The 111,018-nt window shown below is 65.3% G+C and carries 110 protein-coding genes, 9 tRNA genes and 1 pseudogene (2 of these 120 running past the window's edge); 34 read left to right on the top strand and 86 right to left on the bottom strand.

What is annotated here, in order from left to right:
- On the top strand, positions 1–537 hold the 3' portion of the coding sequence (locus AC0IZS_RS11140; protein ID WP_471635672.1) for an LrgB family protein. Its footprint begins 177 nt before the window's first position; the window shows 537 of its 714 coding nt (coding positions 178–714); the start codon falls outside the window, past its left edge; it ends in the stop codon at positions 535–537.
- Here the strand turns inward: AC0IZS_RS11140 and AC0IZS_RS11135 are convergent.
- From AC0IZS_RS11135 to AC0IZS_RS11125, 3 genes are all read right to left on the bottom strand, one after another.
- Positions 534–1,829, bottom strand: coding sequence for a DUF445 domain-containing protein (locus tag AC0IZS_RS11135; RefSeq protein ID WP_471635671.1), 1,296 nt, complete (start codon positions 1,827–1,829; stop codon positions 534–536). The genes AC0IZS_RS11140 and AC0IZS_RS11135 overlap by 4 nt on opposite strands.
- Positions 1,830–1,857: 28 nt before the next feature.
- A complete protein-coding gene (locus tag AC0IZS_RS11130; RefSeq protein ID WP_471635670.1) occupies positions 1,858–2,997 on the bottom strand; it encodes an aminotransferase class V-fold PLP-dependent enzyme in 1,140 nt (379 codons plus the stop codon).
- A 105-nt stretch (positions 2,998–3,102) separates the two neighbouring features.
- Entirely contained in the window at positions 3,103–6,369 is a 3,267-nt protein-coding gene (locus AC0IZS_RS11125) for an acetyl-CoA carboxylase family protein (RefSeq protein ID WP_471639503.1), read from the bottom strand.
- Positions 6,370–6,551: 182 nt separating this feature from the next.
- On the opposite strand from AC0IZS_RS11125, the gene ltaE reads away from it, so the two are divergent.
- The gene (gene ltaE, locus AC0IZS_RS11120; protein WP_471635669.1) at positions 6,552–7,619 is read left to right on the top strand and encodes a low-specificity L-threonine aldolase; all 1,068 of its coding nucleotides are present in this window, start codon (positions 6,552–6,554) and stop codon (positions 7,617–7,619) included.
- 9 nt (positions 7,620–7,628) lie between these two features.
- Here the strand turns inward: ltaE and AC0IZS_RS11115 are convergent, their stop codons facing one another.
- Complete coding sequence (locus AC0IZS_RS11115) at positions 7,629–8,345, bottom strand: YggS family pyridoxal phosphate-dependent enzyme (RefSeq protein ID WP_471635668.1); 717 nt, start codon at positions 8,343–8,345, stop codon at positions 7,629–7,631.
- Positions 8,346–8,383: 38 nt separating this feature from the next.
- Here AC0IZS_RS11115 and AC0IZS_RS11110 point away from each other — a divergent pair, with 38 nt between their 5' ends.
- From AC0IZS_RS11110 to AC0IZS_RS11095, 4 genes are all read left to right on the top strand, one after another.
- A complete protein-coding gene (locus tag AC0IZS_RS11110; protein WP_007855993.1) occupies positions 8,384–9,427 on the top strand; it encodes a type IV pilus twitching motility protein PilT in 1,044 nt (347 codons plus the stop codon).
- Positions 9,428–9,664: 237 nt separating this feature from the next.
- Positions 9,665–10,303 carry a cyclic nucleotide-binding domain-containing protein gene (locus AC0IZS_RS11105; protein ID WP_007855992.1) on the top strand — a complete coding sequence of 213 codons (639 nt, stop codon included), beginning with the start codon at positions 9,665–9,667 and terminating at the stop codon, positions 10,301–10,303.
- Between the two features lie 43 nt (positions 10,304–10,346).
- A complete protein-coding gene (locus AC0IZS_RS11100) occupies positions 10,347–11,483 on the top strand; it encodes a PilT/PilU family type 4a pilus ATPase (RefSeq protein ID WP_471635667.1) in 1,137 nt (378 codons plus the stop codon).
- An 83-nt stretch (positions 11,484–11,566) separates the two neighbouring features.
- Positions 11,567–12,481 carry an NAD(P)-dependent oxidoreductase gene (locus tag AC0IZS_RS11095; RefSeq protein ID WP_471635666.1) on the top strand — a complete coding sequence of 305 codons (915 nt, stop codon included), beginning with the start codon at positions 11,567–11,569 and terminating at the stop codon, positions 12,479–12,481.
- 168 nt (positions 12,482–12,649) lie between these two features.
- On the opposite strand, the gene AC0IZS_RS11090 is transcribed toward AC0IZS_RS11095, so the two are convergent.
- The 3 genes from AC0IZS_RS11090 to AC0IZS_RS11080 form a co-directional block, all read right to left on the bottom strand.
- On the bottom strand, positions 12,650–13,300 hold the full coding sequence (locus AC0IZS_RS11090; RefSeq protein WP_471635665.1) for a BON domain-containing protein: 651 nt from the start codon (positions 13,298–13,300) through the stop codon (positions 12,650–12,652).
- Positions 13,297–13,902 (bottom strand): SIS domain-containing protein, encoded by a 606-nt coding sequence (locus AC0IZS_RS11085; protein WP_471635664.1) that lies wholly within the window; start codon positions 13,900–13,902, stop codon positions 13,297–13,299. The genes AC0IZS_RS11090 and AC0IZS_RS11085 overlap by 4 nt, the downstream gene beginning before the upstream one ends.
- Before the next feature lie 114 nt (positions 13,903–14,016).
- On the bottom strand, positions 14,017–14,439 hold the full coding sequence (locus AC0IZS_RS11080) for a YraN family protein (protein ID WP_471635663.1): 423 nt from the start codon (positions 14,437–14,439) through the stop codon (positions 14,017–14,019).
- On the opposite strand from AC0IZS_RS11080, the gene rsmI reads away from it, so the two are divergent.
- Positions 14,439–15,371: a 16S rRNA (cytidine(1402)-2'-O)-methyltransferase gene (gene rsmI, locus AC0IZS_RS11075; protein ID WP_471635662.1), complete on the top strand. Its 933-nt coding sequence runs from the start codon at positions 14,439–14,441 to the stop codon at positions 15,369–15,371. The genes AC0IZS_RS11080 and rsmI overlap by 1 nt on opposite strands.
- A 4-nt stretch (positions 15,372–15,375) precedes the next feature.
- Here the strand turns inward: rsmI and AC0IZS_RS11070 are convergent, their stop codons facing one another.
- Together AC0IZS_RS11070 and AC0IZS_RS11065 are read right to left on the bottom strand one after the other, a co-directional pair.
- The gene (locus tag AC0IZS_RS11070; RefSeq protein ID WP_471635661.1) at positions 15,376–16,635 is read right to left on the bottom strand and encodes an Hsp70 family protein; all 1,260 of its coding nucleotides are present in this window, start codon (positions 16,633–16,635) and stop codon (positions 15,376–15,378) included.
- 196 nt (positions 16,636–16,831) lie between these two features.
- On the bottom strand, positions 16,832–17,728 hold the full coding sequence (locus AC0IZS_RS11065) for a LysR family transcriptional regulator (RefSeq protein WP_471639502.1): 897 nt from the start codon (positions 17,726–17,728) through the stop codon (positions 16,832–16,834).
- 195 nt (positions 17,729–17,923) lie between these two features.
- Between AC0IZS_RS11065 and AC0IZS_RS11060 the strand changes: the two genes are divergently transcribed.
- Positions 17,924–19,171: an MFS transporter gene (locus AC0IZS_RS11060; protein ID WP_471635660.1), complete on the top strand. Its 1,248-nt coding sequence runs from the start codon at positions 17,924–17,926 to the stop codon at positions 19,169–19,171.
- Positions 19,172–19,310: 139 nt separating this feature from the next.
- On the opposite strand, the gene AC0IZS_RS11055 is transcribed toward AC0IZS_RS11060, so the two are convergent.
- From AC0IZS_RS11055 to AC0IZS_RS10920, 28 genes are all read right to left on the bottom strand, one after another.
- Complete coding sequence (locus AC0IZS_RS11055; RefSeq protein ID WP_471639501.1) at positions 19,311–19,898, bottom strand: nitroreductase family protein; 588 nt, start codon at positions 19,896–19,898, stop codon at positions 19,311–19,313.
- A gap of 441 nt (positions 19,899–20,339) precedes the next feature.
- A tRNA-His gene (locus AC0IZS_RS11050) sits at positions 20,340–20,413 on the bottom strand.
- A 27-nt stretch (positions 20,414–20,440) separates the two neighbouring features.
- A tRNA-Cys gene (locus tag AC0IZS_RS11045) sits at positions 20,441–20,514 on the bottom strand.
- A 152-nt stretch (positions 20,515–20,666) separates the two neighbouring features.
- Positions 20,667–20,740: transfer RNA gene (locus AC0IZS_RS11040), tRNA-Pro, on the bottom strand.
- Between the two features lie 717 nt (positions 20,741–21,457).
- Entirely contained in the window at positions 21,458–22,036 is a 579-nt protein-coding gene (locus AC0IZS_RS11035) for a hypothetical protein (RefSeq protein ID WP_471635659.1), read from the bottom strand.
- A gap of 377 nt (positions 22,037–22,413) precedes the next feature.
- A tRNA-Phe gene (locus AC0IZS_RS11030) sits at positions 22,414–22,489 on the bottom strand.
- Between the two features lie 60 nt (positions 22,490–22,549).
- Complete coding sequence (locus AC0IZS_RS11025; RefSeq protein ID WP_471635658.1) at positions 22,550–23,230, bottom strand: response regulator; 681 nt, start codon at positions 23,228–23,230, stop codon at positions 22,550–22,552.
- A 41-nt stretch (positions 23,231–23,271) separates the two neighbouring features.
- Positions 23,272–25,563, bottom strand: coding sequence for a sensor histidine kinase (locus AC0IZS_RS11020; protein ID WP_471635657.1), 2,292 nt, complete (start codon positions 25,561–25,563; stop codon positions 23,272–23,274).
- Complete coding sequence (locus tag AC0IZS_RS11015) at positions 25,560–26,108, bottom strand: DUF4390 domain-containing protein (RefSeq protein ID WP_471635656.1); 549 nt, start codon at positions 26,106–26,108, stop codon at positions 25,560–25,562. Before AC0IZS_RS11015 ends, AC0IZS_RS11020 begins: the two co-directional genes overlap by 4 nt.
- Before the next feature lie 67 nt (positions 26,109–26,175).
- Complete coding sequence (rsmB, locus tag AC0IZS_RS11010; protein ID WP_471635655.1) at positions 26,176–27,603, bottom strand: 16S rRNA (cytosine(967)-C(5))-methyltransferase RsmB; 1,428 nt, start codon at positions 27,601–27,603, stop codon at positions 26,176–26,178.
- A 70-nt stretch (positions 27,604–27,673) separates the two neighbouring features.
- Positions 27,674–28,228, bottom strand: coding sequence for a LemA family protein (locus AC0IZS_RS11005; RefSeq protein ID WP_471635654.1), 555 nt, complete (start codon positions 28,226–28,228; stop codon positions 27,674–27,676).
- 259 nt (positions 28,229–28,487) lie between these two features.
- The gene (gene rpoC / locus AC0IZS_RS11000; protein ID WP_471635653.1) at positions 28,488–32,732 is read right to left on the bottom strand and encodes a DNA-directed RNA polymerase subunit beta'; all 4,245 of its coding nucleotides are present in this window, start codon (positions 32,730–32,732) and stop codon (positions 28,488–28,490) included.
- Positions 32,733–32,753: 21 nt separating this feature from the next.
- A complete protein-coding gene (gene rpoB / locus AC0IZS_RS10995) occupies positions 32,754–36,866 on the bottom strand; it encodes a DNA-directed RNA polymerase subunit beta (protein WP_471635652.1) in 4,113 nt (1,370 codons plus the stop codon).
- 265 nt (positions 36,867–37,131) lie between these two features.
- Positions 37,132–37,506 (bottom strand): 50S ribosomal protein L7/L12, encoded by a 375-nt coding sequence (gene rplL, locus AC0IZS_RS10990; protein ID WP_436132806.1) that lies wholly within the window; start codon positions 37,504–37,506, stop codon positions 37,132–37,134.
- A gap of 40 nt (positions 37,507–37,546) precedes the next feature.
- Positions 37,547–38,071: a 50S ribosomal protein L10 gene (gene rplJ, locus AC0IZS_RS10985; protein ID WP_056165010.1), complete on the bottom strand. Its 525-nt coding sequence runs from the start codon at positions 38,069–38,071 to the stop codon at positions 37,547–37,549.
- A gap of 239 nt (positions 38,072–38,310) precedes the next feature.
- The gene (gene rplA, locus AC0IZS_RS10980) at positions 38,311–39,006 is read right to left on the bottom strand and encodes a 50S ribosomal protein L1 (RefSeq protein ID WP_057199792.1); all 696 of its coding nucleotides are present in this window, start codon (positions 39,004–39,006) and stop codon (positions 38,311–38,313) included.
- A gap of 1 nt (position 39,007) precedes the next feature.
- A complete protein-coding gene (rplK, locus tag AC0IZS_RS10975; RefSeq protein WP_322594129.1) occupies positions 39,008–39,439 on the bottom strand; it encodes a 50S ribosomal protein L11 in 432 nt (143 codons plus the stop codon).
- Between the two features lie 121 nt (positions 39,440–39,560).
- Positions 39,561–40,157: a transcription termination/antitermination protein NusG gene (gene nusG, locus AC0IZS_RS10970; protein ID WP_007850053.1), complete on the bottom strand. Its 597-nt coding sequence runs from the start codon at positions 40,155–40,157 to the stop codon at positions 39,561–39,563.
- 4 nt (positions 40,158–40,161) lie between these two features.
- On the bottom strand, positions 40,162–40,545 hold the full coding sequence (gene secE, locus AC0IZS_RS10965) for a preprotein translocase subunit SecE (protein ID WP_471635651.1): 384 nt from the start codon (positions 40,543–40,545) through the stop codon (positions 40,162–40,164).
- A gap of 89 nt (positions 40,546–40,634) precedes the next feature.
- Positions 40,635–40,710 (bottom strand) — tRNA-Trp (locus AC0IZS_RS10960).
- 9 nt (positions 40,711–40,719) lie between these two features.
- Positions 40,720–41,910: an elongation factor Tu gene (gene tuf, locus AC0IZS_RS10955; RefSeq protein ID WP_471635610.1), complete on the bottom strand. Its 1,191-nt coding sequence runs from the start codon at positions 41,908–41,910 to the stop codon at positions 40,720–40,722.
- 76 nt (positions 41,911–41,986) lie between these two features.
- Positions 41,987–42,061, bottom strand: a tRNA-Thr gene (locus tag AC0IZS_RS10950).
- Between the two features lie 64 nt (positions 42,062–42,125).
- Positions 42,126–42,199 (bottom strand) — tRNA-Gly (locus tag AC0IZS_RS10945).
- A gap of 70 nt (positions 42,200–42,269) precedes the next feature.
- Positions 42,270–42,355 (bottom strand) — tRNA-Tyr (locus AC0IZS_RS10940).
- A 236-nt stretch (positions 42,356–42,591) separates the two neighbouring features.
- Positions 42,592–42,849 carry a DUF6587 family protein gene (locus AC0IZS_RS10935; protein ID WP_471635650.1) on the bottom strand — a complete coding sequence of 86 codons (258 nt, stop codon included), beginning with the start codon at positions 42,847–42,849 and terminating at the stop codon, positions 42,592–42,594.
- Position 42,850: 1 nt separating this feature from the next.
- A complete protein-coding gene (gene feoB / locus AC0IZS_RS10930) occupies positions 42,851–44,746 on the bottom strand; it encodes a ferrous iron transport protein B (protein ID WP_471635649.1) in 1,896 nt (631 codons plus the stop codon).
- A complete protein-coding gene (locus AC0IZS_RS10925; RefSeq protein ID WP_471635648.1) occupies positions 44,743–44,985 on the bottom strand; it encodes a FeoA family protein in 243 nt (80 codons plus the stop codon). Before AC0IZS_RS10925 ends, feoB begins: the two co-directional genes overlap by 4 nt.
- Positions 44,986–45,295: 310 nt before the next feature.
- Entirely contained in the window at positions 45,296–45,637 is a 342-nt protein-coding gene (locus AC0IZS_RS10920) for a hypothetical protein (RefSeq protein WP_471635647.1), read from the bottom strand.
- Between the two features lie 591 nt (positions 45,638–46,228).
- On the opposite strand from AC0IZS_RS10920, the gene AC0IZS_RS10915 reads away from it, so the two are divergent.
- A complete protein-coding gene (locus tag AC0IZS_RS10915) occupies positions 46,229–47,287 on the top strand; it encodes a hypothetical protein (protein ID WP_471635646.1) in 1,059 nt (352 codons plus the stop codon).
- Positions 47,288–47,339: 52 nt separating this feature from the next.
- On the opposite strand, the gene AC0IZS_RS10910 is transcribed toward AC0IZS_RS10915, so the two are convergent.
- The gene (locus tag AC0IZS_RS10910; protein ID WP_471635645.1) at positions 47,340–48,011 is read right to left on the bottom strand and encodes a recombinase family protein; all 672 of its coding nucleotides are present in this window, start codon (positions 48,009–48,011) and stop codon (positions 47,340–47,342) included.
- A 107-nt stretch (positions 48,012–48,118) separates the two neighbouring features.
- Between AC0IZS_RS10910 and AC0IZS_RS10905 the strand changes: the two genes are divergently transcribed.
- Both AC0IZS_RS10905 and AC0IZS_RS10900 read left to right on the top strand, forming a co-directional pair.
- On the top strand, positions 48,119–48,646 hold the full coding sequence (locus AC0IZS_RS10905) for a hypothetical protein (RefSeq protein WP_471635644.1): 528 nt from the start codon (positions 48,119–48,121) through the stop codon (positions 48,644–48,646).
- A 471-nt stretch (positions 48,647–49,117) separates the two neighbouring features.
- Positions 49,118–49,975 carry a hypothetical protein gene (locus AC0IZS_RS10900; protein WP_471635643.1) on the top strand — a complete coding sequence of 286 codons (858 nt, stop codon included), beginning with the start codon at positions 49,118–49,120 and terminating at the stop codon, positions 49,973–49,975.
- 898 nt (positions 49,976–50,873) lie between these two features.
- Here the strand turns inward: AC0IZS_RS10900 and AC0IZS_RS10895 are convergent.
- From AC0IZS_RS10895 to AC0IZS_RS10885, 3 genes are all read right to left on the bottom strand, one after another.
- Entirely contained in the window at positions 50,874–52,979 is a 2,106-nt protein-coding gene (locus tag AC0IZS_RS10895) for a DUF6538 domain-containing protein (protein ID WP_471635642.1), read from the bottom strand.
- An 87-nt stretch (positions 52,980–53,066) separates the two neighbouring features.
- A tRNA-Arg gene (locus AC0IZS_RS10890) sits at positions 53,067–53,142 on the bottom strand.
- A 67-nt stretch (positions 53,143–53,209) separates the two neighbouring features.
- Positions 53,210–53,860 carry a TetR family transcriptional regulator gene (locus AC0IZS_RS10885; RefSeq protein WP_471635641.1) on the bottom strand — a complete coding sequence of 217 codons (651 nt, stop codon included), beginning with the start codon at positions 53,858–53,860 and terminating at the stop codon, positions 53,210–53,212.
- Between the two features lie 184 nt (positions 53,861–54,044).
- Between AC0IZS_RS10885 and AC0IZS_RS10880 the strand changes: the two genes are divergently transcribed.
- The 4 genes from AC0IZS_RS10880 to AC0IZS_RS10865 all read left to right on the top strand — a co-directional run bounded on the left by AC0IZS_RS10880 (position 54,045) and on the right by AC0IZS_RS10865 (position 60,630).
- Positions 54,045–55,322 carry an efflux RND transporter periplasmic adaptor subunit gene (locus tag AC0IZS_RS10880; RefSeq protein WP_471635640.1) on the top strand — a complete coding sequence of 426 codons (1,278 nt, stop codon included), beginning with the start codon at positions 54,045–54,047 and terminating at the stop codon, positions 55,320–55,322.
- Between the two features lie 9 nt (positions 55,323–55,331).
- A complete protein-coding gene (locus AC0IZS_RS10875) occupies positions 55,332–58,487 on the top strand; it encodes an efflux RND transporter permease subunit (protein ID WP_471635639.1) in 3,156 nt (1,051 codons plus the stop codon).
- Positions 58,480–59,910: an efflux transporter outer membrane subunit gene (locus AC0IZS_RS10870; protein WP_471635638.1), complete on the top strand. Its 1,431-nt coding sequence runs from the start codon at positions 58,480–58,482 to the stop codon at positions 59,908–59,910. Before AC0IZS_RS10875 ends, AC0IZS_RS10870 begins: the two co-directional genes overlap by 8 nt.
- Before the next feature lie 153 nt (positions 59,911–60,063).
- Positions 60,064–60,630, top strand: coding sequence for a c-type cytochrome (locus tag AC0IZS_RS10865; RefSeq protein WP_471635637.1), 567 nt, complete (start codon positions 60,064–60,066; stop codon positions 60,628–60,630).
- Positions 60,631–60,691: 61 nt separating this feature from the next.
- Here AC0IZS_RS10865 and AC0IZS_RS10860 read toward each other — a convergent pair whose 3' ends face one another.
- The 3 genes from AC0IZS_RS10860 to AC0IZS_RS10850 are packed head-to-tail and all read right to left on the bottom strand — an operon-like array spanning position 60,692 to position 62,704.
- Positions 60,692–61,225 (bottom strand): DUF2946 family protein, encoded by a 534-nt coding sequence (locus AC0IZS_RS10860; RefSeq protein ID WP_471635636.1) that lies wholly within the window; start codon positions 61,223–61,225, stop codon positions 60,692–60,694.
- A complete protein-coding gene (locus AC0IZS_RS10855; protein ID WP_471635635.1) occupies positions 61,218–62,243 on the bottom strand; it encodes a YheT family hydrolase in 1,026 nt (341 codons plus the stop codon). Before AC0IZS_RS10855 ends, AC0IZS_RS10860 begins: the two co-directional genes overlap by 8 nt.
- 11 nt (positions 62,244–62,254) lie before the next feature.
- Complete coding sequence (locus AC0IZS_RS10850; RefSeq protein ID WP_471635634.1) at positions 62,255–62,704, bottom strand: YybH family protein; 450 nt, start codon at positions 62,702–62,704, stop codon at positions 62,255–62,257.
- A gap of 380 nt (positions 62,705–63,084) precedes the next feature.
- Between AC0IZS_RS10850 and AC0IZS_RS10845 the strand changes: the two genes are divergently transcribed.
- The 3 genes from AC0IZS_RS10845 to AC0IZS_RS10835 all read left to right on the top strand — a co-directional run bounded on the left by AC0IZS_RS10845 (position 63,085) and on the right by AC0IZS_RS10835 (position 64,748).
- On the top strand, positions 63,085–63,378 hold the full coding sequence (locus AC0IZS_RS10845) for a DUF4148 domain-containing protein (RefSeq protein ID WP_471635633.1): 294 nt from the start codon (positions 63,085–63,087) through the stop codon (positions 63,376–63,378).
- Positions 63,379–63,435: 57 nt separating this feature from the next.
- On the top strand, positions 63,436–63,729 hold the full coding sequence (locus AC0IZS_RS10840; RefSeq protein WP_471635632.1) for a DUF4148 domain-containing protein: 294 nt from the start codon (positions 63,436–63,438) through the stop codon (positions 63,727–63,729).
- A 224-nt stretch (positions 63,730–63,953) separates the two neighbouring features.
- On the top strand, positions 63,954–64,748 hold the full coding sequence (locus AC0IZS_RS10835; protein WP_471635631.1) for a hypothetical protein: 795 nt from the start codon (positions 63,954–63,956) through the stop codon (positions 64,746–64,748).
- Between the two features lie 78 nt (positions 64,749–64,826).
- Here AC0IZS_RS10835 and AC0IZS_RS10830 read toward each other — a convergent pair whose 3' ends face one another.
- The 9 genes from AC0IZS_RS10830 to AC0IZS_RS10790 all read right to left on the bottom strand — a co-directional run bounded on the left by AC0IZS_RS10830 (position 64,827) and on the right by AC0IZS_RS10790 (position 72,007).
- Positions 64,827–65,243: a F0F1 ATP synthase subunit epsilon gene (locus AC0IZS_RS10830; RefSeq protein ID WP_057203545.1), complete on the bottom strand. Its 417-nt coding sequence runs from the start codon at positions 65,241–65,243 to the stop codon at positions 64,827–64,829.
- An 84-nt stretch (positions 65,244–65,327) separates the two neighbouring features.
- Positions 65,328–66,734, bottom strand: a complete 1,407-nt coding sequence (atpD, locus tag AC0IZS_RS10825) for a F0F1 ATP synthase subunit beta (protein WP_305743730.1) — start codon at positions 66,732–66,734, stop codon at positions 65,328–65,330.
- A 33-nt stretch (positions 66,735–66,767) separates the two neighbouring features.
- A complete protein-coding gene (gene atpG / locus AC0IZS_RS10820) occupies positions 66,768–67,634 on the bottom strand; it encodes a F0F1 ATP synthase subunit gamma (RefSeq protein WP_471635630.1) in 867 nt (288 codons plus the stop codon).
- Positions 67,635–67,652: 18 nt separating this feature from the next.
- Positions 67,653–69,206 (bottom strand): F0F1 ATP synthase subunit alpha, encoded by a 1,554-nt coding sequence (gene atpA / locus AC0IZS_RS10815; RefSeq protein ID WP_471635629.1) that lies wholly within the window; start codon positions 69,204–69,206, stop codon positions 67,653–67,655.
- A gap of 42 nt (positions 69,207–69,248) precedes the next feature.
- Positions 69,249–69,791, bottom strand: a complete 543-nt coding sequence (locus AC0IZS_RS10810) for a F0F1 ATP synthase subunit delta (RefSeq protein WP_471635628.1) — start codon at positions 69,789–69,791, stop codon at positions 69,249–69,251.
- A 10-nt stretch (positions 69,792–69,801) separates the two neighbouring features.
- Positions 69,802–70,272, bottom strand: coding sequence for a F0F1 ATP synthase subunit B (locus AC0IZS_RS10805; RefSeq protein ID WP_471635627.1), 471 nt, complete (start codon positions 70,270–70,272; stop codon positions 69,802–69,804).
- 34 nt (positions 70,273–70,306) lie between these two features.
- Positions 70,307–70,576, bottom strand: coding sequence for a F0F1 ATP synthase subunit C (gene atpE / locus AC0IZS_RS10800; protein ID WP_007847749.1), 270 nt, complete (start codon positions 70,574–70,576; stop codon positions 70,307–70,309).
- Positions 70,577–70,635: 59 nt separating this feature from the next.
- A complete protein-coding gene (gene atpB / locus AC0IZS_RS10795) occupies positions 70,636–71,514 on the bottom strand; it encodes a F0F1 ATP synthase subunit A (protein WP_007847753.1) in 879 nt (292 codons plus the stop codon).
- Between the two features lie 19 nt (positions 71,515–71,533).
- A complete protein-coding gene (locus AC0IZS_RS10790) occupies positions 71,534–72,007 on the bottom strand; it encodes an ATP synthase subunit I (RefSeq protein ID WP_471635626.1) in 474 nt (157 codons plus the stop codon).
- Positions 72,008–72,279: 272 nt separating this feature from the next.
- On the opposite strand from AC0IZS_RS10790, the gene AC0IZS_RS10785 reads away from it, so the two are divergent.
- The 5 genes from AC0IZS_RS10785 (at position 72,280) to AC0IZS_RS10765 (ending at position 75,937) form a co-directional block, all read left to right on the top strand.
- Positions 72,280–72,600 carry a YbeD family protein gene (locus AC0IZS_RS10785; RefSeq protein WP_471635625.1) on the top strand — a complete coding sequence of 107 codons (321 nt, stop codon included), beginning with the start codon at positions 72,280–72,282 and terminating at the stop codon, positions 72,598–72,600.
- 61 nt (positions 72,601–72,661) lie between these two features.
- The gene (gene lipB / locus AC0IZS_RS10780) at positions 72,662–73,300 is read left to right on the top strand and encodes a lipoyl(octanoyl) transferase LipB (RefSeq protein ID WP_471639500.1); all 639 of its coding nucleotides are present in this window, start codon (positions 72,662–72,664) and stop codon (positions 73,298–73,300) included.
- 14 nt (positions 73,301–73,314) lie between these two features.
- Positions 73,315–74,295, top strand: coding sequence for a lipoyl synthase (gene lipA, locus AC0IZS_RS10775; protein ID WP_471635624.1), 981 nt, complete (start codon positions 73,315–73,317; stop codon positions 74,293–74,295).
- Positions 74,296–74,325: 30 nt separating this feature from the next.
- On the top strand, positions 74,326–75,036 hold the full coding sequence (locus tag AC0IZS_RS10770; protein ID WP_471635623.1) for an AraC family transcriptional regulator: 711 nt from the start codon (positions 74,326–74,328) through the stop codon (positions 75,034–75,036).
- A gap of 67 nt (positions 75,037–75,103) precedes the next feature.
- Positions 75,104–75,937 carry a DMT family transporter gene (locus AC0IZS_RS10765; protein ID WP_471635622.1) on the top strand — a complete coding sequence of 278 codons (834 nt, stop codon included), beginning with the start codon at positions 75,104–75,106 and terminating at the stop codon, positions 75,935–75,937.
- A gap of 34 nt (positions 75,938–75,971) precedes the next feature.
- On the opposite strand, the gene AC0IZS_RS10760 is transcribed toward AC0IZS_RS10765, so the two are convergent.
- From AC0IZS_RS10760 to AC0IZS_RS10735, 6 genes are read right to left on the bottom strand one after another with little or no spacing between them, the layout of a single operon-like run.
- Positions 75,972–77,240, bottom strand: a complete 1,269-nt coding sequence (locus AC0IZS_RS10760; RefSeq protein WP_471635621.1) for an MFS transporter — start codon at positions 77,238–77,240, stop codon at positions 75,972–75,974.
- A gap of 55 nt (positions 77,241–77,295) precedes the next feature.
- A complete protein-coding gene (gene ptsP, locus AC0IZS_RS10755; protein ID WP_471635620.1) occupies positions 77,296–79,053 on the bottom strand; it encodes a phosphoenolpyruvate--protein phosphotransferase in 1,758 nt (585 codons plus the stop codon).
- A gap of 42 nt (positions 79,054–79,095) precedes the next feature.
- Positions 79,096–79,365, bottom strand: coding sequence for an HPr family phosphocarrier protein (locus AC0IZS_RS10750; RefSeq protein ID WP_471635619.1), 270 nt, complete (start codon positions 79,363–79,365; stop codon positions 79,096–79,098).
- Entirely contained in the window at positions 79,334–79,783 is a 450-nt protein-coding gene (locus AC0IZS_RS10745; protein WP_471635618.1) for a PTS sugar transporter subunit IIA, read from the bottom strand. Before AC0IZS_RS10745 ends, AC0IZS_RS10750 begins: the two co-directional genes overlap by 32 nt.
- Positions 79,780–81,027, bottom strand: coding sequence for an MFS transporter (locus tag AC0IZS_RS10740; protein ID WP_471635617.1), 1,248 nt, complete (start codon positions 81,025–81,027; stop codon positions 79,780–79,782). Before AC0IZS_RS10740 ends, AC0IZS_RS10745 begins: the two co-directional genes overlap by 4 nt.
- Positions 81,024–81,560, bottom strand: a complete 537-nt coding sequence (locus tag AC0IZS_RS10735; protein WP_471635616.1) for a hypothetical protein — start codon at positions 81,558–81,560, stop codon at positions 81,024–81,026. Before AC0IZS_RS10735 ends, AC0IZS_RS10740 begins: the two co-directional genes overlap by 4 nt.
- A gap of 171 nt (positions 81,561–81,731) precedes the next feature.
- Between AC0IZS_RS10735 and AC0IZS_RS10730 the strand changes: the two genes are divergently transcribed.
- Complete coding sequence (locus tag AC0IZS_RS10730; protein ID WP_471635615.1) at positions 81,732–82,235, top strand: TlpA disulfide reductase family protein; 504 nt, start codon at positions 81,732–81,734, stop codon at positions 82,233–82,235.
- Positions 82,236–82,316: 81 nt separating this feature from the next.
- Here the strand turns inward: AC0IZS_RS10730 and AC0IZS_RS10725 are convergent, their stop codons facing one another.
- A complete protein-coding gene (locus tag AC0IZS_RS10725) occupies positions 82,317–82,772 on the bottom strand; it encodes a c-type cytochrome (RefSeq protein WP_322594161.1) in 456 nt (151 codons plus the stop codon).
- 166 nt (positions 82,773–82,938) lie between these two features.
- On the opposite strand from AC0IZS_RS10725, the gene AC0IZS_RS10720 reads away from it, so the two are divergent.
- Both AC0IZS_RS10720 and AC0IZS_RS10715 read left to right on the top strand, forming a co-directional pair.
- A complete protein-coding gene (locus AC0IZS_RS10720; protein ID WP_471635614.1) occupies positions 82,939–83,613 on the top strand; it encodes a cytochrome b/b6 domain-containing protein in 675 nt (224 codons plus the stop codon).
- 68 nt (positions 83,614–83,681) lie between these two features.
- Positions 83,682–84,173 (top strand): GNAT family N-acetyltransferase, encoded by a 492-nt coding sequence (locus AC0IZS_RS10715; protein ID WP_471635613.1) that lies wholly within the window; start codon positions 83,682–83,684, stop codon positions 84,171–84,173.
- Between the two features lie 123 nt (positions 84,174–84,296).
- Here the strand turns inward: AC0IZS_RS10715 and AC0IZS_RS10710 are convergent, their stop codons facing one another.
- The 22 genes and pseudogenes from AC0IZS_RS10710 to AC0IZS_RS10605 form a co-directional block, all read right to left on the bottom strand.
- Positions 84,297–84,806: a redoxin family protein gene (locus tag AC0IZS_RS10710; RefSeq protein WP_471635612.1), complete on the bottom strand. Its 510-nt coding sequence runs from the start codon at positions 84,804–84,806 to the stop codon at positions 84,297–84,299.
- A 132-nt stretch (positions 84,807–84,938) separates the two neighbouring features.
- Positions 84,939–85,208 (bottom strand): 30S ribosomal protein S17, encoded by a 270-nt coding sequence (rpsQ, locus tag AC0IZS_RS10705; protein ID WP_007847796.1) that lies wholly within the window; start codon positions 85,206–85,208, stop codon positions 84,939–84,941.
- Between the two features lie 9 nt (positions 85,209–85,217).
- Entirely contained in the window at positions 85,218–85,412 is a 195-nt protein-coding gene (rpmC, locus tag AC0IZS_RS10700) for a 50S ribosomal protein L29 (protein ID WP_471635611.1), read from the bottom strand.
- 16 nt (positions 85,413–85,428) lie between these two features.
- Positions 85,429–85,845 (bottom strand): 50S ribosomal protein L16, encoded by a 417-nt coding sequence (rplP, locus tag AC0IZS_RS10695; RefSeq protein WP_007847799.1) that lies wholly within the window; start codon positions 85,843–85,845, stop codon positions 85,429–85,431.
- Positions 85,846–85,847: 2 nt separating this feature from the next.
- Positions 85,848–86,732 carry a 30S ribosomal protein S3 gene (rpsC, locus tag AC0IZS_RS10690; RefSeq protein WP_305743748.1) on the bottom strand — a complete coding sequence of 295 codons (885 nt, stop codon included), beginning with the start codon at positions 86,730–86,732 and terminating at the stop codon, positions 85,848–85,850.
- 14 nt (positions 86,733–86,746) lie between these two features.
- A complete protein-coding gene (gene rplV, locus AC0IZS_RS10685) occupies positions 86,747–87,079 on the bottom strand; it encodes a 50S ribosomal protein L22 (protein ID WP_007847806.1) in 333 nt (110 codons plus the stop codon).
- A gap of 9 nt (positions 87,080–87,088) precedes the next feature.
- Positions 87,089–87,364 carry a 30S ribosomal protein S19 gene (rpsS, locus tag AC0IZS_RS10680; protein ID WP_027997031.1) on the bottom strand — a complete coding sequence of 92 codons (276 nt, stop codon included), beginning with the start codon at positions 87,362–87,364 and terminating at the stop codon, positions 87,089–87,091.
- Positions 87,365–87,374: 10 nt separating this feature from the next.
- The gene (rplB, locus tag AC0IZS_RS10675; protein ID WP_007847814.1) at positions 87,375–88,199 is read right to left on the bottom strand and encodes a 50S ribosomal protein L2; all 825 of its coding nucleotides are present in this window, start codon (positions 88,197–88,199) and stop codon (positions 87,375–87,377) included.
- Positions 88,200–88,201: 2 nt separating this feature from the next.
- Complete coding sequence (rplW, locus tag AC0IZS_RS10670; RefSeq protein WP_007847815.1) at positions 88,202–88,516, bottom strand: 50S ribosomal protein L23; 315 nt, start codon at positions 88,514–88,516, stop codon at positions 88,202–88,204.
- On the bottom strand, positions 88,513–89,133 hold the full coding sequence (rplD, locus tag AC0IZS_RS10665; protein ID WP_322594165.1) for a 50S ribosomal protein L4: 621 nt from the start codon (positions 89,131–89,133) through the stop codon (positions 88,513–88,515). The genes rplW and rplD overlap by 4 nt, the downstream gene beginning before the upstream one ends.
- The gene (gene rplC / locus AC0IZS_RS10660; protein ID WP_322594166.1) at positions 89,133–89,807 is read right to left on the bottom strand and encodes a 50S ribosomal protein L3; all 675 of its coding nucleotides are present in this window, start codon (positions 89,805–89,807) and stop codon (positions 89,133–89,135) included. Before rplC ends, rplD begins: the two co-directional genes overlap by 1 nt.
- 253 nt (positions 89,808–90,060) lie before the next feature.
- On the bottom strand, positions 90,061–90,372 hold the full coding sequence (gene rpsJ, locus AC0IZS_RS10655) for a 30S ribosomal protein S10 (RefSeq protein ID WP_005796953.1): 312 nt from the start codon (positions 90,370–90,372) through the stop codon (positions 90,061–90,063).
- Positions 90,373–90,403: 31 nt separating this feature from the next.
- Positions 90,404–91,594, bottom strand: a complete 1,191-nt coding sequence (tuf, locus tag AC0IZS_RS10650) for an elongation factor Tu (protein WP_471635610.1) — start codon at positions 91,592–91,594, stop codon at positions 90,404–90,406.
- A gap of 180 nt (positions 91,595–91,774) precedes the next feature.
- Positions 91,775–93,877, bottom strand: a complete 2,103-nt coding sequence (gene fusA, locus AC0IZS_RS10645) for an elongation factor G (RefSeq protein ID WP_471635609.1) — start codon at positions 93,875–93,877, stop codon at positions 91,775–91,777.
- Between the two features lie 151 nt (positions 93,878–94,028).
- Positions 94,029–94,502, bottom strand: a complete 474-nt coding sequence (gene rpsG, locus AC0IZS_RS10640; RefSeq protein WP_005798541.1) for a 30S ribosomal protein S7 — start codon at positions 94,500–94,502, stop codon at positions 94,029–94,031.
- A gap of 163 nt (positions 94,503–94,665) precedes the next feature.
- Positions 94,666–95,043, bottom strand: coding sequence for a 30S ribosomal protein S12 (gene rpsL / locus AC0IZS_RS10635; RefSeq protein ID WP_007851137.1), 378 nt, complete (start codon positions 95,041–95,043; stop codon positions 94,666–94,668).
- Between the two features lie 531 nt (positions 95,044–95,574).
- The gene (locus AC0IZS_RS10630; protein WP_471635608.1) at positions 95,575–96,744 is read right to left on the bottom strand and encodes a D-alanyl-D-alanine carboxypeptidase family protein; all 1,170 of its coding nucleotides are present in this window, start codon (positions 96,742–96,744) and stop codon (positions 95,575–95,577) included.
- Between the two features lie 99 nt (positions 96,745–96,843).
- Complete coding sequence (locus AC0IZS_RS10625) at positions 96,844–97,485, bottom strand: alpha/beta hydrolase (RefSeq protein WP_471635607.1); 642 nt, start codon at positions 97,483–97,485, stop codon at positions 96,844–96,846.
- 89 nt (positions 97,486–97,574) lie between these two features.
- Entirely contained in the window at positions 97,575–97,937 is a 363-nt protein-coding gene (locus AC0IZS_RS10620; protein ID WP_471635606.1) for a (2Fe-2S) ferredoxin domain-containing protein, read from the bottom strand.
- A 58-nt stretch (positions 97,938–97,995) separates the two neighbouring features.
- A complete protein-coding gene (locus AC0IZS_RS10615) occupies positions 97,996–99,093 on the bottom strand; it encodes a VanZ family protein (RefSeq protein WP_471635605.1) in 1,098 nt (365 codons plus the stop codon).
- Between the two features lie 13 nt (positions 99,094–99,106).
- Entirely contained in the window at positions 99,107–99,535 is a 429-nt protein-coding gene (locus tag AC0IZS_RS10610) for a CopD family protein (RefSeq protein ID WP_471635604.1), read from the bottom strand.
- Between the two features lie 51 nt (positions 99,536–99,586).
- Positions 99,587–100,611 (bottom strand): annotated as a pseudogene (locus AC0IZS_RS10605) (IS30 family transposase).
- Between AC0IZS_RS10605 and AC0IZS_RS10600 the strand changes: the two are divergent.
- The 4 genes from AC0IZS_RS10600 to AC0IZS_RS10585 all read left to right on the top strand — a co-directional run bounded on the left by AC0IZS_RS10600 (position 100,576) and on the right by AC0IZS_RS10585 (position 104,537).
- Positions 100,576–101,565 carry a hypothetical protein gene (locus AC0IZS_RS10600; protein ID WP_471635603.1) on the top strand — a complete coding sequence of 330 codons (990 nt, stop codon included), beginning with the start codon at positions 100,576–100,578 and terminating at the stop codon, positions 101,563–101,565. The pseudogene AC0IZS_RS10605 and the gene AC0IZS_RS10600 overlap by 36 nt on opposite strands.
- The gene (locus tag AC0IZS_RS10595; RefSeq protein WP_471635602.1) at positions 101,558–102,145 is read left to right on the top strand and encodes a hypothetical protein; all 588 of its coding nucleotides are present in this window, start codon (positions 101,558–101,560) and stop codon (positions 102,143–102,145) included. The genes AC0IZS_RS10600 and AC0IZS_RS10595 overlap by 8 nt, the downstream gene beginning before the upstream one ends.
- 250 nt (positions 102,146–102,395) lie before the next feature.
- A complete protein-coding gene (hemB, locus tag AC0IZS_RS10590; protein WP_471635601.1) occupies positions 102,396–103,406 on the top strand; it encodes a porphobilinogen synthase in 1,011 nt (336 codons plus the stop codon).
- 9 nt (positions 103,407–103,415) lie between these two features.
- The gene (locus AC0IZS_RS10585) at positions 103,416–104,537 is read left to right on the top strand and encodes a magnesium transporter CorA family protein (RefSeq protein ID WP_471635600.1); all 1,122 of its coding nucleotides are present in this window, start codon (positions 103,416–103,418) and stop codon (positions 104,535–104,537) included.
- Positions 104,538–104,580: 43 nt separating this feature from the next.
- Here AC0IZS_RS10585 and AC0IZS_RS10580 read toward each other — a convergent pair whose 3' ends face one another.
- The 3 genes from AC0IZS_RS10580 to AC0IZS_RS10570 form a co-directional block, all read right to left on the bottom strand.
- On the bottom strand, positions 104,581–105,204 hold the full coding sequence (locus AC0IZS_RS10580) for a chalcone isomerase family protein (protein WP_471635599.1): 624 nt from the start codon (positions 105,202–105,204) through the stop codon (positions 104,581–104,583).
- 103 nt (positions 105,205–105,307) lie between these two features.
- Positions 105,308–106,210, bottom strand: a complete 903-nt coding sequence (locus tag AC0IZS_RS10575; RefSeq protein WP_471635598.1) for an amidohydrolase family protein — start codon at positions 106,208–106,210, stop codon at positions 105,308–105,310.
- A gap of 4 nt (positions 106,211–106,214) precedes the next feature.
- A complete protein-coding gene (locus tag AC0IZS_RS10570; protein WP_471635597.1) occupies positions 106,215–106,904 on the bottom strand; it encodes a dienelactone hydrolase family protein in 690 nt (229 codons plus the stop codon).
- Between the two features lie 118 nt (positions 106,905–107,022).
- Between AC0IZS_RS10570 and AC0IZS_RS10565 the strand changes: the two genes are divergently transcribed.
- Genes AC0IZS_RS10565 through creC form a run of 4 tightly spaced genes read left to right on the top strand, consistent with a single transcriptional unit; the run spans position 107,023 to position 110,599 of the window.
- Complete coding sequence (locus AC0IZS_RS10565) at positions 107,023–107,769, top strand: SDR family oxidoreductase (protein WP_471635596.1); 747 nt, start codon at positions 107,023–107,025, stop codon at positions 107,767–107,769.
- A gap of 1 nt (position 107,770) precedes the next feature.
- Positions 107,771–108,406, top strand: a complete 636-nt coding sequence (locus AC0IZS_RS10560; protein WP_057202598.1) for a MarC family protein — start codon at positions 107,771–107,773, stop codon at positions 108,404–108,406.
- A 17-nt stretch (positions 108,407–108,423) separates the two neighbouring features.
- The gene (gene creB, locus AC0IZS_RS10555; RefSeq protein ID WP_471635595.1) at positions 108,424–109,116 is read left to right on the top strand and encodes a two-component system response regulator CreB; all 693 of its coding nucleotides are present in this window, start codon (positions 108,424–108,426) and stop codon (positions 109,114–109,116) included.
- Positions 109,117–109,132: 16 nt separating this feature from the next.
- Positions 109,133–110,599: a two-component system sensor histidine kinase CreC gene (gene creC / locus AC0IZS_RS10550; RefSeq protein WP_471635594.1), complete on the top strand. Its 1,467-nt coding sequence runs from the start codon at positions 109,133–109,135 to the stop codon at positions 110,597–110,599.
- Here the strand turns inward: creC and AC0IZS_RS10545 are convergent.
- Positions 110,596–111,018: the 3' portion of a hypothetical protein gene (locus AC0IZS_RS10545; protein WP_471635593.1), read on the bottom strand. 120 nt of this gene lie beyond the right edge of the window; 423 of the gene's 543 nt are visible here — the last part of the coding sequence; its start codon lies beyond the right edge, outside the window; it ends in the stop codon at positions 110,596–110,598. The genes creC and AC0IZS_RS10545 overlap by 4 nt on opposite strands.

Below are 111,018 nucleotides of genomic sequence, written 5' to 3'. Positions count from 1 at the left end.
CCCACCTTCTTTGCGGGGGCGCAGTTCATCCACTTCCTGCTGGGGCCGGCCGTGGTGGCCCTGGGCTGGCCGCTGTGGCAACGCCGTGCCGAGCTGCGTCGGCGCTGGGGCCGCCTGCTGCTGGCCGCCCTGGCCGGTGGCAGCGTGGCAGCTGCGAGTGCCGTGGGCCTGGGCTGGGCCATGGGCCTGCCGGTGGACATGCTGATGTCCCTGGCACCCAAGTCGGTCACCGCGCCGGTGGCCATGGGTGTGGCCGCGCAGATCGGCGGCGTGCCGGCGCTCGCGGCGCTGTTCGCGGTGCTCACCGGCATGGTGGGCGCGCTCTCGGGCCGCACCCTGTTTGGCTGGCTGCGCGTGGGCACCGACGCATCGGGCATGGTGGCACGCGGTTTTGCCCTGGGCACCGCCTCGCACGGCATCGGCGCTGCGCAGGCGCTGCAGGACGATGCCGATGCGGGTGCCTATGCCGGCCTGGCGCTCGGACTGCAAGTGGTGCTGGCGGCCCTGCTGGTGCCGCTGGTGGTGCAGCTTTTCTAGCGCACCACGCGCCAGATCTCACCCGCATGAGACAGGCCGAACAGCACCAGCCCGATGAGCCCGCCCACCACCGTGCCGTTGATGCGGATGTACTGCAGGTCCCGGCCGACCTGCAGCTCGACAAGGTCCGACATCTCCCGCGCATCCCAGCGCTGCACCGTGTCCTCGATGTGCTGGGCGATGAAGGCCGACACATCGGGCGCCAGGCCCTGCACCCAGCGCTCGAGCCGCGCGTTGAGCGATGCACGCAAGTCAGGGTCTCCTGCAAGCGACTGCCCGAGCCATCCGCCCATGGCCTGCACGTTGCGCGCCACCGCGGACTCGGGATTGTCCAGGTCGCGCTGCAGGGCCGTGCGCATGCCCTGCCACAGCTCCTGCACGTAGCGGCCCAGCGTGGCATCGGTCTGCAGGTAGGTGCGGATCTCCTCACCCCTGCGCTGCCAGTCGGGGTCGGTCTGCAGGCGCACCACCAGGCGCTGCACGGCCTCGTCGAACTGGGCGCGCAGTTGGTGCTGCGGGTTCTCCGCCACCTCGCCCAGCAGGCCGGCCAGGGCGTTGGCGACCATGGCCGATCCCTTGTCGCCCAGCCAGTCGGTGGGCAATACCTTTTCCTTGACCGGGTGGTCCTTCTTGAGCCACTGCACGATGGTGTGCGCGATAACAAGGCGCGTCTCCTCGTTCTGCAGCAGGGTGATGAGCCGGGCCAGCGCATCGTCGAGCAGCGCCTGGTGGCGGCCGTTGTGCGTGAGCGCGCCCAGCACCGTGGCCATGGTGTGCGAGAGGTCGATCTGCCCGATCAGCGTGCGCGCGGCGCGCTGGATGAAGCGCTCCACCTGGGCATCCTGCACGGCGTCGAGCCCGGCCGACAGCAGGCGCACGGCCTGCTGGCCGAGCAGCGCGGCATGGTCCGGCGCCACCAGCCATTCGGCCAGGCGGGCGACCGGGTCGTGGCGGCGGATCAGCGCCACCAGCGAGGGCGGATCGAGGAACTTGTCACGCACGAAACCGGCCAGGTTGCGGCCAATGCGGTCCTTGTTGCGCGCGATGATGGCCGTGTGCGGGATGGGCAGGCCCAGGGGGTGGCGAAACAGCGCCACCACCGCGAACCAGTCGGCCAGCGCGCCCACCATGGCCGCCTCGGCCACGGCCTTGAGGCAATTGAGCGCCAGGCCCCGCTCCACCAGGCTGGTGCCGATGAACACTGCGGTTGCCAGCAGCAGCAGGGCCAGCGCCTGGCGCTTGGCCGTGCGCAGCGCCGCGCGGGCGGCGTCCGGCTCGGTGCGGGATGTCATCGTGCCGGCCCCAAGGGCAGGAGGAAGCTCAGGCGGCGGCCGCGATCCGGCCCAGCGCCGTGGACAGGTGGCCCAGCGTGCGCTCCACGTTGTGCCATTTTTCCAGGCCGAACAGGCCGATGCGGAAGGTCTTGAAGTCCGGGCCTTCGTCGCACTGCAGCGGCACGCCGGCAGCGGTCTGCAGGCCGACCTCCATGAACTTCTTGCCGTTCTGGATGCCAGGGTCGGTGGTGTAGCTCACGACCACGCCCGGGGCCTTGAAGCCTTCGGCCGCCACGCTCGGGAAGCCCCTGGATTCGAGCAGCGCGCGCACCTGGGCGCCGAGCGCGATCTGCTCGTCGCGCACCTTGTCGAAGCCGTATTCGCGCGTCTCCAGCATCACCTCGCGCAGGCGCACCAGTGCATCGGTGGGCATGGTCGTGTGGTAGGCATGCTGGCCCTTTTCGTAGCCCTCGGCGATCTGCATCCACTTCTTGAGGTCGCACGAGAAGCTGCTGCTGGTCGTGCCCTCGATGGCCTGGCGCGCACGCTCGCTGAGCATCACCATGGCGCAGCAGGGCGAGCCGCTCCAGCCCTTTTGCGGGGCCGAGATCAGCACGTCCACGCCGGTGGCCTGCATGTCCACCCACATCGCGCCCGAGGCCACGCAGTCGAGCACGAACAGCGCACCCACCTCGTGCGCGGCCGCCGTCAGCGTGCGCAGGTAATCGTCGGGCAGGATGATGCCGCTGGCGGTCTCCACATGCGGTGCGAACACCACCTTGGGCCGCTCGGCGCGGATGGCGGCAGCCACTTCGTCGGCCGGGCATGGCGCCCACGCGTCCTGCGGGCCGTCGCCCTGCTTGCGCGCCTTGCACACCACAGCGCCGCCGCCCAGGCCGCCGGCGGCGTCGAAGATCTGGCTCCAGCGGTAGCTGAACCAGCCATTGCGCATGATAAGCACTTTTTCGTTGTTGGCGAACTGGCGCGCCACGGCCTCCATGCCGAAGGTGCCGCTGCCGGGCACCAGCACGGCGGTGTGGGCGTTGTAGACCTGCTTGAGCGTGGCCAGGATGTCCTGCATCACGCCGGTGAAGCGCTTGGACATGTGGTTGAGCGCGCGGTCGGTGTACACCACCGAGAATTCGAGCAGGCCGTCGGGATCGATATCGGGCAGCAGTCCGGGCATGGGAAAAGTCTCCATTGGAAGGGGCACAGGGCAACGCGCGACCATTCGGCCGCGAGCGCCTCAATCAGCCGGCCAGCTTAGCATGGCCCTTCCACACCGATATGGTCACCAGGTATCGACAAAGCTGTGCCCCATGGGCGCCACTTGGGCCGATGCCAACCCCCGCGCCAGCCAGGCGCGGGTCTCTGCCGGGTCGATCACGGCGTCGATCTCCAGCGTCGCCGCCATGTGCAGGGCCTCGCCATTGGCGTACTGGCGTGCCACGAGCTTCTGGAACAGGGCGTCGCGCTCCGCACCCTCGGGAGCGGCTTCGAGTTCCTTGCGAAAGCCCAGGCGCACGGCGCCTTCGAGCCCCATGGCGCCGAACTCGCCCGTAGGCCAGGCCACGGTGAACACGGGCGCATGGAAGCCCCCGGCCGCCATGCCCATGGCGCCCAGGCCATAGCCCTTGCGCAGCACGACGCTGAAATACGGCACGCGCAGGCTGGCAGCCGTCACGAACAGGCGACTCACATGGCGCACCTGCGCCGTGGCCTCCACCTCGGGGCCGACCATGAAGCCCGGCGTGTCCACCAGGCTCACCAGCGGCAGGCCATGCGCGTTGCACAGCTGCATGAAGCGCGCGCCTTTGTCGGCCGCATCGGCGTCGATGGCGCCGCCCAGGTGCATCGGGTTGCTGGCCAGCAGGCCCACAGGGCGCCCCTCGATGCGCGCCAGCGCCGTGTGTATGCCCGCGCCGAAGCCCGTGCGCAGCAGGAGCAGGCTGCCTTCGTCCACCAGGCCGTCCAGGGCGGCACGCGTGTCGTAAACGCGCAGCCGGTTCTCGGGCACCACGGCGCGCAGCAGGCGCTGGTCGGGCACAGTCCACTGCGCCACGCGCCCCTGGAAGAACGAAAGATAGTGCCGCGCCGCACGCACCGCGCCGGCTTCGTCCTCCACCAGCACGTCGATCACGCCATTGGCATGCTGCACGCGGCTCGGGCCGATCTGCTCGGGCTTGAACACACCGAGCCCCCCGCCCTCGATCATGGCGGGCCCACCCATGCCGATGTTGCTGCTGCGCGTGGCGATGACCACGTCGCTGCAGCCCAGCAGCGCCGCATTGCCGGCAAAGCAGCGCCCCGCGGCGATGCCCACCACGGGCACCTGGCCCGACAGCGCGGCGTAGCTGGCGAAGGTGTGCACATGCAGCCCGGCCACCACCGGCATGTCGGTATCGCCAGGCCTGCCCCCGCCGCCTTCGGCGAACAGCACCACGGGCAGCTTCTGCGCCAGGGCAATGCCGAGCATGCGGTCCGTCTTGGCGTGGTTGCGCGCGCCCTGCGTGCCGGCCAGCACCGTGGCGTCGTAGGACATGACCACCGCGCGCGACTTCTCGGGCCCGAAGTCGGCACCATTGATGCCGCCGATGCCCGTGACCATGCCATCGGCCGGGGTGTTGGCGACCAGGTCCTCCAGGCTGCGCCGGCGCGTCTGCGCGGCAATGGCCAGCGCGCCGTACTCGATGAAGCTGCCCTCGTCGCACAGGTCAGCGATGTTCTCGCGCGCGCTGCGCCCGCCCTGCTCGCGGCGCTTGGCCATGGCCTCGGGGCGCGCGGCGTCGAGCGTGAAGGCATGGCGGTCCAGCAGGCGCTGCAGGTCGGGACGGATGTGGTCGGCGCCTTGCGCCGCAGCGCCCTCTTCCACCACGGCCTGTGCGCCCTCCACGGTTTCCAGCACCAGCAATGGCTGGCCTTGCACCAGGTAGCCGCCCGGCGCCGCGAGCAACGCGCCCACCCGGCCCGCGTGCGGAGCCAGCAGCACATGCTCCATCTTCATGGCTTCGAGCACGGCCAATTCGGCGCCTGCGGCCACCACATCGCCCTCTGCCACCGACAGTTGCACCAGCCGTGCGGGCATGGGTGCCAGCACCGCTCCGTCGGGTGCAGATCCGGGCTGCGCAGCCTCGTGATCGGCGGCCACTGCCAGCGGTTCATCCGCCAGGTGACCCGCCACCACCAGCAGCTCGGGCAAGACCGTTTCCAGCCAGCGCGTATGCAACTGCTGGCTCTCCATCTCGGGCCGTGCGGCCAGCGCGCGCAGCAGCGCCAGATTGGTAGCAACGCCGCCGATGCGGCACTCGGCCAGGGCGCGCCGGGAGCGCCGCAGCACGTCGCCGAAGCGGGGGCTGCGCGTGTACACGATGAGCTTGGCCAGCAGCGTGTCGTAGTGCGGCGAGGGGGCCACACCCGCCACCCCGTGCGTGTCCACGCGGATGCCCGGTCCGGCCGGCAGGTCGAAGCGCGTGAGCGGGCCGCTGCCGGGCACCGAACCACCCTGTGCATCCAGCGTCTCGGCGTTGATGCGCCACTGCAGGGCAAAGCCCTGCACCACAGGGGGTGCATCGGGGTCGAGCCCCAGATCGCGCAGGCTCCGGCCCGCGGCCAGCGCGATCTGGGTCTGCACCAGATCCACGCCCGTGACCTCCTCGGTGATGGTGTGCTCCACCTGCAGGCGCGGGTTGGCCTCGATGAAGACGAAGGGCAGCGTCTCGGACGCCAGGTCCACCAGGAACTCGAAGGTGCCCAGGCCCTCGTACGCCACCGCGCGCGCCATGGCAAGCGCTGCCGCCACGATGCGTTCGCGCAGCGGTGCAGGCAGCGAGGGGCTGGGCGCCACCTCCACCACCTTCTGGAAGCGCCGCTGCAGCGTGCATTCGCGCTCGCCCAGGGACATCACCTCGCGCCCGTCGCCCAGCACCTGCACCTCGATATGGCGCGCCCCGGCCATCAGCCGCTCGACGTAGACGCCATCGACGCCGAAGGCAGCCAGCGCCTCGCTGCGGCAGCGCGCATACGCAGCCGGCAATTCATCGGCGGACTGCACGGCGCGCATGCCGCGCCCGCCGCCACCGCCGACGGCCTTGACCACGATGCCCGCGCCGCCTTGTGCCTGCCAGAACTGCATGGCCTCCTCCAGCGTGACAGCGGCCTGCGTGCCCGGCATCAGCGGCACGCCGCAGCGCAGTGCCAGAGCGCGCGCCCGGGCCTTGTCGCCGAACAGGGCCAGTTGCTCGAACGTGGGGCCAATGAAGCGCAGACCGGCCTGCCCGCAGGCGCGCGCGAAGTCGGAGCGCTCGCTCAGGAAGCCATAGCCTGGGTGAACGGCATCGCAGCCCTGGGCGAGCGCGATGGCAATGAGGTTCTCGCCACCGAGGTAAGCCGCCGGCCCCGCAACCCCAAGGGCCACCGCCGTGCCGGCGGCGCGCACATGGGGCGCCTGCGAATCATCGTCGGCATACAGGGCCACGCTGGCGATGGACAGGTCCTGCAAGGCGCGCACGACGCGCAGGGCGATCTCGCCGCGGTTGGCGACCAGGACTTTGTGGAACAGCGGGGAGTGAATTGAAGACATGGATGCTTTCCGGTCGGGCAAGTGGCCCGGCATTCTGGCGCGCGCCGCTGGCTGCAGGTGGTACGCAGGGGACAACGGCGCAGGCGCATTAACCCCCAGACTCCGCCCGCCATCGCAGCCCGCTACCATGCCTTGCATTTCCACAGCCTCCGAGACGCCCCATGCCCGACTTTCGCAGCGACACTGTCACCCAGCCCACGCCCGCCATGCGCTCGGCCATGTTCGATGCCCCGCTGGGCGACGACGTGTTTGGCGACGATCCTTCCGTGAACGCGCTGCAGGACTACGCGGCGCAGTTGCTGGGCTTCGAGGCCGCACTGTTCGCCCCCTCGGGCACGCAGACCAACCTGATCGCCCTGTGGGGCCACTGCCAGCGCGGTGACGAGGCCATCGTCGGCCAGAGCTGGCACACCTACCGCTGGGAGGCCGGTGGCATGGCGGTGCTGGGCTCCATCCAGCCCCAGCCCGTGGAGACCCAGCCCGACGGCACGCTGCGCCTGGCCGACATCGCGGCCGCCATCAAGCCCGATGACCCGCACTTCGCGCGCACCCGCCTGGTGGTGCTGGAGAACACCACGGGCGGCCAGGTGCTGCCGCCGGCCTACGTCGCCGAGGTCTCGGCCCTGGCGCGCCAGCGTGGCCTGGCCATGCACCTGGACGGCGCACGCATGTTCAACGCCGCCACGGCCAATGCCGCCCGAGCGGGCACCGACGTGTACGACGAGGCCCGCGCCCTGTGCAGCCACTTCGACTCGGCCTCGCTGTGCCTGAGCAAGGGCCTGGGGGCGCCCATCGGCTCGCTGGTGCTGGGCAGCCACGACTTCATCCGCCAGGCACGGCGCACGCGCAAGATCCTGGGCGGCGGCATGCGCCAGGCGGGTGTGCTGGCCGCGGCCGGCCGCTATGCACTGGAGCACCACGTGCGCCGCATGGCCGACGACCACGCCCGGTTGGCCCAATTGGCCGAGGGCCTGGCCGAGGCCAACCGCAGCCACCCGGTGCTGCGCGGCAAGATCACCGTGCACCCCTGGCAGACCAACATTCTGTTCACGGATCTGCACACGGACGTGGCGCCCGCCTTCACCGCCTGGCTGGCCCAGCACGGCGTGCGCGTGACCAGCGGCCTCTACGCCGGCCAGACCCGGCTGCGCTGGGTGACCCACCTGGACGTCGGCGATGCCGACATCAAGGCCGCGCTCGATTGCGTGGCCATCTTCACCGGGGGCTGAGTCGCTGCATCAGGCGGCGGGGTAGACCCGCCCGCCGAAGATGCCGGTACCGACCCGGACCAGGGTGCTGCCGGCATGGATGGCGGCTTCGAGGTCGGCCGTCATGCCCATCGACAGGGTGTCGAAAGCGTCCAGGCCCGGCACCCCACTGGCCTGGATCTGATGGAACAGGCGCTGGGCGCGCAGGTGCAACTCCTTTTGCGCTTCGAAATCTGGCGCGTGATCGGGGATGCTCATGAGGCCACGCACCGTCAGCCGTGGCAGTTTCGCCACAGCTTGCGCCAGGGACAGGGCCTCCTGCGGGGGCACGCCGGCCTTGGTCGCGCCGCCGTCCACGTTGACCTGGATGCACACCTGCAGCGGTGCCAGGTGTTCCGGGCGCTGGGCCGACAGGCGCTCGGCGATCTTCAGCCGGTCGACCGTGTGCGCCCAGTCGAAGTGTTCGGCCACCAGGCGCGTCTTGTTGCTCTGCATGGGCCCGATGCAGTGCCATTGCAGGCTGGCGGGCGATAGCTGGCGCAGGGCCGCCACCTTCTCCACCCCCTCCTGGATGTAGTTCTCGCCAAAGGCCCGCTGGCCCGCGGCCACGGCCTCGGCCACCGCATCGGCCCCGAAGGTCTTGGAAACCGCCAGCAGCGACACCGTGGCCGGATCGCGCCCGGCGGCGGCACAGGCCTGTGCAATCCTGCCCATAACCTGTTGGAGGTTGTTATCAATCGTGGTCATAATGATTGGCAAGCGTACCAAACGATTGAGGGGATCCCGTGGACATTACCCAACTGCTGGCGTTCAGCGTCAAGAACAAGGCTTCCGACCTGCACCTCTCGGCAGGCCTGCCACCCATGATCCGGGTCCACGGGGATGTGCGCCGCATCAACGTGGATGCGCTGGACCACAAGACGGTCCACGGCATGGTGTACGACATCATGAGCGACTCCCAGCGAAAGACGTATGAGGAATTCCTGGAAGTCGACTTCTCGTTCGAAATCGAAGGCCTGGCGCGTTTCCGCGTCAACGCCTTCAACCAGAACCGGGGTGCGGCCGCCGTGTTCCGGACCATTCCGAGCAAGATCCTGACGCTGGAGCAGCTCAACGCCCCCAAGATCTTCGGCGACCTGGCCCTGAAGCCGCGCGGCCTGGTGCTGGTGACCGGCCCCACGGGCTCGGGCAAGTCCACCACGCTGGCGGCCATGGTCAACTACCTCAACGAAACCGAGTACGGCCACATCCTCACGGTGGAGGACCCGATCGAGTTCGTGCATGAATCCAAGAAGTGCCTGATCAACCAGCGCGAAGTCGGCCCGATGACGCTGTCCTTCGCCGCCGCCCTGAAATCCGCACTGCGCGAAGACCCGGACGCCATCCTGGTGGGCGAAATGCGCGACCTGGAAACCATCCGCTTGGCCATGACGGCCGCGGAAACGGGCCACCTGGTCTTCGGCACGCTGCACACCTCCAGCGCCGCCAAGACCATCGACCGGATCATCGACGTGTTCCCCGCTGAAGAAAAGGAAATGGTCCGCGCGATGCTCTCCGAATCGCTGCAGGCCGTGATCTCGCAGACCCTGTGCAAGACCAAGGACGGCTCGGGCCGGGTGGCCGCGCACGAGATCATGCTGGGCACCAGCGCCATCCGCAACCTGATCCGCGAGGCCAAGGTGGCGCAGATGTACTCCACCATCCAGACCAGCAACAGCGTGGGCATGCAGACGCTGGACCAGAACCTCACGGACATGGTGCGCCGCAACATCATCAGCCCGGCCGAAGCCCGCGGCAAGGCCAAGATTCCGGAAAACTTCCCCGGGTGACATGAAACACCCCCTGAGTCGCTTCGCGCCTTCCCCCTCTCTCGCCTCGCTGCGCGAGTCGGGAGGGGGCCGCCCCCAGCGCGGCGGGGCGGCCCTTGCGCGGGGGCACTGGCCTGGGTCACGCCAGTTTCGAGTGCTGCGGATCGGGCGAAGCGCCATGGGAGAGACGGCCGCTCAGGCCCACCCTACATTGACAGAAGATACGGCGGCGCAAGGCGCCGCACTACGGAGCAAATTATGAAAGGCATTCTCGGCCTTCTGCGCATGAAGTCGATCGGCAACAAGCCGGCGGAGGACAACACCGATTCGGTGCTCTTCTCGACGGCCTTTGCCGGTCAGGGCGTGGACGACTCCATGCTGGTGCCTTGGGAGGCCCGCGCCGTGGAGGTGGGCGCCAAGCGCCTGCCCACCAGCCGCGGCGGCAAGCTGCTGCAGGGGCTGTGGGCCAAGGACAAGTACATGGCCCACCTGGACAAGGACGCCGTGGAGCGCATGGAGCGCTTTTTCGAGTTTGCTGCCATCCCCTCCAACCGTGACGTGATCCGCCAGGACGAGTACGGCAACTTCATGGTGGTGCTGCTCACCGGCACCATCGCCGTGGACCGCGTGCAGCCCTGGGGCGAGCACCTGCGTCTGGCCGAAACGCGGCCCGGCGACATCCTGGGAGAAATGTCGCTGCTGGACAGCGGTATCCGCTTTTCTGCCTGCACCACGCTCACCGACTGCGAGATCGCCGTGTTGAGCGCCGAGGCCATGGACGACATGATGTCCAAGGACCCCCAGCTCGCAGCCAGCCTGATTGCCCTGCTGGCCCGCAAACTGTCGTTGCGCCTGCGCGTGGTGAGTGCCCGCCTGAGCGACGGCAACCAGAAATGACAATGACCGTCCGGCAGACCAGGACCCCAAGGGAGAAACTCTGATGGAACGCGATCAGGCCAGTAAATTCATCAACGACCTGCTCAAGCTGATGGTCAGCCGCAATGGCAGCGACTTGTTCATCACGGCAGAGTTTCCACCGGCCATCAAGGTTGACGGCAAGGTGACCAAGGTGTCGCCCCAGCCGCTCACGCCCACCCACACGCTCACGCTGGCGCGCGCCGTCATGAGCGACAAGCAGGTGGCCGACTTCGAGCGCACCAAGGAGTGCAATTTCGCGATTTCGCCCGCCGGCGTGGGGCGCTTCCGGGTGAACGCCTTCATCCAGCAGGGCCGGGTCGGCATGGTGATGCGGACCATTCCGCTCACGCTGCCCACCATCGACGGCCTGGGCGTGCCCCAGGTGCTCAAGGAAGTCACGATGGCCAAGCGCGGCCTGTGCATCCTGGTGGGTGCCACCGGCTCGGGCAAGTCGACCACACTGGCCGCCATGGTGGACTGGCGCAACGAGAACTCGTTCGGCCACATCATCACGGTGGAGGACCCGGTGGAGTTCGTGCACCCGCACAAGAACTGCGTGGTGACGCAGCGCGAAGTGGGCCTGGACACCGACAGCTGGGAAGCCGCGCTCAAGAACACCCTGCGCCAGGCTCCCGACGTGATACTGATGGGCGAAATCCGCGACCGCGAGACCATGGAACATGCCGTGGCGTTTGCCGAAACCGGCCACCTTTGCCTGGCCACGCTGCACGCCAACAGCGCCAACCAGGCGCTGGACCGCATCATCAACTTCTTCCCCGAAGAGCGCCGCGCGCAACTGCTGATGGACCTGTCGCTGAACCTGCGCGCCATGGTCTCGCAGCGGCTGATCCCCAAGCAGGACGGCAAGGGCCGTGCCGCGGCCGTGGAGATCATGCTCAACACCCCGCTGATCTCGGACCTGATCTTCAAGGGCGATGTCCACGAGATCAAGGAGATCATGAAAAAGAGCCGCAACCTGGGCATGCAGACCTTCGACCAGGCGCTGTTCGATGCCTACGAAGCCAACCTGATCAGCTACGAGGACGCATTGCGCAACGCCGACTCGCTCAACGACCTGCGCCTGCAGATCAAGCTCAACAGCCAGCGCGCCAAGTCGCCCGATCTGGCCCAGGGCACCGAGCATTTCGCGATCGTCTGACACCCGGACCGCCACGGAACCCACCGCACACACTCTCGCCCGCCCTTCTGGGCGGGCTTTTTTTCTTTTGGAAGACCTTCGACATGCCAAGCACCCATCCCCGCAGCTACGACGCCACCCCTTCGCTCAAGGTCGCCTTCCTGGGCCTGGGTGTCATGGGCTACCCCATGGCCGGCCACCTGGCCCTGGCCGGGCACGAGGTCACCGTGTACAACCGCACCGCGGCCAAGTCGGCCGCCTGGTGCGAGGAGTTCGCCACCAGCAAGGCACCGCGCCATGCCGCCACCCCGCGCGAAGCCGCAGCAGGCGCCGACCTCGTGTTCTGCTGCGTGGGCAATGACGACGACCTGCGCTCCGTCACCCTCGGTGCCGACGGCGCCTTCGCCGGGATGCAGGCCGGCGCCGTCTTCGTGGACCACACCACAGCATCGGCCGAGGTGGCGCGCGAGCTGTACGCCGCGGCCCGGGCCGCAGGCCTGCAGTTCGTCGATGCGCCGGTGTCGGGCGGCCAAGCCGGCGCACAGAACGGCCAGCTCACGGTGATGTGCGGTGGCGATGCCACGGCCTTCGATGCCGCCCGCCCCGTGGCCCTGGCCTTTGCTCGCGCCTTCACGCTGCTGGGTGCCAGCGGCTCGGGCCAACTGGCGAAGATGGTCAATCAGATCTGCATCGCCGGGCTGGTGCAGGGCCTGTCCGAGGCGGTGGCCTTTGGCCAGAATGCCGGCCTGGACATGAAGCAGGTGCTGGAGGTGATCGGCAAGGGCGCAGCCCAGAGCTGGCAGATGGACAACCGCGGCAAGACCATGGTGGACGGCCAGTTCGACTTCGGCTTTGCCGTGGACTGGATGCGCAAGGATCTGGGCCTGGTGCTCGACGAGGCCCGCCGCAACGGCTCGCGCGTGCCTGTGACCGCACTGGTGGACCAGTTCTATGCCGACGTGCAGGGCATGGGCGGCAACCGCTGGGATACGTCCAGCCTTATCAAACGGCTGAAATAAAGCACCCCCTGAGTCGCTTCGCGCCTTCCCCCTCTCTCATATTGCTCCGCAATCTGGGAGGGGGACACCCCCAGCGCGGCGGGGCGGCCCTTGCACGGGGCACTGGCCTTGGCCGCGCCAGTTTCATAGGCGGGAGGAGGCCAACCGGGCAACCCCGGTCGTCCAGGATCAGAGCGAGCGCGCAGGCGCGGTGTCGGTAGTGACCGGTGCCGGCGTGTTGCGGCGCAGTTCTTCCTCGGTGACGATCTCGAACACGCGCACGACCTTGCTCACGCCGCTCACGCCACGGGAGATTTCGGTGGCGCGGCCGGCTTCGCGCTGGGTGACGCGGCCCATCAGGTAGACGATGTTGCGCTCGGTCACCACTTTGAAGGCGTTGGCCGAGATGTCGGCAGCGTCCACAAAGCTGGCGCGCACCTTGCCGGTGATCACGGTGTCGTTGGAGCGCTGGCCCAGCGAGGTGTTGGGCAGCACGGCCAGGTCATTGACCACCGAGCGCACGTTCTCCACACCGGTCACGATGCGCTCGACCGTCTCGCGGTCCTGGGCACTGGCCACTTCGCCGGTCAACAGGGCCTGGCGGTTGTAGCTGGTCACGTTCACATGGGCACGGTCGCCCAGTGCCTCGCGGATGCGGTTGGCAGCACGCAGCTCAATGCCCTCGTCCTCGACCTGGGTGCCCGTCGTACGGCGGTCCACGGCCATCATGCTGCCCACCACGGCGCCCCCCACGATCAGCGGGGCACAGGCCGACAGGCCGGCTGCCAGGGCGGCAGCGGCCAGGGCCGTGCAGAGGGTACGGTTCACGGTTTGCTTCATAGCGGTATCTCCTGTTCACCAAGTAACTGGGCGTCCACGCCGTCGCACAGACAGTGCAGCACCAGGGCGTGGACTTCGCGCACGCGGGCGGCGCGGTCATGCGGCACGCTGATCAGCACGTCGGTTTCGCGCAGCGCGGCCGCCAGTTGCCCCCCGTTGCGGCCGGAGAGCACCACCACGGTCATATCGCGCTCGTGCGCGGCCTCGGTCGCTGCCAACAGGTTGGCGTCGTTGCCGCTGACCGACAGGGCCAGCAGCAGGTCACCCGCCTGGCCCAGTGCCCGCACCTGGCGGGCAAACTGCTGGGAACCCTGGTCCTGGGCGCCGGCCGGCCCGGCCGTCAGCAGGGTGCTGTCGGCCGTGAGGGCCAGGGCGGCCAGCTCGGGACGCTCGCGCTCGAAGCCGGCCACAAAGAAGGCGGCAAACTGCTGCGCCTCGGCGGCCGAGGGGCCATTGCCGCAGGCCAGCACCTTGCCGCCGCTGGTCACGCAGGCCAGCATGGCATGCACTGCCGCAGCGATGGGGGTGCTCAGGGTCTGGGCCGCCTGGTATTTCAGGTCGGCGCTGTCGATGAAGTGCTGTTGGATGCGTTGCTCAAGCATGGAGGCCCGATGATACCCGCCGCGTGTTACAGCTTTTGCCGCAAATTTTGTAGCAAAGGGTTTAGGCTGTGCAGGGCATTGCACGCCTGGAGGTGGTGGTGGAAGCTTGGGGACTTAGCTGGCATCGAAAGCCGCTTTGAGCCATTGCACCTGCTGCTCCTCCACCAGCACCACGTCGAATCGGCAGGGTGGGGGCGATGCCAGCCGCATCAGGTAGTGGCGCGCCGCCAGAACGATGCGCCGCTGCTTGGCCGTGCCAATGCTGCCGCCCGCGCCGCCGAAGGCCTGGCTGGCACGGCTGCGCACCTCCACGAAGACGGTGGTGCCGTCGCGCTCGCACATCACGAGGTCGATCTCGCCCCCGCCGCGCCCCGGCGTCCGATAATTGCGCGTGAGCAATTGCAGGCCTGCAGACTGCAGATGCGCCAGGGCGCGGTCTTCCGCCGCATTGCCTTGCGCCCGCGTGGTGCCACCGCCGGCGGCAGCGGGCTCCGGCTCCGCAACCGCCTGCTTTCGTCCAAATCCAAGGAATTTCATTGAGCGCCTCTTTCGCTTCCGCCCTCGATGCCGCACGCGATGCGGCGGCTGCGCAGCATTATCCGCAGGGGGCCCTGTACGTGGTGGCCACACCCATCGGCAACCTGGCCGACATCACCTTGCGCGCCTTGCACGTGCTGCAGCTGGCCGACACCGTGGCCTGCGAGGACACGCGCCACACCCAGTCCCTGCTGCGCGCCTATGGCATCGACAAGAACGCATCCCAGTTGCTCGCCGTGCACCAGCACAACGAGGCCGAGGCCGCGCAGAACGTGGTGCAGCGCCTGCAACAAGGGCAGCGCGTGGCCTATGTGAGCGATGCCGGAACGCCCGGCGTGAGCGACCCCGGTGCCCGCCTCGTGGCTGCCGTGCAGGCAGCCGGCCTGCGCTCCCTGCCGCTGCCGGGCGCCAGCAGCATCACCACCGCCCTGAGCGTGGCCGGCGCCGTGGCACACAGCGCCGAACATGGCGGCTTCGTGTTTGCAGGCTTCCTGCCGGTGAAGAATGCCGAGCGCGCCAGCACCATTGGCCAACTGGCCGGCGAGCCGCGCTGCGTGGTGCTGCTGGAAGCCCCCCACCGCATCGGTGAACTCGCGCAGGCCCTGGCGGTGCTGGGCGAGCGCCCGGTGACCCTGGCGCGCGAGCTGACCAAGCAGTTCGAGGAGGTGACCACCCTGCCTGCGCAGGCGCTCAGCGCCTGGCTGGAGGGCGCGCCCCAGCGCTCGCGCGGAGAATTCGTGGTGCTGTTGCACCCGGTGCCGGTGGCCGCCGATGACGGCGAGAGCCTGCGCGTGCTTCGCCTGCTGCTGGCCGAGCTGCCGCTCAAGACGGCCGTGCGCCTGGCGGCCGAGATCACCGGCGCATCGCGCAACGTGCTCTACGACACGGCCCTGGACTGGAAAAAGGGCGAGAAGGAAGGCGCCCAGGGCTGAAAGCTCAGTGCCCCGACACCGCCAGCCCCGCGGCCACCCCGCCGAAAAGATCTCCTTCGACCTGCGGGGTATCGGGAAACGCCCGGCGCAGGGCCTCGCGCAACGGGCGCAGCGCGGACGAGCCCCCGGTGAGGTAGATCGCATCCGGCCCGCGCGGCGCCAGGCCGGCCAGTAGCACGCACTCCTGCGCGCAGGCCACGACCTGTTCGAGCGGCGCGGCCAGGTGCCGGGCCAGCCCCTCGGGCGTGACCGCCGAGGCCAGCGCCGGCTCGATCCAGTCCAGCACCATGGCTGCCGAGGCATCCGACAGCGAGGCCGCGATCTTGGCCTGCTCCACAGTATTGGCCATGCGGTGGCCCAGGCGCTCGTTGAGCACCGTCATCAGCCGCGCATGCAGGCGCTGGTCGGCATAGTCGGTGCGCAGGTTCTGGGCATCACGCAGCGCCTTGGGTGCGTACAGCCACTGGATCAGGTGCCAGGTCGACAGGTCGAAGAACACGCGATTGGGAACCTCGCGCCCGCTCGGCCCGAGGTGCCGAAAGCCCAGCATGGGCATCAGCAGCTCCAGGCTGAGGCGCCGGTCGAAGTCGGTGCCCCCCACATGCACGCCCGTGGTGGCCAGCACGTCTGCCGCGCGGTCGGTGCCCAGCGCCAGGCGCTCGGGCCCCAGGCGCACCACGGTAAAGTCCGACGTACCCCCGCCGATGTCCACCACCAGCACCAGCGACTCATGGGTGATGCGCTGTTCGTAGTCGAGCGCGGCGGCCATGGGCTCGAACTGGAAGGACACGTTCTGGAACCCCGCTTCCAGCGCTGCCTTGCGCAGCGAGTCCTCGGCCTGCTGGTCGCGCGCCGGGTCATCGTCCACGAAGTGTACGGGCCGGCCCATGATCGCCTGCCCGGGCATGGCGCCCAGGTCCTCGGTGGCCTTTTTGGCCAGCATGCGCAGGAACAGGCCGATGATGTCCTGGTAGCTCATGAGCTGGTTGTGCACAGCCGTCTTGTCCTGCAGCAGCGCACTGCCCAGCAGGCTCTTGAGCGAGCGCATCAGCCGCCCCTCGGTGCCCGCCAGGTACTGGCCCACGGCATCGCGGCCGAAGTGGGTGCGGTGGTCCTCGGCGTTGAAGAACAGCGCCGTGGGCAGGGTGACGCCCTCCCCTTCCAGCGCGATCATGCGGGCGGGCGAGCGGCCCTGGCGCACCGCCATGGCCGAGTTGGAGGTGCCAAAGTCAATGCCGAGGGTGGTGTCCTTCAGGAGGGGCATGGGGAGTCAGGGAGGGGAAAAGGAGGCAACAAACAGAAAGAAGGACGGCGACTGCGCGCAGCCACGCCACGCCACAGGGCGAAGGCTGTCTGGTGGCGCAGCCGTGGCTCGGGATCCGGCCATGGCCGGGTCCTGCGCAGGGGAGCGGGATTGTGCCATGGCGCTGGAAGCCCCCCGGCCAGCGCCAGGAGCTGCCTCAGGGGGCCTGTTTCGGCACGATCATGGCCGGCACCGCCTCGCGCATGGCCGACACGAAGCGCAGCAGGCGCGAAGGGTAGAAGCGGGCATGCGGATAAATCAGGAACATCGGCAGCGGCGCCGGCTGCCATTGGGGTGCCAGCTGCACCAGCGCCCCCTGGACCAGTTCCTGCTGCATCAGCCAGGCCGAGCCCGCGCAGACCCCGAGCCCCAGCTTTGCCGCGCTGCGCAGGGCATACAGGCTATCGGTGCTCACGCGCGGGCGAAAGGCGATGCGGCGCGTTTCCCCCGTGGTGGCGTGGGTGAGCGCCAGCTCACTGCGGTAGTAGGTGTGCAGTGCCAGCCAGGGCAAGGCCGCCAGTCCGTCCGGATCCGTGGGCACCGTGCCCCCGGGCCCCAGCAGGGACGGCGCACCCACCACGATGCGCGGCACCTCGGCCAGGCGAATGGCCACCACCGCCGGGTCGGCCGGTTCGCCGACCTGGATGGCGCAGTCGATGCCCGCGCCAATGAAATCGCGCACATCGTCCCGCAGCAGCCATTCGACCGACACGCGCGGGTGCGCGTGCAGGAACTGCGCCAGCGGTCCCACGAACATCTCCTGCCCGAAGGCGTGCGGCATGGCCACGCGCAGCGTGCCCTCGGGCTCCTCCTGCGCACCGCGCAGGTCGGCCTCGAAGGAGGCCCAGCTCGCCAGCAGCGCCTTGGCCCGCTGGTAGCAACGCTCTCCGTCCACCGTGAGGCGCATGGTGTGGGTGGAGCGCTGCAGCAGGCGCAGCCCCAGGGACTGCTCCAGCGCCTGCAGGCGCCGGCTCACCGTGGGCTGGGTGGCATGCATCTGCGCTGCGGCGGCCGAAAGGCTGCCGGCCTCGACGATGCGCACAAAGGTCTCCATCAGCTGCAGGCGGTTGCCCAGCACACCGCCAGTGCCCGCCTGGGGCGCCGGGCCGGCGGACCGTGGGCTCGGTGGGTCAAAGGCAGTGTTTTTGGTCATGCAATGAACGTATATCCAATGTGCAAAGCATCGTACTACCAAGCGCGGCAGACCCCGAGCACACTTGAGTTCAAGGCTTCATCAAGGGTTAACACCATGTCTTTCATGCAAAAATCGGATGCGGCGATGGCCATCACACCCGGCGGCCAGGGGGCTGCGCCGGACGCTCCCACACTTCCTGCGCCCCTGGTGCTGCTGCTGGCGGCCGGGGCCGGCCTGGGCGTGGCCTCGCTGTACTACAGCCAGCCCATGCTGGGCGTGCTGGGGGCGGACTTCGGCGCATCCGGCCAGCCCGTGGGCTGGGTGCCCACGCTCACGCAATTGGGCTATGCGCTGGGCATCCTGTTGCTCGCACCGCTCGGGGACCGGTTCGACCGGCGCAGCATCATCCTCGCCAAGGCCGCCGCGCTGGTGGGTGCGCTGCTGCTCGCCGCAGCGGCGCCCGCCATCGGCGTGCTGCTGGCGGCCAGCCTGGCGATCGGCATCACCGCCACCCTGGCGCAGGACATCGTGCCCGCCGCTGCCACGCTGGCGCCCGCCGCACACCGTGGCAAGGTGGTGGGCACGGTGATGACCGGACTGCTGCTGGGTATTTTGCTGTCGCGCGTGGTCAGTGGCTTCGTGGCCGAGCATTTCGGCTGGCGCACCGTGTTCGTGGCCGCTGCCGCGAGCGTGGCCGCCATTGACATGGCCGTGTGGCGGGGCCTGCCACGTTTTCGCCCCACCACCCAACTGCCCTATGGCCAGTTGCTGGCCTCGTTGGGCGCATTGTGGTGGCGCCATCGCGGCCTGCGGCGCGCCGCCCTGGCGCAGGGCCTGCTCTCGGTGGGGTTCAGCGCCTTCTGGTCTACGCTGGCGGTGATGCTGCATGGCGCGCCTTTCCACCTGGGCAGCACGGCCGCCGGCGCCTTTGGCCTGGCCGGCGCGGCCGGTGCCCTGGCGGCGCCCCTGGCAGGCCGGCTGGCTGACCGCCTGGGACCGGAACCCATCACCCGCCTGGGCGCGGGCCTGGCCGCCCTGTGTTTTGCCGCGATGGCGCTGGCACCGTGGATGGGACCCACCGCCCAACTGTGCCTGCTGGTGGTCTGCGCCATCGGCTTTGACCTCGGGGTGCAGGCCGCCCTGATCGCGCACCAGACCCTGGTCTATGGCATCGACCCGGGCGCCCGCAGCCGGCTCAATGCCGTGCTGATGACGGGCATGTTCATTGGCATGGCCGCCGGTGCGGCCCTGGGCAGCCTGCTGCTGGCGCAATGGGGCTGGATGGGAGTGACGTTGCTGGCCGTGGCAACCAGCCTGGCGGCCCTGGCCGTGCGCATGGGGGCCTCGCCCCAGGCCGTCTGAGTCAGGCTAGTGTCCTGAGTTGGAAGTTCGTTGAAGAAAGAAATCTGCCGAAATCGCTGCCAAGCTAGGCGCAAAGCGCAGACATGCCGGGCGCATGGCGAGCATTTGCAACGACGCATGGCGGCGATTGTCGGTAGATTTATTCAACGAATTTCCAAATCGGGACACTGAAGGTGCCCGGCCCCGGCGGCACCCACTCGCGTACAAAGTCGGCCGCATCCAGGCGATTGGGCGGTGGCAGCCGGTCCTTGGGCGTGCCCATGTACAGAAAGCCCAGCAGGCGGTCAGCGGCACCCAGGCCCAATGCCGCCTTCACACTATCGTCATGTGAGTTCGCGCCTGTGGCCCAGAATCCGCCGAAGCCCAGGATGTGCAGGGCGTTGAGCATGTTCATCACGGCGGCACCGGTGGCCAGCACCTGCTCGCCGTCGGGCACCTTGTGCGGCACCTTCACATGGGCGACCAGGGCCACGAGCATCGGTGCCGCCACGGCCTTGCCGCGAAAACGCTCGCCATCGTCATAGGGGTCGCGCGCCCGGGCCGCCCGCGCGAACACCTGACCCAGCGCAGCGCGCGCATCGCCGCGCACGACGACGAAGCGCCAGGGCCGCAGTTGCCCATGGTCGGGCGCGCGCATGGCGGCAGCGAAGACCAGGTCCAGTGCAGCGGCATCGGGCGCCGGCTCGACCAGCGGCCAGGGCGAATGCCGGCTGAGCAGCAGGTCCATGGCATGGCGCTGCGCGGGGGACAACAGGGGGCGGGACAAGGCCAGGTGGAAGGGGTCGGAGACAGACATGGTGTCCTTTGCGATCGGGCGAAAAGAGCACCCCGGAGCCGGTCGGCATCGCGAGCGATGGCATGGGGACATGGTGGCGGGCGGCCTGGCGGCGACGGCCTTGCGCGCAACGGGCGTTGTGCGCGGGCGGTGCCCAGGGGCTGGCTGGCGCCGCGGTGGGAAGCCCACCCCATCGCGCGGCATGGAGGCCATCGTTCACCGGGGAACTGGCGAACGGGAACCATGGTAGACCAGGGTCGGGAGACACTGCCCGGGCGCGCGGTTTTCACCGGACTTGCGACAGGGTGTCTCACCAGTCCACGCAGGCTCTGGCCTTTCCAGTCCGATTCGAACAGATACCCCAGGGCTGGAGGCCGGGGCGTCGGCGCGTGATGGGGTGCACGAACGGAATCGAACCGTCGTCGGCGGGATCACAACCCGTCGCTCTGCCATTGAGCTACGCGCACCATGAAAGAAAAATACCGGCTGAAGATTGGAGGTGCGGACCGGATTCAAACCGGTGTCTGCGGATTTGCAATCCGCCGCATGGTCGCTTTGCTACCGCACCGGGAAAATGAGAAGACAAATGGCGTTCCGCAGGGGAATCGAACCCCTGGCTTCCTGGGGCTTGTTCACCCTGATTTCGGGGGTTGCGAAATCAGGGTGAACAGGCCCCGACAGGGAGGCACTCTGGCCACTGAGTCAGCGGAATAAAAACGGGGCCCCAGGAGAGAGTCGAACTCCCAAAATCTTGCGTCCATGACAAGCTCGCATGCCAGCTTCGCCACCGGGGCCGAAGAAAGAGAATGGCCCATTTCGCTTGTGTCCTCACGCGATGGGCAACGCAACGGCCGGCGCGCGCCCTTGGCAATAGCTGCACAGAAGCGGCCGTCCCTTCTGCACTTCCCGCCAGGCCGTCCAGGCGGCTGATAGTTGGCGGTGTCGGGAAGACACACCCGCAATGGAGCGGGCCGCCCGGCCAGATTCCGGAGGTCCACACAGGCGGGGTCGCAGCGCCGATTCCAGCGTTCGGCCAGGCCCCGCAGCAAGTTGTGAATGAGCGGTGCGCTGCAGCGCGATCACTGCAGGGGTGGATAAGACCGGCACGCCGCCCAGGTTGAAAAACAAAAAGGCCCGGAACCTTGCGGTGCCCGGGCCTCTGCGAAGAGCGCTTGGAGGGGAATATGCGCCTATGCGCCCCCTCCACCCGGTAGCAGCGGATCCCCATGGCCATGCGCGTCGCACCATTGCGCGGTCAGGCACGGCAGCTTGCGCAGGGCAACAGCACACAACGCGACGCGCACGAGCAGCCGGTCCGGTACGGGACGAGTGCTGGCGAGGGTGTCGGCTGCGTTCACGGTAGATCCTGCTGGGAAGCGGTTGGGGACGAATGGTGTGCGGCAAGGACCGCGATGGAGACGGACTGTAAAGAGTCTTTACAACCCCGTCAACAGCTGTGTGGAATTTTTTGCAAACACGTACCGACCGGCCCATGGGCTGCCACAGCGTGCTCAGGGCAACTGCGGGGGGCCGTCGCACAATTGCAGCACCCGGGCAACGAAGTCCGGATAGCCTGCCGTGGGCTGCTGGAGCAATGGCAGACCGGTCGCATGGGCTGCCGCCTCCAGGGCATGCGCCCACCGCAGGCCATCGTCGGGCTGTGCCAGTGCGCGCGCCTGGACACCCAGTACCAGTTCCTGCCCCCAGAAATACACTGCGCGCGCCTGCAGGTGGGACTGCATGCGCTGTACGTCGGACAGCGTCCTCGGTTCTGCAATGCCCAGCCAGATGTCGGCAAACAGAAAGTCGACTGGAGGCATGCCGGGCGCAGGCCGCCACTCCAGGGCGTCAGCCGCCACCAGCTCCACTTTGTCCGCAGCCGATGCCGGCAGGCCGGCAAGCACGCGGCACCGATCGAACAGTTCCAGCACATCCCTGTCGCGCTCCACCACCGTGACCCGCTGTACGGCGGGTTGCAGCGCGATGTTGGCCGTGGTCCAGCCCATGCCCAGGCCCATCACGACCGTGTGCCCATGCGCATGGCGGCACGCCAGTTCCTGGCTTTCGATCTCGAAGGGTGAGAGCGACATCCAGGTTTCCCAGTGATCGCCTGCCCCCTTGCGCAGGAGCAAGGCGGAATCCGCCGCGACACAGGGGCCACTGTGGTAGCCACGGTCCAGTCCCACGCGGCCACGCCGTATTTGCCATCGCCCCACGGCGCCCTCGGGGTATTGCGGCATGTGCCAGCTTGATTCGAACAACGGCAGGCCGAGCGCCTGTGCGAGTGCGCCAGCCGATGGCTGCAAAAACGAAGATGGGTCTGGGGATGGTGTATGCACGGCAGCCATCTTAGGAAACAGGCAAGCCCGCCGTCCAGCAGGAAATGACCCACCACGCGCCCGCGATAGGCGCCATCCCAATGCAAAAACGCCCCAGCACCGTTGAAAGTACTGGGGCGTTTGCGATTTGGTGGCCTGGGGCGGAATCGAACCACCGACACAAGGATTTTCAATCCTCTGCTCTACCGACTGAGCTACCGGGCCTGAGCCTCAAATTATAGCCAGAAAATTCGGGCCAAAAAGATTTGCTGCAGAAATTTTTCTTCAAACGCGCTTTCCGCGACCCAGGTCCACGCCCAGTTGGCGCAGCTTGCGGTACAGGTGGGTGCGCTCCAGGCCGGTCTTTTCGGCCACGCGGGTCATCGACCCGCCTTCGCGGGCAAGGTGGAATTCGAAATAGGCCTTTTCGAAGCCATCGCGCGCTTCGCGCAACGGGCGGTCCAGATCGAACCCCTGGTGCGAATGCGGGCCAGCCTCCACCCCGGAGAGGGCGGCAATCACGGGCACCTGGGTGAAAGGCGCGTCGGCTGGTGCTGCGGCCGGTGCCTGCACGGCCGCCACAGGGGCCGCATGGTGGGCGGCGTTGCGCGCCAGGCCCTGCTCCACCGCCTTGAGCAGCTTTTGCAGAGTGATGGGCTTTTCCAGGAAGGAGAAGGCACCGATGCGGGTGGCTTCCACCGCCGTGTCGATGGTGGCGTGGCCGCTCATCATGATGACGGGCATGGTCAGTATTCCGCCGGTGGCCCACTCCTTGAGCAGCGACACGCCATCGGTGTCGGGCATCCAGATGTCCAGCAGCACCAGGTCATAGCTGCTGCCGGCACGCGCCGCGCGGGCCTGTGTCGCGTTCTCTGCGAGGTCCACGCTGTGGCCTTCGTCGTTCAGGATTTCGGACAACAGGTCACGAATGCCGAGCTCATCGTCGACCACCAGAATGTTTGCCATGTGTGTTGAAGCGCCTTGGGAGGTACTGCGGGGCGTTGTTGTTATGCCGCCACCGCTGGTTCAGTGGCGAATGATAACGACACTTGGGCGCCCCGCACCACGCCATCTTCGACCCGGTTGGACAGGTCGATGCGGGCTCCGTGCTCGTCCGCGATCTTTTTGACCACCGCCAGACCCAGGCCGGTGCCACGCGGCTTGGTGGTGACGTAGGGCTCGAAAGCGCGCTGCAGGATGTGCGCAGGAAAGCCGCTTCCGCTGTCCGAAACCGTGAGCCGCACCCGCCCGGAAGACTCGCTCCAGCGCGTCGTGATGCGCACGGCCGGCAGGTTTTCGCCGCCCGCCGCACGGGCTTGTTCGGTCGCGTCCTGGGCGTTCTGCAGCAGGTTGTGTACCACCTGGCGCAACTGCTGCGCGTCGCCTGCGATCGCCGGGCAACGCGCGTCCAGCTCAGCTTTCACGGGGACTGTGGCGTTTTCCTCGCCGTACAGATGGAGCACGTCGGCCACCAGCGCGTTGATGTCCAGCGCGTGCAACTCGGCGGCCGGCAGGCGCGCGTAGTCCCTGAATTCGTTGACCAGGCGCTTCATGGCGTCGACCTGTTCCACGATGGTCTTGACCGACTTGGTGAGCACGGCCTGCTCGGTGGCCGCGACCTTGCCGGTGAGCTTCATCTCCAGCCTTTCGGCCGACAACTGAATGGGCGTCAGGGGGTTCTTGATCTCGTGCGCGAGGCGCCGCGCAACCTCGCCCCAGGCCTGTGCGCGCTGCGCCGAAACGATTTCAGAAATGTCGTCAAAAACCAACAGACGGGTCGAATCCGGGAGTTCCGCACCCCGCGCAATGATGCTGGTCGCATGCTGCCCGACCCCTGCGAGCGAGGCGTGCAGCTCGAACGGGTGCTGCCAGTGGTCCAGCCCGTGGTGGTCGCGCTCGCCCAGAAAGGCGGCAAACTGCTTTTGCACGGCGGCGGCAAAGTCGGCCAGGCCGGGCACCCCGGCCAGTGCCTGCCCCTCGAAGGCGGCCATGGGCGCACGCAGGATGCGCGTGGCGCCTGGATTGGACGAGCGGATGGTGCCCGCGCCATCGAGCACCATCACCCCGGCAGTGAGGTTGTCGAGGATGGTCTGCAGGTTGGCGCGCGCCGCATCCACTTCGCTCATGCTCTGCTCCACCGCGCCCCTGGCATCGGCCAGCTGCTGGGTCATGAGCGCGAACGAGCGGGTCAGGCCGCCGAGTTCGTCCTTGCCCTGCAGGGCCGCCTTGGGGCTGAGGTTGCCGGCGGCGACTTCGCGCACCCCCTCGGCCAGCACCAGCAGCGGCCGCACCAGCTGGTTGCCGAGCAGCACGGCCAGCAGCACGGCACCGAAGACGGCCAGGAACAGGCTCAGCGTGAGCGTGCCCACGTACATGCGCCGCAGGCCGCCACGTGCCAGCGCGCGCTCCTGGTACTCGCGGTTGGCCTCCTGCACGGCGATAGCGTTCTCCACCAGGGCCGGAGGCAGCATCAGCGTGGCCTGCAGGTAGCGCGGCTCGGCCAGCAGGCCCACCGCAGGGCTGCTGACCAGGGCGATGATCTTTACGCGCGCGTTCTGCACCGCGGCAGGGTCGGCAATGTCGTCCAGTCCCTCGATCTGCGTCAGCGCCCGCTGCTGGCGCACCGTGCGCAGCAGCGGCACACCGGGCCGCTCGGGGTTCAGGCTGAAACGGGACTGGCCAGCGCTGGCCACGGCCTGCCCGGCACTGTTCCACAGGATGACGTCGGTGGCCCCCAACTGGTCGCGGATGCGTTCGAGCACCACTCCGGCGGAGGTGTCGGGGACCTGCGCCACCTGGGCACTGGCGGTGCGCGTCTTGGAGGCCATGTCGGTGGCCAGGGCATCGAGCGACACACGCGCCAGGTTCACCCCGGCGGACAGAGCCCCCTCCACCTTCACGTCGAACCAGCTTTCGATGGAGCGGGTCACGAACTGGTAGGACACCACATAGATCAGCAGGCCCGGCACCAGGCCGACCAGCGCAAAGATGGCCGCCAGCTTGACCAGCAGACGGCTGCCAAACCGGCCCCGGCGCAGGCGCAGCCACAGGCGCACCGCCACCCAGCCCAGCACCGCCAGCAGCAAAAGGGCCACCAGCACGTTCACGCCGAAGAGCCAGGCGTAATTGCGCTCGTACAAGGCGCGGTTGTTGGTGGCCAGCGTCAGCAGGAACAGGAGCACCAGCCCGATGGCGGACATGATGGCCGCCCCCACCCCTACCGCCCAGCGCACGGCGCGGGACTGGCGCGCCGCCAGATGGGCCGAAGCCGACGCTGGCGACGCAGGGCCGGGTGTCACTTGGCGCCTTCCGGCAAGGCGAGGCGCCCGGAGCGCGAGACGAGCAGGTTCCAGCCGGAGCGGCCCACGGCGCCGATCTGGAACGGACGGGGCAGTTGCGACATGTCGAGCCTGAACCGAAACTGTATCGTATGGCCCGTATCGGCATCGATCGCGGCAGCTTCTGCGATCTTCCAGCGCGAAACCCGCTGCATTGCCGACAGCGCATCTTCCAGATCGTCGAAATTCTGACCCAGCGCTACCCCCAGGCCGGTGTTGGTGATGGGGGATGCAGAGGTGCTCAGCCGCCAGCGCCGGGTCAGGGGCTGGTAGCTCAGCCGAAGGTAGCGCGTGGCCTCGGCCACCAGGCGGTCGGACCAGTACCAGCGGTCACGCATGACCTGCGCTTCCATCACGAAGTACATAGGAATGCCCTTGCGCAGGGCATCCTCGGCGAGCTCGGGCAGGTCGAATTCCAGGCTGGTGCTCAGGTAGATGCCATCGTCCAGGCGCTGCAGGCGCAGTTCGGCGACTTCGCCGCGGTTGGCCTCTGCCAGGGCGGACATCGGCCATGCCAGAAAGGTAATCAGCACCAAAAGCGCACCAATCCACATCCAACGAGCTGCCAAGCGCTCAGTCGGCCGATTTTTGCAACAGTGCGTAAAAAAATCCGTCGTGATCACCGAATCGATTGTCCGGGACAGCCCCCTGCTTGTCCGGTGCGCGGGGGATTAAATGCCCGGGCGAGGGGAGCAAATGTGCATCGGTGTTGTGTGCAAGAAACGTTTGCACCTGCGCATCGCCCTCCGCACGGAAGACGGAGCAGGTGCAGTACAGCAGCCGCCCGCCCGGCGCGACCAGCGGCCACAGGCTGGCCAGCAGCTGCTTTTGCAGGGCTGCGAGCTGGGCGATGTCCGTCTCGCGGCGCAGCCAGCGCACGTCGGGGTGGCGCCGCACGATGCCGGACGCCGTGCACGGCGCGTCGAGCAGGATGGCATCGAACCGCGCCCCGCCATTGGCCGCCTGCCACCAGGCCTCAGGCCGGGCGGCGTCGGCCACCAGCACCTGGGCGGCCAGGCCCAGGCGCGAAAGGGTCTGGTGGATGCGCTCGGCGCGCGTGGCGTCGATCTCCAGCGCTGTCACCTGCAGCGCAGCGCCCTCCCCGGCCATCTCCAGCAGGTGGGCCGTCTTGCCACCGGGTGCGGCGCAGGCGTCCAGCACGCGCAGCTCGCGCGCGCGATCCATGCCCTGCAGCAGCAGCGGGGCCGCCTGCTGGGCCGCCATGTCCTGCACCGATACCCGGCCCTGGGCAAAGCCAGGCAGCACCTGCACCGGCAGTGGCCGGTGCAGCACCAGGCCATCGGTGCCTGCCGCGTCGGCACCGGACCCCAGGTCGGCCAGTTCCTGCTGGTACTGCGCTTGGCTGCCCTGCAGGCGGTTCACGCGCAGCGCCATCGGGGCGTGGGTGTTGTTGGCGTGCAGGATCTGCTCCCACTGCTGGGGGTGGTCCTTCTGCAGACGCTTGATCCACCACAGCGGATGGTTCCAGCGCGCCACGGGGTCGGCATCGGTGGCCGCCACCAACGCATCGCTTTCGCGCAGGAAGCGCCGCAGGCAGGCATTGATGAATGAAGACTGGGCGCGCGTGGCGGGGTGCCGCTTGGCCGCCTCCACCGCCTGGTTGACCAGGGTGAAGGGCTCGTAGGGTGCTTCGTCGGCACGCCAGCACAGCGCCAATGCGCTGCACAGCAGCGCGTCCGCGTCGGGCGGCGGCGGACGCTTGGCCAGTTGGCGCCGCAGGGCCTCCGCACGCCCGAGGTTGCGCAGCACATGGAACAGCAGGGCCTGCACGCCGGGGCGCAGCGTGGTGCTGACCGCGTCCAGCGCGGCCGTGCCCGAGACACCTTCGCGGATGGACTGGAGCACGCCAGCCACGGCGATGAGCTGCTGCCACAGCGCCACCTGCTGCGCATCGCCTCCGCGGCCGGCACCGGCTTGCGCGGGGTTGCGATCAGGGCGCAGCCCTTCGGGCGCTGCAGGGTGGGAGGGGGCTGGATGCATGGTGGGTGCCTCGTGGTGCCGGCGCACAGGTGCGCTGGCGGTCAAAAGAAAGGGGGCCGGGGCGCCTTCATCACAGCCCCTTGGTGGCCTTGAAGCCGAAAATCCAGGCGAGCACACGGGCGGGAAACTGGTGGATGGCGGCGTCGTGCTGCGCGGCCGCATGGTTGATCACCTGCACAGCCAGATCGATCTGCGCATGGTGCTCTTCCCAGCGGATGGACCAGGGCGCCAGCATGTCCCTGGCGCCGGGGCCATCGGCCTCGGTCACCACGCTGCGCCAGGTGGCGTCGAGCACGCTGCGCGCCGCGGTGAGTGCGGCCAGCGCATCGCGCTGCAGAGGCTGCGAGCGCGCCACGGCCAGCGATGCGCCCATCTGCGTGGTGGCGCCGCGCAAGGCCGCCACCTTGGCGGGGTCCAGCACCGGGCCCTGCGGCTGCGGCAAATGGTCCGCAATGCCGCCGGGCATGGCGGGGTCCGAGATGTGGTGGTGGCCCTGGACGGCATCGAATTCACCGAGCAGTGCCATCAGGCGCACGAGGTGGGCGTCCACCGCGCCAAAAGCCTGGACCACAGAGGAGCGCAGCCGTGTCAGGCGGTTGTAGGCCCCCAGGGCCCAGAACAGCATGATGGCGACAAAAATCCAGAAAAGGGGCGATGACCACATACACATTGCCAGGGGCGTGCGCTGCAGGGGCAGCCCGTGGCCGAGAAAGAGGAAACAGGAAACGGGAAAAAATCGGAGCGCTCTACCGCACCAGTAAAAACGCTCCCGGCCTGTCCAGGGACAGGGCGGGAGCGCTTCAGAGCCTCGACCTGCGCCGGACCAGGTCCCCATGCGCCGCACATTGCATCGCTGGGGTCTCCTTGTCCGGTGCCAACTGGCTTTAGTCTGCGGAAGCGTCCGTGGCGGTGGTGGTGCTGCTGCCTTCGACTTCCGTGGCATCGTCGGTGGACGAGGCTGCCATTTCAGCGGCTTCGGCTTCGGCGATGGCACGGCGCTCGGCGTCGTCCATGGCGTCCTTGGCCTTGCGCGCCTGGTGGTAGGCCATGCCGGTACCAGCTGGGATCAGGCGACCCACGATCACGTTTTCCTTCAGGCCACGCAGCTCGTCGCGCTTGCCCATGATGGCAGCCTCGGTGAGCACGCGGGTGGTTTCCTGGAAGGAAGCCGCCGAGATGAACGAGTCGGTGGACAGAGACGCCTTCGTGATACCCAGCAGCAGGTTGCTGTAGGTCGCAGGAATCTTGCCTTCGGACTGCAGTGCATCGTTGGTGTTGAGGATCTCGGAACGCTCGACCTGCTCGCCACCGATGTAGTTCGACTCGCCGACGTTCTCGACCACGACGCGGCGCAGCATCTGGCGAACGATCACCTCAATGTGCTTGTCGTTGATCTTCACGCCCTGCAAGCGGTACACGTCCTGCACTTCATCGACGATGTAGCGCGACAGCTCTTCGATGCCCAAGAGGCGCAGGATGTCCTGCGGATCGGCCGGGCCGTCGACGATGGACTCGCCCTTGTTCACCACCTGGCCTTCGTGCACCAGGATGTTCTTTTCCTTGGGCACGAGTTCTTCGAACACATGGCCTTCGGGGTCGGTGATCTGCAGGCGGACCTTGCCCTTGGTTTCCTTGCCGAACGACACGGTACCGGTCATCTCGGCCAGCGTGCCCTTGTCCTTCGGGGTACGGGCTTCGAACAGCTCGGCAACGCGGGGCAGACCCCCGGTGATGTCGCGGGTCTTCTGGCCTTCGACCGGAATACGCGCCAGCACTTCGCCGGGGCCCACGTCCTGGCCGTCACGCACCTGGATGAGCGAACCGATCTGGAAGCCGATGGTCACCGAGTGGTCGGTGCCAGGGATCTTCACTTCGTTGTTCTGCGCATCGATCAGCTTGACCTGCGGACGCACGACCTTGGCTGCGCCGCGGCGCTTGGGGTCGATCACCACCAGGGTGGACAGACCGGTCACTTCGTCGAGCTGCTTGGCGACCGTGAGGCCTTCCTCGACGTTCTCGAACTTCACCTGGCCGGCGAACTCGGTAATGATCGGGCGCGTCAGCGGATCCCAGTTGGCCAGGATGGTGCCGGCCTTGATGGACTGGTCGGCCTTGACCGTCAGCAGGGCGCCGTACGGCACCTTGTGGCGCTCGCGCTCGCGGCCATGCTCGTCGTGGATGATGATTTCACCCGAACGCGCAATCACCACCAGCTCGCCCTTGGTGTTGCTCACGTAGCGCATCGTGGCATTGAAGCCGATCACACCGTTGGACTTGGCTTCCACGCTCGAGGCGATGGCAGCGCGCGATGCGGCACCACCGATGTGGAAGGTCCGCATGGTCAGCTGCGTGCCGGGTTCGCCGATGGACTGGGCAGCAATCACACCCACGGCTTCGCCGAGGTTGATCAGGCCGCCGCGGCCCAAGTCGCGTCCGTAGCACTTGGCGCACAGGCCGTAGCGGGTTTCGCAGGTCAGCGCCGTGCGCACCTTGACTTCGTCCACGCCAGCGGCTTCGATTTCCTCGATGAGGTCTTCTTCCAGCATCACGCCGGCAGGCACCAGCACCTTGCGGGTCTCGGGGTGCAGCACGTCTTCGGCAGCGGTGCGGCCCAGGATACGGTCGCGCAGCGATTCGATCACTTCACCGCCTTCGACGATGGCGCGCATCAGCGAGCCATTGGCGGTGCCGCAATCCTCTTCGGTCACGACCAGATCCTGCGTCACGTCCACCAGGCGGCGCGTCAGGTAGCCGGAGTTGGCCGTCTTCAGCGCCGTGTCGGCCAGACCCTTACGGGCACCGTGGGTGGAGATGAAGTACTCCAGCACGTTCAGGCCTTCGCGGAAGTTCGCGGTAATGGGCGTCTCGATGATCGAGCCGTCAGGCTTGGCCATCAGACCCCGCATGCCGGCCACCTGGCGGATCTGGGCGGCAGAGCCGCGGGCACCCGAGTCGGCCATCATGTAGATGGAGTTGAAGGACTCCTGGTCCACTTCCTTGCCGTGGCGGTCGATGACCTTTTGCTTGGACAGCTGGGCCATCATCACCTTGGACACTTCGTCGCCGGCCTTGCCCCAGATGTCCACCACCTTGTTGTAGCGCTCGCCGGAGGTCACCAGACCCGAGACGTACTGCTGCTCGATCTCCTTCACTTCCTTCTCGGAGCGCTCGATGATGCCGGCCTTCTGTGGCGGCACCAGCATGTCGTCGATGCAGATGGAGATGCCGGCGCGGGTGGCCAGGCGGAAACCGTTTTGCAGCAGCTTGTCGGCGAACACCACCGTTTCCTTCAGACCGCACTTGCGGAAGGAAACGTTGATGAGCTTGGAGATTTCCTTCTTCTTGAGCGCCTTGTTGATGTTCGAGAATGGCAGGCCCTTGGGCAGGATCTCGGACAGCAATGCACGCCCAGTGGTCGTTTCCACCATCTTGACTTCGGGCACGAACTCGCCGGTGTCCTTGTTCTTGGACCATTCGGTCAGGCGCACATTGATGCGCGTGGCCAACTCGACCTCGCCCGCGTCGAAGGCGCGCTGCACTTCGCCGGTGTCGGCGAAGATCAGGCCTTCGCCCTTGCCGTTGATACGGTCACGGGTGGCGTAGTACAGGCCCAGCACCACGTCCTGCGAAGGAACGATGGAGGGTTCGCCCGAAGCCGGGAACAGCACGTTGTTGGAGGCCAGCATCAGCGTGCGGGCTTCCATCTGCGCTTCGACCGACAGCGGGACGTGGACGGCCATCTGGTCACCGTCGAAGTCGGCGTTGAAGGCCGCGCAGACGAGGGGGTGCAGCTGGATCGCCTTGCCTTCGATCAGGATGGGCTCGAACGCCTGGATGCCCAGGCGGTGCAGCGTAGGCGCACGGTTGAGCATCACCGGGTGTTCCTTGATGACCTCTTCCAGGATGTCCCACACCACCGGCGTGCCGGATTCGACTTCCTTCTTGGCGGCCTTGATCGTCGTCGCGATGCCCATGGCTTCCAGGCGCGAGAAGATGAAGGGCTTGAACAGCTCCAGGGCCATCAGCTTGGGCAGGCCGCACTGGTGCAGCTTGAGCGTCGGGCCCACGGTGATCACGGAACGACCGGAGTAGTCCACGCGCTTGCCCAGCAAGTTCTGGCGGAAACGGCCGGACTTGCCCTTGATCATGTCGGCCAGCGACTTCAGGGCGCGCTTGTTGGCGCCCGTCATGGCCTTGCCACGGCGGCCGTTGTCCAGCAGCGAGTCCACGGCTTCCTGCAGCATCCGCTTTTCGTTGCGGGCGATGATTTCAGGGGCCTTCAATTCCAGCAGGCGGCGCAGGCGGCTGTTGCGGTTGATGACGCGGCGGTACAGGTCGTTCAGGTCGGACGTTGCGAAGCGGCCGCCGTCCAGCGGCACCAGCGGACGCAGGTCCGGTGGCAGCACGGGCAGCACTTCGAGCACCATCCACTCGGGCTTGATACCCGACTTCTTGAACGCTTCGAGCACCTTCAGGCGCTTGGCGTTCTTCTTGACCTTGACTTCGGAGCCGGTCAGGTCGCCGCGCAGGCGTTCGATCGACAGGTCGATGTCGATGGATTCCAGCAGGTCCTTGATGCCTTCGGCGCCCATCTTGGCGATGAACTCGTCGCCGTATTCCTTGCGCTTGGCGTCGTAGTCGTCCTCGGACATGATGCTGAACTTCTTCAGCGGGGTCATGCCGGGGTCGGTCACCACGTAGGCTTCAAAGTACAGCACGCGTTCGATGTCGCGCAGCGTCATGTCCAGCACCAGGCCCAGGCGCGATGGCAGCGACTTCAGGAACCAGATGTGTGCGCAGGGGGCGGCCAGATCGATGTGGCCCATGCGCTCGCGGCGCACCTTGGTCTGCGTGACTTCAACGCCGCACTTCTCGCAGATCACGCCGCGGTGCTTGAGGCGCTTGTACTTGCCGCACAGGCATTCGTAGTCCTTGATGGGGCCGAAGATCTTGGCGCAGAACAGGCCGTCGCGCTCGGGCTTGAACGTGCGGTAGTTGATGGTTTCGGGCTTCTTCACTTCGCCGAAGGACCACGAACGGATCTTCTCGGGCGAAGCCATGCCGATGCGGATGGCATCGAAGTGCTCATCCGGCGTGAATTGCTTGAACAGGTCGAGTAGCGATTTCATAGTGACTCTTTCCTTTTCCGCTTAGGAGCGTTCCAGCTCGATATCAAGGCCCAGCGAGCGGATTTCCTTGACCAGCACATTGAACGATTCCGGCATGCCGGCTTCGATCGCGTGTTCGCCCTTGACGATGGACTCGTACACCTTGGTACGGCCCACCACGTCGTCGGACTTGACGGTGAGCATTTCCTGCAGGACGTAGGCTGCACCGTAGGCTTCCAGCGCCCACACTTCCATTTCCCCGAAACGCTGGCCACCGAACTGGGCCTTGCCGCCCAGCGGCTGCTGCGTGACCAGGGAGTACGGACCCGTGGAACGCGCATGCATCTTGTCGTCCACCAAGTGGTGCAGCTTCAGGTAGTGCATGTAGCCAATGGTGGTGGGACGCTCGAAGCGGTCACCGGTGCGGCCATCGTGCAGGTAGGCCTGCGTGCGCGTGGGCGTCAGGCCCTTGCGCGCAGCGATGTCGTCGGGGTAGGCCAGCTTGAGCATGTCCATGATTTCTTCTTCCGAAGCACCATCGAACACGGGGGTCGCGTAAGGCACGCCAGCGGTCAGATGCCCGGCCATGGCCAGCACGTCTTCGTCCGTCAGCTGCGACAGGTCTTCCTTGCGGCCGCGCGAGTTGTACACCTCTTCGAGGAAGGTGCGCATTTCCGCCGCCTTGGTTTCCTGCTGCAGCATGTCGCCGATGCGCTGGCCGATGCCCTTGCCGGCCCAGCCCAGATGGACTTCGAGCACCTGCCCGATGTTCATCCGCGAAGGCACGCCCAGCGGGTTCAGCACGATGTCGGCAGGGGTGCCGTCGGCCATGTAGGGCATGTCTTCGACAGGAACGATCTTGGAGACCACACCCTTGTTGCCGTGGCGGCCGGCCATCTTGTCACCAGGCTGCAGGCGGCGCTTGACGGCCAGGTAGACCTTGACCATCTTGAGCACGCCCGCTGGCAGCTCGTCGCCTTGCGTGAGCTTCTTGCGCTTTTCCTCGAAAGCCAGGTCGAAGCTGTGGCGCGTCTGCTCCAGAGCGTTCTTGATGGATTCGAGCTGGGTGGCGACTTCGTCTTCGGCAGGGCGGATGTCGAACCAGTGGAACTTTTCCACCGAGGCCAGGTAGGCCTTGTCGATCTTCGTGCCCTTGGCCAGCTTTTGCGGGCCGCCGTTGGCCACACGGCCGTTGAGCAGCTTCTCGATACGGTCGAAGGCGTCGGCCTCGACGATGCGCAGTTGGTCGTTCAGGTCCAGGCGGAAGCGCTTGAGTTCATCGTCGATGATCTGCTGGGCGCGCTTGTCGCGCTGGATGCCTTCGCGGGTGAACACCTGCACGTCGATCACGGTGCCTTGCGAGCCCTGGTCCACGCGCAGCGAGGTGTCCTTCACGTCGGAAGCCTTCTCGCCGAAGATGGCGCGCAGCAGCTTCTCTTCGGGCGTGAGGGTGGTCTCGCCCTTGGGCGTGACCTTGCCGACCAGCGTATCGCCGGGCTGCACTTCGGCGCCCACGTAGATGATGCCGGACTCGTCCAGGCGGTTCAGTTGCTGCTCCGACAGGTTCGGAATGTCGCGCGTGATTTCTTCCGCACCCAGCTTCGTGTCGCGGGCCATGACCACCAGTTCCTCGATGTGGATCGAGGTGTAGCGGTCTTCGGCCACCACGCGTTCGGAGATCAGGATCGAATCTTCGAAGTTGTAGCCGTTCCAGGGCATGAAGGCGATCAGCATGTTCTGGCCAATGGCGATTTCGCCGAAGTCCGTCGATGCGCCGTCGGCGATCACGTCACCCTTGACCAGCATGTCGCCCTTCTTGACGATGGGACGCTGGTGGATGTTGGTGTTCTGGTTGGAACGCTGGTACTTGATGAGGTTGTAGATGTCCACGCCCACTTCGCCGGCAACGGCTTCGACGTCGTTCACACGCACCACGATGCGGGTGGCATCCACGTAGTCCACCACACCGCCACGGCTGGCCGTGACCACGGTGCCGGAGTCGACTGCGGCCACGCGCTCGATGCCCGTGCCCACCAGGGGCTTCTCGGGACGCAGCACAGGCACGGCCTGGCGCGACATGTTGGCGCCCATCAGCGCGCGGTTCGCATCGTCGTGCTCCAGGAACGGAACCAGCGAGGCGGCCACCGACACGATCTGCGCGGGCGACACGTCCATGTACTGCACGCGGTCTGCGCCGCACAGGATGGATTCACCCTTTTCACGGGCCGACACCAGGTCACCCGTCAGGCGGCCGTCCTTGTCGAGCAGGGCGTTGGCCTGCGCGATCACGTACTTGCCTTCTTCGATGGCCGACAGGTAGTCGATCTCGTTCGTGACCTTGGCGTCCACCACGCGGCGGTACGGGGTCTCGATGAAACCGTACTCGTTCAGGCGGGCGTACAGGGCCAGCGAGTTGATCAGGCCGATGTTCGGGCCTTCAGGCGTTTCGATAGGGCAGACGCGGCCGTAATGGGTCACGTGCACGTCACGCACTTCGAAGCCTGCGCGTTCGCGGGTCAGACCGCCCGGGCCCAGTGCGGAAACACGGCGCTTGTGCGTGATTTCGGCCAGGGGGTTGGTCTGGTCCATGAACTGCGACAGCTGCGAGGCACCGAAGAATTCCTTCAGGGCGGCCGAGATCGGCTTGCTGTTGATCAGGTCGTGCGGCATCAGCGGCTCTTGCTCGGCCTGGCCCAGACGCTCCTTCACGGCCTTCTCGATACGTGCCAGGCCGGTGCGGTACTGGTTTTCGGCCAGTTCGCCCACGCAGCGCACGCGGCGGTTGCCCAGGTGATCGATGTCATCGACTTCGCCGTTGCCGTTGCGCAGGTCCACCAGGATCTTGACCACGGCCAGGATGTCCTCGTTGGACAGCACCATGGGGCCGGTGGATTCGTCGCGGCCGATCTTGGCGTTGAACTTCATGCGGCCCACGCGCGACAGGTCGTACGTGTCGGGGTTGTAGAACAGGCGCTGGAACAGGGCCTGCACTGCGTCTTCGGTTGGCGGCTCGCCGGGGCGCATCATGCGGTAGATGGCCACGCGGGCTGCGAACTCGTCCACCGTTTCGTCGATGCGCAGGGTCTGCGACATGTACGCGCCCTGGTCGAGTTCATTGGTGTAGATGCACTGCACGTCCTGGATGCCGGCCACGCGCAGCTTCTTGAGCAGCGCTTCGGTCAGCTCGTCGTTGGCCTTGGCGATGATTTCGCCGGTGTCCGTATCGACGATGTTGCGGGCCACCACGCGGCCGATCAGGAAGTCTTCGGGCACGCTGATGTGCGTGGTGCCCGACTGCTCCAGTTCACGGGTGTGGCGTGCGGTGACGCGCTTGTCCTTGGCGACCACGACCTTGCCCGACTTGTCGGTGATGTCGAAACGCGCGACTTCGCCGCGCAGGCGCTCGGACACGAATTCCATCTGCGCACCGCTGTCCATGATGCGGAAGTTGTCGTTCACGAAGAAGTTCGCGAGGATGGACTCGGGGTTCAGGCCGATGGCCTTGAGCAGGATAGTGACCGGCATCTTGCGGCGACGGTCCACGCGGAAGTACAGGATGTCCTTCGGGTCGAATTCGAAGTCCAGCCAGGAGCCGCGGTAGGGGATGATGCGCGCCGAGAACAGCAGCTTGCCCGAGCTGTGCGTCTTGCCCTTGTCGTGTTCGAAGAACACGCCAGGCGAACGGTGCAGCTGCGAAACGATCACGCGTTCCGTGCCGTTGATGATGAAGGAGCCCTTTTCGGTCATCAGGGGCACTTCGCCCATGTAGACCTCTTGTTCCTTGACTTCCTTGACCACCTTGGACTGCGACGTCGAGGACTCGCGGTCATAGATGATCAACTGCACCTTGGCGCGCACGGCCGAGGCGAAGGTCAGACCACGGGTCTGGCACTCGCGCACGTCGAAAGCCGGCTTGGCCAGGTTGTACTCGATGAACTTCATCTCCACAAACCCGTTGTGCGAGACGATGGGGAAGGCAGCGTCAAAGGCAGCCTGCAGACCTTCAATGGTGCGTTTTTGCGGTGCTTTATCAGCCTGCAGGAAGGCGGTGTATGCGTCCTTCTGCATCTGCAGCAGATAAGGAACTTCCAGCACGCTGTCGCGGCTGCCGAAACTTTTGCGGATTCGCTTGCGTTCGGTATAGGAATAGGCCATGAGATCTCCGGGCAAAGACATGAGTCCTGGGTCTTCGACGACTGACCCGCAAAGGCTCTCCTCCTTGCGGGCTTGGCGGTTGGCCACTACCAACCATGGCGGACGGCGATGCGTTGCACATCACCCGAACCAAGGTATCTTCTGCTGTCGGGGTTGTCAGAAGACACTCGAAAACCGCTTTGGAGATGCGGCTTTCGGGTGCGCTCTGAAAGCACCAAAGGCTGGAGGCCCGCGAGGAGCACTCCAGCCCTTGAGGGGGACTGAATTACTTCAGTTCAGCCTTGGCACCGGCTTCCACCAGCTTCTTGACTGCTGCTTCGGCGTCGGCCTTGGCAATAGCTTCCTTGACGTTCTTTGGAGCGCCGTCCACCAGGTCCTTGGCTTCCTTGAGGCCCAGGCCGGTGATTTCGCGCACAGCCTTGATGACGGAAACCTTGTTGGCGCCAGCTTCGAGCAGCACCACGTTGAATTCCGTCTTCTCTTCGGCCACTGCAGCAGCGCCGCCGCCGCCGGCAGCAGGTGCAGCCATGGCTGCAGCGCTCACGCCAAACTTCTCTTCAATGGCCTTCACCAGGTCATTGAGTTCCAGAACCGTCATGCTGTCCAGAGCGGTCAAAAATGCGTCTTTATCGAATGCCATTTTTATTTCCTAACAATTTTGTTGGTTATCCATCGGGCCATCAGGCCGCGACAGGTTCGGCGGCCGTTTCGGCAGCGCCTTCGCCTTTTTTGGCCGCCAGCGCGCCCAGCACAACGGCCGTACGCGACATGGGGGACATAAGCAAGCCACAAATCTGAGCCAACAGGACTTCCTTGGAAGGAATGTTGGCCAGTTGCTTAACGCCGTTGACATCCAGGGCCTTGCCACCGAAAGCGCCACCGCGAATCACCAGCTTGTCGTTGGTCTTCGCGAAATCGGCCACCACCTTGGCGGCGGCCACAGCGTCTTCGGAGAAGCCGTAGATCAGCGGGCCGGTCATCTGGTCAGCCACCACGTCAAATGCGCTGCCTGCTACAGCACGGCGAGCCAGGGTGTTCTTCAGAACACTCAGGGTCACGCCCTTGCTGCGAGCATCAACACGCAGTTTGGTCATGTCGGCGACCGTGATGCCACGGTATTCCGCGATCACAAGCGTTTGAGCTTTAGCGGCGAGGCTGGTCACTTCACTGATGACCGCTTCTTTCTCACTGCGATTAAGACTCAAGGTCTACTCCTTAAAATGCGCACTCGGCGACTGCCTCGTGCACGCTCTTGTTGCAGCGACCAACTGTTCAGGAAAAATTTTCCATCTGCAGCGGGATCGCCATCTGCGTTGGCGTCTCTGTGTCTTTAAGCGCGACCGGATCGCGCACCAACGGTCTTGGATGGCCTGTGGCTACCGAAGCAGCCCCAGCCCACCACATCGGGCCTGCCCGTGAAGGCCGACCCGAAGATTTCTTGCAATTACGCTGCGATGGTCTGCGTATCCACGCGGACACCCAGGCCCATCGTGGAGGACACGGCCACCTTGCGCAGGTACACACCCTTGCTGGTTGCAGGCTTGGCCTTGGTCAGGGCTTCGATCAGTGCAGCCAGGTTGCCTTGCAGCTTGTCGTTGTCGAACGAGCGGCGGCCAATCGTGCTGTGTACGATACCGGCCTTGTCGACGCGGAACTGCACTTGACCAGCCTTGGCGTTCTTCACGGCCGTAGCGACGTCAGGCGTCACGGTGCCCACCTTGGGGTTGGGCATCAGGCCGCGCGGGCCCAGGATCTGGCCCAGCGTACCCACGACGCGCATGGCGTCAGGGGCGGCGATCACCACGTCGAAAGGCATGTCGCCGGCCTTGACCATGGCGGCCAGGTCGTCCATACCGACGATGTCGGCACCAGCAGCCTTGGCTTCTTCAGCCTTGGCGCCTTGGGCGAACACAGCCACGCGGGTCGTCTTGCCGGTACCGTTGGGCAGCACCACGGCGCCGCGAACCACCTGGTCGGACTTCTTGGCATCGATGCCAAGTTGAACGGCCACGTCGATGGATTCGTCGAACTTGGCCGTAGCGGCTTCCTTCACGATCACGACTGCATCGGCGAATGCGTACAGCTTGTTGCTGTCGACTTTGCCTTGCAGGGCTTTTTGCTTCTTGGTCAGCTTGGCCATCTTACAAACCCTCCACCGTCACGCCCATCGAGCGTGCAGAGCCAGCCAGCGTGCGCACAGCGGCGTCGACGTTGGCAGCGTTCATGTCCTTCATCTTGGTCTTGGCGATCTCTTCGAGCTGTTCGCGCGTGATCTTGCCGACCTTGGTCTTCAGCGGGTTTGCAGAACCCTTGTCGAGCTTGATGGCCTTCTTGATCAAAGTCGTCGCAGGCGGCGTCTTGATGATGAAGGTGAAGCTCTTGTCTGCGAAAGCCGTGATGACCACGGGCAATGGCAGGCCTGGCTCAACGCCCTGGGTCTGCGCATTGAATGCCTTGCAGAACTCCATGATGTTGAGGCCACGCTGACCCAGTGCTGGGCCGATGGGTGGGGATGGATTGGCCTTACCAGCTGGGACTTGCAGCTTGATAAAACCGACGATTTTTTTCGCCATGCTTTACTCCTTGCGGGTGATAACGCCTTGGCCATGTGGCCGCAGCTCCCCGGGGTTGACGACTCACGACACTTTCATCCGCACCGAGTCGAAAGGTGCGGCATCCAAAAAACTGACAGGGTCAGGTCTTCTCGACCTGGCCGAATTCGAGCTCCACCGGGGTGGAACGGCCGAAGATCATGACGGACACCCGCACACGGCTCTTCTCGTAGTTCACCTCTTCCACCGAACCATTGAAGTCGGTGAACGGACCTTCCTTGACGCGCACCAGCTCGCCCACCATGAACTCCACCTTGTGGCGGGGCTTTTCGGTGCCTTCCTGCATCTGGCTGACGATCTTCTGCACTTCGTCTTCCGAGATGGGGGCGGGGCGGTTCTTGGCGCCGCCCACGAAACCCGTGACCTTGTTGGTGTGCTTCACCAGGTGCCAGGTGTCGTCGTCCATGACCATTTCAACGAAGACGTAGCCAGGGAACAGGCGGCGCTCGGTGGTCTTGCGCTGGCCGTTCTTCATTTCCACCACTTCTTCGGTGGGAACGAGAATGCGACCGAACTTGGTCTCCATGCCCGAACGGCCGATGCGCTCCACGATGTTGCGCTCGACCGCTTTTTCCATGCCCGAGTAGGCATGGACGATGTACCAGCGCAGATCGGGATTGCCCGGCGTTGCAGGTGCCAGAGCCTCGGCTCCGGTGGTGTCCACAGGGGTGGTTGTCATGGCGTTACTTCCTCCAGCCCAAAACCAGGTCGTACAAAACCCATTCGAGGGTCTTGTCGGTGAACCACAGGAAGAGCGCCATGACGACGACGAACGCGAACACGTAGGCCGTCATCTGCAAGGTCTCCTTGCGGGTCGGCCAGACGACCTTCTTGACCTCGCGCCAGGCTTCGCGCGCAAACGCGACAAACTGCCGGCCTGGCTCGGACACCAGGAACACGGCAGCGGCAGCAACCAGTCCGACGATCAATGCGGCCCACTGGGCAATCGCACCCTGCTTGCTCAGCAGGTAAAAGCCAACGACCGATGCAATGACCAGCGCAGCCACAGCCGCGAGCTTGGCTTTGTCAGCGCCGGTATTGACGGTTTCAACCTGAGAAGTGGCCATGTGTATTGTTTCCTGCTCCGATTCGCGGCGTCGCCCAAGACGCCGAAGCCCGCCAGGGTCTGGCGGGCTTGTTGGGGGCCACATTCAAGTGGCAGGGGCAGTAGGAATCGAACCTACAACCTTTGGTTTTGGAGACCAACGCTCTGCCAATTGAGCTATACCCCTGTAACGCTATTAGGCGATGATCTTGGCCACGACGCCGGCGCCGACGGTACGGCCGCCTTCACGGATGGCGAAGCGCAGGCCTTCTTCCATGGCGATGGGGTTGATCAGCTTGACGGTGATCGACACGTTGTCGCCTGGCATGACCATTTCCTTGTCCGCTGGCAGCTCGATCGCGCCGGTGACGTCGGTCGTGCGGAAGTAGAACTGAGGACGGTAGTTGTTGAAGAACGGGGTGTGGCGGCCGCCTTCGTCCTTGCTCAGCACATACACTTCAGCCGTGAAGTGGGTGTGTGGCTTGATCGAGCCGGGCTTGCACAGCACTTGGCCGCGCTCCACGTCTTCACGCTTGGTGCCGCGCAGCAGCAGGCCAACGTTGTCGCCAGCCTGGCCTTGGTCCAGCAGCTTGCGGAACATTTCCACGCCGGTGCAGGTGGTCTTGACGGTGTCCTTGATGCCGACGATTTCGATTTCTTCGCCGACCTTGACAATGCCGCGCTCGATACGGCCGGTCACCACGGTGCCGCGGCCGGAGATCGAGAACACGTCTTCCACGGGCATCAGGAAGGCACCGTCCACAGCGCGCTCTGGCGTGGGGATGTAGTTGTCCAGGGCGTCGGCCAGCTTCATGATGGCTTCTTCACCCAGGGGACCCTTGTCGCCTTCCAGGGCCAGCTTGGCGGAGCCGCGCACGATGGGGGTGTCGTCGCCTGGGAAGTTGTACTTGTCCAGGAGTTCGCGCACTTCCATTTCGACGAGTTCGAGCAGCTCTTCGTCGTCGACCATGTCGCACTTGTTCAGGAACACGATGATGTAAGGCACGCCCACCTGGCGGGCCAGCAGGATGTGCTCGCGGGTCTGGGGCATGGGGCCGTCAGCGGCCGAGCACACCAGAATGGCGCCGTCCATCTGGGCAGCGCCGGTGATCATGTTCTTCACATAGTCGGCGTGGCCGGGGCAGTCCACGTGGGCGTAGTGGCGGTTGGCCGTTTCGTATTCCACGTGTGCGGTGTTGATCGTGATGCCGCGGGCCTTTTCTTCAGGTGCTGCGTCGATCTGGTCGTATGCCTTGGCTTCGCCGCCGAACTTGGCAGACAGCACCGTGGCGATGGCCGCCGTCAGGGTCGTCTTGCCGTGGTCCACGTGGCCGATCGTGCCCACGTTGACGTGAGGCTTCGTGCGCTCGAATTTACCTTTTGCCATTTTTCCGACTCCGAAAAAAATCTACAACTACACAACAAGGTTTCGGCGCAACCTGAAGCGGATGCACCAGAATTTTTGGTGCCCATGGCGGGAATCGGACCCGCGACCTCTCCCTTACCAAGGGAGTGCTCTACCACTGAGCCACATGGGCAATTGAAGCCGCTTTCACAGCATCAAAAGACTTCTACTTCTCAACCAACCAGCAAACCGAACAATGGAGCGGGAGACGGGAATCGAACCCGCGTCATTAGCTTGGAAGGCTAGGGTTCTACCATTGAACTACTCCCGCACTGCCAACTGGCCCTGCGACCCCAGCCCCACGAAGGGCCTGCCGCAACCTGCTTTCATTTTTCTTCTACTGGTGGAGGGGACTGGATTCGAACCAGTGTAGGCGTAAGCCAACAGATTTACAGTCTGCCCCCTTTAGCCACTCGGGCACCCCTCCGGAGAATTTCGAATTATAGCACTGAATTTTTGCACTTCGCAAAAGCTCATGCGGAAAAATTCCTGGCGCCACTTTTCATCCCGAACATTGCGCTGCGCCTCTTGCGATGGCTCCGGCGTTTTTGTCCGAGACTACGATTCTATGCCAGCCTGGAATGCCCTGGCGCCGCAGTCGTGCATGTCGAGCGCAAAAAAATGGGCGCCGGCATGCAAACACCACACTCCCGGGCAGCCATCTCACGGGCCGGAGCGCCGATGGATGCGGATGGCTTGCTCCTTGACAGCAGGGGTTCGCGCGTCGCAGCCATCGCAGCCGCAGCCCGCACTGGCGCGCAGGGCGACCCTGCCAAAATGGCGGGCCAGGAAACCGGGCAAGGGCAGCCGCAGAGCGGCCTTGGCCACAGCCCGGCGGACCACGGCCGGCGCCAGACTCCAGACCGCATATACGGCGCAGGCGGCCACGACCACCAGCACGACCAGCATCTGTCCGCCCATCTCAGCCCCCTCCCAGCACCAGGGCGATCCGGTAGGTCGCAAATGCGGCCGCATAGGCCAGCGCGAACTGGTAGCCGGCCATCAGCGCCGGGTAGCGCCAGGAATTGGTCTCGCGGCGCACCACGGCCAGTGTCGACAGGCACTGCGGCGCGAACACAAACCAGGCCAGCAGCGACAGCGCCGTGGCCAGCGACCAAGTCTGCGCGATCACAGGCGCCAGCGCATCGGCCACCGAATCGCCAGCGGCCGACAGCGCATACACCGTGCCCAGGGCCCCCACTGCCACCTCGCGCGCGGCCAGGCCGGGCACCAGGGCGATGGAAATCTGCCAGTTGAAGCCGATGGGCGCAAACACATGCTGCAGCGCCTGGCCCATCCAGCCCGCCGCGCTGTACTGGATGGCGGCTCCGGTGGCGCCCTCGGGGGGCGCCGGATAGCTCGACAGGAACCACAACACCACCGTCAACGCGAAGATGATGGTGCCCACGCGCACGATGAAGATGCGCGCGCGCTCCCACAGGCCCAGCAGCAGGTTGCGCGGGCTGGGCATGCGGTAGGGCGGCAGTTCCAGCATCAGTGGCTGGTAGCTGCTCTTCATCCATAGGCGCTTGAACAGCCAGGCCACGGCCATGGCCGACACCACGCCCGCCACGTACAGCGCGAAGAGCACCAGCCCGCGCAGATCGAACCAGCCCACCGGCGTGGCGGGGATGAAGGCGCCGATCAGCAGCGCATACACCGGCAGCCGGGCCGAGCAGGTCATCAGCGGCGCGATCATGATGGTGGCCAGCCGGTCCTTCCAGGGCCCGATGGTGCGCGTGGCCATGATGCCCGGCACCGCGCAGGCAAAGCTCGACAGCAGCGGGATGAAGGCACGGCCCGACAGCCCCACCTTGCCCATCAGCCGGTCCAGCAGGAAGGCTGCGCGCGGCAGGTAGCCCGAGTCTTCGAGCACCAGGATGAAGAAGAACAGGATGAGAATCTGCGGCAGGAACACCAACACCCCGCCCGCGCCCGCGATCACGCCATCGACCAACAGGCTGCGCAGCGGGCCGTCGGCCATGTTCTCGGTGATCCGGGTGGACAGCCAGGCCATCAGGTCCTTGATCGCATCCATGGGCAGGTTGGCCCACGAGAACACCGCTTGGAACATCAGGAACAGCAGCAGCGCCAGCACCGCCAGGCCCCACACCGGGTGCATCACGATGGCGTCGAGCCGGTTCTGCACCCGCTGGTTGCGCCCACCGGCGGGCGCCGCCGCCGCCAGGATGCGGCGCACCTCGCGCTGCAGGTCGCTCGCCGTGCCCGCAGCCTGCGCGGCCACAGGGGCCAGCACCGGGGCACCACCCGGCTGGCGGGTGAGTTGGGCAGCGATTTCCGCCATCAATGCGGCATGGCCGTCGCGCTTGACGGCCACCGTTTCCACCACCGGGCAGCCCAGTTCGGCGGACAGGCGTTGCACATCGATCCTGAGGCCCTGCGAGCGCGCCACGTCGGCCATGTTGAGGGCCAGGACCATGGGCCGGCCCAGGCGCCGCACCTCCAGCACCAGGCGCAGGTTCATGCGCAGGTTGGTCGCATCGACCACCGCCACGATCAGGTCGGGCACGGCCTCGCCCGCGCGCTGGCCTTCGATCACTTCCAGCGTCACCTGCTCGTCGGGCGTGGCCGGCGTCAGGCTGTAGGTGCCGGGCAGGTCGATCACCGCGGCGCTGCGTCCATCGCGCAACTGCGTGGTGCCGGTCTTGCGCTCCACCGTCACCCCCGCGTAGTTGGCCACCTTCTGGCGCGCGCCGGTCATCAGGTTGAACAGCGCCGTCTTGCCGCAGTTGGGGTTGCCCACCAGGGCCAGGCTGGGCAAGCTGCCGGCGGTGGAAGAAATCACCGGGCCCGTCATACCAGGCGTACCTCGATGCACTGGGCTTCCAGCATGCGCAACGCAAATTGCGTATCGCCGATCTGCACGGCGATGGGCTCTGCGCCGCCGGGGCCGCGGCGCAGCACGGTCAGCGGTTCGCCCTCCAGAAATCCGAGTTCACCCAGCCGGCGCAGCGCCGTGGCATCGATCAAGGGACTGGAGGCGACAACGCCCTCCACCACGGCCCGCGTGCCATCGGGAAGATCAGGTAGTTTCATGGGAACAGGGCGAGTGCCGGCCACGACACGCCATGCCGTGCAGCCGGGCCCGCCAAAAAATTGGACGAGAATTATTTGTATTTGGGGATATTAGACGCACCGAAGAGTTCGTGCTTGACCTGCATCGACTCAACACACCCCTCACCCGGCGTGCCCTCGCGGGTGGATGGAACCCGACGGTGCCGCCAAAGTTCCGCCAGCGCGCTGGCGACCGTTTGAATCCGACCCGGATGGACCCGCCAGGAGCCTGTCGGACTTGGAAATCGTCGGCTGCAAATCGCTTTCGACGCTCCAGGTCCGACAGACTCCTCTAGCGCCGGTCGTCCACCACGTTGAATTCAAAGCGAAACTGCACCGCCACCTTCTCCGGCAGCGTCACCACCAGCCGCGTTTCCTGCGGATGGAGAATCGTTCCGCCGTCGGCGACGATGACCCCCTGGCTCACGGTCAGGGTCTCGTCCTTGCTGGTCATGGTGCGCCGCGTGGCCTCCCAGCCGAACTGGCCCGGACGCAGTTTCTGGCGCTGGATCCATGCCCAGATGGCAACGATCTCTTCGTTGACCTCCGACTCCATCGCGCGCGGGGTCTGCGCCTGGCCGGAAAACTCGTAGCGGTCCTCGCGAAGGACCCATTTGAACAGCAGGTGCGGCATGGGAAGCAGTGGTCTGGGGGAACATCGGACCCACCGGCAGCAGCGACACAGCGCGGGTCCTGCAGGAAGGCATCAGCGGGGACGGGGGTGGGCGGCGAGAAGGGGACGAATCTTCCACGGAGTGCATGGCGCCTCCGTGGAGACCACGGATGGCAAGGAATGCACAGGTGCAGGCAAGGGCGCTCTCCGCAGCAATAGCAGCACGTGAGGGAGGGGCCCACCCACGCGGGGGACCCGATTCGTTCCAAAAGAAAGCGTTGGTGCGGCTGGCGGGGATCGAACCCAACTTCAGTTTTCCCCGTACATCGCGCAGACGAAGCCTTAATTTGACCACACTTTTGTAGCAGCCCGCACGCACAGCCCCTGGTTTGGACCCGTTAGAGCAAAGCGCGGCGTCTCGCTAGCCCCCCTACTTGATCAAGTTCTACGGTGCCATTTTCCACTAGTACGCCGCCGAGAATTGTGCACAATGTTACACGACCATCAATTTATGGAGGGCTTATGCATTTGGGAAGATTTCATGCAGTGGTTTATGACTTAGTTCAACACTTCAAAGATAACAAAGTTTTAGATATTTTAGGATCGGCCATTGTGTCCATCGACGCCTATGCATCCAGCCGATCCGAAAGCAACCTGGTTGAGTTCAAAAATCAGTTGGCCCAGCTCATTCGCGCCTCCGAAATTTCCGACGCAGACTTGCTGCAGCCATACGCAACTCAAGTCATAAAAGAAATTGGATTCGATAAATTTCTTGGAGCGTCCCTTAACTCGGAGATAGACAACATTGTCCGAGAATTCGGATTCGACATTACCGGCCTATCTGCAAGTCTGACAAAATTAAAAGATGAAATGCAAAGAAAGATAGGCCATCTGAATAAGATTGAAAACGCTTTTGAACACTTCGATGTCGAATTTCAACGAGTCCACAACAGCGAAGCTGAAGTTGGCTTTTTACTACCGCGGGAAGTTGTAGGTGACTCCCTTAAAGATTTGAGTCAAGAATTTGCCAAATTGAACAACTTGGCAAAGGCAATTAACGAATTGACTGGCGCAGAGGACTATGAGCCGAAGGTCGTCACCATCTCCTCCTCCTGGTGGCAGATCTTTTTAGACCTTGACCCAGCACAGATTGCCGTCTGGACTATGGCCATAGAGCGGATCATAGGGTTATTCAAAACAAATCTTGAAATCAAGCACCTCCAAGAACAACTTCGCAACAAGGACATTCCAGCAAACATCACAGATTTAATCGAAAAAGCAGTTCAAGAAAAGCTTTCTGCTGGAATATCAAAGATCGCGCAAGAAATCAGAATTGAGCATACCAAAATTTCCGACGAAAGCCGTGCAAACGAGCTTGAAACGCAGCTAAAAATGGGTCTTACATATTTGGCTAACAGGATTAGTCAAGGTGCCCAAGTCGAAATCAACGTGGCACTCCCACTGGATTTGAAAGAGGATCCCCCAGACGAGGCCAATCAGGAGAACGATGCTCTAAGGGCAAAGATCGAGGAAAGCAAGCATAAAATCGCGACGCTACGTAAGCTGCGTATTGCCGCGCAGACTGCATCTGCGGAAACTATTAAAATTAATAGTTCGATGGTGCCACTACAGATTGAAGATTCATCAAACCAATCGACACCAACAAATTAGTTTACAGATTTATATGACCGTCATGTTAAATTGCGAATGAGCTTTCATAGCATTAAGGCGCCGGGCTATTCAGACGATTCAGAACTCTCTGTAGTTGAATCTGAGACCATCTGCCCCCCAGTCTAGTCTTTACGCCAATCTGGTTTAACTCAGCCACCATCGAACGTTGGCTGAGGCCGCGTTGCGCCATTCCATCAACGACGCCCTCTAAATTCAGTGCGAATGCGTCGGCTTCTTGCTGTCGCTGCGCGATGTTGCGCTGAAGATTCCGCGACCCCGCTGCACCAAGCACAACTCCCCGCTTTTTCGCCATTGCCAACGCGTCTTTGGTTCGCTCGCTGATCCTTTTCGCCTCGTACTCCCCGAACGCTGCCATCAGATGCAGGGTGATGTCGTTCGCCTCCGGCAGGTCAGCGGCCATGAACTTCACCTTTGACTGCATCAGCCCGCTGACAAAGTGCACTGACCGCGCAAGACGGTCTAGTTTTGCTACCAATAGAACTGCGCCGAGCCGTCTACAGGCCGTTAGCGCTGCAGCCAGTTCTGGGCGATCCGCGTCGCTGGTCTTCCTGCCTGACTCCACTTCCACAAACTCGGCGCAGACCTCACCGCCACGAGCGCGCACGAATTGACCGACTGAGTCGCGCTGCGCCTCCAAGCCCAACCCAGAAACACCCTGGCGCTGAGTGCTCACCCGATAGTAGGTGACGAATTTCTCCTTCATGCTGCTCCTGACTACGCGAAAAAACGTTCGTTTAATGTGTAGTCATTCTATCTCAACTTAGTCACAATCGGATCATGAACAATTAAGATCAAGTTATAATCGCCAGCATGACAAACAATAAAAATTACACGTTGTCCACCCGCGCCGCCGCCGCCCTGCTGGCGACCCTAACCCGCGAGGGCACAGAAGAGCAATGGGTTGTCAGGCTGCGAAACTGGCGCAAGAGCGACCGGCTGCCCCCATTCACCTGGGACACCACGCTCGCACAACCTAAGTACGACCCCGACGAACTGACCAAATACGCCGCCAACCACATTCCCAGGAGCAGGGGCACGCAGCCCACCGACGACCTACCAACAGCCCATGCGACACGCGTGACCCTGGACGACGGCTCCCCGGCAGTGGCGCTCGAATGGCGCGACACAAGCAGCGCCGGCCGCTTGGTGCTCTCGTTGACGGCTGCAGGCTTGCTATCCGACCGACTTGCCCTTGCCATCGAAAGTGCGAAGACCGAACTGGAGCACCAGTTCCAGCAGGCCATGGAGATGGACGTGGCCGCATTGAGCGTCCGCAGCACTGCAAGCGACCAGGGAGGAGAACTGCCCACCCTGCAGGAAGCCCACCGCCAGCCCTAACGCCCATCAAGTACGACCTCGCTCTGGGCGCCCATGATCGCCGGCACTTATCAGCCAAAATAAAAGAAGAAGAAGAATATGGCTCATCTCCGCTCCTCCTCTGCAGTCACCTCCCGGTACCTGCGCACCCACGAAGCCGCGTTCGTCCTGAGCCGCGCGCTCGGCCTCTCCCGCTGCTGGCACCACCAGCTCATGATGTGGACACGACGCCGCGAAAGTGAAGGCCTATGCGGATCGCCCCTCAGGCTTAACGCAAGCGCCTATGCGGGGCGCCAGCCAATCTACCTCGGGTCCGAAATTGCTGACTTCATCCACGAGGTCTGGAAGCGATTTCCAGGCGAGTTCGTACCGCACACGGGGGCGTCGCCGCTAGGGGCTCTGTTTGCTGTGCCTGTTTTCGATCCGCGAGACACACTTGGAGCAGTGGGGGCACGCCTGCGCACGGCGGAGCCAGCAAGCGCCGGAAAGTAAATGACCCTTGAGAACTTCAGACTGCGCGCGGCCATTGACCGGGTGCACCTTGCGATAACGCTCGGTTCACCCACTCAGTTCCGTCACTTCAAGGCGCGCCTACCCGCAGGGTGGGTCACCAGCCGCATCGAGCCAGCCCCGGGCGAGAACCGTGCATCCTGCCGCATGTTCTCGTTCTGGCTTCAGGACCCGCCGCATCCGGAGGCCCTTGCACAGCAGTTCGCTCAGTCGATAGACCCCGAGTCGGTCAGGATCACCGGCATCGAAATTGCCCTGGACGCATGGCCTCGAACGAAGGCCGCGCACGATGACCTCGTGGCGGCGGCGCTCCACATGTTCCACCACCACGCCAGCCCATCAAGCGCCCTAGCGCGCGTCACCATGCCGGACAAGCGGGAGTGGGCACAAAACCTCGCGCACGCCGCCAACGCCCTCGGTGCAGGTCTCACTCTACGTGCAGGGCAGCGGGACTACGGAACCGGCGCTTACGTGAAGACTTACGACTCTCTCGCCGGGCAAGCAGCGCACCAGCCGCTGCCGGCAGCAGAGCACCGGGCCCGGTTCGAGATCACCCTGACTGGTTCGGCTTGCCCTTTCAACACGCTGCCGGAGTGGCAGTCATTCAACTTTGGCTCACTCGGAAGTCGCTTTGCCATGGTGAAGCCGTCACCATCCCGCCCGCCCGCGTCCGCCTTGCTCCGCATGATGCACTCGAAATTCCTCATCGCTCCGGGCCTTCCTGTCATGCCCGGCCCCCTACCTACGCGGCGCCGCACGAGACCCGGCAGCCAGCGGGACACCCCACTCAATCGCCGCATCCAGAAGGCCCTGGCACGGCTCAACGCCCCCTGTGGATAACCACGCTTCCTTGCACGAATCGAGACGCAGTTTTGCGCAACCTGGGCGTCCTCCTGCAGGAACGGTCAGGGGAAGACTGGGGCTCTCCTAAATACACATAGTCCCCACGCAGAGTGAGGTGGAGGGGCGTCGCACCCGGGCTGCCTGGAGACCTTGTACCCCCTATCTGGAATCGTCCCCGGCTTGAAGGCCTTCGCGAAGTTTTTTTGGTGGTTCCACGCACCCATAAGCACTTCGCTGATCTGAATGCCTTCGGGCTTGATCGAACATCGCTTTTTCCCCAAAGGTTCGATTTGCGCAAGCTCCTTGCCCGCGACCTGGGCACCCGCCACACAAGTAAAACGCAAGGCCTATGCGGCTGATCTGCCCCTAGCACAGATAAGGCAACAAACGCGCAAGCAGTAATTCATGAGGACGCAAGACGCCGACCATTTACGATCATCCTGCGCACGGACCTCCAGATCGCTTGCCAACTGCAGGCGGACCTACCGATCCGCGCCTCGCTCGGTCTCACATCGTTGGATGCCGCTCATGGTTGGACGTACTCCATGCCCGGGAGTACATTTAGTTCACACTGACTGAGGACAGCGAACTGTGTACACAACCCAATTGCAAAAGGTAGGCGACTCCATCATGGTCGCTGTCCCGAACTCGATGCTGATGCAACTGGGTGTCAGGCCCGAAGATTCGGTTGATCTACGCGTTGAGGCGGGCTGCTTGGTCATTGAGCCGATGCCTAAGCCACGGTATACCCTGAGCGAGCTGATTGCTGCTACCGGTCCTTCGCTGCCACTATCGGTAGAGGAGCAGGAGTGGTTAGCGTCACCTCCTGTGGGCCGTGAGCTGCTGTAGGGCACCCGGCCCGTATAGCCCGTATAGCCTAGCTAGGCTAGCTTGGCTAGCTAGTGGAGCTAGGGAAGGTAGCAGCGCTAGGTCGGCCCCTTGTTGAGCTGCGAGACCGCCAGAACTCGCCGACGTCCTCCCGGCCCTTCCTGTCCCCGTGCTTGCGCGCCAGCGCAGCGCGGATTGCCTCGATACCCCAAGCAATGTCAAACGGCGCCACCGCAGGCAGCTCCTCATAACGGGCGGCCCCCATCAGCGCGGCCATTTCCGTTTCACGCCCACGCAGGTACACCGTGCTGTTGATGTCTCGCTGCTCCGGGGGCAAGTCATGACCCATCATGCCGTATCGAGCGACCCGGGCGAGGGTGGGGTCGGCGTAGCCAAGCACAGAGTCCGGCACCCGGGTCAGTAGGTTGTTGAAGCCGTGCCTGAATGAGTGATAGACCAGCATGCCGTCGCGCGCCCAGCCCAACTCCTCGAACATTTGGGAAATCCGTCGCCCGCTGTCCTTCGCATATCGGGCATCAGTACGGGCGCAGGTCAGTTCGGGAAACACCCGCAGGAAGCCCTCAGCGCGGAGAGCATCGCAGTACAGCAGGAAGCCCGCCTCGACGAGGGCCGGGTGCACGGGCACCAGGCGCGTGCTCTGCGCGTTCTTGAGCGATTTGTCAGCGGTGGACTCGTTGATGTCCAAGCACCACACCCCGCCCGACTGACGAACATCTTCCAGGTACAGCTGGGATGCCTCCTTGATGCGCAGACCCGCATACATGCCGAGCAGGGGCAACCAGTACATGAAGGGGTCAAAGTGGGCCCAGCCACGTTCAACACGCCCGTGACCATCCCGGAACAGGGGCTGCGACAGGATCAACGTCAACTCCTGTTCGTTGAATGCCCTGCGGCCCTCCTCGTTCCCGCCCTCGCCGGCCGCCCTGCGGGTAGCGTCCGCAGCCCGCCGCACTTCCTTTGCCTCTGCCTTCGAGACCCCGGTCTCGCCCTTCAGGCCGTCTGCAGGATTGCTGCCGATGTACTTCTTCGAGGCCAGCCAGTTGAAGAACCGGTACAGCCAGTTCATGCGCTCCTGCTGCATGTCGGTAGACATCCTGGTGTAGCCCGGCAGCCGCTTCTCCAACTCGCTGATGGTGTCGCGCATGGTCGCGCGTCGAATGTCCTTCGTTAGGTGGTTGGCGCCGGCAGGCAGCGTCTTCAAGGGCCCGTCCCGGAATGCTCGCAGGGTGTCCCCGTCGATTTCCCCGAGGGTCAAGTCGCCCATAAACTCTGCAAACAGCAGCATGCCTGCATGTCGTTGCCGCTGCTCGGTCGCGGAGGCTAACGTCTTGGGCAGGCCGTCAGCATCACTGCAGTAGCGCCTCAACGCGTCAGAAAACGGTTTGGAGGTCCACAAGCCCGCCCCATGACGCGCTGGGGCTGTGGGGCTCGCCATCACCACAGCAACGCGCTCTGGTGGCACTGCGGCGACGGCAGCGCTCCTCAACGCATCGAGCTGCGCTGCTGGAACCTCCAGATCACCGACCGGGACCGGGGTTGTACGGTCGGGCACGAACAGCCACCCTGCACGAGACGGGCTGGCCAGGGAGACCACCTCGACCGCGGCCAGCGCCTCGCTGATGATTGCGCTTGCGACCTGGCTTGGGGAATCCAGCTGGAGTACCTGGCCGACGAAGTTGACTGGGGTGCTCCCTTCTGGCGCGGATGATGGGATCACGACCCCGCCCGACCTACCCATCTCGGGGTCTACAGCGTCCAGCAGAGCGCTGTCCACGTGGTACCCGGTACCCTCCCCTGCGCGAAGCCTGCAATGAAGCGCCAGCCGCCCGCTTGCCGCTGCGCGGAGCAGATCCAGCTGATCGAAGCCCAACAGCTCCACCGCGCGACGAAGGGGAACATAGCCCCCGGCAGCCAGCACCGCGCCGCCCACAATCAATTGCTGAAGCTGCGCGTCCTGCACCCGTCCACCCTCAAGAAGAAAAAGTTGGCGGCGCCAGGCCGCCAGCAAGGTCGAAGCGATCACCCGACCTTCATGCGGATCGCGCGTCCGGGTGGACTGCACGAACTCACGCCGCCCTGCTGCTGGTCGCAACCGCGCCGGCACGGCAAGCCTTGCCCACCAGACGCCACCGCGCCTGTACAACCCGTCCATAACCATGCACCTTTGTAGCAGTGCGATGTAGCGCCGGGCCCCAAAAGTACGAAGCCCCGAGACGTTTCCGTCTCAGGGCGTAAAACTTGGTGCGGCTGGCGGGGATCGAACCCACGACCCTTGGCTTCGGAGGCCAATACTCTATCCACTGAGCTACAGCCGCATGCGTGTAGCTCGGCATTATCGCATGCAGCACGCGCCCTGCGGCGCAAGCGGCCCCCGCCCACCGCTCACTGGCGGTCCACGGCTGGCGCCGGGGCCCCGAGCCGCAGGCCCAGGCCGGAGATGAAAGCATCGGTGGACACCCGGCCGATACCGGCGAGGTCGAACACACCGTTGGACAGGATCCAGTTCTGGATCAGGCCGTCGAACAGGGCATGCAGACCCACGGCGGCACCCATGGGCGGCACCGGCATGGTCACGCGCTGGGCCCGGGCGGCCAGCTCGAAATCGCGTGCCAGTTGGCGCGTGAATCCGTCGCTGGCGGCGAGGTGGCGCTCGCGCACGGCCACCAGTTCCCCCACGTACTCCACCTTGTGCATGGCGATCTCGAACACCCGGCGGGTGTGCTCATCCGAGGCCACGCTCTCCAGCACCAGGGCCATCACGGCACGCAGGCGCTGCAGCGGATCCAGGTCGGCACTGGCCTCGAACTCGCCGTAGCCCTGCTCCAGCGGCAGGGTCACCCGGTCCATCATGGCATTGAAGAGATCGACCTTGTCCTTGAAGTGCCAGTAAATCGCCCCCCGCGTCGTGCCCGCGGCCAGGGCAATGTCGCTCAGCGATGCCCGGGAGACGCCCTTGTCGTAGAACACCTTCTCTGCCGCATCGATCAGGCCGTTGCGCGTGGCAATCGCGTCCTCTTTGGTTCTGCGCACCATGGGTACAGCCTCTCATTCATTGCAAATTCACAGGCGGCCGGGCCGGGCGCCGGGCTCTATTATACATCCATGGTTGTATGTATAATTGTCCGTCTATTGGTAGAAACTCCTATTCGCCGACGCAAACCGCTGCTCGGCGATGCCTGCCGCGAACACCCCGTTGACGCCCAACACAAGGACTCCCATGCCTCGCCTGCGTGACCCATCCACCCGCATTGCGCGCATCCCGGCCCTGAAGCGAATGCTGCCAGTGGCCGCTCTGTGCACCCTTACCGTCTTTCTGGCCGCGTGCGGCAAGTCCGATGCCCCGGCAGCGGCCGGCGGCGCCCCCAAGATGCCTCCCGTCGAAGTGGGCGTGGTGGTTGCCACCCCGGGCGACGTGGGGCTGGTCACCGAGCTGCCCGGCCGGGTGGAAGCCTCGCGCGTGGCCCAGGTGCGTGCCCGCGCCGCCGGCATCCTGCTGCAGCGCCAGTTCCGCGAAGGCAGCGACGTGAAGGCGGGTCAGCCGTTGTTCCGCATCGACCCGGCCACATACGCGGCGGCGGCAGACAGCGCCAAGGCCAGCCTGGCCAAGGCCGAGGCCAACCTGGCCCAGGCCACGGCCACGGTGGAGCGCTACCGCCCCCTGGTGGCTGCCAACGCCATCAGCAAGCAGGACTTCGTGAACGCCGAGGCCGCCCAGAAGCAGGCCCAGGCTGACGTGGAAGCCGGCCGCGCGGCCACGCGCACGGCGGGCATCAACCTCGGCTACGCCAGCGTGACGGCCCCCATCTCCGGGCGCATCGGCCGCGCCCTGGTGACCGAAGGCGCGCTGGTGGGCCAGGGCGAAGCCACACCCCTGGCAATCATCCAGCAGATCGACCCGGTGTACGTGAACTTCACCCAGTCGGCCAGCGACGTGTTCGCGCTGCGCCGTGCCATGGAAAGCGGCCAGTTCAAGCGTGCCAGCGGCGATGCCGCCAGTGTCAAACTGCTGCTGGGCGATGGCTCGGTGTACGCCCACCCCGGCAAGCTGCTGTTCTCGGACCTGTCGGTCGATGCATCGACGGGACAGGTCACGCTGCGCGCCGAAGTGCCCAACCCCAAGGGCGAACTGCTGCCCGGCCTGTACCTGCGCGTGCAGATCGAGCAGGCGGAGGTCAGCAACGCCATCACCCTGCCCCAACAGGCGGTGACGCGCACCCAGCAGGGTGACACGGTGAGCGTGGTGGGTGACGACGGCAAGATCAGCCCGCGCAGCGTGAAGATCAGCGCCGCGCAGAACAACCGCTGGGTGGTGCTCGACGGCCTCAAAGCCGGCGAGAAGGTCATGGTCGACGGCTTCCAGAAGCTGCAGATGCTGCCCCCGGGCACGCCCGTGAAACCCGTTCCATGGCAGGCGGCAGGTACCGCGCCTGCTGCGCCACCTGCCGCAGCGGCGGCCTCGGGCGCCGCGCCCGCCGCCTCCGCATCGAAGCCATAAGGGGCATCCATGGCCAAGTTCTTTATCGACCGCCCGATCTTCGCGTGGGTGATCGCACTGTTCATCATGGTGATGGGCGGGGTGGCGATCACGCAGTTGCCGATCGCGCAATACCCGCCGGTGGCGCCTCCCGCCATCGTCATCAACGCCGCCTACCCCGGCGCCTCTGCGCAGACGCTGGAGGACAGCGTGCTGTCCGTCATCGAACGCGAGATGAACGGCTCGCCCGGCCTGATCTACATGGAATCGGTGGCCCAGGCCGATGGCTCGGGCAGCATCACGCTGAGCTTCCAGCCCGGCACCAATGCCGAGCTGGCGCAGGTGGACGTGCAGAACCGCCTCTCGCGCGCCTCGCCACGGCTGCCCTCGGCCGTGACGCAGCAGGGCGTGCGCGTGGACAAGTCGCGCTCCAACTTCCTGCTGTTCACGATGCTCTCGTCGACCAACCCGAAGATGGACACCGTGGCCCTGGGCGACTACGCCTCGCGCAACATCGTGCCCGAACTGCAGCGCCTCCCTGGCATCGGCCAGGCGCAGCTGTTCGGTACCGAGCGCTCGATGCGCATCTGGATCGACCCGGCCAAGATGGTCAGCTTCAACCTGTCGTCGGCGGAGATCACCGCGGCCATCCGGGCGCAGAACGCCCAGGTGGCCAGCGGCACCATCGGTGACCTGCCCAACGTGGCCGGCCAGGGCATCGCCGCCACGGTGGTGGTCAACGGCCAGCTGTCCAGTGTCGAGCAGTTTGGCAACATCGTGCTGCGCGCCAACACGGACGGATCCACCGTGCGCCTCAAGGACGTGGCGCGCGTGGAACTCGGTGGCCAGGCCTACTCCACTTCGGCACGCCTGAACGGCAAGCCGGCCGTCGGTATCGGCGTGCAGCTGTCCCCCAGCGGCAATGCGCTGGAGGCCGCCAAGGCCGTGCGCACCAAGATGGGCGAGCTGTCCCGTTTCTTCCCCGAAGGCACGGAATGGAGCATTCCCTACGACAGCTCGCGCTTCGTGGACATCTCCATCACCCAGGTGGCCATCACCCTGCTGGAGGCCGTGGCCCTGGTGTTCCTGGTGATGTTCCTGTTCCTGCAGAACTGGCGCTACACCATCATCCCGACCATTGTGGTGCCGATCGCCCTCTTGGGCACCTTCGCCACGCTGCTGGCGCTGGGCTTCTCGATCAACGTGCTGACCATGTTCGGCATGGTGCTGGTGATCGGTATCGTCGTGGACGATGCCATCGTGGTGGTGGAGAACGTCGAGCGCATCATGAGCGAGGAAGGCCTGCCGCCGCTGGAAGCCACCCGCAAGGCCATGCGCCAGATCTCGGGCGCCATCATCGGCGTGACCGTGGTGCTGATCTCGGTGTTCGTGCCACTGGCCTTCTTCTCGGGCTCCACCGGTAACATCTTCCGCCAGTTCTCGGCGGTGATGGTCGCGTCCATCGGCTTCTCGGCCTTCATGGCGCTGTCGCTCACGCCGGCCCTGTGCGCCACGCTGCTCAAGCCGGTGGAAGCCGGTCACCACCATGAAAAGAGCGGCTTCTTCGGCTGGTTCAACCGCGGCTTCTCGCGCACTGCCAAGGGCTACGAAGGCATGGTCTCGCGCATGCTCCGCAAGGCCGCGCGCTACCTCGTCATCTACGCCGCCATCATCGGTGCCGTGGTGGTGGTCTACATGCGCGTGCCCACCTCGTTCCTGCCCGGTGAAGACCAGGGCAACATCATCGTCAACGTGCAGTTGCCGCCCGGGGCCACCCAGGAGCGCACGCTGGCCGTGATGCAGCAGGTCGAGGAGTTCATCCTCAAGCAGCCCGAGGTGCAGAGCATGGTCGGTGTGCTGGGTTTCAGCTTCTCCGGCCAGGGCCAGAACGCAGCACTCGCCTTCGTGACCCTGAAGGACTGGAAAGAGCGCCACGCCCCAGGCCAGTCGGCCCAGGACGTGGCAGGCCGCGCCTTTGGCGGGTTGATGGGCATCCGCGATGCCTTCATCTACCCCTTGAGCCCGCCGCCCATCCCCGAGCTGGGCAACGCCAGCGGCTTCTCGTTCCGCCTGCAGGACCGCAGCGGTGCCGGGCACGAGGCACTGGTCAACGCCCGCAACCAGTTGCTGGGCATGGCCTCGCAGAGCAAAGTGATCACCCAGGTGCGCCCCGACGGCCTGGAAGACGCGCCGCAGCTGCAGATCGACATCGACCGCGACAAGGCCAACGCCCTGGGCGTGTCTTTCGACGCGATCAACTCGACGCTGTCAACGGCCCTTGGCTCCACCTACGTGAACGACTTCCCGAACCAGGGCCGTCTGCAGCGCGTGGTGGTACAGGCCGATGCGCCCGCGCGCATGCAGCCCGACGACCTGCTCAAGCTCAACGCCAGCAACAGCCAGGGCAAGCCCGTGCCGCTGTCGGCCTTTGCCAGCACGCGCTGGGTCAAGGGGGCGCAGCAGACCGTGCGCTACAACGGCTACCCTGCCGTGCGCATCTCGGGCTCACCCGCTCCCGGCATGAGCACCGGCGCCGCCATGGCCGAGATGGAAAAGCTCGCCGCCCAGCTGCCCCCCGGGTTCGGCTACGAATGGACCGGCATGTCGCGCGAGGAAAAGCTCGCCGGCTCGCAATCGCTGATCCTGTACAGCTTTGCCATCCTGGCGGTGTTCCTGTGCCTGGCCGCGCTGTACGAGAGCTGGTCGATCCCGCTGGCCGTGATCCTGGTGGTGCCGCTGGGCGTGCTGGGCGTGCTGCTGGCCACCCTGCTGCGCGGTTATGCCAACGACGTGTACTTCCAGGTGGGGCTGATCACCATCATCGGCCTGTCCGCGAAGAACGCCATCCTGATCATCGAGTTCGCCAAGGACCTGCAGGCCCAGGGCAAGGGCGTGATCGAGTCGGCCCTGGCCGCCGCCCACCTGCGCTTTCGCCCGATCGTCATGACCTCGCTGGCCTTTGGCCTGGGCGTACTGCCCCTGGCCATTGCCTCGGGCGCAGGCTCGGCCAGCCAGCGCGCCATCGGCACCGGCGTGCTCGGCGGCATGATCACCGGCACGGCGCTGGCCGTGTTCTTCGTGCCCGTGTTCTTCGTGGTGGTGCGCAGTCTGTTCAAGGGCAGCGCGCGCCAGCAGGAGATGAACCGCCGCCACGCAGAAGAAGCAGGAGTTGGAACCCATGATTGACCGCCGTACCCCCCTGGCCCTGGCCGCAGCCGCCGCGCTGCTGCTCTCCGGCTGCTCTTTCATCCCCACGTACGAGCGCCCTGCGGCGCCCGTACCCGGCACCTACGCCGCGGGCGCGGCCACGCCTGCCGGCGCCGCCACCGCGGCCGCCGTGCCCTGGAAGGACTACTTCGCCGATCCGCGCCTGCAGACCCTGATCGGCGCGGCGCTGGCCAACAACCGCGACCTGCGCGTGGCCGCGCTCAACATCGAGCAGGCGCGTGCGCAGTTCCAGATCCGCCGTGCCGACCAGTTCCCCAGCGTGGGCCTGGGCGCCAACGCCAGCCGGGGGCCCTCGGCCTCCAATGGCGACCTGACCAACTCGTTCAGCGTGGGCCTGGCCCTCTCGGCCTGGGAGATCGACTTCTTCGGCCGCATCGCCAGCCTCAAGGAGCAGGCGCTGGCGCAGTACCTGGCCAGCGAGGAAGGCCGCAATGCGGCCCAGGTCAGCCTGGTGGCCGCCGTGGCCAATGGCTGGCTCACACTGCTGGCCGACGAAGAGCTGCTCAAGCTCTCGCGCCGCACGCTGACCTCGCGCGAGGAGTCGGTGCGCCTTACGCGCCTGCGCCTGGATGCCGGCGTGGCCTCGGAACTCGACTTCCGCCAGGCCGAATCGCTGACGCAGGCAGCGCGCGCCACCCTGGCGCAGCAGCAGCGCCAGCGCGCGCTGGACGAAAACGCGCTGGCCCTGCTGCTGGGCCAGCCGGTGCCCGCCGACGTCCTGGCCAGCCTGGCCGGTAGCACGCTGGCCAATGCGCCGGCCATGGCCGCTTTGCCTGCGGGCCTGCCTTCGGAGCTGCTCACGCAGCGCCCCGACATCCGCCAGGCCGAGCAGCAGTTGATCGCCGCCAATGCCAACATCGGCGCCGCACGCGCCGCGTTCTTCCCGCGCATCTCGCTGACGGCGCAGGCCGGCACGGCCAGCGGTGAGCTGTCGGGACTGTTCAAGAGCGGCTCCTGGGGCTTCACCATCGCGCCCTCGCTGCTGCTGCCGATCTTCGACGCGGGCCGCAACCAGGCCAACCTGCAGAGTTCGCAGGCCTCACGCAGCATCGCCGTGGCGCAGTACGAGAAGGCCATCCAGACGGCGTTCCGCGAGGTGTCCGACGCACTGGCCGGCCAGTCCACCCTGGCCGAGCAGTCTGAGGCCCAGCAGCGCCAGGCCGAAGCCGAGGAGGCCCGCCTGCGCCTGGCCGACCTGCGCTACCGCAACGGCGTGTCCAGCTACCTGGACCTGCTGGATGCCGAGCGCTCCCTGTTCACCACCCAGCAAGGTGTGGTGCAGGTGCGACTGGCCCAGCTGCAAAACCAGGTGGTGCTGTACAAGGCCCTGGGTGGCGGCGGCACGGCCGAACCCGCAGCCCCGGCGGCTGCGGGCTCCTGAACCCTCCGGGCGGCCCCTGCCGCGGTGTGCCGCCCGGAAATGTTTTCTCTGCCTTTCGGCACGCACGTCGCCCGTGCTGCAAGGGCCGGGGGCACCGGCAGATATAATTGAAGGTTGATTGCATCAAAGCCCCACGATAAACCCGAGGAAGTCATGAGCGACACCCACCACGAAGAAGCCCATACCGGCCCGATCAAGAACCCCAAGCAGTTGCTGATCGCGGTACTTGCCTCGTTTGTGATTCCGATCTTTGCCATCATCGGCCTGGTCCTCTACGTCACCTCGGACAACAAGCCGGCCGCTGGCGCGGTAGACACCCAGAAGGCAACGGCCGCGCGCATCCAGAAGGTGGGCATGGTCGAGGTGCGCGATGCCAACCGGCCACTGGCCAATGGCGAAGCCGTCTACAAGGCCCAGTGCGCGGCCTGCCACGCCACCGGCGCAGCAGGTGCCCCGAAGTTCGGCGATGCCGCTGCCTGGTCGGCCCGCATCAAGACCGGCTTTGAAACGCTGGTGCAGTCGGCCCTCAAGGGCAAGGGCGCCATGGCACCCCAGGGTGGTGGCGATTTCAGCGACACCGAGATCGCACGCGCCGTGGCCTTCATGGCCAATGCCGGCGGTGCCAAGTTCGAAGAGCCTGCGGCCCCTGCGGCAGCAGCTTCTGCGGCAGGTGACGGTGCATCGGCCGCTGCCGCCCCTGCATCGGGCGCATCGCAGTAAGCGCACCGCACGTCCTTCCGCAAAAAAGCCGACCCCGCGAGGTCGGCTTTTTTGTGGCAAGTCAGGCAGGGGTGGCGTGCCGCGCTGCCGGGCTGGGTACAAAGCCATAGCGGGCCGACAGTTCCTCGGCCTGCACCTCCACCGGCGTCCAGCGCCCCTGCTCCACAGCGTCGGCGGCCAGGCCCACGTCCAGGGTGTGCACGAGACCCAGGCCCAGGGGCGTGGCCAGGTAGACCCGGCCTTCGGTATCGAGCAGGCATTGCTCAACGGTGGTGGTCTTGCCCGTGTGGGAGGTCACTGAACCATCGGTCGCCAGGCGCCAGACCAGCGGTGTGGCTTCGAGCTCCACATACACGCGCTGCGGTCCGTTCTGGAAGAACCACTGCCCCGCTTCGTCGGCCTCGTAGTTACGGTGGATGAAGTCGATCAGCTTTTCGTGCTGCAGCAGCGAGCCCTTGGCCTGTGTAAACGGGCCGGCGGCCTGCGTCATGTCGTCGCGCATGTACCAGCGCCCGCGCGCATCCAGCCCCAGCCAGCCGTAGCAGTCGGGCACGTTGGGCCATTTGGCCAGGGCCTGTTTGACGATGTCATCCATGCCGCGATTGTGCCCCCGCTGCGCGGCTTTCCGTGTCAGCCTGCGCCGCGAGCCAGGCGCCCACGGCGTCCGGCATCGCCCGCACATGGCCGGGCAGGCGCCCCTTGGCAAATCCCACGTGGCCGCCGTGCGCTGGCTGCCAGAGGGTGACGCACGGGCCCACCTCGCTCACCCTGGGCAGGCTGCTGGCCGGAACGAAGGGGTCGTTGCGCGCATTCACCACCAGGGCCGGGATGCGGATGCGGTGCAGCATCGGCTTGGCCGACGCCCGCAGCCAATAGTCCTCGGTGTTGCGAAACCCATGCACCGGTGCGGTGAAGACGTTGTCGAACTCGTACAGGTCGCGCGCCGCCAGCAGGGCCTGGCGGTCGAACAGGCCGGGGTGCTGGGCCAGCTTCTGCAAGGCCTTGGGGACCAGCGTGCGCATGAACATGCGGGTGTAGACCTGCCGGTTGAAGCCACGCCCGATCGCATGTCCACCCGCGGCCAGATCGATGGGCGAGCACACGGCTGCGACGGCGTCGGCGCTGCGGCCGGTCTCCGCGCCCACCTCGGCAGCCCAGCGCAACAGCGCATTGCCTCCCAAGGACACCCCTGCGGCCATCAGCGGCCCCTGGTGCCCGGCACGCAGGCGCTGCAGCACCCAGCCGATCTCGGCATGGTCGCCCGAGTGGTAGGCGCGCGGGGCCCGGTTGATCTCGCCGCTGCAGCCGCGAAAGTGCGGCAGCGCACAGGCCCAGCCACGCTCGCGCGCGAGGTCGGCAAAGGCCTCGCTGTAGTGGCTGCGCGAGGAGCCTTCGAGGCCATGGAACACCACCAGCAACGGCCGCGCGGTGCCTGCCGGCACGCCGTCATCGAGAAAATCCACGTCCACGAAATCGCCATCGGGGGTGTCCCAACGCTCGCGCCGGTAGGGCGGCGGCGCGCCGAACGCGCGGCGCGAGTACAGCGCGGGCCAGATGGTCTGCAACTGCCCGCCGGGCAGCCAACGCGGCGCCGTGTAGTGCAGGGCGTGCATGGGGTGCCGCGTCAATGCAGCACCGGTTGCTGCGCCTGCATGGCCTGCACGTCCTCCACCACGCCCGCGCTGGCGTGGTGCACCACCAGGCGCCAGCCCTGGGGGGTCTTGTGGTACACGTTGGTGGCGATCACGATGGCCCGGTGCATGCCGTCGGGCAGCATCACCTCCACATGCTCGGCCACGCTGTGCACCGCGCTGGACAGCGCCTGCACGCGGCGCACCTGGGTCGGCCTGGCGCGCACCGTGCCGTTGGCGAACATGGCCTCGAAGGCGGTGCGGATGGACCCCGCCCCCACGAGCCGGGGGCCGCCCGGATGCACGCAGACGATGTCCTCCTCGTCGGCCCAGCACGACATCAGCAGTTCGATGTCGCCGCGCTGGAGCGCGTCGTAAAAGGCAGTTTCGGTTTCATCCGAAGAACCGCCCAGGGTGGCGGTTGTGGGTCGTGCGCGTGGCATGGGCAATGGGGGGATGGTGGGCGGTGCGCCTATTGTGCGCGGTCCGCTGCCGCAGCGGCTGGGCCGGCATGGAACCGCCGTCGACAGCCTCTGCTCGACCTCCACTATCGTCCCGATTTTCGCTACGGGTTTTCATGTACCCCGACCCGGGGAGCGCCTGCCTGTTCCGCTGAGGCTCGGGTAAACCCTTCAAAGTTCCTTCAGCATTGTTTCCAATACTGGAACAGTTAGTTCGCGACCAGGTGGTTTTTCTTTGATCACCTGCGGCGTACAGTTCAACCCATCGATGAGCCGAACCCGCAAGGCGACTCACCGAACCCGGTTCGAAATGGTTTTGTCCCGGTTTTATTGAGACGCTTTTACTTTCAAGGATTTTCATCATGAACACGACCGCACGCTTCCTCTCCATCGCCGCTGTTGCCGCTTTCGCTTCTTTCGGTGCCCAGGCCGACGAAGCCGATGCTTCGCAATTCGCAACGAAGTTCGACACCAACCGCACCCGCGCCGAAGTGGCCGCTGAAGCCGCTACCGTGGCACAGACGCGTAGCATCGAGCCTGCTGGTTCGCGTGTCGTGACCTACAAGTCCACCGCCGACCGCGCTGCCGTGCGTGCCCAGGCTGCTGATGCTGTTCGCACCGGCCAGATTTCTTCCGGCGAAGTCGGCGCTCTGTAAGCCGCCCCGGATTGAACTGACCCCCTACCCCCAATCAAATCAAGAATCGAGATCACCATGAACAAGACCGCACGTTTCCTCTCCCTGGCCGCTGTTGCCGCTTTCGTTTCCTTCGGTGCACAGGCTGACGAAGCCGACGCTTCGCAGTTCGCCACCAAGTTCGAAACCCAACGCACCCGCGCCGAAGTGGCTGCCGAAGCCGCTACTGTGGCGCAGACGCGCAGCATCGAGCCAGCAGGTTCGCGCGTCGTGACCTACAAGTCGACGGCTGACCGTGCAGCGGTGCGTGCAGCGGCTGCCGAAGCCGTGCGCCTGGGCCAGATCCCTTCGGGCGAAATCAGCGCCCTGTAATCGAGCAGGCAAGGCAGGCTGCAGACCGCACTGCAGCTTCCATGCAAAAAGGCCGAGACCCCGCAAGGGGCCTCGGCCTTTTTCATGGGCAATCGCACAGGCAGCGGCAAGTGAGGGCTCACCCGGTGCCCGGCACACCCTCAGCAGCGGCCCGGTCACAATTCACAGGCCAGCAACTTGCACCCATGCCCTTGATGCCCGCCTACCGATCCATCGACCACATCATGCTGCGCCTGACCACCGCAGAGCCCTTGTTCGACCTGTTCAGCCGCGTGTTCCGTCTGCCCGTGGCCTGGCCCCTGCAACACGCCGCTTTCGCGACCTACGGCTGGGTGCATGCGGGCAACACGGACCTGGAGTTCTGGGCCGCAACCTCCAATGCCGATCTTCCCGAGCATGCACAGCCTCCCCTCGTCCATGGTTTTGCGCTGGAACCTGCCCTGCCCTTGCCCCAGGTACTGGAACGCTTGGCGGCTGCAGGCATCACCAGCAAGCCCGCCCGCGCCTTCCAGTCCGCCAAGGCACGAGGCGAAGTGGTCACAAACTTCACCAATGCCGTCGTGCTCGACGTATCCGCGCCGAGCTGCTGCATTTTCTTCTGTGAGTGGAGTCCTCGCGCGGCCATCTATCCCTGGGACGAAGCCGCCACGCCGGTACAACGCCGCGCCCAACACAGTCAGGCGCTGCAGGAAGCCCATGGAGGTCCGCTCGGGCTCATCGGGCTGCATTCGGTACGCATGGGCACGCCCGACCGGGACATGCTGCGAAGGCACTGGCAGGGACTCAGTGGCTCGCCTTCCGGGCAGCCGATCATGCTCGCGCCGGGGATCTCGCTGGAACTGCATGCCGCAGAGCAGTTGCGAATCGAGTCACTCACGTTCAGCGTGAACTCGCTGGCCACGGCACGCATGTTCCTGGCAAGCCGCCAGCTGCTGCTGGAGGATACCGGGGACGCGCTGTGGATCGCATGCGAAGGCCTGCGCATCGGCCTCGTTGAAGGCGCAAGCGCGCAGGCATAAAAAAACCCGGCGGGGCCGGGTTTTCAGGCCAGATCCGCAAGGATCTGGAGGGCTTGCTTGCTTACTTGTTTTCTCTTCTTACTTCTTCTGGCGGAACTTGCGCAGGGCTGCGATCTGCGCAGCCATGACGGCCAGCTCGGACTGGGCCCGGGCCAGGTCGATCTCGCTCTTGGCATTCTTGAGCGCTTCTTCGGCCGAAGCCTTGGCCGCGTTGGCCTTCTCGTCGTCCAGGTCCTTGCCACGGATGGCGGTGTCGGACAGCACGGTCACGCGGTTGGGCTGCACTTCCAGAATGCCACCGGCCACGAACACGAATTCTTCGCGGCCGTCGGCCATTTCGATGCGCACCGAGCCCGGCTTGATGCGGGTGATCAGCGGGGTGTGGCGGGGAAAAATGCCCAGTTCGCCAGATTCACCAGGCAGCGCGACAAAGCGTGCTTCACCGGAGAAGATGGACTCTTCGGCACTGACCACATCAACGTGGATGGTGTTCATCATTGCTCCTAGGAAAAGGGGATGGGTTGCTCGATTGCGGTGGAAGGCCGGGCAGCGCGACAGCGCTGCTCAGCCGCCAGGCAATCAGGCCACCTTCTTGGCCTTTTCGAAGGCTTCGTCGATGGTACCGACCATGTAGAAAGCCTGTTCTGGCAGGTGATCGCATTCGCCGCTGACGATCATCTTGAAACCACGGATGGTTTCCGACAGAGGAACGTACTTGCCTGGCGAGCCCGTGAACACTTCGGCCACGTGGAACGGCTGCGACAGGAAACGCTGGATCTTGCGCGCGCGGGCCACGGCCAGCTTGTCGTCAGGAGCCAGTTCGTCCATGCCGAGAATGGCGATGATGTCGCGCAGTTCCTTGTAGCGCTGCAGCGTGCCCTGCACCGCACGGGCCGTGGCGTAGTGGTCTTCGCCCACGACGTTCGGGTCCAGCTGGCGGCTGGTGGAATCCAGGGGATCCACGGCAGGGTAGATACCCAGCGACGCGATGTCACGGGACAGCACCACGGTGGAGTCCAAGTGGGCAAAGGTCGTGGCGGGCGATGGATCGGTCAAGTCATCGGCAGGCACGTAAACGGCCTGGATGGAAGTGATCGAACCGACCTTGGTCGAGGTGATGCGTTCTTGCAGGCGGCCCATTTCCTCGGCCAGCGTAGGCTGGTAGCCCACGGCGGAAGGCATGCGGCCCAGCAGAGCGGACACTTCGGTACCGGCCAGCGTGTAGCGGTAGATGTTGTCCACGAAGAACAGCACGTCACGGCCTTCGTCACGGAAGGATTCGGCGATGGTCAGGCCGGTCAGCGCCACGCGCAGACGGTTGCCTGGGGGCTCGTTCATCTGACCGTACACCATGGCGACCTTGGACTCTTCGAGCTTCTCCAGGTTCACCACGCCGGAATCGGCCATTTCATGGTAGAAGTCGTTCCCTTCGCGGGTACGCTCGCCCACACCAGCGAACACCGACAGACCCGAGTGGGCCTTGGCGATGTTGTTGATGAGTTCCATCATGTTCACGGTCTTGCCCACGCCGGCGCCACCGAACAGACCCACCTTGCCACCCTTGGCGAACGGGCACACCAGGTCGATCACCTTGATGCCGGTTTCCAGCAGCTCTTGCGAAGGCGACAGTTCGTCGTACGCAGGGGCCTTGCGGTGGATGGATGCCGTCAGTTCCTGGCTCACGGGACCACGTTCGTCGATGGGCGCACCCAGCACGTCCATGATGCGGCCCAGCGTCGCCTTGCCCACGGGCACGGTGATGGCGTTGCCGGTGTTGGTCACCATGAGGCCGCGGCGCAGGCCGTCGGACGAACCCAGCGCAATGGTACGCACCACGCCGTCGCCCAGCTGCTGCTGCACTTCCAGCGTCAGGTTGGAACCTTCGAGCTTCAGAGCGTCGTAAATCTTGGGCATCTGGTCACGTGGGAACTCAACGTCCACCACCGCGCCGATACATTGAACAATCTTGCCTTGCACTTGAGCCATTTTTCGCTCCAATTTAGATGTTGGTTGAGCTGCTTACACAGCAGCGGCGCCAGCCACGATTTCCGAAAGTTCTTTCGTGATCGCTGCCTGGCGCGTCTTGTTGTAGACCAGCTTCAACTCGCCAATGACGCTGCCGGCGTTGTCGGTGGCGGCCTTCATGGCCACCATGCGCGCCGACTGCTCGGACGCCATGTTTTCCGCAACCGCCTGGTAAATCAGGGACTCGACATAGCGGACCAGCAGATCGTCGATCACGGTCTGTGCATCGGGCTCGTAGATGTAGTCCCAGCCATGTTCGGTCTTCTCGGCCTGCATCTGCTCGGACGACAGGGGGAGCAGTTGCTCCACCACCGATTCCTGCTTCATGGTGTTGATGAACTTGGTGTAGCTCAGGTACACCGCGTTGATCTTGCCTTCTGCATAGGCATCGAGCAGCACCTTCACAGGGCCGATCAGCTTGTCCAGATGCGGCTTGTCGCCCAGGCCCGTCACGTGTGAAACCACCTTGGCGCCGACACGGTTCAGGAAACCCAGGCCCTTGTTGCCGATGGCAACCGCCTCGGTGGAGACACCAGCGCCCTGCAGCTCACGCAACTTGGCCGTCACGATGCGCAGCACGTTGGTGTTCATGCCACCGCACAGGCCCTTGTCGGTCGTCACCACGATCACGCCGGCCGTCTTGGCATCGTTCACTTTCATGAACGGATGCACGTACTCCGGATTGGCGTGGCCGAGGTTGGCTGCAATGTTGCGGATCTTCTCGCTGTAGGGGCGGGCAGCCCGCATCCGTTCCTGCGCCTTGCGCATTTTGGATGCAGCCACCATCTCCATGGCCTTGGTGATCTTCTTGGTGTTTTCCACCGATTTGATCTTGCCGCGTATTTCCTTGCCTGCTGCCATGATCGCTCCTCGTCCGGTTTAAGCGAACGACTTCTTGAACGCGGCGACGGCGGCGGTCAATTCGGCTTCAGCATCCTTGTCCATGGCCTTGGCCTGTTCCAGCTTGGCCAGCAGTGCGGCGTGGCTGGTCTTCAGGAACTGGTGCAGGCCGTGTTCGAAGTCGAGAACCTTCTTGACGTCGATGTCGTCCATGAAGCCCTTGTTCACAGCGAACAGCGTCGCGCCCATCAGCGAGATGGACAGGGGGCTGTACTGTGCCTGCTTGAGCAGTTCGGTCACGCGGGCACCGCGGTCCAGCTGCTTGCGGGTGGCTTCGTCCAGGTCGGAAGCGAACTGCGCGAACGCAGCCAGTTCACGGTACTGGGCCAGGTCGGTACGGATACCGCCGGACAGGTTCTTCACCAGCTTGGTCTGGGCAGCACCACCGACGCGCGACACCGAGATACCGGCGTTGATGGCGGGGCGGATACCGGCGTTGAACAGGCTGGTTTCCAGGAAGATCTGGCCGTCCGTGATCGAGATCACGTTGGTAGGAACGAAGGCGGACACGTCGCCGGCTTGCGTTTCGATGATGGGCAGTGCCGTCAGCGAACCGGTCTTGCCCTTGACTTCACCCTTGGTGAAGGCTTCGACGTAGTCGGCGTTCACGCGGGCTGCGCGCTCGAGCAGGCGGCTGTGGAGATAGAACACGTCGCCGGGGTAGGCTTCGCGGCCTGGTGGACGGCGCAGCAGCAGCGAAACCTGGCGGTAGGCCACAGCCTGCTTGGACAGGTCGTCGTAAACGATCAGGGCGTCCTGGCCGCGGTCGCGGAAGTACTCGCCCATCGTGCAGCCCGAGTAGGCCGACACGTACTGCATGGCTGCCGATTCGGAGGCCGATGCGGCCACCACGATCGTGTAGTCCATGGCACCGGCTTGTTCCAGTGCGCGCACCACGTTCTTGATCGACGAAGCCTTCTGGCCGATGGCGACGTAGATGCAGCTGACGCCCTGGCCCTTCTGGGCGATGATGGCGTCGATGGCGACGGCCGTCTTGCCGGTCTGGCGGTCACCGATGATCAGCTCGCGCTGGCCACGGCCCACAGGCACCATGGAGTCGATGGACTTCAGGCCGGTCTGCAGGGGTTGGTCCACCGATTTACGGGCGATCACGCCCGGAGCGACCTTTTCGATCACGTCGGTGAGCTTGGCGTTGATGGGACCCTTGCCGTCGATAGGCTGGCCCAGGGCGTTCACCACGCGGCCGATCAGTTCGGGGCCGACCGGCACTTCCAGAATGCGGCCCGTACACTTGACGGTATCGCCTTCGGAGATGTGTTCGTACTCACCCAGAATCACGGCGCCGACGGAGTCGCGCTCGAGGTTCAGGGCCAGGCCGTAGGAGGGCTGGCCGTCCTTGGTGGCGGGGAACTCGAGCATTTCGCCGGCCATCACGTCCGACAGGCCATGCACGCGCACGATACCGTCGGACACCGACACCACGGTACCCTGGTTGCGGATATCGCTGCTGGCGGCCAGACCTTCGATGCGGCTCTTGATGAGTTCAGAAATTTCTGCGGGATTGAGTTGCATGACTCTTTCCTTCTTTCTTTGGTTCGCTGTCCTCGCCGCGCGTTACGCGGTGAGGGCCGCTTTCATTTGTTCAAGACGGGCCTTGACCGAAGTGTCCAGCACCTCGTCACCCACCACTACGCGAATGCCACCGATCAGGGACGGGTCCAGCTGAACGGTGAGGTTGAGCTTGCGGCCAAAGCGCTTTTCCAGCGCCGAGCCGACCTCAGCCAGTGCTGCGGCATCCATCGGAAAGGCGCTGTGCACCACGGCATCCGAAGAGCCGCTGCGGCGATTCACGAGGGTACGGAACTGCGCAGCGACTTCCGGCAGCGCTTCGAGGCGCCCGTTGTCGATGACCGTGCGCAGGAAATTCTTGGCCGTATCGGACAGCGCTGAACGCGCAACACCCGTGACGACGGCAAACACCTGGTCTGCCGTCACCTTGGGGCTGTCTGCCAGCTGGCGCAACTGGGGGTTGGCGGCAATGGCCGCCAGTTCATCGACCCAGTCAGCGGTGCTGGCCAGGTCCATGCCCGCACCCGCAGTAGCGGCCTTGAACAGGGCTTCGGCGTAAGGGCGGGCAATGGTGGCGAGTTCAGCCATGTGTGTCCCCTTACAGCTCGGTCTTCAGGCGGTTGAGCAGGTCGGCGTGAACGCCGGCATTGACTTCCTTGCGGAGAATCTGCTCAGCACCCTTGACGGCCAGCGCAGCGACCTGCTCACGCAGGGCCTCGCGGGCTTGCACCGTTTGCTGTTCGGCTTCGGCACGGGCGGAAGCAACGATCTTGTTGCCTTCGTCCGTGGCGCGTGCCTTGGCTTCTTCGATGATGGCCTGGGCACGTCGGTCGGCGTCCGCAAGACGCGAGGCCGTTTCGTTGCGTGCCTGTGACAGTTCCTTCTCGACGCGCTGGTTGGCAGCGGTCAGTTCGGACTTGGCACGGTCGGCAGCAGCGAGGCCTTCGGCGATTTTCTGGGCTCGTTCATCCAACGCCTTCGCGATCGGGGGCCACACGAATTTCATCGTGAACCACACCAGGATCAGGAAGACGATGGCCTGAATGAACAGGGTCGCGTTGATACTCACGGCAACACCTTTCTAGAGTGGCGTTGAGTGGGAGTTACTTGGGCAGGTTGGCCAAGAACGTGGAAGCGAAGGGGTTGGCGAAAGCGAACAGCAGGGCGATGGCCACGCCGATCAGGAAAGCCGCGTCGATCAGACCGGCCAAGATGAACATCTTGGTTTGCAGTTCGTTGATCAGCTCAGGCTGACGTGCCGACGATTCGAGGAACTTGCCACCCATCAGTGCGATACCGATGGAAGCGCCGATAGCGCCGAGGCCAACGATCAGACCACAAGCCAGAGCGACGAGACCGAGAATGTTTTCCATGATGACTCCTGAGTTAAAAAAAGAAAGGTTGAAAAGGAAAGAGAAACGAAAGGGAACCGTTAGTGCGCGTTGTGCGCCTGACCGAGGTAGATCAGCGCAAGCATCATGAAGATGAAGGCTTGCAGCGAGATCACCAGAATGTGGAACAGCGTCCAGATGGTGCCAGCGATGACGTGGCCCACAGGCAGCAGCACACCCGACAGCGACAGCGCAGCCGCACCACCCATCAGGGCGATCAGCATGAACACCAGTTCGCCGGCGTACATGTTGCCGAACAACCGCATGCCATGCGACACGGTGTTGGCGACATATTCAATGACCTGCATCAGCAGGTTCACCACGCCCAGGATCAGGGCGAAGATGGGATTCTTGCTGGTGCCGAACGGGGCCGACACGAGTTCGTGCGCCCAGCCGCCGGCGCCCTTGATCTTCACGCTGTACCAGAAGCGCAGGATCAGGATGGCGAATGCCAGGCCCAGGGTGGTGGAGAGGTCGGCCGTGGGCACGACGCGCAGGTAGGCGTGGTGCGGGTCATGGCCGGCAGCGCCGTAGATCTGGGCCCAGATGGCGGGCAGCAGGTCCACGGGCAGCATGTCCATGAAGTTCATCAGAAAGATCCAGACGAACACCGTCAGGCCCAGGGGGGCGATGAACTTGCGGCTCTCGGCGTTGTGGATGTTGGCCTTGGCTTGGTTGTCCACCATCTCGACCAGCATTTCCACCGCCGCCTGGAACCGGCCGGGCACGCCGGAGGTTGCCTTGCGGGCAGCGGACCACAGGATCAAAAGGGTCAGGGCGCCCAGAACCAAACCCACGATGATCGAGTCATAGTTGATGACCGTGAAGTCAACAATCTTGGTCTGGTTGACGTTTTGAAGATGCTGCAGGTGGTGAACGATGTATTCACTTGCAGTCGGAGCGTGCGCTTCTGCGGCCATCGGACAACTCTTCTCTATATCAATCGGTTTTTCGGACACCAGGCCGCACCATGAGTGCGACCCAATACGTTTTCATCGTGACCACCATGCCCGCCAGCAGAGCCAGCCATACCAGCCCCGGCACAGCCCAAGGGGCCACTGCCAGCAAGGCGATGGTGAACACGATCTTGGCAATCTCCCAACCAAAGAACCCCGCCATGGAGGCGCCCGCATTCCCGGACGCCATCTGGCGCGACATACCGCGGGCGAACAATGCGGCCGGAGCCACCACTGCAAGCGCGCCGTAGGCGGCAGACCAGCCCACCTCGGTCCTGCCCGTCAGCCCCCAGGCCACCAGGGCCACGAGCACGCCGACAAGCGCCTGACCCACCACCACCTTCCACATCGAGACAGGAGGGTTGCGGCCCCGCCACTGCTGCGCTTCCTGCGCGGTCAGGGGCTTGAAGTCAGAATCTTCAGCCTCAGTTTCAGTCTCAGGGGCGATTGTTTTCATTGTTGAGTAACGCCCGTGTTACAGACTGCAAATTTCACAAAGCCTCTAATTATAAGTAAAAACCCGTTGTGAACTACAAAGACCTGCAAACGAGGTCTGAAGGGGTGCGCGCGCCGGCACTGTTGTGGTGACCCGCCAACGCCCCCCGGTGCCCGCACCTTGCCGTTATGCACCGAAAACGCGCACGGGCATGTGACACGCCCCCGCCAGTCCAAGGGGCTTGTCGCACAATGGACCCGCCGGCACCGCCACTGAAACCGAAGCACTTGCACATGACGTCTTCTCCTTTGCCTCCGAACCTCACCATCCTCGACTCGTCCGCTGCGGATGCCCGCAAGGACTCGCTGATCGAGTACCCCTCGAAGTTCCCGATCAAGGTCATGGGAGCGAAGGTGGACGGCTTCGTGCATGCGGTCACCGAACTGGCCCGCCAGTTCGATCCCAGCTTCGACCCCGCCACCATTGAACTGCGTGACAGCAGCAAGGGCAATTACCTCGGAGTTACTGTGACCATCACGGCCACCAGCCGCGAGCAGCTCGACGACCTGTACCGGGCCCTTTCATCCCACCCCCTGGTGAAAGTGGTGCTGTAAGGCCGTGGCCATCGATCTGCGCACGCTCGGGCGGGTGGACTACGCCGCCACCGTGCAGGCCATGCAGGACTACACGGCCACGCGCACCGCCGAGACGCCCGATGTCCTGTGGCTGTGCGAGCACGACGCGCTCTACACGCAAGGACTGGCGGGCAAGAGCGACCACCTGCTCAACCCCGGCGTGATTCCGGTGGTGCCCACCAACCGCGGCGGTCAGGTCACCTTCCACGGCCCGGGCCAGGTGGTGGCCTACCCGCTCATCGACCTGCAGCGCGCGGGCTACTTCGTCAAGGAATACGTCTACCGCGTGGAAGAGGCGCTGATCCGCACGCTGGCACACTTCGGCGTCACCGGCCACCGCGTGGCCGGCGCGCCCGGCATCTACGTGCGCCTCGATGACCCGCACAGCCACGCCATGCTGCCCCAGCGCCCGCAAAAGCGCGAAGGCCAGGCGGCACCCGAGCCCGATTTCGAGGGCCTCGGAAAGATCGCCGCTTTGGGCATCAAGGTCAGCCGCCACAGCACCTACCACGGCGCCGCGCTCAACGTGGCGATGGACCTGGAACCCTTCGGCCGTATCAACCCTTGCGGCTATGCGGGACTGCAAACCGTGGACCTTTCTACAATCGGGGTCCAAACCACCTGGGACGATGCCGCCAAGGTGCTGGGCCAGCAGCTCGGCATCCGCCTGTCTCCCTGAACCGCTACCAAGCCATGAGCACCACCGACGTCGTCCGCGAAGCGCAGTCCACCGAAGCCTACAACCCGCTGGCCAAGCAGAAGGCCGCGGCCAAGCTGTCGCGCATTCCGATCAAGGTCGAACAGGGCGAAGTGCTCAAGAAGCCCGAGTGGATCCGCGTGAAGGCGGGCTCGCCCACCACGCGCTTCTACGAGATCAAGGACATCCTGCGCCAGAACAACCTGCACACGGTGTGCGAGGAGGCCTCCTGCCCGAACATCGGCGAGTGCTTCGGCAAGGGCACGGCCACGTTCATGATCATGGGCGACAAATGCACGCGCCGCTGCCCGTTCTGCGATGTGGGCCATGGCCGCCCCGACCCGCTGGACAAGGCCGAGCCGCTGAACCTGGCGCGCACCATCGCCCAGCTGCGCCTCAAGTACGTGGTGATTACCAGCGTCGACCGCGACGACCTGCGCGATGGCGGCAGCGGCCACTTCGTGGAATGCATCCAGAACATCCGCGAGCTCTCGCCGCTCACGCAGATCGAGATCCTGGTGCCCGACTTCCGCGGCCGCGACGACCGCGCGCTCGAAATCCTCAAGGCCGCGCCACCCGACGTGATGAACCACAACCTGGAAACCGCGCCGCGCCTGTACAAGGAGGCGCGCCCGGGCTCCGACTACCAGTTCAGCCTGAACCTGCTCAAGAAGTTCAAGGCCCTGCACCCCAAGGTGCCGACCAAGAGCGGCATCATGGTGGGCCTGGGCGAGACGGACGAAGAGATCCTGCAGGTGATGCGCGACATGCGCGCGCACGACATCGACATGCTGACCATCGGCCAGTACCTGTCGCCCAGCAGCAGCCACCTGCCCGTGCGCCGCTACGTGCATCCCGACACCTTCAAGATGTTCGAGGAAGAGGCCTACAAGATGGGCTTTAGCCACGCCGCCGTGGGTGCCATGGTGCGCAGCAGCTACCACGCCGACCAGCAGGCGCACGCCGCCGGCGTGTAAGCCCGGCTGCGCCGCCAACGCGCCCTGCCCATGGACAGCGCCGGCACGCTCTCGCTGCGCCGGTACGGCCCCTCCCCCGGCAGCCACAGCCACGACCACTTCCAGGTGCTGCTGGGCATGGCCGGGGCGCTGGAGCTGGAGATCGACGGGCGCGGCATGCGTGTGGCCACGGGCGGCGGCTGCGTCATCGCGCCGGGCGCGCACCATGACTTCGAGGCCACCGGTGGCAGCCTGTGCCTGGTGCTGGACAGCAGCGACATGGGCTGGACCCACTGCACCGCCCCTGCGCTGCAGACAGCGCCACCGCCCCCGGCGCTGACCCTGGCCCGCTACCTCGCCAGCGCCCTGCAGCAAGGCCGCCCCCTGGCCCAGGCCCACGGGCCCGCCCTGCTGCTGGAGGCCTGGCAGCCCCCCTGCCCTGCGCCCCGCGACCACCAACGACCGGATGCCGCCACGCGCCGCCGCGCCATCGACTGGCCAGCGCTGCGCCAATGGGCCGCGCGGCAGTGGCACCGGCCGCTGTCGGTGGCGGACATGGCCCAACAGGTGCATCTGAGCCCCAGCCAGTTCGCGGCCCGCTGCCGCGAGGAACAGGGCCAGGGCGCCATGGCCTGGCTGCGCAGCCAGCGGCTCGAACACGCCCAGTTGCTGCGCGCCGGCGGCATGGCCGTTGCCGAGGTGGCGCGGCGCACCGGCTACCGCTCGCCATCGGCCCTGACGGCTGCGCTGCGCCGGGGCTGATCCCGGACCGCAGGGCTGCGACGATGCTCCGTCGTTGCGCGATGCCCGGCGCGCTTACAGTGCCCGCATGCAAGCCAATCTCCATGCCCTGGGCGCCATCGCGCTGTGGGCCTCCCTCGCCTCGCTGGGTGTTTCGCTCGCCCACGTGCCCCCGTTCCTGCTGACGGGCATTGCCCTCATCATCGGCAGCATTCCCGCCTGGCCCTTCGTGCTGCGCGACCCGTCGCAGTGGCGCATTCCGCTGCGCACGCTGGCCCTGGGCGTGTACGGCTTGTTCGCCTACCACTTTCTGCTGTTCATCGCGCTGCGCCATGCGCCGCCGGTGGAGGCCAACCTGGTCAACTACCTGTGGCCGCTGTTCATCGTGGTGCTCGCGCCCGTGGTGCTGCCCGGCGTATCGCTGCGCTGGCCGCATGTGCTCGCGGCGCTTCTGGGCTTCGGTGGTGCGGCCATCGCCATCGTGGGCGGGCGCGAATTGAGCGGCACCCTGGCCTGGGGCTATGTACCAGCCTTCGCGGCGGCGCTGATCTGGGCCACCTATTCGCTGATGACCAAGCGCGTGGCGGCCTTTCCAACCACGGCCATCGGCCTGTTCGGCCTGGTCTCGGGCATGCTCTCGCTGCTGTGCCACATGGCGCTGGAGCCTGCAGCCACGCTGGCACCGCGCGACTGGATACTGCTGGCCGCGATGGGCCTGGGGCCGCTCGGTGCCTCGTTCTTCCTGTGGGACAAGGCGCTCAAGCTGGGCGATGCCCGGCACATCGGCATCCTGAGCTACATCACGCCGCTGGCCTCGACCGCCTTGCTGATCGTGGTGAGCGGCCGCACGTTCAGCGCAAGCATCGCGCTGGCCACGGCCATGATCATCAGTGCGGCCATTCTGGGCATACGGGCGAAGTAAAAACCACCCAGCGCTCTGGCTGCGCGACAGCGGCTCAAGCCGCCCCTGTGGTGGGCACACCGGCTCGCACGCGTTCCCTGCGCAACCGCAGGAAGAGCCAGCCGGTGATCGAAAGATTCAGCAAATTCCAGCCGATGCCGTTGAGGAAGGCGGCGTGGTAGCTGCCGGTGAGGTCGAAGATAAAGCCCGACAGCCAGCCGCCCAGCGCCATGCCCACGAGTGTGGCCATGATGACGGCGCCCACCCGCACGCTCGCCTGCGCGGGCGCGAAGTGCTCGCGCACGATGATGGCGTAGGTCGGCACGATGCCGCCCTGGAACAGGCCGAACAGCGCCGAGATCACGTACAGCGGCACCAGGCCGTCGTAGGGCAGAAAAAGCAGCAGGGCGACGCCCTGCAGCGCAGACCCCAGCAGCAGGGTGCGAATGCCGCCGATGCGGTCGCAGACCAGTCCGAAGACCAGCCGGCTCACGATGCCGCAGGCCAGCATGAGCGACAGCATCTGCGCCCCCTGGGCGGCGCCGAAGCCCAGATCGGTGCAGTAGGCCACGATGTGGACCTGTGGCATGGCCATGGCCACGCAGCAGGCCACACCCGCCACGCACAGCAGCGCCATCGCGGCTCCCGGAGCGAGGCCAAAGGGACGCGCGTGGTCCACCGCGGCGGCCTGGGCGCCAGCCGCCGCGGCCTGGATGGCCGGCGGGCGCTGGCGCATGCGCAGCGACAGCGCGAGCATGCCCAGGCCGCAGACGACGCCCAGTGCCATGTAGGTCGGCCTCCAGCCGACGGTGTCGATTCCGTACTGCACGATGGGCGGCCAGACAGCGCCCGCCACATAGTTGCCGCTGGCACACACCGCCACCGCAATGCCGCGCCGGCGATTCCACCACAGCGCCGTGTCGGCCAGCAGGGGCGCGAATGTGGCCGAACTGCCGATGAAGCCCATCGCCGCGTGCGCCAGGCCGAAGGCCCATATGCTGTTGGAAAAGGCCGCGCCCACAAAGCCGCCCAGTACGGCCAGCGCGCCCAGCCAGAGCACGGGCGTGAGGCCATGGCGGTCCGCCAGCCTGCCCGTGAGCAGCCCGCCCAGGCCCAGGCAGACCATCATCAGGGTGTAGGGCAGCGAGGCGCTGGCGCGGCCGATGCCGAACTCGTTCTGCACGGCCGGAAGCACGACCGACACCACGTACATGCTGCTGTTGCCCAGCACCACCAGGCCCAGGGTGACCAAGAGGCGCTGGAAGGCCTGGCGCGAGTCGATGAGGGATGCGTCTGCGGGGGCTGTTACCGGGATATGGGCCAACTCGACCTCCAGCGCTGGTCCAGCAGGCGCTGGCAGCTATTGAATCAAAAGCGTTCTACGACGCCAGCAAGGCAGCGGGCTCTTCCCCGTCCAGCACCTGCTGCGCCCAGGGCACGAGCTTGCGCGTGTCGGCACGCAGGATCTCCTGCTTGACGGCCAGGATCTGCGCGGGGTGCATGGAAAAGCTGCGCAGGCCCAGGCCCAGCAGCAGGCGCGTCATGGTCACGTCGCCGGCGGTCTCGCCGCAGACGCAGACGCTCTTGCCCTGGCGCTCGCCCTCGGCGATCACGTCGGCCACCAGGCGCAGCACGGCCGGATGCACCGGGTCGTACAGGTGCGCCACGGCCTCGTCGGCCCGGTCGATGGCCAGGGTGTACTGGATCAGGTCGTTGGTGCCGATGGACAGAAAGTCGAAATAGCGCAGGAAGGTGCGCACCATCAGCGCCGCAGCCGGCACCTCGATCATGGCGCCCAGCTGGATGGGGCCATAGGGCTCACCCCGGGCATCGAGCTCGGCGCGCGCAAGGTCCACCTGGGCCAGGGTCTGGTGGATCTCGTTGGTGTGCGCCAGCATGGGGAACAGCAGGTTCACCTTGCCGTGCGCCGCGGCGCGCAGCACGGCGCGCAACTGGGTGCGGAACATGGCCGGGTCGGCCAGGCTCCAGCGGATGGCGCGCAGGCCCAGCGCAGGGTTCAGGTGCGTGTCCTTGTGGGCCTTGCTGTCCAGTGGCTTGTCGGCCCCCACGTCGATGGTGCGGATCGTGACCGGCAGGCCCTGCATGCCATCGAGCGCCTCGCGGTAGGCGCGGTACTGTTCGTCCTCGCCCGGCAGGTTGCCGGTGCGGCCCATGAACAAAAATTCGCTGCGGAACAGGCCCACGCCCACGGCGCCGGCGCGCACGGCACCCACAGCATCGCCGGGCTGCTCGATGTTGGCCAGCAGTTCGATGCGGTGGCCGTCGATGGTGACGGCCGGCGTGTGCCGCAGGCGCGACAGGCGCTCGCGTTCGAGCTCGGTCTGGCGCTGGCGAAAACCGTACTCGGCCAGGATGATGGGCGAGGGGTCGACGATGATCACGCCGGCATCGCCGTCGATGATGACCCAGTCGTCCTGGCGCACCAGCTGGCTGGCCGCGCGCGCGCCGACGACGGCTGGGATGTCCATGCTGCGCGCGACGATGGCAGTGTGCGAGGTCTTGCCGCCCACGTCGGTCACGAAGCCGGCGAACACGCTCTGCTTGAACTGCAGCATGTCGGCCGGCGACAGGTCGTGCGCCACCAGCACCAGGGGCACGTCCACCGTGTCGTCGAGCAGCAGGTCCTGCTGGGTCTTGCGGCGCGGACTGCTGGCCGGCGGCGCCACCGGGCTGGCCACGCCCTTCATGTAGCGCAGGATGCGCTCCACCACCTGCTCCAGGTCGGCCTTGCGTTCGCGCAGGTACTCGTCCTCCATCTCGTCGAACTGGCGTGCAATCACCTCGAACTGGGTGGTGAGCGCCCACTCTGCGTTGTACAGGCGCTCCGTGATCCAGTGCTTGACGCCGCCCGTGAGGGCCTCGTCCTGCAGCAGCATCAGGTGTACGTCGAGCAGTGCGGTGAGCTCGTGCGGCGCATCGGCCGGCATGTCGGTCTGCAGGCGCTGCAGTTCCTCCACCACCGCATTGCGGCCCTGGCGCACGCGCTCGATCTCGGCCGGTACCTGCTCGGGCTGGATGAAGTAGTGGGCCACGTCCACGCGGCTCGACGCCACAAGCACGGCACGCCCGATGGCAATGCCGCGTGCGACCGCCAGACCGTGGATGGCGAAGGTCATCGGAAACCCCTTTCTTCTTCAGCCGTGTCAGCCATGGCGCGCTTACTCGCCTTCGCCAAACTTGTCGGCGATCAGCGCCAGCAGGGCGTCCATGGCCTCCTGCTCGCGCTCGCCATGGGTTTCCACCTCCACCTCGGTGCCGATGCCGGCGGCCAGCATCATCACGCCCATGATGCTCTTGGCATTGATGCGGCGGTCGCCGCGGCTCATGAATACGTCGCAGGGGAAGCTGCCGGCCAGCTTGGTGAGCTTGGCCGAGGCGCGGGCATGCAGGCCCAGTTTATTGCTGATGGTCGTACGAGTCTTGATCATGTCGGTTGCGTCGGGACTGGTTCTGCGGTGCGGCGATGGCCACCTGCATCACCCCTTGCGTGCCGCCCACCACCGCGCGGGTGACGACCGAATCCAGGGGTTCTGCACGGTAGCTCACGGCACGCAGCAGCATCGGAAGATTGACCCCTGTCACCAGGCGCGAGCGCACGCCATCGACCAGGCGCTGTGCCACGTTGCAGGGGGTGGCGCCGAACACGTCGGTCAGCACCAGGGTGGAGTCGGCGCCCAGTTGCTCCAGCAGGATCTGCGCCTGGGCCAGGGTTTCTTCGGGCCGCTCGTTGGGCTGCACATCGAGTGCGGCCACGCTGTCGCCACAGTCGGCGAACACATGCAGCACGCATTCGCGCAGGGCATGGGCCAGGGGGGCATGGGCGATGAGGAGGATGCTGGTGCTCATGGGACAGAGGTTTGGAGCACATTATGGCGCTGGGTCCGCGCAAACCACAGGTAGGCCCCCGTGTTGCAGGCCAGGAAAACCCCCATGGCCGCCTGGAACGCTGCGGTTGTCGACAGGCCTGCGGCCGCAAAGGCATCCACCGCCAGACCAATGCCCCACTGCACCACGAACACCCCGGCAAAGATCACCAGGTTGAAGGCCGACAGCGCGCGCCCCGCCAGTGCCTGTGGAAAGGCCATGCCCACCGCCGGCTGCGACAGCGAGACGAAGGTACACGAGACACAGAACAGCGCCCAGGCCGCGCCCCCCGCCGCCGGCCCGGCGACGATGATGGCCAGCAGGATGACCAGGGACAGCGGCAGGCCCGCGAGGATGAGCCGGTCGGCCCCGAAGCCGCGGCGCAACAGCCAGGGGTTGACCATGCCCCAGGTCCAGAAGGTGCACAGCATGGACAGGTTGATCCAGAACAGGCCGATCGCCGACTCGAGCGCGGTGTAGCCGGCCACCTGCTGCATCCAGGGGCCCGCCCACAGGGTCTGCATGGCCACCATGCCGCCATAGACGAAGAAACCCAGCGGGGCCATGCGCTGGAAATAGGGGTGGCGCCAGACCACGGCATAGCCGCCGGGAGCGGCCGGTGCGTCCGCTCCCGGGGTCGGCGCAGCGGCGTGCCAGCGCGGCACCCAGAGCGCGATGCCCACCATGGCCACGCCGATCAACACGGCCAGGCCCCAAAAGAGTGGGCGCCAACCCACCAGCGGCAGGGCCCACTGCACCGGCAGGGTGGAGGCCACCATGCCCAGCGAGCCAGTCATCAGCATCCAGGAGTTGGCGCGCATCTGCGCCGTGGCATCGAACCAGCGGCGGTAGCCGGTAAGCGGCGCCATCAGGCAGGCGCTCACTCCTGCCCCACACAGCACGCGCCCGGCGAGCAGGCCCGAGAAACCCGTGGCCATGGAAAACACCAGGCACCCGGCGACGGCCACGCCCAGAAAGCCGAGCAGCACCTTTTGCGGGCCATGCCGGTCCAGCCAGGTGCCCAGCGGCAGTTGCGTGGCCGAGAAACCCAGGAAGTAACCGCCTGCCAGCAGGCCCAGGTCGCTGGCGTGCAGGGTGAACTCCTGCGACAGGGTGGGTGCCAGCGTGGCCGTGACGGCGCGCAGCAGGGCCGACAGGAAATATGCGAAGGCGAACGCGAGGAAGACGATGACGGCCGTGCGCCGTGGCAACACACCGGCGCTCATGGCAGCACCAGCCCGGTAAAGAAGGTATCAGCCACCTCGGGGCGGGGCTTGGGCGTGTAGACCGCGGCGTGGTACAGCCGCATCTGCGGCCCCACGGGGCGGGCAAACCAGACCGCCTGTGCGGTGACGGCCTGCCCGTCGGGCCCCCGCCCCTGTGCCACGGTGCGCACCGATTGGGGCAGTGGCAAGGCGTTGCGGGGGGCAAATGGCGCATCGGTGGCCTGGGCCTGTGCGCCGCCCATGCGCGCCAGCATGGCGGACCGCCAGTGCGTGAGTGCCACGCCCACCTGCGCGGGGTCGGCCAGCGTGGCGTAGGACACGGCGAAGGTCGCGCCATCGGCCTCGCAGCCGACCATGGACAGATCGACCGGTGTGCCCGCCAGTTCCACCTTGCGCGTGGCATGGTCGGGCTTGCAGGGCAGCGTGATGGTGAGGGCCGCCTCGGGCAGGGCCACGGTGCGCCAGTTGAGTGCCGGGCTGCATGCGGCCAGTCCCAGGAGGGCGCTGGCGGCGCCGGTCAGTGTCCAGTTCATGGGCCCATTATCGGCAGTGGCCGGTTATTTCGCGCGCAGGGCCCGGGCAGCGCGAACTTTTACGCCCGCCGATGCTCCATTCCAGGTGGAGCAGGCTGCCAGCACGCTGGGGCCTTGTCCGGCACAATACCGTGTGGGTTGGAGCCCGCACTTTCGGGATGGGACGACGTCATGGGTATCAAACAGTGGGCAGCAGGTGCAACGGTGGTGGCTTTTGCCGCCGTGGGTGCCTACGTGTACCTGGACACGGGGCGCTCCGCGGCGCCCGACTCCACCTTCGTGCTACTCGACGGCTCGCGTCAATCGACGGCCGACCTGCGCGGCAAGGTAACGCTGGTGAATTTCTGGGCCACGAGTTGCACCACCTGTGTGGCCGAGATGCCCGAGATCATTGCCACCTACCGGAAGTACCAGCCCAAGGGCTTCGATACGCTGGCCGTGGCCATGAGCTACGACCCGCCGAGCTACGTCGTGAACTTCGCCGAAACGCGCAAGCTGCCCTTCAAGGTGGCCATCGACAACACCGGCGCCGTGGCCCAGGCCTGGGGCGATGTGCGGCTCACGCCCTCGACCTTCATCGTCAACAAGCGCGGTGAGATCGTGAAGACCTATGTGGGCGCGCCCAACTTTCCCGAACTGCACCAGCTCATCGAGAAGCTGCTGGCCGAGACCTGAGCCGGCCTCCCCAAACGCCAAAAGCCTCTTCCGCCCGGAAGAGGCTTTTTGTTATGGGGGCCGCCGTAGCGGCCGCCCGCTTTATTTCGCGCGGTAGTTGTCGTGGCAGGCCTTGCAGGTGTTGGCCGCCGAGCCGAAGGCGGTCTTTAGATTGTCCAGGTTGCCGGTCTTGGCGGCTGCGGCGAGTTTGACGGTCTCGGCTTCGAGCTTGTCGGAGTGCTCCTTGAACTTGGCCTGCTGGGTCCAGATCTCGGGCAGCGCCTTGGTCGGTGCTCCCTTGTCGGTACCAGCGCCAAAGCCGGCCCAGGGCAGCTTGGCCATTTCGGCGACAACATCGGCATTTTCCTGCGCCGCCTTGGCGTCGAAGGGGATGCGGCCATTGGCCATGGCACCCAGGCGCCCAAAATGCTGACCCATCACGAACAGCGCGCTCTGGCGGTACTTGATGGCGTCTTCGGGTTTGGCAAACTGGGCAGATGCGGGCGCCGACAGGGTGACAACGGCCGCGGCAAAGGCGACTACAGCGAGGGTTTTCATCGGATGTTTCCTTTTATCGTGGGGAGCAAAAACCAACCAGCCGCCACCAGTATGCCGCTTTGCGGCGGTTTTGGCATGCCTGCCGGTGCGCATTGGCGGCCCCGGCCATCTCGCGCACAATGCGGCCAACGACACCCCACGACACGGCAAGCGCCGGACCACGACCATGACACACACCGTCCGCATCTGGGATCTGCCCACCCGCCTCTTCCACTGGGCCCTGGCCGCCAGCGTGATCGCCCTGGTGGTCACGGCCAAGGTCGGCGGCAACGCCATGGTCTGGCACCTGCGCCTGGGCTATGTGGTGCTGGCGCTGCTGGTCTTTCGCCTGGTGTGGGGCCTGGTGGGCGGGCGCTGGTCGCGCTTCGCGACCTTTCTGTACTCGCCCGCCCGGCTGGTGCGCTACCTGCGCGGTGCGGGCCATCCCGATGACGGGGTAGGCCACAGCCCGCTGGGCGCGCTCTCGGTATTCGCCCTGCTGGCCGTGCTCGCCGCCCAGGTGGGCACCGGACTGCTCAGCGACGATGAAATCGCCTTTTCAGGACCGCTGACCCGCTTCGTCTCCAACGCGGTGGTGGGCCAGGCCACGGGCTACCACAAGGAGATCGGCCAGTACCTGGTGCTGGGCCTGGTCGCGCTGCACCTGCTGGCCATCGTCTTCTACGTGGTGGTGCGCAAGCACCGGCTGGTGCGGCCCATGCTGCATGGCGACAAGGAGCTGCCCCAGCCCGTGGCGCCATCGCGTGACGACCTGGCCAGCCGCATCGCGGCGGTGGTGGCCCTGGCCCTGGGCGCAGGTCTGGCCTGGTGGGTGTCGACCCTCGGAGCGGTGGCGTTCTGAGCGCCTGTTCCCTGCGTGCCCGGGTCGAGCCGCTACACTGCCCCTTCCCCAGCCCCTGAATTCCCGCCTTGGACAAGCCTGCCGTCACCCTGCTGAATCCGTCGTCCGCCGCCGAGATGGAGGCGGTGCGCGACATCTTCCGGGAGTACGCCGGCACTCTGGATGTGGACCTTGCGTTCCAGGATTTCGAGACCGAACTGGCCCAGTTGCCCGGCGACTATGCCGCACCGCGCGGCCACCTGCTGCTGGCCGTGGTGGAAGGGGCCATTGCGGGCTGCTGCGCCCTGCGGCCGCTGGATGCCGCCGACTACCCCAATGCCAGCGAGATGAAGCGCCTGTACGTGCGCAAGGCCTTCCGGGGCTTTGGCCTGGGCCGCGAACTGGCCGAGGCCATGCTGGACCAGGCGCGCCGCGCCGGCTATGCCTGCGTGCTGCTCGATACGCTCGATGGCATGGAGTCGGCCCGCGCGCTCTATACCGACCTGGGGTTCGAGGAGATACCGCCCTACTACCACAACCCCATTGCGGGGTCGCACTACCTCAAGGTGGACATCTCGTAAGCCAGGCGTCTCGGGCAGCGGCCTGGCCATGAAAAAGCGGCCCGCCGCATATTGCGCAGGGGCCGCCAGGGGGAACGCCACTGCTTGCGCAGCGGCATCCTGGGTCTTTCCAGACCTTGCTGTTCAGGCCGCCTTGGCCTGGGCCAGCAGCGTCGCCGCGTCGCTGACTTCGAACTTGCCCGGTGCTTCGATGTTGAGGGTGACGACCTTGCCGTCGCGCACCAGCATCGAGTAGCGGTTGCTGCGCAGGCCCAGGCCCTTGCCGTTGAGGTCCAGCGTCAGGCCGGTGGCCTTGGCGAAGGTGGCGTCGCCGTCACCGAGCATGCGCACCTTGCCGTCGGTCTTCTGGTCGCGCGCCCAGGCGCCCATCACGAAGGCGTCGTTCACGCTCACGCACCAGATTTCGTCCACACCGGCGGCCTTGAACTCGTCCACCTTTTCCACATAGCCGGGTACATGCTTGGCCGAGCAGGTGGGCGTGAACGCGCCGGGCAGTGCGAACAGGGCAATGGTCTTGCCTGCCGTGGCCTTGTCCACTGGCACGGGGTTCGGGCCAATGGAGCAGCCTTCGCCCTCGACTTCCGAATACTCCATCAGGGTGCTGGCTGGCAGGGTGTCACCGACTTTGATCATTGATCTCTCCTAGGGTTGTTGGTAGGTATCCGCATGCCCCGGGGCGCTGCACACGAATGCAGACCCCAAAAGCAAAACGACCCACATTGTGGGTCGTTTTGGAGGGCAGTGCTGCCAGCAAGCCGGGAGGGCTTAGAGCAGGCCGGCCTTTTGCACCAAGCGGGTGGCAACCCAGTTCTTGGTCTTGGAGAGCGGACGGCTCTCGGTGATTTCGATCACGTCGCCCAGCTTGTACTCGCCATTTTCATCATGGGCGTGGTACTTGCTCGACTTGCCCACGATCTTGCCGTAGAGCTCGTGCTTCACACGGCGCTCGATCAGCACGGTCACGGTCTTTTGGCGCTTGTCGCTGACCACCTTGCCAATCAAGGTGCGCTTGAGGGATTTTTTAGCTTCCGTCATGTCGGCTCCTTACTTGGCGGCTTGCTTTTCAGCAAGGATGGTTTTTGCACGGGCGATGTCGCGGCGGGTGGTACGCAGCGTGTTGGTGTTAGTCAACTGCTGGGTCGCCTTCTGCATGCGCAGGCCGAAGTGGGCCTTCTGCAGAGCCTTGATTTCGCTTTCGATGCCGGCAACGTCTTTTTGGCGCAGTTCAGTAGTCTTCATTGCTTGTTCTCCTGAATTACGAGCCAATGTGGCGGCTGACGAACGTGGTGCGCAGCGGCAGCTTGGCGGCAGCCAGGCGGAACGCTTCACGGGCCAGTTCTTCGGGCACACCGACGATCTCGAAGACGATCTTGCCGGGCTGGATTTCGGCCACGTAGTACTCGGGGTTGCCCTTACCGTTACCCATACGCACTTCTGCGGGCTTGGTAGAGATTGGCTTGTCCGGGAACACGCGGATCCAGATGCGGCCGCCACGCTTCACGTGACGGGAGATTGCACGGCGTGCAGCCTCGATCTGGCGAGCCGTCAGACGGCCACGGTCGGTGCATTTCAGACCGAAATCACCGAAAGCAACGGAGGCACCCCGCGTTGCAACACCAGTGTTACGGCCCTTTTGCTCCTTGCGGTATTTGCGGCGAGCAGGTTGCAGCATACTTATTCTCCTTTTCCGTCCGCTGCTGTAGCGGGCGCGGCGACTTTGCGTACGCGCTTAACGGCGGTGTTATCAGCGCCACCAGCTTCCGCTGGCTTGTCGCTGCCGTCGGCCGGGCCGGTGTTCACACCGGCTGGACGACGTGGGCCTCCACGGCCAGCACCTGGACGGTCGCCACCTGGGCGGCCATCACGGCGTGGACCGCGTGGGCGGCGTTCTTCGTCTGGACGTGGGGTTTCCACGGCAGGCAGGTCGTTACGACCCAGCGTATCGCCCTTGTAGACCCAGACCTTGACGCCGATCACACCGTAGGTGGTCTTGGCTTCGGAGGTGCCGTAGTCGATGTCGGCGCGCAGCGTGTGAAGTGGCACGCGGCCTTCACGGTACCACTCGCAGCGAGCGATTTCGATACCGTTCAGACGGCCGGACGACATGATCTTGATGCCCTGGGCACCCAGACGCATGGCGTTCTGCATGGCGCGCTTCATGGCGCGGCGGAACATGATCCGCTTTTCGAGCTGCTGCGTGATGCTGTCGGCGATCAGCTTGGCATCGATTTCGGGCTTGCGCACTTCTTCGATGTTCACTGCGACGGGCACGCCCAGGCGAAGAGCGAGTTCCTTCTTGAGGTTCTCGATGTCTTCACCCTTCTTGCCGATCACCACACCCGGACGGGCCGAGTAAATGGTGATGCGGGCGTTCTTGGCGGGGCGCTCGATCAGGATGCGCGACACGGCGGCGTTCTTGAGCTTGGCCTTCAGGTACTCGCGCACCTTGATGTCTTCGGCCAGCATGCCCGCGAAGTCGCGGTTGCTGGCGTACCAACGGCTGGACCAGTTGCGGCTGACCGCAAGGCGGAAGCCGGTAGGATGGATTTTTTGTCCCATAGTCTTCCGAGCCTTTAGTTGCCAACCGTCACGTACACATGGCACGTGGGCTTGCTGATGCGGTTGCCGCGGCCTTTGGCGCGCGCGGTGAAGCGCTTGAGCGTGGTGCCTTGTTCGACGTAGATGGTCTTGACCTTCAGTTCGTCGATGTCGGCGCCGTCGTTGTGCTCAGCGTTGGCGATGGCGGACTCCAGAACCTTCTTGACGATTCCCGCAGCTTTTTTCTGCGTGAAGTTCAGGATGTTCAGAGCCTGGTCCACCTTCTTGCCGCGGATCAAGTCAGCGACCAGACGGCCCTTGTCGACCGACAGACGGACGCCCCGGAGGACTGCACGTGTTTCAGACATGGTCGTTCCTTATTTCTTGACTTTTTTGTCAGCGGGGTGACCCTTGAAGGTGCGCGTCAGGGCGAATTCGCCGAGCTTGTGGCCCACCATCTGGTCGGTAACGTAGACAGGTACGTGCTGCTTGCCGTTGTGCACGGCGATGGTCAGACCGATGAAATCGGGCAGAACCATGGAGCGACGCGACCAGGTCTTCACTGGCTTCTTATCCTTGGTGGCGACGGCCTTTTCGACCTTGGCCAGCAAGTGATGGTCAACAAATGGACCCTTTTTGAGAGAGCGAGTCATCTGTTACCCCTTACTTCTTGCGACGCGACACGATCATGATCTGTGTGCGCTTGTTGTTACGGGTGCGATAACCCTTGGTCAGATTGCCCCAAGGATCGACTGCATGGCGGCCTTCGCCGGTGCGGCCTTCGCCACCACCGTGAGGGTGATCCACAGGGTTCATGGCAACGCCGCGAACCGTAGGACGAATACCCATCCAGCGCTTCACACCGGCCTTGCCGAGTTGGCGCAGGCTGTGTTCTTCGTTGGCCACTTCGCCAATGGTGGCGCGGCATTCGATGTGGATCTTGCGCACTTCACCCGAGCGCATGCGCACTTGAGCGTAGGTGCCTTCGCGGGCCAGCAGGGTTGCCGAAGCACCAGCCGAGCGGGCGATCTGCGCACCGGCACCGGGCTTGAGCTCGATGCAGTGGATGGTCGAACCCACGGGGATGTTGCGGATAGGCAGCGTGTTGCCAGCGCGGATCGGCGCTTCCGAACCGGACAGCAGGGTTGCGCCCACTTCCAGGTTGCGGGGAGCGATGATGTAGCGGCGCTCGCCGTCGGCATAGCACACCAGAGCGATGTGGGCCGTACGGTTCGGGTCATACTCGATGCGCTCAACCTTGGCCGGAATGCCGTCCTTGTTGCGCTTGAAGTCCACCACGCGGTAGTGGTGCTTGTGACCACCGCCCTTGTGGCGGGTGGTGATGTGACCGTTGTTGTTACGGCCGGCCTTCTGGAACTGGGGTTCCAGCAGGGGGGCGTACGCTTCACCCTTGTACAGGTGGTCACGCGTGACCTTCACCACGGCACGTTGGCCGGGCGAAGTGGGTTTCATCTTAATGACAGCCATGATTACGCGGCCTCCCCGGAGAGGTTCAGCTCTTGACCTGGCTGCAGCGTGACGTATGCCTTGCGAACGTTGTCGCGGCGGCCGACGGTCTTGCCGAAGCGCTTGGTCTTGCCTTTGGTGTTCACCACGGAAACGCCCTTGACCTCGACCTTGAACATCAATTCCACAGCGGCCTTGATTTCTGGCTTGGTAGCGTTCTGCAGCACCTTGAACGTCACAGCATTGGACTTCTCGGCAACCATGGTGGCCTTTTCGGACACGATGGGAGCGACCAGCACTTGCATCAGACGACCTTCGTCAAACTTGAGTGTGCTCATGCGAACATCTCCTTGAGTTTGTCGATTGCACCCTTGGTGACGAGCACTTTCTTGAAACGGACCAGCGACACGGGATCGGCGTAACGTGGCTCGACGACGAGCACGTTCACCAGATTGCGCGAAGCCAGGTACAGGTTTTCGTCCACTTCCTCGGAGATCACCATCACCGATTGCAGATTCATGGCCTTGAACTTGTCGGCCAGGACCTTGGTCTTGGGCGAGTCGACCTTCAGCGAATCGACCACGGCCAGACGGCCTTCACGGGCGAGCTGCGACAAAATCGCAGACATGCCGGCGCGGTACATCTTCTTGTTGATCTTTTGCGTGAAGTTTTCGTCAGGCATGTTCGGGAAAATCCGACCGCCCCCGCGCCACAGTGGCGACGAGGTCATACCTGCACGTGCGTTACCCGTACCCTTTTGCTTGAAAGGCTTCTTGGTCGAGTGACGGACTTGCTCGCGGTCCTTCTGGGCGCGAGTGCCTTGGCGTGCGTTGGCTTGATAAGCCACCACGATCTGGTGCACCAGATCTTCGTTGTATTCACGACCGAACACGGTTTCAGGAACGTCCAGCTTGGACGCGCCCTGGCCTTGGTCATTCAGGAGTTCGAGCTGCATTAGTTCGCTCCTTTGGAGGCTTTGGCCTTGACCGCTGGACGCACCGTCACGAACCCACCCTTGGAGCCCGGAATAGCGCCCTTGATCAAGAGCAGTTGACGCGCTTCGTCGATGCGGATCACATCGAGGTTTTGCGTGGTCTTGGTGACATCGCCGAGGTGGCCCGTCATCCGCTTGCCAGGGAACACGCGGCCTGGATCCTGCGCCATACCAATGGAGCCGGGAACGTTGTGCGAACGGCTGTTACCGTGCGACGCGCGTTGCGAGCTCATGTTGTGGCGCTTGATGGTGCCGGCGTAGCCTTTACCGATCGAGGTGCCTTGCACGTCGACCTTCTGACCCACGGAGAACACGGACGTCACAACGACCGATGCGCCAGCTTGGTACTGGGCTGCGGTGTCGGCGGTCACGCGGAATTCCTGGATGATTTCACCGGCTTCGACACCTGCCTTGGCAAGGTGACCGGCTTCTGGCTTGGTCACGCGCGATGCTTTGCGCGAACCGAACGTGACCTGCAGGGCCACGTAGCCATCGTTCTCTTGGGTTTTGATCTGGGTTACGCGGTTGTTGGACACATCCACCACCGTGACAGGCACTGCGTCCCCGTCATCGGTGAACAGACGCATCATGCCCACCTTGCGACCCAGCAACCCGAGGGAGTTGCTCAGACTCATTTGTTTCTCCAAAACTTCCACCGCCGCAACTTCAATTGGCTGCGGCGTTGCACTCGCGTGCATGAAAGAGGGTTATTAAAACTCCGCTCGCGTGCCCTGACACAAGGCCAAGGTACGCGCCAAACCGGTTTGCGCGCACCATAAGCGCACGCAAATTAAGCGAAGCCCTAAAGTATAACGCGAACCGCTTTTGCAAGCAAGTTCGCGTTGTGCGAGACCACGCCTGGCGGGCAAGCCCGCCAGGAAGGGATCATTACTGCAGCTTGATCTCGACGTCCACGCCGGCTGGCAGGTCGAGCTTCATCAGGGCGTCCACCGTCTTGTCGGTGGGGTCCACGATGTCCATCAGACGCTGGTGCGTGCGGATTTCGAGCTGGTCGCGGCTGGTCTTGTTGACGTGCGGCGAGCGCAGGATGTCGAAGCGCTTCATGCGCGTCGGCAGGGGCACAGGGCCCTTGACGATGGCGCCGGTGCGCTTGGCGGTGTCAACGATCTCGGCAGCGGACTGGTCGATCAGCTTGTAGTCAAACGCCTTCAGGCGGATGCGGATTTTTTGCTTGGACATGTCAAGTTCCTTGTTGTTATGGTGCTGGCGATCAGGCGATGATCTTGGCCACGACGCCTGCGCCGACGGTACGGCCGCCTTCACGGATGGCGAAGCGCAGGCCTTCTTCCATGGCGATGGGGTTGATCAGCTTGACGGTGATCGACACGTTGTCGCCTGGCATGACCATTTCCTTGTCCGCTGGCAGCTCGATCGCGCCGGTGACGTCGGTCGTGCGGAAGTAGAACTGAGGACGGTAGTTGTTGAAGAACGGGGTGTGGCGGCCGCCTTCGTCCTTGCTCAGCACATACACTTCAGCCGTGAAGTGGGTGTGTGGCTTGATCGAGCCGGGCTTGCACAGCACTTGGCCGCGCTCCACGTCTTCACGCTTGGTGCCGCGCAGCAGCAGGCCAACGTTGTCGCCAGCCTGGCCTTGGTCCAGCAGCTTGCGGAACATTTCCACGCCGGTGCAGGTGGTCTTGACGGTGTCCTTGATACCGACGATTTCGATTTCTTCGCCGACCTTGACGATGCCGCGCTCGATACGACCGGTCACCACGGTGCCGCGGCCGGAGATCGAGAACACGTCTTCCACGGGCATCAGGAAGGCACCGTCCACAGCGCGCTCTGGCGTGGGGATGTAGTTGTCCAGGGCGTCGGCCAGCTTCATGATGGCTTCTTCACCCAGGGGACCCTTGTCGCCTTCCAGGGCCAGCTTGGCGGAACCGCGCACGATGGGGGTGTCGTCGCCTGGGAAGTTGTACTTGTCCAGGAGTTCGCGCACTTCCATCTCGACCAGTTCGAGCAGCTCTTCGTCGTCCACCATGTCGCACTTGTTCAGGAACACGATGATGTAAGGCACGCCCACCTGGCGGGCCAGCAGGATGTGCTCACGGGTCTGGGGCATGGGGCCGTCAGCGGCCGAGCACACCAGAATGGCGCCGTCCATCTGGGCAGCGCCGGTGATCATGTTCTTCACATAGTCGGCGTGGCCGGGGCAGTCCACGTGGGCGTAGTGGCGGTTGGCCGTTTCGTATTCCACGTGTGCGGTGTTGATCGTGATGCCGCGGGCCTTTTCTTCAGGTGCTGCGTCGATCTGGTCGTATGCCTTGGCTTCGCCGCCGAACTTGGCAGACAGCACCGTGGCGATGGCCGCCGTCAGGGTCGTCTTGCCGTGGTCCACGTGGCCGATCGTGCCCACGTTGACGTGAGGCTTCGTGCGCTCGAATTTACCTTTTGCCATTTTCAATTCTCCAAAGAGCAATGCCTGTGTTGTGGTTTAACGTCTGCATCCGGTTGCTGGTTCGCCCTGCACAGGCAACGGGGCGGCACGGGATCGCAGACTGCAAAATCTTGCGAAAGAGGGGCGAGACGGCCACCGACACCTGCAGGCAGGCGCTGGCGGCAGTCTCTTGCGGGCTGCTTACTTGGCGCGCGAAGCCATGATGGCTTCGGACACGTTGCGAGGCGCTTCGCTGTAGTGCTTGAATTCCATCGAATACGTGGCGCGGCCTTGCGTTGCGGAGCGCAGCGAGGTCGAGTAGCCGAACATTTCCGACAGCGGCACTTCGGCGCGGATGGCCTTGCCACCGCCCGGGATGTCGTCCATGCCCTGGACCATGCCGCGGCGGGAGGACAGATCGCCCATCACCGTGCCGGCGTAGTCTTCAGGCGTTTCCACTTCCACGGCCATCATGGGTTCCAGGATGACCGGGTTGGCCTTGCGGCAGCCTTCCTTGAAGCCGAAGATGGCAGCCATCTTGAACGCCAGTTCGTTCGAGTCCACATCGTGGTACGAACCGAAGTGCAGCGTGACCTTGACGTCCACCACGGGGTAGCCGGCCAGCACGCCTTGCGTGACGGCTTCGTTGATACCCTTTTCCACGGCCGGGATGAATTCGCGAGGAACCACACCGCCCTTGATGGCGTCGACGAACTCGATGCCCTTGCCGGCTTCGTTGGGTTCGATCTTGAGCACGACGTGACCGTACTGGCCCTTACCACCGGACTGGCGCACGAACTTGCCTTCGGCTTCTTCCACCGTCTTGCGGATGGTTTCGCGGTAGGCAACCTGGGGCTTGCCCACGTTGGCTTCCACGCCGAACTCACGCTTCATGCGGTCAACGATGATTTCCAGGTGCAGCTCGCCCATGCCGGCGATCAGCGTCTGGCCCGATTCTTCGTCGGTCTTCACGCGGAAGGATGGATCTTCTGCAGCCAGGCGCTGCAGTGCGATGCCCATCTTTTCCTGGTCGGCCTTGGTCTTGGGCTCAACGGCCTGCGTGATCACAGGCTCAGGGAACACCATGCGCTCCAGAATGATCTGGGAGTCGATGTCGCTCAGCGTTTCACCGGTCGTCACGTCCTTCAGGCCCACGCAGGCAGCGATGTCGCCGGCGCGGATTTCTTCGACTTCCTGGCGCTCGTTGGCGTGCATCTGCACGATACGGCCGATGCGTTCCTTCTTGCCCTTGATGGGGTTGTAGACGGTGTCGCCCTTGCTCAGAACGCCCGAGTACACACGCACGAAGGTCAGCTGGCCCACGAACGGGTCGGTCATCAGCTTGAATGCCAGGGCGGAGAACTTCTCGCTGTCGTCCGCCTTGCGGGTGACTGGCTTTTCGTCTTCGTCGGTGCCGGTCACGTCAGGAATGTCCGTCGGTGCTGGCAGGTAGTCGATCACGGCGTCCAGCATGCGCTGCACGCCCTTGTTCTTGAACGCGGTGCCGCACAGCATCGGGTGGATTTCCGTGGCGATGGTACGCGTACGCAGGCCGAACTTGATTTCGGCTTCGGAGAGGTCGCCCTCTTCCAGGTACTTGTTCATCAGCTCTTCGGAGGCTTCGGCAGCGGCTTCCACCATCTTCTCGCGCCATTCCTTGGCGGATTCGAGCAGGTCGGCTGGAATTTCTTCGTAGCTGAACTTCATGCCCTGCGAGGCTTCATCCCACAGGATGGCCTTCATCTTGAGCAGGTCGACCACACCGGTGAACTTGTCTTCGGCGCCGATCGGGATCACCACGGGCACGGGGTTGGCCTTGAGGCGCAGCTTCATCTGCTCGTAGACCTTGAAGAAGTTGGCACCGGTACGGTCCATCTTGTTCACGAAGGCCAGACGAGGCACCTTGTACTTGTTGGCCTGGCGCCAGACGGTTTCCGACTGAGGCTGCACGCCACCCACGGCGCAGTACACCATGCAGGCGCCGTCGAGCACGCGCATCGAACGTTCCACTTCGATCGTGAAGTCCACGTGACCGGGGGTGTCGATGATGTTGAAGCGGTGCTCTTCGTACGAGTTGTCCATGCCCTTCCAGAAGCAGGTCGTGGCAGCCGAGGTGATCGTGATGCCGCGCTCTTGTTCCTGCTCCATCCAGTCCATGGTGGCAGCGCCGTCGTGCACTTCACCAATCTTGTGGCTCACGCCCGTGTAGAACAGGATACGTTCGGTGGTCGTGGTCTTGCCAGCGTCAATGTGGGCCGAGATACCGATATTGCGGTAGCGCTCGATGGGAGTCTTGCGAGCCATGGTGGATCCTTGGATGGGTCGTGTTATTCGGGGGAGGGGCCCAGCATTGTGGCGCTGCAACCCGTCAATTTTGTGACCACCTCAATCGCCACAAGGCTGCAGGCAAAAATGCCGGCAGCCTTGCGCTTGGCGACGAGAGCAGTTCGTCGATTTAGAAGCGGAAGTGGCTGAATGCCTTGTTGGCTTCGGCCATGCGGTGAACTTCGTCACGCTTCTTCATGGCACCACCACGGCCTTCGGTGGCCTCGAGCAGTTCGTTGGCCAGACGCTGGGCCATCGACTTTTCGCCGCGCTTGCGGGCCGCTTCCTTGATCCAGCGCATGGACAGGGCCAGGCGACGGACAGGGCGCACTTCGACGGGCACCTGGTAGTTGGCACCGCCCACGCGGCGGGACTTCACTTCGACCATGGGCTTCACGTTGTTGATGGCAACGGTGAAGGCTTCCAGCGGGTCCTTGTCAGGGTGCTTCTTCTCGATCAGTTCCAGGGCACCGTAAATGATGCGTTCTGCAACAGCTTTCTTGCCGCCTTCCATGATCACGTTCATGAATTTGGACAGCTCTACATTGCCGAACTTGGGATCCGGCAGGATTTCACGTTTGGGGACTTCGCGACGACGTGGCATTTTTCACCTCATATTGCTTCAGTTGGCATCTTTTCAGACACCGCGAGATTCATTCAGAACCCCACTTACTCGACCCACACGGAACACTCCGCGCTTGGGGTCACTTCGTTTGACTGCGCCAGCCAGGCGAATCAAACACCGATGGATACACGAAAACCAGGGCTTACTTGGCCTTTGGCTTCTTGGCACCGTACTTGGAGCGCGACTGCTTGCGGTCTTTCACGCCTTGCAAGTCGAGCGAACCGCGCACGATGTGGTAACGCACACCGGGCAAGTCCTTGACACGACCGCCGCGAACCAGCACCACGCTGTGTTCCTGCAGGTTGTGGCCTTCGCCGCCGATGTAGGAAATGACTTCGAAACCGTTGGTCAGGCGAACCTTGGCGACCTTGCGCAGAGCGGAGTTAGGCTTCTTTGGCGTCGTGGTGTACACACGGGTGCACACGCCGCGGCGCTGGGGAGAGTTTTCCATCGCAGGGCTCTTGGACTTGATCTTTTCGACCTCGCGCCCCTGACGGACTAGTTGATTGATGGTTGGCATGAATACGTCCCTAAACGTAAAAAACGAAAACGTGAAACCCTTCGGAATTTCCGAAAAGCCTTCTAATGTAGCAGCATGGACCTCGGCAGGCAAGCAGCAGTCGACTTTCCCCCCAGGTTTCCGGGATCCCGACACTTCATCACCGCCACCAGCCATTGAAAGCGCGCGGCCCAGGCCAGTGCCGCCGTGCAAGGGCCGCGCCGCCGCAGGGGCGGCGTCCCCCTCCCAGGAGGAAGGCGCGAAGCGACTCAGGGGCTAGGGCGTGTCATCAATCATTTCGCCCCCGCGCTGGCCCCGGCATGCGGACGGATGCGCGAAGCGCGGCGCAGCCCATAGTGGACTATGGGCAAGCCGAGCGACAAAGCAGACGCCGCATGCCGGGGCCAGCCCGAAGGGAAAGCCTGCAGCGCGGCACATTGCGGCGTTGCCCTTCGCTTGCGTAGCCGTGCTACGCGGCACTGAGGGCGCCTTGCACTGCACCGCGCTGCAGGCTTTCGGGGGGGGTGAAATGATTGATGACACGCCCTAGCCTTACTTTATCCAGAGGCGGATGGCGTCCCAGGCACGGCCCAGGATGCCGGCCTGCGCCACGCCGTCCAGTGCCACCAGGGGCACCTCGGCCAGCGTCTGCTCGCCCAGCACCACCTTCAGCGAGCCCACGGCCTGGCCCTTGGTGAAGGGGGCCACCAGGGGGTCGGGGCGGGCGATCTCGGTCTTGATCTTGCCGCCGCTGCCCGAAGGCACGGCCACCACGATGGCTTCACTGCGGCCGATCTTGAGGGTGTTTTCCGTGCCCTTCCAGACGGCTGGGGTCGCCACGGGCTGGCCGGCATCGAACAGCTTGACCGCTTCGAAGGCCGTATAGCCCCAATTCAGCAGCTTCTGGCTTTCGTTGGCACGAGCGTTCTCGCTGGCGGCGCCGAGCACGATGGACAGCAAACGGCGCTGGCCCACGTTGGGGAAGTCGCGCTTGGACGTGGCCACCAGGCAGTAGCCGGCAGCGGCGGTGTGGCCGGTCTTGAGCCCATCCACCGTCGGGTCGCGGAACAGCAGGGAATTGCGGTTGTTGCCGTTGGACACCGGGGTGCCCGGGTAGCTGTACTGCTTGGTGGCGTAGTAGTGCATGTACTCCGGGAAGTCCTTCATGAGCCGGCTGGCCAGCACACCCAGGTCGCGCGCGGTGGTGGTGTGGCCGGGCTCGGTCAGGCCCTCGGGGTTCTTGTAGGCGGTGTTCTTCATGCCCAGGGCCTTGGCCTGGTCGTTCATCAGCTTGACGAAGTTTTCGGCCGTGCCACCCACGCCTTCGGCCAGCGCCATCGTGGCGTCGTTGCCCGACTGGACGATCATGCCCTTGATCAGGTCATCCACCGGCACCTGCATCTTGGGGTCGATGAACATGCGCGAGCCGGGCATCTTCCAGGCCAGCACGCTCACGGGCAGCTTCTGGTCCAGGGCGACCTTCTTGGCGCGCAGGGCGTCGAACACCAGGTAACCGGTCATCAGCTTGGTCAGCGAAGCCTGCTCCACCGGCACATCGATGTCCTTGGCGGCCAGCACCTGACCGGCCGTAATGTCCAGCAACAGGTAGTTGCGCGCGGCGATCTCGGGCGGCTGCGGGGCCTGCACCTGCGCCCACAGGGCGGCGGGCGCGAGCACCGCGGCGAGGAGGACGGAGCGCAGCGTGGGCAAAAGGGACTTCATGGAAACGGGCATTCGGGTGAGAGAAGAGGAAAGAAAACAGCAGAAAGCAGCGGAATGGCAGTGTGCAGCCTGCGCGGCGCACCGGCCAGCCGTGGAGCGTCAGGCCCCGGCCAGCAGGTGGCGGGTCACCAGATTTTTCAGAAGCGGCAATTGTCCGTGAAAGAAATGCCCCCCACCGGGGACGACTGTCACAGGGAGTATCTGGGGGCGTGCCCAGTCCATCACTGCAGCCAGGGGCACGGTGTCGTCCTGTTCGCCATGCACGACCAGGGTGCGCTCGTGCGCCTCGGGTGGCACCGGGGCCACGGTGAAGCGGCTGGCCGCCGTGCCCACCAACACCACGCGCTCAATGGCGCGCTCGCCCCACAGGCTGGCCAGCGCATGGCTCGTGACGAAGGCCCCAAAGGAGAAGCCGGCCAGAGCCAACGGCCCCTCAGGCGCCGCCTGGCGCACCACGTCCAGAAAGTCCTCGGCTTCGCCCCGGCCTTCGTCGTGCGTGCCGGCACTGCCGCCCACGCCCCGGAAGTTGAAGCGCACCGCAGTCCAGCCGCTTTGCACGAAAGCGCGCGCCAGGGTCTGCACCACCTTGTTGTCCATGGTGCCGCCAAACAGCGGATGGGGATGGGCGATGACGGCGATGCCGCGCGGGGCCGCCCCCTCGGGCAGCACGGCAGCGTCGCGCACCGCCTCGATGGCGCCGGCGGCGCCGGCAAGGGTCAGGCGTTCGGTCTGGGAATTCACGGGATTTGCTACCAGGTCAATAGCAGCCTGCGCAGATCGGGCCAATCCGGCGGCTGAAAATCAGGGATGGACAGCGCTCTGAATAGGAGTCAGCGGCCAAGTTCCGGGGGCGTGCGCAAGCGCTCTACCACCTGGCCATTCTTGAGGTGCGACTCGACGATCTCATCGATGTCGGCGCTGTCCACGAAGGTGTACCAGACCGCCTCGGGATAGACCACCGCGATCGGCCCGCCCGCACAGCGGTCCAGGCAACCCGCCTTGTTCACGCGCACCTTGCCGGCGCCGGACAGGCCGGCGGCCTTCACCTGCAACTTGCAGCGGTCGAACGCGGCCTGCGCACCGTGGTGCGCGCAACTGTCCTCACCGTTGGTGCGGTCGTTCAGGCAAAAGAAGATGTGGCGCTGGTAGTAGCCCGGCTGTGCTGCCGGTGCCGTCGTGGAGGTGTCGGTCATGCCGCCATTCTAGGAGCGGAGCCCTGCACACCCCATGCCCATAACCCCCAAAAGGAGCTCAGGCAGGACCGTCGCGCCGCGCCACCCGCACCACCACATAGGCCAGCGCCGCATAGGGCCAGACCCAGCCCAGCCACTGGCCCAGGCCGTAGAAGCGGATGAAGCGCCCCTGCTCCCAGGCCTGCAGCGTCTGGGCAAAGTAAGCGCTGGTGGGGGCCTGGTTGAGCAGGCCCAGGTGCCACACCAGCACCAGCAGCAGCACGGCGGCGCAAGCGCGCCGGGGCAGCGCCAGCAGCAGCACCGCGAGCGCCAGGGCGCCCCACACGCCCACGCGCACGGGCAGGCCCATCCATTCCCAGGCATGGGCCGGACCCCAGCTCAGCGCCGCCGACAGGGCCGTGAGGACCACGCCGACCACCACCACGGCCAGGGCAAACAGGGCCCGGCGCCCCATCTCGCGGATGATGCAGTAGCCCAGCAGGCACGGAATCAGCAGGCCCAGCGTCACGCACAGCAACTCGCCGCCAGGGGACAGCGGATCGAGCGCGGTGTCGCGCATGGGCAACCAGTCCAGGAACGGGGTGTCGGCCAGGATCTCGACCAGGGCCCCCTCCAGCCGCTCAAGCACCTGCCCCAGGCCAAACGGCAGGGCCGCCGGGAACAGCAGGGCCAGCGGCCACAAAGCCAGCAGCACCAGCGCGCCATGGGCATCCTGCACGAACCACCGGTTGCGAAAGTCGCTCCAGCGGTCGATGGCCCCCAGGCGCTCCAGCGCCGACGCCGTGAGCGCCCCGGCCAGCGTGCCTGCCGAATTGAGCAGCAGGTCCATGTTGGAAGGCACGCGCCGGGGCAGGTAGATCTGCAGGAACTCCAGGGTCAGCGACAGCAGCACGCCAGCCACCGTGGCCAGCACCCAGGCACCCCAGCGCCAGCGCATGCGCAGCAGCGCCAGCGCCAGCAGGAAACCCAGCGGGGCATAGCCCACCAGGTTGGAGGTGACGTCAAAGCCGGTCCAATAGGGCGGCGGAATCGGCGAGGCGAGGAACACCCAGGGATCGATGCCTTGCGCGCGCCAGCCGTCGAACGGGAACAGGCTGGCAAAGACGACCAGCGCCGCATAGATCAGCGCGAGGGGGCCGGCCGAACTCTTGTACACGGGCGCTGGGCCGTCAGAACGGCTTGACCACCACCAGCACCACGGCGGTCACCAGCAGCAGCACCGGGACCTCGTTGAACCAGCGGAACCACCGGTGGCTGCGGCGGCTCGAGCCGTCGACCAGCTTGCGCAGCAGCATGCCGCAGGCGTGGTGGTAGCCGATGGCCAGCACCACCACGGCCAGCTTGGCATGCATCCAGCCGTTGCCCGGCCCCCGGCCGATGCCATAGCCCAGCCACAGCCAGATGCCCAGGGCCAGTGCCGGCACCGCCAGCAAGGTGGTGAAGCGCAGCAGCTTGCGCGCCATGAGGATCAGGCGCTCGCGCTCGGCCACCGAGCCCGGCGCCACCATGGCCAGGTTCACGAAGATGCGTGGCAGGTAGAACAGGCCGGCGAACCAGCTGGCAATGAAGACGATGTGGAAGGCTTTGACCCAGAGCATGGGCGCAGTTTAAGGGGGCGGATTCAAAAGCGAAGCGCAACACCCTGGATTTCAATGAACAAGGGTGGAGTGCTGCGGGTTGTTGATCAGCAACTCGCGGTACACAGCCAGCGGTGATCGTACCCCCAGCCCCTTTCTGGGGCGGTTATTGATCTCATCGGCTATCGCATCGAGTTGCTGCTGGCTGTAGATGCTCTGGTCCGTCCCCTTGGGAAGGTACTGGCGAACCAGGCCATTCATGTTCTCGTTGGGAGCCCCTTTGCCAGGGGCTGTGCGGGTCGCAGAAGTACACCGCTATCCCGGTTTGCTCGCTGAGCTTCTTGTGCATGCTCATCTCCCGGCCCTGGTCGTACGTCATGCTCAGGCGCATCGGCTGGGCAATGCCCAGCAGCTTGTCCGTGAAGCCCTGCAAGACGTTGGCAGCACTGGCCGGCTTGAACTCAGGGAGCTTGACCAGCATGACCAATCGGCTGGTGCGCTCCACCAACGTCCTTACTGCACTGGCATTGCCTTCGCCCTCGATCAAGTCGCCTTCCCAGTGCCCGGGGAACGGGCGGTCTTCGATCTCTGGCGGGCGTAAGTGAATACTCAGCATGTCCGGGATCTGGCCCCTGCGGTCCTTGCCCTTGCTGCGCGGCACGCGCTTGTTGTGGGCGTGCCGCAAGGTGGCGATCAGTTCTTTGCGCAACTCGCCCACGGGCATGGCATAGATGCAGTTGTAGATGGTCTCGTGTGACACGCGGTGCTCATGGCCTTGGGATGCAAGCGTGCCAGTGTCAGGGTAATCTGCTCGGTCGACCAGAGAAGCCGCAGCAAATGGCCCACCAGGCCCCACAGGATGGAGTCAGGGTGCAGCTTGACGGCGGGCCTGCCGCAGCGCGCCTGCGCTGCAGGCAAAGGCACTGCGCCTTGACGCTGCCATAGTCCGATGGATGGCCCGATGGATGACCGTTGCGCACCAGCTCCCGGCTGATCGTTGCCGGTGAGCGCAGCAGTTGCCTTGCGATTGTGCATCTGCGGACCTTACGGGGTGGCAGGTGTTGCACTTCAGTTTTGAATCCGCCGAGGCAATCTATGCCATTAGAACCGAACTCCCGAAAATCCTTCCTTCCGAAATCTCACAAGAGGACACCGCTAGGATATCTCCATATTCAGGCAAGGCGTGTTTAGAAATTATTCGGATAAATACCGGTCTTCCGCCGGCACCAGCGGCCATATTTAAATCCAAATCAACGGCAACACAGATCTTTACCGCCCCAGAAAAGGCTGCTAAGATGTGTCAATATTTTACAGAGGGGGTCGCTTTGCGGGCATTATTACTTGCAGCATTGCTGATATGTCCTACCGCGTTCGCGCAAACCTCGTTGAGGGTCTCGGCCACAGCGTGGCAGGGCCTCAACGCCGAAGAGAAGGCAAGTGTTCAGCAAAAGTACGTGGTGGAAGTCATGGCGCCAGAATCGTTCGGCACCATTCTCGACAACCAGGGGCTTGACCGGTCCACGCCAGGCACCAATGCAGGGACGGCCGTCGGCGCCGCCATCGGCAGCGCAGCCTATGTGGACCGCGCCATCAACCACGGCAATTACTCCGGCAAGACCCATGTGGCCGCCATGCTGCTCGGGATACTGGTCGGCTCGGCGCTCGACCGGCCGGCCCAGTCCAGCTACCAGTTCCGATACGCCATACGACTGGGCAATGGGAACATCATTTACCAGGATACGTATTCATCGACGCCATTCCGACATGCAGTCGGTGTATGCGTATTCACACCCTCAGTTGACCTTGCGCCAGAACAGCATCTATGCATGCAGACCACGGAGTCATTCAAAAACTCCCTGGGCATTTTCAATCTATCGACTGCGCTCAACGCGTCTGCGGGTGACCGCTCCAGTTCGCCAGATACATTGCCTACAACCCCGGCCAGCGAGATATTCAGTGCAACCGTCAGTTGCAAGCTTGGCACGTTGGCTCCCGTCAAGACTTCACCGGAAAAATGCAAACTCATCAATGGAGCGATTATCAATGATTAATAAAACCTTTGTGCTGGCTGCGGTAATTTTGCTGACCGGGTGCGCCGCCAATACTTATACATTGAACCAAAAAATATATAGTGGAGAAAGTGCGTTTCATACGGCGGTGAGTACCGATGTTGCAGAATCACTTGCATCGGTCACACCTTTGGCCGCCCCGTTGACGAAGAAAAAGCTCGTCGTTGCGTTCCCGAGCCAGCAAGCAGCTTTTGAGGAAACTAATAGAAGGCATGCAGCAATTGCAGGCAGGGAGGCCAGTGGAGTTCAGCTAGAGCTCTACAAAAACCTGTCCATAGCCAATAACAGGTTGACCCGGGTGTTTTTTGAAGGTATTCAGAAGAAAGGAATTTACTCGTCTGTTGAAATCCGGGAGCTTTCCAGCATGGCCATCTCCATAGAACCATCAGCGGATTACGACGTGCTGTACTTCACGGAAGCTGCGGCCAATTCGGGCCAGTATTTCTATGCGTCGGCAAAACATGGAAAGCAAGTTTTCGCCTATGACCGCAGTGGAGTGACCTCCGCGGCCAAGGTCAGCGCCTTCATTGACGCTGCGCAGGCACAGGCGATCCGCGACTGATGGTCCTTGGGCGCAGCCGGATGTGCCCAACCCTGAGTGACAAAAAAAAGCCCGGCAAAAGCTGCCGGGCTTCGAAAGCCCTGCCTGCATTACGGCAGCCCAGAGCCCCGCTCAGGGAGGAAAGCGGGGGGCAGCAAGCTGCCCGGAACCAATTTAGCACCAGCCCGCGGGGCATACAAGCAGGGTTTGACACCGGCACCAGCAGCCCTCGCGCAGCCTTGGCAACGGCGCTTGAGGCACAATTTTCCCCATGCACCTCCCAAGCCCCGCCCCTTTCCCGCAGAACCGCCCGCGCCGCCTGCGCCGCGATGCCTTCACCCGCAACCTGGTGCGCGAGCACTGCGTGACCCCGCACGACCTGATCTACCCGGTGTTCGTGCATGAGGGCCAGAACCGGCGCGAGGCCGTGGCCTCCATGCCCGGCGTGGACCGGCTGAGCCTGGACCTGCTGCTGCCCGTGGCCGAGGACTGCGTGCAGCTCGGCATCCCGGTGCTGGCGCTGTTCCCGGCCATCGACCCGGCCCTCAAGACGCCCGATGGCAAGGAGGCCCTGAACCCGGACGGCCTGATCCCGCGTGTGGTGCGCGCCCTGAAGAAGGAATTCCCCACCCTGGGCGTGATGACCGACGTGGCGCTGGACCCCTACACCAGCCACGGCCAGGATGGCCTGCTCGACGATACCGGCTACATCATCAACGACGACACGGTGGAGGTCCTCACCGGACAGGCACTCACGCATGCCGAGGCGGGCGTGGACATCGTCGCGCCCAGCGACATGATGGACGGGCGCATCGGCGCCATCCGCGAGGCGCTGGAGGTGCAGGGCCACATCCACACGCGCATCATGGCCTACAGCGCCAAGTACGCCAGCGCCTTCTACGGCCCCTTCCGCGATGCGGTGGGCACGCGCGGCGCCCTGGGCAAGGCCGACAAGAACGTCTACCAGATGGACCCCGGCAACACCGACGAGGCACTGCGCGAGGTGGCCCAGGACATCGCCGAAGGCGCCGACATGGTGATGGTCAAGCCCGGCATGCCCTACCTGGACGTGGTGCGCCGCGTGAAGGACGAATTCGGCGTACCCACCTTCGCCTACCAGGTGAGTGGCGAATACGCCATGCTCAAAGCCGCCGCCGCCAACGGCTGGCTCGACCACGATGCGGTGATGATGGAAAGCCTGCTGGCCTTCAAGCGTGCGGGCGCCGATGGCGTGCTGACCTACTTTGCGCGCGACGCGGCCCGTCTGCTGCGGGCGCGGTAGAACGCCTCCATGCGCATCTTCCATATCCAGAGCAACGGCGCCCAGGAACTCGACGCACTGCCGGCGCAGCGGCCAGAGCAGGGCTACCTCTGGATCGCCTGCGCGCGCCCGGCCTTCCAGGCCCAACTGGCCGAAGTGCAGGCCGCCCTGCTGCGCCTGACCGGGTTGCAACTGGTGGACCTGCACGTCTCCGACCTGCTCAACGCCCAGTTGCCCTCGCACTACGACTACACCTCGCAGTACGACCTGCTGGTGTTCCGCCGCCTGGCCACGGCGCCGCCCGATGCCGACGATGCCGCCGCCCTGCAGCCCGCGCCCCGGCGCGGTGGCCCGCCGGTGCTGCTGCGCATCGATACCAGCCCCGTGGGGTTTGCGGTGTTCGACCAGGTGCTGCTGACGGTGCATCCCGGTGACTGCAGCGTACGCGATGCCTATGCCACGCGCCTGCTGGCGCCCTCCCCCACCGACCCGCGCGAGGGCCGTGCCAGCCCTACGGCCTCGGGCTCGCGCAAGCCCACCTCGCCGGCCGACCTGATGCTGCGCCTGGTGAACCAGATGGTGGACGGCTACCTGGACCTGCGCCGCGAGCTCTCGCGCCAGCTCGACCACTGGCAGACCGAGCTGCTCAGGCCCCGTGCGCGCTACGTCAACTGGAGCTCGCTGCTCGACGCGCGCCTGTCGCTGCACGCACTGGACGAAATCTGCGAGGACCAGCGCACCGCCGTGCAGGACTGGATCGACGCGCTGGAGACCTGGGCCGTGCCCGAGTCGCCCACGGGCCTGCGCGACCTGGACCTGCTCAAGGTGCGCAGCCGCGACGTGCTCGAGCACATCGAGCGCGTGGTGCACCACGTGCGCCGCATGGAGCAGAACACCGAGACCGCCGTGCAGATGCATTTCTCGGTGCAGGGCAACCGCACCAACGACATCATGCGCACGCTGACAGCGCTCACGGCCGTGTTCCTGCCGCTGAACCTGATCGCCGGCATCTTCGGCATGAACTTCGAGTTCATTCCGCTGATCCACAAGCAGGACGGTTTCTGGTGGGCCATGGGCTCCATGATCACCATTGCGGTGGTGCTGGTCTCGGTCTTCTGGCGCAAGCGCTACCTGGCCCGCACGGGCGCCTGACGGCCGCTGCGGCCACAACCCGGCATTCGCTGCGAGAGGCAGGTCAGTTGGCGCCGGACGACAGCAAGGCGTCCTTGAGCTGGCTGTCCACCGGAGCAGCCCCCAGCCAGATGCGCAGCACCATGCCAAAGTATTCGGCATCGCCCACGGGCGCGCCCTGGGGCTGGCCCTGGATATAGAAGGTCGTGCCCTTGCCAGGCACGAACTCCATCGCGAAGGTGTCGCCCGAAGCCAGCTTGGTGCGGCCCGAGAAGATCTCGACCAGGCGGTTGCTCGACGGCGTGTGGCGCCGGACCTGGTCCGGTGTGGCGTTGCTGGACAGCCCCTTGATGAACGACAGCCCCAGGTCCGTGCCCGGGATGTCGCGCTGGGCGACGAACTGCAGGCGCACCGGCCCGCTGGTGGCGGCCAGCGCCTCGTCGGCAGTGCGCACCTTCTTCGGCAGGTACAGCGCCATGTCGTAAACCTTGAACACGGCGCGGTAGCGCGTGCCCGTGCCCTGCAGCACCAGGGGCGACCCCTGCACGGTCTGGGTCGGCTCGAAGGCCGTCGCCGCGATGGAAGGTGCCACGAAACCCAGGCTGGCGGCCGCCAGGGCCAGGGCGCAGGCGCTGCGGGCCACAGGACGGCGGCCGGAATGGAAGGAAAGGCGTGTCGTGTTTTTCAAGGGCTTGTCTCCGCAATGCAGGGCCAGGGTGCTGGAAGGTGAATTCCTCGCGGCGCTCTGCCCGCACTGAAATGATAGGCGACGCAGCGCCCGCAAGCCCCGGCTACTTGCCCGGTGCCGGCACCCCGAACAAGGCAGCGCTGTTGCCAAACGCCACCCCCTGCGCCACCGCAGGCGGCAGGCCGCCGAGCCAGGCGCGGTAGCCCTTCATGAGCCCCTCGTAGTGCTGCCAGCGCTGGTTGACCCAGGTGTCCGAGCCGATCACGAAGCGCGTGGGGTACTTGAGCAACAGAGCGCGCCAGGCCGGGCACAGCTGCTCGTTGTCGCAGACCAGGCCAGGGCGGTACGAGAGCTCGCCCACCAGGCCCGGGTAACGCGCCATGAGCGCGTCCACCCGCTCCACCGGTGCGCCGCCGATGCCCGTATGCGCCCAGACCAGTCGTACCTTCTGCCCCTTGGAAGGGGTGTTGGCCATCAGCAGGTCGATGGCGGCATCGTCCACGTGCGCCAGCACCACCAGGTCGCGCTGCTCGGCCAGCACCATGAGCTTCTTCGCCACGGGGCCATCGGCATTCGCACTGTCGTACAGGTGGAACTCGCCAATGCCCTTGTAGGGACCGGAGGCCGTGCCCTTGGCCAGTTCGGCCTGCACCATCTCGTAGATGCTCTCGTCGCGGAACCAGTTGCTGTAGTCCTCGCGGTTGCGGTACAGGCGCACGAAGGGCACGACGGCGATGCCGGCCTCGCGCACCTCCTTGGAGGCGGCCAGCGCCAGCGAACCGGTGTTGGGCCGCGAGTTGGCGACGATGGCGCGCACGCCCGAGGCCTTCATGCGCGCAATGACGTCGGCCGGCGGGTGCGGGCCGTTCTGGCCGTTCCAGGCCTCTTCGTTGTAGTGCAGGTGCGCGTCGAACAGCGGACCGGTGTAGTCGGCGGCCTGCACGGTGCCCGCTGCGCAGGCGGCGACCAGCAGCAAGCCACCCAGCCATTGGAGGTGTCGGTCCATGGCGTCAGCCCAGGTGCTTGTCGAAGAAGCCCAGCGTGCGGTCGCGCGCGGCCAGGGCCGAGGCCTCGTCGTAGCTGCCGCGCTGGTCGCAGTTGAAGCCGTGGTCGGCCTCGTAGATATGCACCTCCACCTCGGGGTGGGTACGCGCGAAGGCCTGCACGCCATCCACCGGGATGTGCTTGTCGCGCTGGCCGAAGTGGGCCAGCACGGGCACCTGGGGCTGGCGCGCGGCCTCGGTCTCGGTGGTGACGCCACCACCGTAGTAGGGCACGGCGGCCGACAGGCCCTGGAGCAGGCAGGCCGAGCGCCAGGTCAGCAGCCCCCCCCAGCAAAAGCCCACGATCCCAACCTTGCGGCCACTGCGCTCACCCGCGTAGTCGATGGCGGCCTGGATGTCCGGCAGCACGCCGGGGGCGGGCAGGCCTTCCACCGCGGCCTTGAGCGCCGCGCCGGCGGACACATCCTCTGCGGTGTAGCCCAGCTCCACGCCCTGCTTCACGCGGTGGAAGGTGGCGGGCGCCACGGCCAGGTAGCCGCGCGCGGCCAGGCGGTCGGCGACGGCGCGGATGTGCGAATTGACCCCGAAGATCTCCTGCAGCACCACCACGGCGCCGCGCGGCGCGGTGTCGGGCTCGGCCACCCAGGCGGGAAAGACGAAGCCGTCGGCGGACTTCAGATCGACAAACTGACCCATGGTGCAACTCCTTGAAGACGACAAAAACCAGACAGACAGGGAATGAAAGCGGGCTAACCAGGCCCCGCAAAGCCCCCTGGCAATGCTGTAATGCCCCATTCTTGCAGGAGACGCTGATTTGGACAAAGTTGCATTGATCACAGGGGGCAGCCGGGGCATTGGCGCCGCCACCGCCCTGCTGGCCGCCCGCCAGGGCTGGGCCGTGGCCGTGAACTACCAGGCCAACCAGGCTGCTGCCGAGGCGGTGGTGCGCCAGATCAACGCACAGGGCGGCAAGGCCATCGCCGTGCAAGGCGACGTGGCGCATGAGGACCAGGTACTGGCCATGTTCACCGCCGTGGATGCGCAGCTCGGCCGCCTCACGGCCCTGGTGAACAACGCCGGGGTGGTGGACGTGACAGCCCGCGTGGACGAGATGGACGTGGGGCGCCTGCGCCGCATGTTCGAAACGAATGTGATTGGCAGCATCGTCTGCGCCCGCGAAGCCGTGCGCCGCATGAGCACGCGCCATGGCGGCACGGGCGGCTCCATCGTCAACGTCTCGAGCGCCGCCTCGCGCCTGGGCTCGGCCCACCAGTATGTGGACTATGCGGCCAGCAAGGGTGCCATCGACAGCTTCACCATCGGCCTGGCGCGCGAGGTGGCAGCCGAGGGCATCCGCGTGAACGCTGTGCGCCCGGGACTGATCGAGACCGAAATCCACGCCAGTGGCGGCCTGCCCGACCGGGTGCAGGACCTGGCCCACCAGGTGCCCATGCAGCGCGGCGGCACCGCCGAGGAGGTGGCCCAGGCCATCGTGTGGCTGATGTCCGATGCATCGCCCTACACCACCATGTCATTTTTAGACGTCTCTGGAGGCCGTTGATATGGACCTGAAACCACTCATCACCTTGCTGGCCATCGTGAACCCGCTGGCCATCGTGCCCTTCTTCATCCACTACACGCAGGGGTTTTCGGCGGCGCAGCGGCGCGCCACGATCCGCACGGCGGCGTTTGCCTCGTTCTGCGTGATCGCGGCCTGTGCGCTGCTGGGCCTGCAAATCCTGGAGTTCTTCAACATCTCGCTGCAGAGCTTCCAGGTGGGCGGCGGCATGCTGCTGTTGATCAGCGCGATGAACATGCTCAACGCCCAGCCGGCCGAGGCCAAGCCCATGACCAATGAGCTGGAGGAAGGCGTGGAGAAGGCGGCCACGGGCTCCAGCATCGCGGTGGTGCCACTGACCATTCCGCTGCTCACGGGGCCGGCCAGCATGTCCACCGTGGTGATCTACGCCGACAGGGCGCAGACCATCTGGCAGCAGCTGGCGCTGGTGGGCTATGGCGTGGTGATCGCGCTGGCCACGGCCGTGTGCTTCTCGCTGGCCGACCCGATCGCGCGCGTGCTGGGCAAGACCGGCATCAACGTGATGACGCGGCTCATGGGCCTGATCCTCGCGGCGCTGGCCGTGGAGGTGATGGCCGACGGCCTGGGCAAGCTGTTTCCGGTGCTGGTGGCGCGTTGAGTTTCGCTGCTCGCGCCATGCCGGCACGGTTGCTGCTGCTGGAGGACGACCCGGCGATTGCGCGCACCGTGGCCTATGCGCTGGAGCGCGAGGGCCTGGCGGTGACGCACAGCCTGCTGGTGCACGATGCACGCCAGCAGATGCGCCAGCAGCCCTTCGACCTGCTGGTGCTGGACGTGGGCCTGCCCGACGGCAGCGGCCTGGACCTGCTGCGCGAACTGCGTGGTGCGCCAGCCACCGCCACCCTGCCGGTGCTGGTGCTCAGCGCGCACGGTGAAGAAATCGACCGCGTGCTGGGCCTTGAGCTGGGCGCCGACGACTACTTGGCCAAGCCCTTCAGCCCGCGCGAGCTGGCCGCGCGCGTGAAGGCCCTGTTGCGCCGCGCGGGGACCCAGGCGCTTGCCGCAGCCGCTGCGGCCCCTGCCCCGTTGTTCCACGACGACGAGACCGGCCAGCGCATCAGCCTGCGCGGCCAGCCGCTGGCGCTGACCCGGCGCGAGTACCGGCTGCTGGCCTGCCTGCTGCGCGGCGCGGGGCGCATCCACTCGCGCGATGCGCTGCTCAATGCAGCCTGGGGCGACGACAGCGAGAGCACCGACCGCACGGTGGACACGCACATCAAGACGCTGCGCGCCAAGCTGCGCGAGGTTGATGCCGGCCACGAATACATCAGCACACACCGCGGCATGGGCTACTGCCTGGACCTGTAGACAAGGACTGCCGCCTATGCGCCTGGGCATCCGCCTGCTGTTCGCCTTCTTCCTGATCAACGGCATCGCCGCGTTCTTCGTGCTGCGCGTGTTCACCGCAGAGATCAAGCCCAGCGTGCGCGAGGTGATGGAGGACATGATGGTGGACACGGCCAACATCCTGGCCGAGCTGGCCAGCGACGACCTGGTGGCTGGCCGACTGGACAACGGCGCGGTGGAGAGCGCCTTTGCCCGGCATGTCCGCATCTACGCCACGCGGCCCATCGACGCGGCGATCTGGGGCCTGTCCAAGCAGTCGCTGGACTACCGCATCTACGTGACGGACGCCGCGGGCCGGGTGCTGTTCGATTCGGAGAACCGCGCCGTGGGCGCCGACTATTCGCAGTGGCGCGACGTGGCGCGCACCCTGCGCGGGGAGTACGGCGCGCGATCCACCCGCGATGTACCGGACGACGATGCCAGCGGCGTGATGCACGTGGCGGCGCCCATCTATGCGCCTGGCCACAGCGCCGGCGAACGCCGCATCGTCGGCGTTCTCACCGTGGCCAAGCCCACGCGCACGGTGCAGCGCTTCATCGACCGGGCCGAGAACAAGGTGCTGGCCAGCGGCGTATTGCTGCTGGCGCTGTCGGCCGCCGTGGGCGTGGCGGTGACGCTGTGGATGGTGTGGAACGTGCGCAAGCTGCGCGACTACGCGCTCAGTGTGCAGGGCCCCGCCGCTGGCGACCGGGACTCGCCGCCCACCCCGGCCCTGGCGGTGCCCGAGGTGCCCGGCGAGCTGGGTGACCTGGCCCGTGCCATGGACCGCATGCGTGCGCGGCTGGAAGGGCGCGACTACATCGAGGGCTATGTGCGCGCGCTCACCCACGAACTCAAGAGCCCCGTGGCCGCCATCCGCGGTGCAGGCGAGCTGCTGCAGGACGAGCTGCCCGCCGCCGACCGGACCGAGTTCGCGACCCAGGTGGTGCAGCAGAGCGAGCGCCTGCAGCGCATCATCGACCGCCTGCTGGAGCTGAGCAAACTGGAACAGCGCCACCATGCCGACGCCCAGGCCCCCGTGGCGCTGCAGGGCTGCGCAGAAGCGGCCGTGGCCCAGACCCGGGGCCGCGCGGGCCAGCGCGGCATCACCCTGGCCATCACCGGCAGCGGCGCCAGCGGGCCGTGGGAGTCGGAACTGGTGACCCTGGCCTTGACCAACCTGCTGGACAACGCCATCGACTTTGCCCCCGCCGGCAGCAGCGTGCAGGTGGAACTGGTCGGCGCCACCGTGGCCGTGCAGGACAGCGGCCCCGGCGTGCCCGACTACGCCCTGCCCCGCCTGGGCGAGCGCTTCTTCACCACCGCCCGGCCCGGCGGCGAGCGCAGCGGCTCGGGCCTGGGCCTGGCCATCGTGCGGCGCGTGATGGCGCTGCACGGCGGGCAGATGGCGGTGCGCAATACGGCGCCGGGCTTGCGGGTGGAGCTGGAGTTCCGCAGCGTCTAGCCAGCGGTGGCAAGCCGTGGCTGGGCGTTCAGGAAGTGGATCAGGTCACCAACGGTGGTGACCCGGTCGTAGAAGGGATTGGCCTGCGGACAAGAGAGGTCGCGGCCCGCGCGCTGGGCCATATCCACCAAAAGATCGTCCAGGTCTTCGGAGTCCAACCGCAGGTCGTCCTCCAGACGGTCTGTCGCTCGCAGCGGCAGCAGCCATCTTGCCGAGTAATAGCTCTGAAGCTCCTCGTACACCGACCGGACGACCCAGGTGTCCACCTTCCGGCAGTCGATGGCGCGTGCGAACTGGCAGATGGACTCTCCCGAGCGTGCCTGCACCCACTGCGCCAGGCGCTTTTCCTGCCGCCGCCCCTCGACAACAACCAGGGTCCCCAGTACTGCGGCTACCGAGCACACGGTGAGGGGATGGGC

It is taken from the genome of Acidovorax sp. AC410 (assembly GCF_979253235.1).
This window is presented reverse-complemented; position numbering and strand designations above follow the sequence as displayed.

Bases quoted from the DNA above. Each gene is read 5' to 3' on its own strand.
- AC0IZS_RS11135 (WP_471635671.1), bottom strand. From the start codon at position 1,829: ATGACATCCCGCACCGAGCCGGACGCCGCCCGCGCGGCGCTGCGCACG.
- AC0IZS_RS11130 (WP_471635670.1), bottom strand. From the start codon at position 2,997: ATGCCCGGACTGCTGCCCGATATCGATCCCGACGGCCTGCTCGAATTC.
- ltaE (WP_471635669.1), top strand. From the start codon at position 6,552: ATGCCCGACTTTCGCAGCGACACTGTCACCCAGCCCACGCCCGCCATG.
- AC0IZS_RS11115 (WP_471635668.1), bottom strand. From the start codon at position 8,345: ATGACCACGATTGATAACAACCTCCAACAGGTTATGGGCAGGATTGCA.
- AC0IZS_RS11105 (WP_007855992.1), top strand. From the start codon at position 9,665: ATGAAAGGCATTCTCGGCCTTCTGCGCATGAAGTCGATCGGCAACAAG.
- AC0IZS_RS11100 (WP_471635667.1), top strand. From the start codon at position 10,347: ATGGAACGCGATCAGGCCAGTAAATTCATCAACGACCTGCTCAAGCTG.
- AC0IZS_RS11095 (WP_471635666.1), top strand. From the start codon at position 11,567: ATGCCAAGCACCCATCCCCGCAGCTACGACGCCACCCCTTCGCTCAAG.
- AC0IZS_RS11090 (WP_471635665.1), bottom strand. From the start codon at position 13,300: ATGAAGCAAACCGTGAACCGTACCCTCTGCACGGCCCTGGCCGCTGCC.
- AC0IZS_RS11085 (WP_471635664.1), bottom strand. From the start codon at position 13,902: ATGCTTGAGCAACGCATCCAACAGCACTTCATCGACAGCGCCGACCTG.
- AC0IZS_RS11080 (WP_471635663.1), bottom strand. From the start codon at position 14,439: ATGAAATTCCTTGGATTTGGACGAAAGCAGGCGGTTGCGGAGCCGGAG.
- AC0IZS_RS11070 (WP_471635661.1), bottom strand. From the start codon at position 16,635: ATGCCCCTCCTGAAGGACACCACCCTCGGCATTGACTTTGGCACCTCC.
- AC0IZS_RS11065 (WP_471639502.1), bottom strand. From the start codon at position 17,728: ATGGAGACCTTTGTGCGCATCGTCGAGGCCGGCAGCCTTTCGGCCGCC.
- AC0IZS_RS11060 (WP_471635660.1), top strand. From the start codon at position 17,924: ATGTCTTTCATGCAAAAATCGGATGCGGCGATGGCCATCACACCCGGC.
- AC0IZS_RS11055 (WP_471639501.1), bottom strand. From the start codon at position 19,898: ATGGACCTGCTGCTCAGCCGGCATTCGCCCTGGCCGCTGGTCGAGCCG.
- AC0IZS_RS11035 (WP_471635659.1), bottom strand. From the start codon at position 22,036: ATGTCGCTCTCACCCTTCGAGATCGAAAGCCAGGAACTGGCGTGCCGC.
- AC0IZS_RS11025 (WP_471635658.1), bottom strand. From the start codon at position 23,230: ATGGCAAACATTCTGGTGGTCGACGATGAGCTCGGCATTCGTGACCTG.
- AC0IZS_RS11015 (WP_471635656.1), bottom strand. From the start codon at position 26,108: ATGTCCGCCCTGGCAGAGGCCAACCGCGGCGAAGTCGCCGAACTGCGC.
- rsmB (WP_471635655.1), bottom strand. From the start codon at position 27,603: ATGCATCCAGCCCCCTCCCACCCTGCAGCGCCCGAAGGGCTGCGCCCT.
- AC0IZS_RS11005 (WP_471635654.1), bottom strand. From the start codon at position 28,228: ATGCTGTTCTGGGCCCTGGGGGCCTACAACCGCCTGACACGGCTGCGC.
- rpoC (WP_471635653.1), bottom strand. From the start codon at position 32,732: ATGAAATCGCTACTCGACCTGTTCAAGCAATTCACGCCGGATGAGCAC.
- rpoB (WP_471635652.1), bottom strand. From the start codon at position 36,866: ATGGCCTATTCCTATACCGAACGCAAGCGAATCCGCAAAAGTTTCGGC.
- rplL (WP_436132806.1), bottom strand. From the start codon at position 37,506: ATGGCATTCGATAAAGACGCATTTTTGACCGCTCTGGACAGCATGACG.
- rplA (WP_057199792.1), bottom strand. From the start codon at position 39,006: ATGGCCAAGCTGACCAAGAAGCAAAAAGCCCTGCAAGGCAAAGTCGAC.
- rplK (WP_322594129.1), bottom strand. From the start codon at position 39,439: ATGGCGAAAAAAATCGTCGGTTTTATCAAGCTGCAAGTCCCAGCTGGT.
- nusG (WP_007850053.1), bottom strand. From the start codon at position 40,157: ATGACAACCACCCCTGTGGACACCACCGGAGCCGAGGCTCTGGCACCT.
- secE (WP_471635651.1), bottom strand. From the start codon at position 40,545: ATGGCCACTTCTCAGGTTGAAACCGTCAATACCGGCGCTGACAAAGCC.
- tuf (WP_471635610.1), bottom strand. From the start codon at position 41,910: ATGGCAAAAGGTAAATTCGAGCGCACGAAGCCTCACGTCAACGTGGGC.
- AC0IZS_RS10935 (WP_471635650.1), bottom strand. From the start codon at position 42,849: ATGGGCGGACAGATGCTGGTCGTGCTGGTGGTCGTGGCCGCCTGCGCC.
- feoB (WP_471635649.1), bottom strand. From the start codon at position 44,746: ATGACGGGCCCGGTGATTTCTTCCACCGCCGGCAGCTTGCCCAGCCTG.
- AC0IZS_RS10925 (WP_471635648.1), bottom strand. From the start codon at position 44,985: ATGAAACTACCTGATCTTCCCGATGGCACGCGGGCCGTGGTGGAGGGC.
- AC0IZS_RS10920 (WP_471635647.1), bottom strand. From the start codon at position 45,637: ATGCCGCACCTGCTGTTCAAATGGGTCCTTCGCGAGGACCGCTACGAG.
- AC0IZS_RS10910 (WP_471635645.1), bottom strand. From the start codon at position 48,011: ATGAAGGAGAAATTCGTCACCTACTATCGGGTGAGCACTCAGCGCCAG.
- AC0IZS_RS10905 (WP_471635644.1), top strand. From the start codon at position 48,119: ATGACAAACAATAAAAATTACACGTTGTCCACCCGCGCCGCCGCCGCC.
- AC0IZS_RS10900 (WP_471635643.1), top strand. From the start codon at position 49,118: ATGACCCTTGAGAACTTCAGACTGCGCGCGGCCATTGACCGGGTGCAC.
- AC0IZS_RS10895 (WP_471635642.1), bottom strand. From the start codon at position 52,979: ATGGACGGGTTGTACAGGCGCGGTGGCGTCTGGTGGGCAAGGCTTGCC.
- AC0IZS_RS10885 (WP_471635641.1), bottom strand. From the start codon at position 53,860: ATGGTGCGCAGAACCAAAGAGGACGCGATTGCCACGCGCAACGGCCTG.
- AC0IZS_RS10880 (WP_471635640.1), top strand. From the start codon at position 54,045: ATGCCTCGCCTGCGTGACCCATCCACCCGCATTGCGCGCATCCCGGCC.
- AC0IZS_RS10875 (WP_471635639.1), top strand. From the start codon at position 55,332: ATGGCCAAGTTCTTTATCGACCGCCCGATCTTCGCGTGGGTGATCGCA.
- AC0IZS_RS10870 (WP_471635638.1), top strand. From the start codon at position 58,480: ATGATTGACCGCCGTACCCCCCTGGCCCTGGCCGCAGCCGCCGCGCTG.
- AC0IZS_RS10865 (WP_471635637.1), top strand. From the start codon at position 60,064: ATGAGCGACACCCACCACGAAGAAGCCCATACCGGCCCGATCAAGAAC.
- AC0IZS_RS10860 (WP_471635636.1), bottom strand. From the start codon at position 61,225: ATGGATGACATCGTCAAACAGGCCCTGGCCAAATGGCCCAACGTGCCC.
- AC0IZS_RS10855 (WP_471635635.1), bottom strand. From the start codon at position 62,243: ATGCACGCCCTGCACTACACGGCGCCGCGTTGGCTGCCCGGCGGGCAG.
- AC0IZS_RS10850 (WP_471635634.1), bottom strand. From the start codon at position 62,704: ATGCCACGCGCACGACCCACAACCGCCACCCTGGGCGGTTCTTCGGAT.
- AC0IZS_RS10845 (WP_471635633.1), top strand. From the start codon at position 63,085: ATGAACACGACCGCACGCTTCCTCTCCATCGCCGCTGTTGCCGCTTTC.
- AC0IZS_RS10840 (WP_471635632.1), top strand. From the start codon at position 63,436: ATGAACAAGACCGCACGTTTCCTCTCCCTGGCCGCTGTTGCCGCTTTC.
- AC0IZS_RS10835 (WP_471635631.1), top strand. From the start codon at position 63,954: ATGCTGCGCCTGACCACCGCAGAGCCCTTGTTCGACCTGTTCAGCCGC.
- AC0IZS_RS10830 (WP_057203545.1), bottom strand. From the start codon at position 65,243: ATGAACACCATCCACGTTGATGTGGTCAGTGCCGAAGAGTCCATCTTC.
- atpD (WP_305743730.1), bottom strand. From the start codon at position 66,734: ATGGCTCAAGTGCAAGGCAAGATTGTTCAATGTATCGGCGCGGTGGTG.
- atpG (WP_471635630.1), bottom strand. From the start codon at position 67,634: ATGGCAGCAGGCAAGGAAATACGCGGCAAGATCAAATCGGTGGAAAAC.
- atpA (WP_471635629.1), bottom strand. From the start codon at position 69,206: ATGCAACTCAATCCCGCAGAAATTTCTGAACTCATCAAGAGCCGCATC.
- AC0IZS_RS10810 (WP_471635628.1), bottom strand. From the start codon at position 69,791: ATGGCTGAACTCGCCACCATTGCCCGCCCTTACGCCGAAGCCCTGTTC.
- atpE (WP_007847749.1), bottom strand. From the start codon at position 70,576: ATGGAAAACATTCTCGGTCTCGTCGCTCTGGCTTGTGGTCTGATCGTT.
- atpB (WP_007847753.1), bottom strand. From the start codon at position 71,514: ATGGCCGCAGAAGCGCACGCTCCGACTGCAAGTGAATACATCGTTCAC.
- AC0IZS_RS10790 (WP_471635626.1), bottom strand. From the start codon at position 72,007: ATGAAAACAATCGCCCCTGAGACTGAAACTGAGGCTGAAGATTCTGAC.
- AC0IZS_RS10785 (WP_471635625.1), top strand. From the start codon at position 72,280: ATGACGTCTTCTCCTTTGCCTCCGAACCTCACCATCCTCGACTCGTCC.
- lipB (WP_471639500.1), top strand. From the start codon at position 72,662: ATGCAGGACTACACGGCCACGCGCACCGCCGAGACGCCCGATGTCCTG.
- lipA (WP_471635624.1), top strand. From the start codon at position 73,315: ATGAGCACCACCGACGTCGTCCGCGAAGCGCAGTCCACCGAAGCCTAC.
- AC0IZS_RS10770 (WP_471635623.1), top strand. From the start codon at position 74,326: ATGGACAGCGCCGGCACGCTCTCGCTGCGCCGGTACGGCCCCTCCCCC.
- AC0IZS_RS10765 (WP_471635622.1), top strand. From the start codon at position 75,104: ATGCAAGCCAATCTCCATGCCCTGGGCGCCATCGCGCTGTGGGCCTCC.
- ptsP (WP_471635620.1), bottom strand. From the start codon at position 79,053: ATGACCTTCGCCATCCACGGTCTGGCGGTCGCACGCGGCATTGCCATC.
- AC0IZS_RS10750 (WP_471635619.1), bottom strand. From the start codon at position 79,365: ATGATCAAGACTCGTACGACCATCAGCAATAAACTGGGCCTGCATGCC.
- AC0IZS_RS10745 (WP_471635618.1), bottom strand. From the start codon at position 79,783: ATGAGCACCAGCATCCTCCTCATCGCCCATGCCCCCCTGGCCCATGCC.
- AC0IZS_RS10740 (WP_471635617.1), bottom strand. From the start codon at position 81,027: ATGAGCGCCGGTGTGTTGCCACGGCGCACGGCCGTCATCGTCTTCCTC.
- AC0IZS_RS10735 (WP_471635616.1), bottom strand. From the start codon at position 81,560: ATGAACTGGACACTGACCGGCGCCGCCAGCGCCCTCCTGGGACTGGCC.
- AC0IZS_RS10730 (WP_471635615.1), top strand. From the start codon at position 81,732: ATGGGTATCAAACAGTGGGCAGCAGGTGCAACGGTGGTGGCTTTTGCC.
- AC0IZS_RS10725 (WP_322594161.1), bottom strand. From the start codon at position 82,772: ATGAAAACCCTCGCTGTAGTCGCCTTTGCCGCGGCCGTTGTCACCCTG.
- AC0IZS_RS10720 (WP_471635614.1), top strand. From the start codon at position 82,939: ATGACACACACCGTCCGCATCTGGGATCTGCCCACCCGCCTCTTCCAC.
- AC0IZS_RS10710 (WP_471635612.1), bottom strand. From the start codon at position 84,806: ATGATCAAAGTCGGTGACACCCTGCCAGCCAGCACCCTGATGGAGTAT.
- rpsQ (WP_007847796.1), bottom strand. From the start codon at position 85,208: ATGACGGAAGCTAAAAAATCCCTCAAGCGCACCTTGATTGGCAAGGTG.
- rpmC (WP_471635611.1), bottom strand. From the start codon at position 85,412: ATGAAGACTACTGAACTGCGCCAAAAAGACGTTGCCGGCATCGAAAGC.
- rplP (WP_007847799.1), bottom strand. From the start codon at position 85,845: ATGCTGCAACCTGCTCGCCGCAAATACCGCAAGGAGCAAAAGGGCCGT.
- rpsC (WP_305743748.1), bottom strand. From the start codon at position 86,732: ATGGGACAAAAAATCCATCCTACCGGCTTCCGCCTTGCGGTCAGCCGC.
- rplV (WP_007847806.1), bottom strand. From the start codon at position 87,079: ATGTCTGAAACACGTGCAGTCCTCCGGGGCGTCCGTCTGTCGGTCGAC.
- rpsS (WP_027997031.1), bottom strand. From the start codon at position 87,364: ATGACTCGCTCTCTCAAAAAGGGTCCATTTGTTGACCATCACTTGCTG.
- rplB (WP_007847814.1), bottom strand. From the start codon at position 88,199: ATGGCTGTCATTAAGATGAAACCCACTTCGCCCGGCCAACGTGCCGTG.
- rplW (WP_007847815.1), bottom strand. From the start codon at position 88,516: ATGAGCACACTCAAGTTTGACGAAGGTCGTCTGATGCAAGTGCTGGTC.
- rplD (WP_322594165.1), bottom strand. From the start codon at position 89,133: ATGCAGCTCGAACTCCTGAATGACCAAGGCCAGGGCGCGTCCAAGCTG.
- rplC (WP_322594166.1), bottom strand. From the start codon at position 89,807: ATGAGTCTGAGCAACTCCCTCGGGTTGCTGGGTCGCAAGGTGGGCATG.
- rpsJ (WP_005796953.1), bottom strand. From the start codon at position 90,372: ATGTCCAAGCAAAAAATCCGCATCCGCCTGAAGGCGTTTGACTACAAG.
- tuf (WP_471635610.1), bottom strand. From the start codon at position 91,594: ATGGCAAAAGGTAAATTCGAGCGCACGAAGCCTCACGTCAACGTGGGC.
- fusA (WP_471635609.1), bottom strand. From the start codon at position 93,877: ATGGCTCGCAAGACTCCCATCGAGCGCTACCGCAATATCGGTATCTCG.
- rpsG (WP_005798541.1), bottom strand. From the start codon at position 94,502: ATGCCACGTCGTCGCGAAGTCCCCAAACGTGAAATCCTGCCGGATCCC.
- rpsL (WP_007851137.1), bottom strand. From the start codon at position 95,043: ATGCCAACCATCAATCAACTAGTCCGTCAGGGGCGCGAGGTCGAAAAG.
- AC0IZS_RS10630 (WP_471635608.1), bottom strand. From the start codon at position 96,744: ATGAAGTCCCTTTTGCCCACGCTGCGCTCCGTCCTCCTCGCCGCGGTG.
- AC0IZS_RS10620 (WP_471635606.1), bottom strand. From the start codon at position 97,937: ATGACCGACACCTCCACGACGGCACCGGCAGCACAGCCGGGCTACTAC.
- AC0IZS_RS10610 (WP_471635604.1), bottom strand. From the start codon at position 99,535: ATGCTCTGGGTCAAAGCCTTCCACATCGTCTTCATTGCCAGCTGGTTC.
- AC0IZS_RS10595 (WP_471635602.1), top strand. From the start codon at position 101,558: ATGATTAATAAAACCTTTGTGCTGGCTGCGGTAATTTTGCTGACCGGG.
- hemB (WP_471635601.1), top strand. From the start codon at position 102,396: ATGCACCTCCCAAGCCCCGCCCCTTTCCCGCAGAACCGCCCGCGCCGC.
- AC0IZS_RS10585 (WP_471635600.1), top strand. From the start codon at position 103,416: ATGCGCATCTTCCATATCCAGAGCAACGGCGCCCAGGAACTCGACGCA.
- AC0IZS_RS10575 (WP_471635598.1), bottom strand. From the start codon at position 106,210: ATGGACCGACACCTCCAATGGCTGGGTGGCTTGCTGCTGGTCGCCGCC.
- AC0IZS_RS10570 (WP_471635597.1), bottom strand. From the start codon at position 106,904: ATGGGTCAGTTTGTCGATCTGAAGTCCGCCGACGGCTTCGTCTTTCCC.
- AC0IZS_RS10560 (WP_057202598.1), top strand. From the start codon at position 107,771: ATGGACCTGAAACCACTCATCACCTTGCTGGCCATCGTGAACCCGCTG.
- creB (WP_471635595.1), top strand. From the start codon at position 108,424: ATGCCGGCACGGTTGCTGCTGCTGGAGGACGACCCGGCGATTGCGCGC.
- creC (WP_471635594.1), top strand. From the start codon at position 109,133: ATGCGCCTGGGCATCCGCCTGCTGTTCGCCTTCTTCCTGATCAACGGC.